Below are 112204 nucleotides of genomic sequence, written 5' to 3'. Positions count from 1 at the left end.
GTTGGCCCAGGCCGGATTAGCACTCAGCGCCATCCGGCAAAAGCGACACTCAGAAGTGAGTAACGAACGGCGTATGGTCCGGCACGGTCACCGTGGTAGAGGCTTTCAGCTGCGGCGTGCCGAGATAGAGGAAGCCGACAACCTGATCCAGTTCACCGCAATTAAACGCCTGGCGAACCTCGGGGCTGTTGGTGAGCGGGCCAGTGCGCCAGATGCCGTTAAAGCCCTGCGCCAGCGCCGCCATCTGCATCGCCATCACCGCACATCCGGCGGAGAGCATCTGCTCCCACTGCGGCACTTTGTAATGCTGCTGGCATTTTGCCACCACGGTGATGATCATCGGGGCACGAAACGGCGAAGTGCGCGCTTTCTCAATGCCCTTTTCATCCAGCCCCGCGGCACGTGCCGCCTGCTCCATCGTCTGGCTAAAGCGCTCGCGCCCTTGCCCCTCAATCACAAAAAAGTGCCACGGCTGGAGCGTGCCGTGGTCTGGCGCACGCATGCCAGCGCGCAGAATGTTATCCAGCTGTTCGCCTTCCGGAGCCGGTTCGGCCAGGCGAGAAGCACTGCGTCGGTTGACGAGAAGTTCAAGTGCGTCCATTAGTTAACCTCTTGTTGTGAAATTTGTTCATAAAATTAACATGGGCGTAGAAATTGTTACAGCGCCGGAGGCGATTCCTGCTGACAAGAGGCAGCGGGATAATTAGGATAACCACACTTTGCCGCTCGGGCAGCGGCGGCCATTAACTCGCAGGGAGAATACATGCAAATCCTTTGGCGCATTATTGCCGGTTTTTTTAAGTGGTGCTGGCGATTGCTGAACTTTACCCGCAACCTGGTGATGAACGTTATTTTCATTCTGTTGATCTTAGTGGCAGTCGGCGTATGGATGCAGGTGAGCGACAGCAAAGCGGAGCGCAGCGGGCGCGGCGCGCTGCTGCTGGATATCTCCGGCGTGGTGGTCGATAAAACCTCCGCCAGCGGTCGCCTCGGCGCACTGGGTCGCCAGCTGTTCGGCGCCAGCTCCGATCGGCTGCAGGAGAACTCACTCTTCGATATCGTCGAAACCATTCGTCAGGCGCGGCAGGATCGCAACATCACCGGCATTGTGCTCGATCTGAAGAATTTCGCCGGGGCCGATCAGCCTTCAATGCAGTACATCGGTAAAGCGCTGCGCGAGTTCCGCGACAGCGGCAAACCGGTCTACGCGGTGGGTGATAACTACAGCCAGGGTCAGTACTACCTTGCGAGCTTCGCCAATAAGATCTGGCTCTCACCGCAGGGCGTGGTCGATCTGCATGGTTTCGCAACCAACGGCCTTTACTACAAAGCGCTGCTCGACAAACTGAAAGTGACGACCCACGTCTTCCGCGTCGGCACTTACAAATCCGCCGTTGAGCCATTCATTCGCGACGATATGTCGCCTGCCGCGCGCGAAGCGGACAGCCGCTGGATCGGTGAGCTGTGGCAAAACTATCTCAATACCGTGGCAGCTAACCGCCAGATCACTGCCCAGCAGGTCTTCCCTGGCGCACAGGCGATGCTTGATGGCCTGCGTAAAGTGGACGGTGATACAGCGAAATATGCGCTGGATAATAAACTGGTTGATGAGCTGGGCTCTGCCGCCGACGCTGAAAAAGCGATGGTGAAACAGTTTGGCTGGAGCGAGGCAGATAAAAACTTCCGCGCCATCAGCTTCTATGACTATCAAACCAAAACGCCAGCCGATGTGGGCGGAACTGTGGCGGTGATCTTCGCTAACGGCGCCATCATGGATGGCGAAGAGACGCCGGGGAACGTGGGTGGCGATACCACCGCCGCGCAGATCCGCGATGCGCGTCTGGATGATAAGGTCAAAGCCATTGTGTTGCGTGTCAACAGCCCGGGCGGCAGCGTCAGCGCCTCCGAAGTGATCCGTGCAGAACTGGCTGCGGCCCGCGCGGCAGGCAAACCGGTTGTCGTCTCGATGGGCGGCATGGCAGCCTCTGGCGGGTATTGGATCTCGACGCCAGCCAACTACATTGTGGCCAACCCGAGCACCCTGACCGGCTCCATCGGCATCTTTGGCGTAATTAATACGCTGGAGAACAGCCTCGACAGCATCGGTGTGCATACGGATGGTGTTGCCACCTCGCCGCTGGCGGATGTGAGCATGACCAAAGCGCTGCCTGATGAAGTTCAGCAGATGATGCAGTTGAGCATTGAGAATGGCTATAAGCGCTTTATTACGCTGGTGGCGAAGTCGCGCAACAGCACGCCTGAGCAGGTGGATAAAATCGCACAGGGCCACGTCTGGACCGGCCAGGATGCGAAAAACAACGGTCTGGTCGATGCGCTGGGTGACTTCGATGACGCGATTGCTAAAGCCGCAGAGCTGGCGAAGCTGAAACAGTGGCATGTTGATTACTACGAAGAGGAGCCAGGCTTACTGGACCGCGTAGTCGACAGCATGACCGGTTCGGTGCGCGCCATGCTGCCGCAGGCGCTGCAGGCTTACCTGCCTGCGCCGCTGGCCAGCGCAGCGCAGGAAGTGAAAGCCGAGACGGATAAACTGGCAGTATTTAACGATCCACAGAACCGTTATGCGCTGTGCCTGAACTGCGCTACCGTTCGCTAATTTTTCCTTACGCATCCCCTCCGCCGGAGGGGATTTTTTTGATTCAGTCAGAACCTACTTACCATGCAAAAAAAATCCATTTACGTAGCCTACACGGGCGGCACCATCGGCATGCAGCGTTCAGAGCATGGCTATGTGCCGGTTTCCGGTCATCTGCAGCGCCAACTGGCGCTGATGCCAGAGTTCCATCGCCCGGAGATGCCAGATTTCACCATCCATGAATATGCCCCGCTGATGGACTCTTCTGATATGACGCCGGAAGACTGGCAGCATATTGCTGATGATGTGAAAGCGCACTATGACGAGTATGACGGTTTCGTGATCCTGCACGGCACCGACACTATGGCCTACACCGCGTCTGCGCTCTCATTTATGCTGGAAAACCTCGGCAAGCCGGTTATTGTGACAGGGTCACAAATTCCGCTGGCGGAGCTGCGCTCCGACGGGCAAATCAACCTGCTTAACGCCCTCTATGTGGCGGCGAACTTCCCGATTAACGAAGTGACCCTCTTCTTCAACAACCGTCTCTACCGCGGTAACCGCACCACTAAAGCGCATGCGGATGGTTTTGATGCTTTCGCCTCGCCCAACCTTACGCCGCTGCTGGAAGCGGGTATCCATATTCGCCGCCTCGGTACGCCGCCTGCGCCGAGCACCGTGGGCGAACTGATCGTTCATCCGATCACGCCGCAACCGATTGGCGTGGTGACGATATACCCCGGGATCTCTGCCGATGTGGTACGTAACTTCCTGCTGCAGCCGGTAAAAGCACTGATCCTGCGTTCATATGGCGTGGGTAATGCGCCGCAAAACCGCGAGTTCCTTAAAGCCCTGCAAGAAGCGAGCGAGCGCGGCATCGTGGTCGTGAACCTGACGCAGTGCATGTCCGGCAAGGTCAATATGGGCGGTTATGCCACCGGTAACGCCCTCGCCCACGCGGGCGTGATTGGCGGTGCGGATATGACGGTCGAGGCGACGCTGACTAAACTGCACTATCTGTTAAGTCAGGATCTGGACGCGAATGCGATCCGCACCGCGATGACACAAAACCTGCGCGGTGAACTGACCCCGGACGAGTAAGGAGTTAACGATGAAAGCACGCGCTCTGCTGCTGGTCGATCTGCAAAACGATTTCTGTGCCGGTGGCGCGCTGGCCGTCGCGGGCGGCGACAGCACCGTGGATGTGGCCAACACGCTGATACCGTGGTTTAAAAGCCGCGGCGAGCCGGTGCTCACCAGTATGGACTGGCATCCGGCGAATCACGGCAGCTTCGCCAGCCAGCACGGCGTAGAGCCGTTTGTCACCGGCGAACTGGAGGGGTTGGCGCAGACCTTCTGGCCCGTTCACTGTGTGCAAGGGAGCGAAGGCGCGGCGCTGCATCCGCTGCTCGATCAGCAGTCCATCGACGCGGTGTTCCACAAAGGGGAAAACCCGCTTATCGACAGTTACAGCGCCTTTTTCGATAACGGTCACCGTCAGCAGACAGCGCTGCATGGCTGGTTGCAGGCGCATGGCATCCGCGAGCTGGTGGTGATGGGTTTAGCCACCGATTATTGCGTGAAGTTTACGGTGCAGGATGCGCTGCAGCTTGGGTATGAAGTGAGTGTCATTACCGACGGTTGTCGCGGCGTTAACCTGCATGCTGACGACAGCGCACAGGCATTTATGACAATGGCAAGCGAGGGCGCCACGCTCTATACGCTGGCGGACTGGCTGGAAACGCAGGGGGCGTGATTGCCTGATGGCGCTGCGCTTATCAGGCCTACAAAAGCGTGAAATCCTGTAGGCCGGATAAGGCGTTTATGCCGCCATCCGGCAAACCGCTCCTGATCCGAAAACCTGCCTGATGGCGCTTCGCTTATCAGGCCTACAAAAGCGTGAAATCCTGTAGACCGGATAAGGCATTTATGCCGCCATCCGGCAAACCGCTCCTGATCCGAAAACCTGCCTGATGGCGCTGCGCTTATCAGGCCTACAAAAACGTGAAATCCTGTAGGCCGGATAAGGCATTTATGCCGCCATCCGGCAAACCGCACCTGATTCGAAAACCTGCCTGATGGCGCTGCGCTTATCAGGCCTACAAAAGCGTGAAATCTTGTAGGCCGGATAAGGCATTTATGCCGCCATCCGGCAAACCGCACCAGATTCGAAAACCTGCCTGATGGCGCTGCGCTTATCAGGCCTGCAAAGCTTGTCACTCCGTGGGCCGGATAAGGCGTTTACACCCTCATCCGGCAGATCGTCAGGATTTGAAGGTGGCGATCGGTTTGGGGGTGATGCCAAACTCCTCTTTCAGCTGCTGTTTGCTCTTCATCACCATCTGCCCGTTGGTATCGATGGTCATATGCTGCGCCTGTACGTTATTGCGTGCCTGCCAGAGCATCACCAGTTGCAGACTGTTCTCTTTCTGCTCCGGTGTTAGCGCCACACCATCAGGCCATTTTCCCAGCTCAACTGCCGTCGACAGGCGCTTGTAGATCTCGGGCGTCATGTTGCTCACGATCTCATCAATATTCATCTTACTCTGCTCTCTGGAATAATAGCTGAATCGATTTTTCAACCGCGAGTCTGGTCGCCATTCTCTTCATCGGTGAAGCTCAATGAGGCGGAATTGACGCAATAACGCTCGCCGGTTGGCTGCGGACCGTCCGGGAACACGTGCCCCAGATGCGCGTCGCACTTGCCGCAGCGGATTTCCACGCGCTGCATGCCGTGGGAGTAATCATTGATATAACGAATCGCCTCTTCGCTCACCGGCTCATAAAAGCTTGGCCAGCCGCAGCCAGAATCATACTTGGTCTCGGCGCTGAACAGCGCGGCATCGCACACCAGGCAGTGGTAGACGCCATCGCGCTTGTTGTGCAGCAGTCGTCCGCTAAAGGGCGGCTCGGTGCCATGATTTTGCGTTACGTAGAACTGCATTTCGGTCAGATCGTTCTTCAGATCGTCCCGGGAAGAATTGTTGGTCATTTGTTTACATCTCGCGGTCATGATTCGACAACTTATCATCCTGATTCTAACAAAACATTAACACTCAGGGCTCGACTTTTGTTCTAAACTTAGCAGTTGCGATAAAGCAGCCAGGGAATTGTGATGAGTCTCACACTTTTATCTCGAGTGGCCTTTAAAATCTTTGGCGGCACCCCATATGGGGAAGATGCTCAAAGGGAAAGTGAGATTAATCAGTCTGACCACGGACATGCGGATGATTGATTTGTCGCAATGATTGACACGATTCCGCTTGACGCTGCGTAAGGTTTTTGTAATTTTACAGCCAACCTTTTATTCACTAACAAATAGCTGGTGGAATATATGACTATCAAAGTAGGTATCAACGGTTTTGGCCGTATCGGTCGCATTGTTTTCCGTGCTGCTCAAGAGCGTTCTGACATCGAAATCGTTGGGATCAACGATCTGTTAGATGCGGATTACATGGCGTACATGCTGAAGTACGACTCCACTCACGGTCGTTTCAACGGCACCGTTGAAGTGAAAGACGGCCACCTGGTTGTCAACGGCAAAACCATCCGTGTTACTGCTGAGAAAGACCCGGCTAACCTGAAGTGGAACGAAATCGGCGTTGACGTTGTTGCTGAAGCTACCGGTATCTTCCTGACCGACGAAACTGCTCGTAAGCACATCACTGCCGGCGCGAAAAAAGTTGTACTGACTGGTCCGTCCAAAGACAACACCCCGATGTTCGTGCGTGGCGCTAACTTCGAGAAATATGCAGGCCAGGACATCGTGTCCAACGCTTCCTGCACCACTAACTGCCTGGCTCCGCTGGCGAAAGTTATCAACGACAACTTCGGCATCATCGAAGGTCTGATGACTACCGTTCACGCGACCACCGCTACTCAGAAAACCGTTGATGGCCCGTCTCACAAAGACTGGCGCGGCGGCCGCGGCGCAGCTCAGAACATCATCCCGTCCTCTACCGGCGCTGCTAAAGCAGTAGGTAAAGTTCTGCCGGAACTGAACGGCAAACTGACCGGTATGGCGTTCCGCGTTCCGACTCCGAACGTATCCGTTGTTGACCTGACCGTTCGTCTGGAAAAAGCAGCGTCCTACGAAGAGATCAAGAAAGCCATCAAAGCCGCTTCTGAAGGCGAAATGAAAGGCGTTCTGGGTTACACCGAAGACGACGTTGTTTCTACCGACTTCAACGGCGAAGTCTGCACTTCCGTGTTCGATGCTAAAGCAGGTATCGCACTGAACGACAACTTCGTGAAACTGGTCTCCTGGTACGACAACGAAACCGGCTACTCTAACAAAGTTCTGGATCTGATCGCTCACATCTCCAAATAAGTTGAGATGGTAAGCTTTCTGAAAGGGCGACTTCGGTCGCTCTTTTTTTGTTTTGAAGACAGAGGATTGCGTTAATGATTACTAAAATTTTTGCACTTCCGGTAGTCGAACAAATCACGCCGACGCTCTCGCGCCGCACGCTGGATGAACTCGACGTACTGGTTGTCGACCATCCGCAGGTGAAAGCCGCGTTTGCTTACCAGGGCGCACATCTGCTGTGCTGGAAACCGAAGGGTGAAGAAGAGGTGCTGTGGCTGAGCGGCAATACGCCGTTTAAAGAGGGTGTGGCGATCCGCGGCGGCGTGCCGATTTGCTGGCCGTGGTTTGGCCCGGCGAAGGAACAGGGGCTGCCAGCGCACGGTTTTGCCCGCAACCTGCCGTGGGCACTGCAGGCGCATAATGAAGATGAGGGCAGCGTAGTACTGACCTTCGAACTGCAGAGCAGCGACGCGTCACGCCAGCACTGGCCGCACGACTTCACTCTCTATGCCCGCTTCAAGCTGGCGGCAACCTGCGAAATGGAGCTGGAAGCGCACGGTGAGTTCGAAACCACCTCGGCACTGCACACCTACTTCAACGTTGGCGATATTGCGGATGTTAAAGTGAGCGGCCTCGGCGATCGCTATATCGATAAAGTGAACGACGCCAAAGAGGATGTACTGACCGACGGCGTGCAGACCTTCGCGGATCGCGTCGACCGTGTCTACCTCAACGCCGAGGGTTGCAGCCTGATCCACGACGCGAAGCTGAAGCGCGCGATTGAAGTGACCCATCACCACAACGCCAACGTCGTTGCCTGGAACCCGGGCCCGGCGCTCTCCGTCAGCATGGCCGACATGCCGGATGATGGCTATAAAACCTTTGTCTGCGTCGAGTCGGTCAATGCGACCGTGGCGCAGAAAGCGAGCGAAGAGAAACCTTCCCGCCTTGCGCAGAGCATCCGCGTCGTTAAACGCTGATCGCCCTGCCCCCCTCTCCCGTCGGGAGAGGGAGTCGCCTCTCTTACACCACATCAAGCGGGGTTTTCCCCTTCGGCGCCGGAAACGCCGCGTCCAGCTGGTGCATTTCCTCATCACTGAGCACAATAGTGAGCGCCGCGGCATTCTCTTCCACATGCTTAATGCTCGATGCTTTCGGAATCGCCATCACGCCCTGATGATGGATCACCCACGCCAGTAAGATTTGTGCCGCGCTAGCGCGATGCGCTTCGGCTATGTGCTGCACCACGCTGTTTTCCATCAGCCCGTCGCGCAGACGCCCGGCCTGCGCCAGCGGGCAGTAGGCCATCACCGGCATCGCCTGCTGCTGGCACCACGGCAGCAGATCGTATTCAATACCGCGCGAAGCCAGGTGATAGAGCACCTGATTGGTCGTGCAAGCATCGCCACCGCTTACCTGCATCAACTCCTGCATGTCGCTGTAATCGAGATTGGAGACGCCCCAGCGGCGAATTTTTCCCTGCCGGATAAGCTTTTCCATCACTTCAACGGTTTCCGCCAGGGAATAGTTACCGCGCCAGTGCAGCAGATAGAGATCGAGCGCGTCGGTTTTCAGCCGTCGCAGGCTCGCTTCGCAGGCGGCAATCGCTTTCTCCCCGCCCGCGTTCCACGGGTAGACTTTGGAAACCAGAAATACCTTGTCGCGAAGCCCGCCCCGCAGCGCCTCGCCGACCACCTCTTCTGCCGCGCCATCGGCGTACATCTCTGCGGTGTCGATAAGCGTCAGGCCCAGATCGATGCCCGCCCGTAGGGCAGAAACTTCCTGCTGCCGGGAACGGGCGTTTTCACCCATATACCACGTGCCCTGCCCGATAGCGGGCAGTACCTTGCCACCGAGACGTATCGTTTTCTCTGTCATCTTCTCCTCCTGCGTTGAACGCACCACCATAAAACAAAACAGGGCCATAGGCCCTGTTGGAATGCACAACATGCACTTTCTAAGTGCACAATCAGAAGCGGTAGGTCACACCCGTTGAGAGCAGACCGGACCAGGATTTATCCACCATCGGGCTATCTTTAATCTCATCAGAGAGATGCGAGTAGCGGCCGGTGCCGTAAACGCTCCAGTTGTCGGCGAAACGGTAGCTGACAGTCAGCTCAAGGTACGGGTCCCAGCTGCTGTCTGGATCGTAGCTCGACAGCCCGCTGCGGCGCGATTCTGAACGCGATACGCCGTAGTAGTATTCGTTCTGGTTATCGCTGCTCCACTCGACGCCGATACCCGGCGTCACGGTCAGACCGCCATTGGTATAGTTGTAGAGCCAGGCCAGATCCCACACCACGCCGTTGCTGTTATCCAGCACGTCACCGGCAAGGGTGGTGCGCAGGAAACCATACTGCGTGTTATGGATATAGCTTAAACCGGCCATTGCTGTCGATTTGCGGCGATCCAGCTGGCGCAGCTGAATGTTGTCGCTATCTTTCGGCTTGAACTGCCAGGGCGAATAGAATGCCATCACCGACAGTTTGTCCGCTTCATCATTCCATAAGTAGTAACCGCCGCCGATGCCGCGGAACCAGAAGTCATCGCTCTCATAGGTGACAACCGGAAGCGGCGTGACGCGCGTGTCATACTCCTTATAAGGAGACTCCATCACGCCCACGCCCGCGCCGAGAGAAAAATTGCTTTCTGCATTGGCCGCGCAGGCAGAGATCGCCGTCACTACGCCCAGTGCCAGGAGTTTGAATTTGGTCACAGTCCTTTCTTTCCTGTTCGTCAAATAATTGGCGGATGAAGTGTAGTCGCCCCGCGCACCCTGCCCAACTCTTTTTATCTGAAGATTACAAAAAATTAACTTTCTACTCTGAAGCTCAGTTATGACGAGCTCATTACAGCGTTATGAAACAATGATGAAAGCGCTAGGCCGGGCTTATGAGAAAAACAGGAATTTTAGGATGAGTTATTGATATGCCATTGAAATTGGTTTTCAGGCGCATGCAAGATTTGCAAAGCCTTCTACGCTTAAATTAAGAAGATGATTTACCTGATCCGCGCTCAGTTGTTGGCATGCAACCTGGCACAAGGGTTGCTCGGTGACTCAAAGCGTCGTTCAGCTAACGCTTCCGGGAGCCTCCATTACTCATACGAACGGCTCTTAACCTGTGCTAAAAAACGAAAGGACGGCATGCCATGAATATATTCGATCACTATCGCCAGCGCTATGAAGCTGCCAAGGACGAAGAGTTCACACTGCAGGAGTTTCTTGCCATCTGTAAGCAAGATCGCAGTGCCTATGCTAACGCGGCAGAACGGCTATTGATGGCCATTGGTGAGCCCGTGATGGTTGACACCGCTCAGGAGCCACGGCTTTCCCGTCTCTTTTCGAACCGGGTTATCGGACGCTACCCGGCGTTTGAAGAGTTCTATGGTATGGAAGAAGCTATCGAGCAGATTGTCTCCTACCTCAAGCACGCCGCGCAGGGGCTTGAAGAGAAGAAACAGATCCTCTATCTGCTCGGCCCGGTCGGCGGCGGTAAATCCTCGCTGGCTGAACGCCTGAAATCCTTAATGCAGCGCGTGCCCATCTACGTGCTGAGCGCCAACGGCGAGCGCAGCCCGGTCAATGACCATCCGCTCTGCCTGTTTAACCCGCAGGAAGATGCGCAGATCCTCGAAAAAGAGTACAACGTGCCGCGCCGCTATCTCGGCACCATTATGTCGCCGTGGGCGGCAAAACGGTTACATGAGTTTGGCGGCGATATCAGTAAATTCCGCGTCGTCAAAGTGTGGCCGTCGATCCTGGAGCAGATTGCCATCGCCAAAACCGAACCGGGTGATGAGAACAACCAGGATATCTCCGCGCTGGTGGGTAAAGTCGACATCCGTAAACTGGAAAACCACGCGCAAAACGACCCGGACGCCTACGGTTACTCCGGCGCGCTCTGCCGTGCCAACCAGGGGGTGATGGAGTTCGTCGAGATGTTTAAAGCGCCGATCAAGGTGCTGCACCCGCTGCTGACCGCCACCCAGGAGGGGAACTACAACGGCACCGAGGGGATCTCCGCCCTGCCGTTTAATGGCATTATCCTCGCCCACTCCAACGAATCGGAATGGGTGCAGTTCCGTAACAATAAAAACAACGAGGCGTTCCTTGACCGTGTTTACATCGTCAAGGTGCCGTACTGCCTGCGCATCTCGGAAGAGATGAAGATTTACGAAAAACTGCTCAATCACTCTGAGCTCTCCCACGCGCCGTGTGCGCCGGGAACACTGGAAACGCTTGCGCGCTTCTCGATTCTGTCGCGCCTGAAAGAGCCGGAAAACTCCAGCATCTACTCTAAAATGCGCGTCTACGACGGTGAAAGCCTGAAAGATACCGATCCGAAAGCGAAATCGTACCAGGAGTATCGTGATTACGCGGGGGTCGATGAAGGGATGAACGGCCTTTCGACGCGTTTCGCCTTTAAGATCCTCTCGCGGGTATTCAACTTCGACCATGTGGAAGTGGCGGCCAACCCGGTGCATCTTTTCTATGTGCTGGAGCAGCAGATTGAGCGCGAACAGTTCCCGCAGGAGCAGGCCGAGCGCTACCTTGAGTTCCTCAAAGGCTACCTGATCCCGAAATACGCCGAGTTTATCGGGAAAGAGATCCAGACCGCCTATCTCGAATCCTACTCGGAGTATGGACAGAACATTTTCGACCGTTATGTCACCTACGCCGATTTCTGGATCCAGGATCAGGAGTATCGCGATCCCGATACCGGCCAGCTCTTTGACCGTGAGTCCCTTAATGCGGAGCTGGAGAAGATTGAGAAACCGGCCGGGATCAGTAACCCGAAAGATTTCCGTAACGAGATTGTCAACTTCGTACTGCGCGCCCGCGCCAATAATAGCGGACGCAACCCGAACTGGACCAGTTACGAAAAACTGCGCACGGTTATTGAGAAAAAGATGTTCTCCAATACCGAGGAGCTGCTGCCGGTCATTTCATTTAACGCCAAGACCTCGACCGACGAGCAGAAAAAACATGATGACTTTGTCGACCGCATGATGGAGAAAGGCTATACCCGCAAGCAGGTGCGCCTGCTGTGCGAATGGTATCTGCGGGTTCGTAAATCCTCATAACAGCACCACCCCGGCCGCGCCCCGTGCGCGGTCTGTTGCAAAGTTGGCATACGCAGCGGGAGGGAACTATGACCTGGTTCATTGACCGGCGTCTGAACGGCAAAAACAAGAGCGCGGTGAACCGCCAGCGCTTCTTGCGCCGTTACAAAGCGCAAATAAAGCAGTCCATCTCCGGGGCGATCAATAAACGATCGGTCACGGATGTCGAGAGCGGCGAGTCTGTCTCCATCCCGACGGAAGATATTAGCGAACCGATGTTCCACCAGGGGCGCGGCGGCTTACGCCATCGCGTTCACCCGGGGAACGACCATTTTGTACCCAACGATCGCATCGAGCGTCCGCAGGGCGGCGGTGGTGGTGGTGGCAGCGGCCAGGGCGATGCCAGCCAGGATGGTGAAGGCCAGGATGAGTTTGTTTTTCAGATCTCGAAAGATGAGTACCTCGATCTGCTGTTTGAAGATCTCGCTCTGCCAAACCTGCAAAAAAACCAGCAGCGGCAGATGAATGAGTACAAAACGCACCGCGCCGGGTATACCGCCAACGGTGTGCCGGCCAATATCAGCGTCGTGCGATCGCTGCAAAACTCCCTCGCCCGCCGCACGGCGATGACGGCCGGCAAGCGCCGCGAACTGCGCGAGCTGGAGAGCAATCTGGAGACCGTCGCCAAAAGCGAGCCGGCGCAACTGCTCGAGGAGGAGCGTCTGCGCAAAGAGATTGCCGAGCTACGGGCGAAAATCGAGCGCGTGCCCTTTATCGACACTTTCGACTTACGCTACAAGAACTACGAAAAACGCCCGGAGCCCTCCAGCCAGGCGGTGATGTTCTGCCTGATGGACGTTTCCGGCTCGATGGACCAGGCCACCAAAGATATGGCCAAGCGGTTCTATATCCTGCTCTATCTCTTCCTGAGCCGGACCTATAAAAACGTGGAAGTGGTCTATATCCGCCACCACACGCAGGCGAAAGAGGTGGATGAGCATGAGTTCTTCTACTCACAGGAGACGGGCGGCACTATTGTCTCCAGCGCCCTGAAACTGATGGATGAGGTGGTAAAAGCGCGCTACGACCCAGGCCAGTGGAATATCTACGCCGCACAGGCTTCTGATGGCGACAACTGGGCGGATGATTCCCCACTGTGTCACGAAATCCTGGCGAAGAAGATCCTGCCGGTGGTGCGTTACTACAGCTATATTGAGATTACACGGCGGGCGCACCAGACGCTGTGGCGCGAGTATGAACATCTGCAAACGATGTTTGATAACTTCGCTATCCAGCATATCCGCGACCAGGATGATATCTACCCGGTGTTCCGCGAATTGTTCCATAAGCAAAATGCAAATTAAGAGTTAATTCACATACAAATCAGCTAGTTAACTTAAGGTTGCTGGCTGATTTTCACATTTTCAAGCCCCAGAACGCCTTCGAAAGTTTGCTATGAGAGAGTAACGGTCGTCAAAATGATTGCGACAGGAAGACTCTGCCAAAATAAATATAACATCTCGCTGGGGAGCTAAGCATTATCTGTAGCTGGCGTAAACTGGTGAAAAACAGAGTCCACTGTCCTTCATTCGAATATCGCAAGCACGAGTAACGCAATGCAGCAGAGCTGCCCTCGACAGGAGACGTCCTGTAGTAAAGCATGGTGTAACCTCGGCATTTCGGTGAGCAGGAAATGGCTGCTAATAATAGGCGATGCCGTTTTCTCGCTTAACAACGCTGTGATAGTCTCTGGACGATCAACCATCTCGCCTGAGCAGGTGATTTCACGGAATTCAAGCTAGATAAGCCTCTTCAAGCCACTCCCGATCGTTGCGCCTGCCGCAATGAAGGCTACATTCAAGCAACCTTAGCTTTTCCTGGAGCACTTTGCTCATTTTCAAGTGAGCATGCCGGATTAGATCTTTGAACATAACATCCCGCCAGCGAACTGTAGCCAAGCGGGAATCTGATAGTAGGTTTAGCTAAGCATTCTCTGTCTCTAACACTCCGCCAAACATGCGCATATTGTTAAGTTCCTCGATGCTATAAGCCTTAGAAACCCATTGTTTATCAAACACTTCCACACCAAACTTTTCATGGTTTATCCCGTTTATTGCCATGACAAAGCCATTTGGTAGTTCAACCTGATAGTTAGGCCTAACACCATTGCCTGACATCCCGATGCGGATGAAAATGTTTTTATCATTCGCTTTTACATCGGAAGGGCTTATTTTGGCCCCAGCTAGCGCCCGTGCTTTTGACTTCATTTTTTCGAAGTGATCCAACGGAATATCGCGGAAATTACCGTTCCATGCCTTCTCCATACAGCCTCCAACCAATTTACACGATGCTACCAAGCCAAAAAGAAATGTGTGATTACGCTCGAATAATTATCTCAATACTTTCTTCAGAAACCTCATACTTTTTAGATAAAAGTCTCTTTGCTTGCTGAATGGAGATTCCATCTGGATAAGATTCTTCTTTTTGTAGAATTTTTGGATATTTGACATCAACATCTGGCATTTCATTGAAACTTAGATCATTTTCATCGATACCTAAATCAGTTAATGATGAATAAGCAACGGGGTTTCTTGCTCCATCCCACATGTTAGGATATGCAACCTTTGCATACTCACTAACTTTAATCAGCCACCTTGTAGGACGTGAGCCATCCCAATCGGGGGAAACGACCACATCGGAAATTTTGCCGATGAAAAATGCGTTCTTATGAGGATCAGAAACACTCCCCCAGTCATCATTATGATTATCAGCAGGATCTCTGTTCTGTACACAAACGACATACTTGCAGCGAGAGGCGCGCTTCTCGCTTAGAACCCATGAGCCAGAGCCTCCATCGCTTAACAAACGGTCAAAACCACGTGCGGTAAAAACCACTACAGCCGAATCATTCATGTGCATCTCCTTTGAAGGTATGTGGCACATTATATAGAACATAAATACTAAGTCAACAAAAGTATTCAAATGTATAGCAAAGTATTTCTAAAAGTGGAACGGCCACTCTCTTAACGAAGCTGAATATTGTTATCATTAAACGTAAAAATTCTGCACGCCCCCGTGTGATCCTCTCAGCACGATTTTGAAATCGGCACGCCGTTTCTGGCACCAATAATTTCATTCGGTCATTACATCAAAGGCCATAACCTATTAAGCCCGCTTATTAGGCTGCGCTGTAATATTCGATAGCCTGGGGCAGCGTTCTACTGCCTTTCAGGGTAAAGAGGATTCCCCGAAGAGCCATTTAGCCCGCCCTTGCGCATAGAACAGGTACTAATCCCAGGGGGTATGTTGTTCAGTGAAAAATGAATATCTTCATCGAAATCGAAATAAGGAAATGATCATAATGATTTCAATTAGGGCAGCGGAACTCCAAGATATTCCATCGTTAAAGCGACTTTTCTTGCAGTTGGGCTACAACACAGACGGCGCAAGCTTAGAACACCGTATCCGTGAACAGCATGACACGCTGTGTACTTTAGTCGCCGAATCAGAGAAAGAGGTTTGTGGCGTTATTGTCATAAACTTCATTATGCCTGTTCATGAAAATAACTTATGGGCATTAATTTCAGCACTGGTCATAGATGAGTCGTCACGTGGGACGGGGATAGGTCAGCAGCTTCTTATCGCTGCTGAACGCATTGCGGCCATGAGGAATTGTTCTCAAATTGAGCTTTCAAGCAGTGAAAAAAGAGTTAAAGCGCACAAGTTTTATGTAAATAACGGATATAAGGAAGTAAGAAAGCGCTTCGTAAAACTCCTTACCGATCTGCCCCCACTTAAGTAAACCCCCGACAGTGTCAGCAAAGTCTGCGTAGGGCATATCGCAGAACGTTGTCATCGAAGATGATTTATTTTTGCCACTCCCTTCTGGCAGCTGCACCCATCTTGCCAAATCTCATCGAGACAGCGCGTGGCCGCGCAGCTCACGCATCGCTCTTCCAAACCACAATGAAATGCTTTTTGATAAAGCAGAGATCGCGGTCAGCCAGATCCAGTGCGGCTCTGATAACCGATTTGCTTCGAATTTTTTGATATAAACGCATGAAATCATCATTTCAATCAACCCCTTATAGGTAAACAACTGGCTCTTTCCCTGCCTCATAACGCAGTAACTTAGCTTATTTAACCACCCTCCATATTCGCAAAACCCACAATTAATTAACGCACGACACAATTGAACACATTTTGATTGATTTCAACTCTAATGGTTTCTCAGGCCCCTGCCGATAGTGTTCCACACCAAAATTGTGATGAGAAAACCGATGAAAATTTCTACACGTCTGAGCGTAGGGTTTGGCTTGATTATTGTCTTATTTATCCTGTGTGTCGCAACCGCGTTGCAGGGCCTGTGGCATGCGCGGGATAGCATGAACGACACAGTAAATTCAAAAATGAAGCGCTATGACCTGGTGCTGGATATGCGCAGCAACGTGCGCGATATGGCCATCGCCGTGCGTAACCTGGCGCTGCTGACGGACCCGGTGCAGATGCAGCCGGAGTGGAAGCGGCTGAACGATCAGCGCGACCTTTATATCCATAACCGTGAACTGCTGGCACAGAGCATGGCGTCGAACGTCTCCGATGAGGGCAAAGCAGCGCTTTCACGAATTGTTGACGCCGAGCCTGCGGCTCTTTCCACACTCATGGAGGCGGGAAAACTGGGGCTGTCGAACCGTCAGGAGGAGACCACTACCTACCTGATGAACACCGCCCGCCCGGCGCAAAAAGCGCTGCTGGATGCCCTTAATGCGCTGACGGATGTGCAGATGAAGTTAAGCCGCGATACGCTGGCAGAGAATGGTGAAAATATCTCCCGTACGGCAGTGATCCTGATGGGGCTGGCGGTGCTGTCGATCTTGCTGGCCGTGGCGACCTGTATGGTTACGGTGCGCGTGTTAATGCGCCAACTCGGTGGTGAACCCGCACAAGCGCAGACGCTTGCCGCCGCCATTGCCGGAGGCGATCTCAGCTCGCCGGTGACGCTGCGTCGCAACGATACCAGTAGCCTGCTGGCCTCTCTTGCCGGGATGCAGTCCAATCTGCGCAGCCTGGTTTCTGATATCCGCGATGCTTCCGTCTCGGTGGCGTCGGCGGCAGACGAGATCTCACAGGGTAACACCGAGCTCTCCTCTCGTACTGAGCAGCAGGCCGCTGCCCTGCAGGAGACCGCCGCCAGCATGGAGCAGTTGACAGCCACGGTAAAAAGCAATGCCGACGGCGCGCGCCACACCGCTGATACCGCCCGCACCACCGCCACGCTTGCCCTCACTGGCGGTGAAGAGCTTGAGCGTATGTCGCAGACCATGAACGCTATTTCTCAGAGCGCAGTAAAAGTGCGCGAGATCACCAGCGTGATCGAGGGCATCGCCTTCCAGACGAATATCCTGGCGCTGAACGCTGCGGTCGAAGCGGCCCGCGCCGGTGAGCAGGGACGAGGATTCGCCGTGGTGGCAGGCGAAGTGAGAACCCTGGCGCAGCGCAGTGCGAGTGCGGCGCTGGATATCAAAACGCTGATCGAACAGGCGGTCGCGCAGGTGGAAGATGGCGTAGCTGAGGCAGCAGATACCGGTGACAATATCCTGAAAGTTGTCGGCATGGTGGGCGATCTGGCCGACGCAATGGATGATATCTCCCTCTCCTCCTCTGAGCAGATGCAGGGTATCAGCCAGGTCAGCCTGGCAGTCAGTCAGATGGACGGCGTAACACAGAACAATGCGGCGCTGGTGGAAGAGTCATCCAGTGCATCGCAGTCGCTCTCTGCCCAGGCGCATGCCCTGCGAGGTATGGTCGACACCTTCCGCCTCTAATTTTCCACACTGCGCCGCCTGACAAGAGTGTCAGGCGGCGCATTTTACCGCAGATTCATAGATCTGCCTTAATTAGGTTGACGTCAACATAATTAAACTCAATACTTCGACCTATAACTAACGCGCAGGCCCTCTTTTCCTCTTCTTCTGCGCTTTTTTAATCCGAGCGTAAACGTGCCGGCCTCCCTGAATCCGTTGCCACTATTCAGAGAGAACTCTATCTTTCCAACAGGCCCGAACTGCTTATGTGTATCGACGTAAATAACGACAGTGATAAGAGCGATGATCTGCCGGCTCCGGGCGATGCACCGGTGACCGTAGATCAGTTTCTCTGCTTCGCGCTCTACTCCGCCTCACTGGCGATGACCCGGCTTTATCAGTCAAGGCTGAAACCGCTCGGGTTGACCTACCCGCAATATCTGGTGCTGCTGGCCCTGTGGGAGAGAGATAACGTGACGGTGTCGGAAGTGGGCACCCGTGTCCAGCTCGACTCCGGTACGCTGAGCCAGCTCCTGAAACGGCTTGAGGCTTCCGGTCTGGTCTGCAGAAAGCGCGATACGCAAGGCGACGAACGTCGGGTGCTCATTACCCTCACCGAAAAAGGGCAGCAGTTGAAGATCGACGCCGCTGGCGTCCCCGCCGATATGATCTCGGTAATGGATACACCGTTTGCTGAGTTATCTGACCTTGCAACCCGCGTTAGCGAGCTGCGTGAAAAACTTTTAAAAGCTCTGCCATAACACATTTTTTCATGCCTCAGGCGAGGCGACCAGTGACTGCGCGTTCGCACAGCCGCGGCGCACAGATGAGTCATTAACTGGATTAGCACCCCGAGGAACAGAGCATGAAATTTTCCCACTCAGGCGACAAAGAGGCCGTCCATGCCGTGATAGGCAATGCGGCACAAGCGTTGCTCCGCGCGGGGCGCACCTTAAGCAAGGGTAATATTCTGGCGCACCTGATCGCCTGCGAACATGAAGCGGTCGGTGCCGCGAAGGCGATTTATGCCCAAGCCATTGCGCTGCTGCAGCCGAGAAAACACTCATGACGCGTCCTGCGGAGCAATCACTGCCTGATACGACACCGTTACCAGGCCTGAAGAGGCGCGGGCTGGCCTGCGAGAAAGATTTATAATATTGGGAAAGCTTATACAGCAAGGGCCAGGCAGAATTAACATTATAAAAAGTGAGCCTATAAAGGGATTCGCTATGAACCCATTAAAATATCACTTTTTCTCCCTCTTTAACTCCAAGGCTTTTGTCATATTTAGCAGATAAATCCTCCGTGCTACGCTTCGCTTTATGCCTTCTTCTGCCCCATCATGCAGCAAACACGTCTTCTGAGAAAAATTTATTTATTCATTAATAAAACTCAATGATTCTTCACTGGAATTTGACGGATTTATGCCGATAAACCGTTGCTGGCTTAATTTAAGCCGCATTCATCTTACCAGGAGAAAAAATGTTTCAAAATTTATTTAAAAAAAAATCTGCGAAAGAGCAGATACCTTCACCTGTCATCGCGGAACCCGTAAGAGAAGTGCGGCAGGTTGATCGTAGCGATGCCATCCTGTTGAAAAGTCTCATGCAACTCAGCAAAGAGGGCGTCTGGTATGTCGAGGCACCGGATCTGCAGAGTGATTCGCCTGCCTGGTTCTCACAGGAAGCGCGTCGGCTTTTAGGCGTGTCGGCACAGTCGGCGCCAGGGCTGGCATCGCTGATCCAGATGGTTCATCCAGATTTCAGAGATGCATTCCGGAGTTTTATTCGCTATGCCTTGAGTCACGGCGGTGTTGAGAAACCCCTGCAGTGCCGAATCAAAACGGATGCCACTACTTATCAGTGGTTTCGTATACGCGCGTTATACAACACTGAGTTTACCCCGCCACGTTTAGTGGGCGTGATTGAGAATAGCGAAGAGGAAACGACTCAGGCACGCTTGTTCGATATCGTTTCTACACGCTTTGACCTGTCGCGAGAGATGCTGAACGACGGGCTCTGGGATCTGGATATCATCGGTGGAAACCCGTTAAACCCGGATAACGTCTTCTGGTGGTCACCCCAGTTTAGAAAGCTGTTGGGCTTTGAAACTATCGAAGAGTTTCCGGATGTCATGGAGAGCTGGGCGTCACGCCTGCACCCGGAAGATAAACAGGCGGCACTCGATGCCTTCGTCAGCCATCTGATGGATTTAAGCGGTAAAACGCCGTTTGATATTGAATATCGCCTTAAGCTGCGCAGTGGCGAATATCGCTGGTTCCAGGCACGTGGTCAGACAAAACGTGCGGCAGATGGCACACCGCTACGTGCTGTCGGCGCACTTATAGATATCCAGGGTCGCAAAGATCGGTTAGTGCATGAGCAGAGCGAAGTAAGGCGCAATATTCAGACGGCTGAAACCGCAAAGGAGATCGCCGAACTGGTCTCTGAAAACGGCAGTATTGCGGCGCAGATTAAGCTTATTTCCCTGAACGCCAGCATTGAAGCCGCACGAGCAGGTATCCATGGCCGGGGGTTCTCCGTTATCGCCAGTGCTATCAGGGGGCTGGCAGAAAGAACGGCGGATATTACCGGACAGATCTCACGCCTGCAGATGCGCATAAGGGATTCTGCTGCCGCAACTGAAAAACCGCGCGATCGTTAAGCCTCATCGGGGGTTAATGATTAGCCCCGCCCGCAGCACCTGGCTTGCAACGCGGCCAGGTGCAATCCGGGGCGGCAAACGTTGCCTACCGGCCAGTCTCAGGCGGTCATCTGCATACAAACTTCGGCGCAGCGGCGGCACTGCCCGGCGCAGTGCTGGCAATGATCATGTTGATGCTTCGAGCACTCTTCGGCACAGGCCCGGCAGACATCCGCGCAGATACGGCACACCTGCTGCGCATGTTCACTCTCAAGGCTTAATAACTGCGCGGTAACGCGGCAGAGCGCGGCACACTCCATATCGGTTTTGATGCACGCTCTCATCATCTCGAGGTGCGGCTCCTGCAGACAGGAGACCGCACAGCGATCGCAGGCTTCGGCGCATTGATAGCAGGCATCAATGCAGGCCTGATATTCTTTGCTCATAGTCACACTCCCCATGTGGATAAAGTGAATCTCTAAGTCTAGTTAACCCATCTGAGATCGCCATTTTTGCTCAGCATGCACCTAAGATGCCGTCACATAAGCGAAATTTGTCGTTAATAGGCAGAAATAGACGTAAAAACCGGGTTTATTTAGCCACTTGTCGCCGTATAGATATGGCACATTATCCTCAATCCAGTTTGATACGCAGCGGAGTCCTCGTTGCGAATGGCAATGTGAGCGAGTAAAGCCCACCAGGGCACTGAATCATTTCCCGTACACACAACGAATTGTTTGTAGTGCTTGTATTTTTTGGCCGCCCCCCGGGGCGGCATTTTTATTTTCAGCCCCCGCAATGTGAGGTAATGTAAACTTCTTTACATTTTCCGGGAGCGACCATGTCTGAGATTGCCAGCCGCGATATCCACGCGCATCTACTCCAACTTCTTACTGAGCAGCAGGCCCGGTTTCGCGTGGTTGAACATGATGCCGTCGGCAAGTGTGAAGCGGTGAGTGAAATTCGCGGTACTGCGCTCGGCCAGGGAGCGAAAGCGCTGGTGTGTAAAATCAAAGGCAACGGCGTGAAAAAGCATGCGCTGGCGATACTTGGTGCCGATCTGCAGGCCGATCTCAGCCGCCTAGCACAACACTTTGGCGGACTGAAAGCGTCGCTGGCCAGCCCGGCCGAGGTCGATCGCCTCACCGCCTGCGTCTTTGGCGCAATTCCCCCCTTCTCTTTTCACCCTGACCTTGAACTGGTTGCCGACCCGGTGTTATTCCAGCGCTTCGATGAGATCGCCTTCAACGCCGGGCTGCTGGAAAAATCAGTGATCATGAATACGCACGACTATTTGCGCATCGCCCGGCCAGCGCTGGTCGATTTTCGCCGCGAGAGCGCAGAGTAAGGATAGTTTGCATGTTTGATACCACGCTGTTTATTCTGCTCGCCCTCGCCGCGCTCGGCTTTGTCAGCCATAACACCACCGTTGCGGTCTCGATCCTCGTGCTGATCATTGTGCGCGTCACGCCGCTTAACACCCTCTTTCCGTGGATTGAAAAGCAGGGGCTGACGGTCGGCATTATCATTCTGACGATTGGCGTGATGGCTCCGATTGCCAGCGGATCGCTGCCGCCTTCAACGCTGCTGCACTCCTTTGCCAACTGGAAGTCGCTGGTGGCGATTGCTGTCGGGGTGTTTGTCTCCTGGCTGGGCGGGCGCGGGGTTACGCTGATGAGTTCGCAGCCCTCGCTGGTTGCGGGGCTGCTGGTGGGAACGGTGTTAGGCGTGGCCCTGTTCCGGGGCGTGCCGGTTGGGCCACTGATTGCCGCAGGCCTGGTGTCGCTACTAATTGGCCGGCAGTGAAAGACGTCGCTGCCAGCGCTTCACGCCATACTCCAGCGCGCTGCACAACAGGTAGTAGACCAGGCCGGTGAAGATAAACAGTGCCGCCGGATAGACCTGCACACGGTTATTGACCTGGCCGGCGACGGTGGTCAGCTCCGGCACATTGACAATAAAGGCCAGCGAGGTGTCTTTCAGCAGCGCGATCAGCAGGCCGATAAACGACGGCAGCGCGTTGCGTAACGCCTGCGGCAGCAGCACGTGGCGCAGGATCTGCACACTGGCAAAACCGCTGCTCAGCGCCGCTTCATACTGCCCGCGCGGAAGTGCGCCGAGCGCCGCCAGTGTCGAGTACATCACCGATGCCGAGGTAAACCATGCCAGCGCCAGCGTGACCGTTACCGCCCCGGGTAAGTCCGCCCCCGTTATCCACGGCAGTAAAAACCAGAGCCAGAAGATAACGAAGATCAACGGGATGCCACGAATCAGCTCCGCCCACAAAAACAGCACCTTGCGCGGCCAGCCGCGAAAACGCCAGGCGCAACAGGCCAGCAGAATACCGCCGGGAAACGCCAGCGCCGCTGCGCCAATGGTCATTAACAGCGACAGCAGTACGCCACCCGGCTCACCCTGCGCGACTCTGCCCCACAGCAGGTAGTCGAGGTTATCGGTAATGACGGTGATATTAGCGATCACGCGGCACCTCCGTGGCGTGGCGCAGCGACCGCCAGTGGCGCGGCAGATTAAACAGCACGCTCATCAACAGACCGAGCAGCAGATAGAGCGCGCTGCCCACGGCAAACGCCTCCAGCGCATGGGCATTAAAGCTCTCAATCTGCCGGGTCTGGTAGGTCAATTCGCCGAGACCAATACCGGTCGCCAGCGAGGAGAGTTTCATCAGGTTGAGATACTGCCCCACCACCGGCTGCCAGGCATTCTGCACCCCCTGCGGCAGCAGCACCCAGCGAAAAATTGCCAGCTGGTTGAAGCCCTGCGACTGCGCCGCCTCCACCTGACCGCGCGGTACAGCGAGCAGCCCGGCCTGGATCTCCTCCACCAGAAAGGCAGCGGTAAAGAGCCCAAGCGCCCAGGCTGAGGAGAGAAACTCCGGCGTAAACCACCAGACATCGCCCGGCAGAATGCTAAAGGCGTGCTCGTCGTTGACGTACTGGCGAGCCGCCAGCGGCAGAATGTTCCATGCGGCGAAATACCAGAACAGCAGTTGCACCAAGAGTGGCGTATTACGAAACAGTGACACCCAGGCCGCCACCGCGCCGCGGCCCGCGCGACCACCCGCCAGACGCAGCGCCAGCAGCAGCACGGTGAGCAACGTTGCGAGGATCATCCCCACCAGCGTAACCCACACCGTGGTGAGAAAACCGGAAAAGATCCACTGTGCGGGCTGGCCAGTGAGCACGCCCGCCCAGTCAAGATGCAGTGCCATTACAACTCCTTGTTATCGGCATGCAGCGGGTTGAGCACCTTTTGCAGAAAACGCTGCGCGCGCGGATGCTGCGGTGCGGTAAAGAAGTCAGCGGGCGCGGCCTGCTCAAGAATTTCGCCGCCGTCGATAAAAATCACCCGGTCGGCGATCTCGCGGGCGAACTGCATCTCGTGCGTCACCACAATCAGGGTGATACCGCTGTGCGCCAGCGATTTCATCACCTGTAGCACTTCGCCAATCATCTCTGGATCGAGGGCCGAGGTCGGCTCATCAAACAGGATAATGTGCGGGTCGGCCGCCAGCGTGCGCGCAATCGCCACCCGCTGCTGCTGCCCGCCGGAGAGCTGCGCCGGGTAGTGCTGCGCCTTCTCCTGCAAGCCAACGCGCACCAGCAGCGCAAGTGCGATCTGCTGGGCTTCGGCAGCGCTTTTGCCGTGAATATGGCGCAGCGCGAGGGTAATATTCTCGAGCGCGGTGAGATGGGCGTAAAGGTTGAACTGCTGGAAAACAAAACCGACATGGCGGCGCAGCCCGCGCAATTTACGGTCGGTGAGCTGGCTGGTCGGCTGACCATCGACAAAAATCTCGCCGCTGGTCAGGTTTTCGAGTTGATTAATCAGGCGGATCAGCGTCGATTTCCCGGAGCCGGAAGGGCCACACACCGCCACCACTTCCCCCGCCGCGACCTGCAAATCAATCGCTTTCAGCACCACGTTGTCGCCAAAGCTTTTGTTCGCCTGGCGAAACACCACCGTGCCTTTTTGCACGGGCAACGCCCCTGCGGCGTCCGCCACAGGGGAAGAGAAGAGACCTGCCAGCATCGCTATTTCGCTTCTATGGTAAAGCTGCGCGGAGCCGGGGTTTTGGTTTGCGGGCCAAACCAGGTGTCGTAAATCTTCGCCGCTTCACCGCTCTTCTCAAGGTTCACCAGCTCTTCATTAACTTTGTTCAGCAAAGCACTCTCCCCTTTGCTGACGCCGACGCCAATCTCCTCTTTCGACAGCAGATCGGGCAGGATCTTAAATTTCGCTTTATCCGGCGCACCCGCCAGCAGCCCCGCCAGAATGGTGCTGTCCTGGGTAATCGCCTGAACGTTGCCGTTACGCAGCGCGGTCAGCGCCAGTGGGATGTCGTCATAGGCCAGCACGCGGGATTGCGGGAAGCGCTGATGCAGCGCCTGCTCGCCGGTGGTGCCTTTCACCGCGCCGATGCGCGCTTTACTGTACGCATCAAGCTTGTCCGGTGAAGAGGCAGGGACGAGGAACTGCTGGCCGGTGACAAAGTAAGGTGTAGAAAAATCGATCACCTGCGCCCGTTCAGGCGTAATGGTGATATCCGCAACAATCAGATCGACCTTGCCGGATTGCAGCAGCGGGATGCGGTTTGCCGGGTTGGTGGCAACCAGTTGCAGCTTGACGCCGAGGCTTTTCGCCAGCGCTTTTGCAAAATCGACGTCGTAGCCAACAATATCGTGGGTTTTAGCATCGATGGCGCCAAAGGGCGGGTTAGCGTCAAAGGTGGCGACTTTGACGACGCCTGCCGCTTTGATATCCGCCAGCTTGTCTGCCTGCGCGGAGAAGGAGAGCGCCGAAAGTAGCGCCAGCGCGCTGAACGCAGCCATTTTTTTAGTTTGTGATGAGATTGCCATGCTAATCCTTATGCCCGGTTATGGTGTTTATTGCCGCGTTAAAGTCACATAAGGTTTTTCACCACACAAATATCAAAAAGTGCATTGAATATCTGAAAAAGTTATTAAAAACAGCCTGGCGATATTTATCACTTATCCTCTCTTCTTGAGCGTTATAAACGTTTTAATTCCACATAAGATGAGTGGACTTAGCAGGGAAAAATATTACCGCTCCCCGAGCGTTGCCAGATAGCGCCCCGGCGTCTGCCCTAACCCCTTTTTAAACATGGTGATAAACGCCGTGGTCGAGTCATACCCCAGCGTCTGGGCGATGTGCTGCACGCTATAGCCCTCAATTAACAGGCGCAGGGCGAGGATCAGCTGTAACTGATGCCGCCAGCGGCGAAAACTTAGCCCTGTCTCTTTCACCACCAGCCGCGCAAGGTTGCGCTCGCTCATCGCGAAGCGCTGTGCCCACTGCGCCAGTGTCTGCCGGTCGGCCGGTGCCTGCTCCATCGTCTCCACCATCTGGCGGATCTTCGGATGCGTAGAGACGGGCAGCTGGAGCTGCATCTGCGGCTGATGGGGTAACTCATCAAACAGCACCTGGATCAGGCGCTGGGTCTGCGGCTCACGCCGAGCGGCGGTTGAACGGGCAGCAAGTTGCAGGATCAGTTCGCGCACCAGCGGCGAGATCTTGAGGGTGCAGCAGTGCTCCGGCATCACCACCGCCCAGCGTTCAATAAACAGAAAGCAGAGCTGGGCATTGGCGGTGGCGTGATTGCTGTGCGGCACAAAACCCGGTAGCCACATGGCGTGGTGCGGGGGCACCATCCAGCGGGCATTCTCCACTTCACAGGTGATCGCCCCTTTTAAGGCGAGGATCAGCTGCCCTTTGCGGTGGTGATGCGCGGGAATACGCTGTTCGTGCGCCGCCATGCGGATGTGAAAGGCGACAGCGGCTTCCTGCTGGCTGTCGGGATCGAAGCCCGCTAAGGCCAGGTCGTGCATAAAGTTGTCCGAATTTAGCGATAAAGTGTCATTTTAGCTTGATTCAAACAGTGGTGAAAAACGCTATCGTAGTGCCCTCTTTTTATGGATGAGAACACCATGACCACTCCCTCCTCTGACAGCAAGCAGCGTGCACTGCTAATTGTTGGCATCCTGATGATTGCCACCACGTTGCGCGTCACCTTCACCGGCGCTGCGCCGTTGCTGGATGCTATTCGCGCCGACTATGGCTTAACCACGGCACAAACGGGTCTGCTCACCACGCTGCCGCTGCTGGCCTTCGCGCTCATTTCACCGCTGGCAGCCGGCGTGGCGCGACGGATCGGCATGGAGCGCAGCCTGTTTGCGGCACTGCTGCTCATCTGCGCTGGCATCGCCCTGCGCTCGCTCCCCTCCTCCCTGCTGCTGTTTATCGGTACGGCGGTGATTGGCTGCGGTATTGCGCTCGGCAACGTGCTCTTGCCCGGCATGCTGAAGCGGGATTTTGCCCAGCATGTCGCCAAACTGACCGGGGCGTACTCGCTCACCATGGGCGCGGCAGCGGCGATCGGCTCCGCGGCGATGGTGCCGATTGCGCAGAGCGGCGCGGGCTGGCACGGCGCTCTGCTCACGCTAATGATCTTCCCGTTGCTGGCGCTGCTGCTCTGGCTGCCGCGCCTGCGCCACGGCGCACCGGCGGCGCTCAGTGCCACAGGTGCGCTTCACAGCCGCGGCATCTGGCGCTCGGCGCTGGCCTGGCAGGTGACGCTCTATCTCGGGATCAACTCGCTGATTTACTACATTGTGATCGGCTGGCTGCCGTCGATTCTGATAAGCCAGGGGTTCAGTGAGGCGCAGGCAGGCTCGCTGCACGGCGTACTGCAACTGGCGACGGCGGCACCTGGTTTACTGGTTCCGCTGGTACTGCACCGCCTTCGCGATCAGCGGGCCATCGCGGCGCTGGTTGCACTGCTCTGCGCTGCGGGTGCGCTGGGGCTTTGGCTGCAGCCGGATCATGCGGCGATCTGGACGGTGGTGTACGGATTTGGTTCAGGAGCGACGATGATCCTCGGCCTCACCTTTATTGGCCTGCGCGCGAGTTCGGCGCACCAGGCCGCGGCGCTGTCGGGGATGGCGCAATCGGTGGGCTATCTGCTCGCCGCCTGCGGGCCGCCGCTGATGGGGAGAGTGCATGACGCCAGCGGCGACTGGCATCTGCCGCTGATCGCCTGCGCGCTGCTGTCTGTTGTGATGGCGCTGTGCGGCGCGTTTGCCGGACGCAACCGGGAGATCGTTCCCGGTTAGAGGCTGGATGGTGGGTAAATGCGGGATTGAGGATAAATGCCGGATGGCGCGTAAACGCTTATCCGGCCTACAACAACCCGGTACCGCTTTTGTAGGCCGGATAAGGCGCAAGCCGCCATCCGGCACAATCCACGCACTTATTCGCCTGCGGCGCGTAGCATCGCATGCACCAGCGGGACCGGGCGACCTTCCAGCGCACCGCGCTCGTGCTGGAACAGTGTGGCAACAAAGAACGGATGGGTAATCAACTCTACCGCCCGCACCTCACCCTCTTCATCCCAGCCGGTTACCCGCAGATCGCCATGCTCCAGCTCGCTGGCAAACTCCGGGGAAACGCCAAAACTACAGCGGTAGGCTTCATCAATCTCATTGCGGCCATAGGCACGGGCAATCAGCGTATTGGGCCTTAACTCAATGGCACCCGTTTGATCCACCAGCGCGCAAGTCAATGGTGAAATCACCATCCGCCCTGTGGTTTCGGTTTCCGCATGGGCGGCATCATCCCAACCCAGCACATTGCGGGCGTACTCAATCACCGCATGCTGGAAACCGCCGCAGGTGCCGAGAAACGGAATGGCGTTTTCACGCGCATATTTGATGGCAATAAACGCCCCTGCTGCATTTTCATACGGGCTGCCCGGCACGACCCAGATGGCATCATAGCCGACCAAATCTTCAGGATTATCGATCTCGCGGGTCGCCAGCCAGTCATAATCAGCGGTGATCTCAAGGACTGCCGCAGCATCGTCAATGGCTAGCGGGATCGCCTGATGCGCAACGATGTCATGGTTATAGTCGCCGATCAGCGCAATACGCAGTGTCTTTTTAGGCGGAATGTGATTCATGGAGAAGTGCCCCTATGCCGTGGTAGATAATGGCTAACATAAGGCGCATCACACTAGACGTCTTTAACGGTAATCACAACACCTTAAATCAGCGGGGTAAGATTACGACTAATTATGAAACAATAAGTTGCCAGTTTAAGAAAAGGAGAGAACGTATGATCCAGTGCAAACGTGTCTACGACGCCGCCAGTAAAGAGGATGGCTACCGGGTGCTGGTCGACAGGCTCTGGCCGCGCGGCATTAAGAAGGTCGATCTGGCCTGTGACGAGTGGTGTAAAACCCTCGCCCCGTCAGCGGAGCTGCGCAAAGCCTTTCACGGTGAGGCGATCGGTTTTGCCGCCTTTAAGAAGCGCTACCGGGAAGAGCTGGAAACGCAAAAAGAGGCGGGTGAACAGCTGGCGGCGCGGGGGAAAAAGGGCACCGTCACGCTGTTATATGCGGCAAAAGATACGGAGCAGAACCACGCCGTCGTGCTCGCAGAGTGGCTGCGCGCGCTGCGTTAGCTCATCACCTGCGTGCGTTCGTCCTGCGGCGCGCTGTCCGGCTGCAGGGGCATCAGGTGCTCGGCGCGCACAAAGGCGAAACCCTGCTGACCGTCAAATGCAGTTACATCGCCCGTCACCAGCCAGAGCGCGCGCGCTGCGGTGCGCGGCATTTCGGTGACCACGCCATTAACCGGATTGAGAAAGCGCTCTCCCGGCTGGCAGAGACCAAATAATTCCACGGATTTACCGATATTGCTCCGCCCACTGGCGGTCTGGGCGCCGATAACTAATGCCTGGCTGCCCGGTCGTAACTGAAACATACTTCTCTCGCGCGCTCTCGTGAATACTGAATATGAGATAATTCTGAAAGAGAAGTTTACCGGGCTTTTCTGCCGCTGTCACGATCCTGGTGCAGGATGATCGCGACGCCACAGCGCCCACTCGTCAATCACTTCCCCTCCCGGCAGTTTGCACTCGGTGCGCACGCCCTGCGGGCTCTGCACCGGCACGCGCTCGCCGCCGCGCTGTTGGCAGTAGACTGCCGCCGGGTTAGCCATGCCAACCTGCGGATGATCCGTTTTTACAGCAGGCGATGAGGTGCAGGCAGAGACCAGCAACGGTAAAACGAGTAAGCCATAACGCATTTTCTTCTCCTTACAGTGACCAACAACGCTGTTGAGAATAACCGTGCAAGCGGCATATCTCCATGATTTCTCCATTCTTAATGCACTTTTCACCGTTATAGTCTGCTTCGTTCTCACCCATGACCAGAGAACATCATTCCGTAATCAATGAGTTTTTGCCCCGCCTCATCAGCGGGGCTTTTTTTGTCCGTTACACGATATATCAAATCTTTTTCGTTCATGTTTTAATGGCGCGCCGTCGAAATAGTCAGCAATAACGTGCCGGGTCAACGAGGTACCCACGCACCGGAGCCCATTATTCATGTCCGATTTCATTCTCGCTCAGGTCTCGGAAAGCCTGTCGAAAGAGCACTCCCTGGAAAGTTTAGTCCGTCAGTTTCTGGAAATGCTGGAGATGGTGACCGATATGGAATCGACCTACCTGACAAAAATCAGTGACGACCCCCGCCAGCAACATATTGTCTACTCCCGCAACAGTAAGCAGCTTGAGATCCCGGAAGGCTTCTCCCTCCCCTTCGGCGATAGCCTGTGCAAACGCGCGCTGGATGATAACTGTCTGTTCGCCAATGATGTGGCAACCCGCTGGCGCGATTGTGAAGCCGCCCAGGCGCTGGGGATCACCACCTATCTCAGCCAGCCGGTGCAGCTGGCAGACGGTTCGCTTTATGGCACGCTATGTGCGGCCAGCAACCAAAAAAAGATGCTCAGCGTGCGCGGTGAGCAGGTGCTGCGCCTGTTTGCTGGCCTTATTGCGCAATACATTGAAAAAGAGCATCTCGTTGACCAGCTGCGCGAAGCCAATGCCGCGCTTATCGCCCACTCTTATACCGATGCGTTGACCGGCCTGCCGAATCGCCGCTCGCTGTTCGAATCGCTGCAGACACTCTTCTCCCTGGCTCGCCATCTGAAAATCCACGTCATTATTGCTTTTATCGATCTCGACAATTTCAAAGGAATTAACGATCAGTTTGGTCATGAGACCGGCGATCGCTTCCTGATTGAGGTGGGTAAGCGGCTGAGAAAGGGTGGCGGGAAAGATGATATCGTTGGCCGACTCGGCGGCGATGAGTTTTTACTCGCCTGCCCCGGCGGCCCGCTCCACCAGCCACAGGGCGTGCTGCTCAGCGCGCTGAAAACTCGCCTCGACGGGAAGATTGCCGGAGAGTATCAGCTTGGTGATATTCATCTCCACTACCCTGGTGCCAGCGTTGGTGTGATTGAGATTAACCCTGAGCAGTACGATGCGGACAGCGCCCTGCGCGCGGCGGATGAAGTAATGTACCGGGTGAAGAAGAGCAAAACGAAAAAAGCATTCCAGCAGCTCAATTAATGGGGTTATCTCCCGTTGCTGATATGAGGCAAATCTTAATGGCCTCGCTTTCATATACACTTAACAGAGTCGGCGCGTGCCGCTGATCGAGGAGCCTCTATGAAAAAGACCACCATCATCATGTTGATCGTCGCGATTATCGCCGTGGTTGGCACCCAGCTTGGCTGGTGGAAGTAGTTATAGGCGGCTGCATCGGGTAAGCCGCTGCCAGTCACGCTGATGGAGCTCTCAGACTAAGTTACCCTGTTTTAACTTGTTGGCCAGGAGCGCACCATGTTTACGGGTCTTAAAAAAAGTGAAAGCAAACAGCTGGCGGCACTCGAATTATTGAGTAAGGCCGATCCGGCCCGCGATGCTGCGCTGGCAGAATTTGCGCGTCTGGCCAGTGAAGTGATGGGCGTATCGGGCTGTTTTATCACCACCTTTGATGACGAGTTTCAGTACATCAAATTTGTCGAAAACGTGCCGATTGAGCACAATAAAATCGCCATTCATAAAACTATGTGCCAGTACTCACTGGCTGACCGGCAAATGATTGTGTGTAACGATGCCCGTATTGATGCGCGATTTTCTCATCAGCCGCTGGTCAATAGCGGCGATATCCTCTTTTACGCCTCGATGCCGATGATCGCCAGAGAGGGAACAATTTTCGGCACGTTGTGCGTTACTCATCCAGACATCTACAAACCTAATGCCCGGCAAATTGCTAATTTTGAACGCATCGCGGCGCTGGCCACGCTCTACCTTGAATCCTGCTACAACATTGGCCTCGTCGATGCGCTGACCGGCCTGCCGAATCGCCCCTGTTTAATCAAGGAGATGACGCGCCTGAAGCAAAACGCCAGCGGTGACTATGCCCTGATCATTTTTGACTGTATTGATATTCCTCGCGCCTATGAATTGACCCGCTATCTTGGCGTTGAAGCGCTGGAGACGCTGCTGCGCAGCTTTGGTCCGCTGCTGCAGATGCGCTTGCGGCTTAATCAGTCGACAACACTTTATGCCTTTGCCACTGGACGCTTTGCGGTGCTGACAGAGAGGGATGCGGCACTCAGGCTGACTAAGCGGGTTGAAAAATCGCACGCCTTCCAGGCAACTATTGGCAGCGATATCAATATCAATCTCTCAATTCACGCGGGTTTTGTCCCCTTTAAGCCGGAAACGGACAACGTGCAGGAGGTTGTGCGGCAGGCGATCAGCGCCCTGCATGAGGCGATCCGCGAGAATAACCCGGTGCTGCTGTTCAACCCGATTCTTGACCACCAGCGTAATAAAGATTTCCGCCTGCTGTACGATTTGAGCCAGGCGATCAAATCGGGCGATCAGCTCTATATGGCCTATCAACCCAAAGTCTCTTTGCGCTCGGGTAGGACGGAGGGCGTCGAGGCGCTGCTGCGCTGGACACACCCCGGGCTTGGGCCGATATCGCCTGCGCTTATCGTCACGCTGGCGGAAAAAACCTCTCTGATGGCGGATATCACCCGCTGGGTGATCAAAACGGTGATTATTCAGGCCAAAGCGTGGAAGGCGATCGGAATCGATCTCCCCGTCTCCATCAACGTCACGGTGAGTGATTTTTCACGCACCGGCTTTGCCGATGAACTGGCGCAGCACATTATCTTCGCCGGGCTTACCCCTGCCGATATCCACATTGAGTGTCTGGAAACAGAAAAGGTGCTCGAGAGCGATGCTGCACTTCGTGAGCTTAACCGTCTCAAGGCGCTTGGTTTCACTATCCTGCTTGATGATTTTGGCGCGGGTTACAGCAATATCAGCTACCTGCGGCGCATCCCTATTGACATGATAAAACTTGACCGCTCGCTGGTCAGCCAGATCGCCACCGATAACGACAGCCGCATCATCGCCCGCAATGTGATCATGATGTTGAAAGAGTTAAATTACGTGGTGCTGGCGGAAGGGGTGGAAGATCTGGACACGGCACGCATGCTCGAAGAGTATGGCTGCGATGAAGCACAAGGTTACCTGTTTGCCCGCCCGCTATTAGCAGCAGATATTCCTGCCTGGCTAGTGGACAGCAAACCCTGGCGCCTGCTGGCGAAAATCCATACCAACCCACAACATCATTTGGGCAGATAATGCATTGTCGCACCGTCCACAGTGAAGATAAGAGCAGACCAATTATTAAAGTGATGATTAATACACTGATCATCAAATTTATAAATCTCTCCAGCGAAAAATTTGCGTTTGTACACCTTTGGCCGCCGGGTTATAAAGTGCGCAAGTGACGGATATACGCTTCAACAATTTCTACTCTCTTCGCTGGCAGTTTTGATGTCGAAACTGCCATGCTTTATCTCTTCCTCTTGCTGAAAAGCCTCGCCTGCACTACCTAAGTTGCGCTGTTTACGCCCAGGTACGCAGAATGCACCGCTCTTACACGCTTTAGTCTTGAATACTGATTTTTTATCCAGTATAAATGCTGCACGAAAAATCAGACTGAATAGGACGACCCTGTGTTTGTTGAACTGGTTTACGACAAGCGTAACGTTGAAGGTTTACCCGGCGCGAGAGAGATTATTCTCACTGAACTGACAAAGCGCGTACACCGCATCTTTCCGGATGCCGATGTGCGGGTGAAACCGATGCAGGCCAATGGCCTGAACAGCGATGCCAGCAAAAGCGATCGTGAAAAGCTAAACCGCATGCTGGAAGAGATGTTCGAAGAGGCGGATATGTGGATGGTTCAGGAGTAAACGTCAATGACGTGATACGCACCGCGCATGGTTTGAGGGTCGCTCTTTACCTCCACCGGGCGACCAAATTTAACATGTGGTGCGCTTATTCCCTGGCTTTGGGGTAAATGTATCAAATCATTTCCCTTGTTTAGGGAATATTTAACCAGGCAATCTCATAGTATTCGGCAAGGAGAGTTAACCATGCTGATACTAGAAGAGAATATAGGTAGCGGCCGCCACCGCCGGTGTTACCAGCACCCATTTGATAGTCAAAAATGTGTCAAAACCCTCTACAACCCCGATGACGGCGGGTTGAAAGAGGTGAAGCGCGAAACGCGTTACTACCGCAAAAAAGCAGGCTCTATTCAGGCGTGCCAGGCGATCCCCAACTATTACGGTAAAATCCAGACCAATTTTGGCACCGGCCATGTTTTCGATCTGGTTACTGATTACGATGGCAAAATTTCCAAAAGCCTGGAGTTCTACCTGAAGAACAAGCGTCTTTCTTTGCCGCTGCTGGAGGAGAAGCTCGCCGAATTGCGCAGCAGTCTCGTTGAGTACGGTATCTCGACCATGACGTTGAAAGAGTACAATGTGCTGGTGCGCAAAACCGCGCCGCAAGAGTATGAGCTGGTCGTTATTGATAACATTGGCGAAGCTGAGTTTGTTCCTCTCTCATCCTATTTCCGTTTTCTTCATCGCCGGAAAATAGACAGGTCCATTCAGCGCTTTAAAAAACGCATCCATAAGATTATCAATACCGTTCAGGACGCCTAAAAATGACGCAACCGGCTATTTAGCCGGTTCGTTCTTCCTCTTTAAAGGTCAATACGCCACTAATCGCAAAGCAGCGTAAACCCTAATCCGTTATGTTAGCCCGCTAATTATTATCAACGTGGCAATATTATGAAATTCGATAAACGCCTGACGCCCATGACCGTGGTTCTGGCGGCTTTCGCCTGCATTATTCCTTTTTTCGCCGACTTTTCTCTCCCTCTTTATCACGGACTCCTGGTAGAGGTCATCGAAAATGTCCAGGCGCTGTGGCTACTTTTTGCTTTCGTTTTTACTTTACGCTTCGCGCTGGCTGCCCCGCTAACACCTGAGCGCAAAAGATTCTGGCTCTGGGCAGCAATATGGTGGCTGGTATTACTCGGGCGCAGCGTCAGCTGGGGACGTGACTATTTTCCACACGAGCCGCGTCTTCTTTTTCGGGCTATTTCGGTGTTATTGATTGGCGCACTGGTGCTGTTTCCCCTCTTCTCTTCTGTGCTCCGCCAGCAAATTAGTCACCGCCTGCGTCATCAAACCCTGCTGCTCTGGAGCTTCGCGCTGGTCGTGGTCTCCTTCCTGATCTCCGACAGCGTGGAACATCACCGCGTTATTGCCCACTTCTTCCTGCACAAACGCGCCTATCAGGATCTGATTGAAGAGCTCTATGAGTTCCCCTTTATGATTGGGCTCTTTTACGTCTGCCGGGATCTGATGCGCCGGGAACCGCTAATGCCGCATCAGCGAGGTGAAACCTCACTCGCGTAAGGGTTGCGTTGCCCCTTTTTTGGCGAAGCCGAGCCAGATGATGAGCGCCGTCAGCGCAATGCTCGCCAGCGTGATAAAAGCCGTGCGCCAGGAGTAGTGCGTCGCCACCGTTCCGGCAAGCGAGGGGCTGATGGCGGCGCCGAAGCCCTGCATCAACATTACCAGCGCCTGCCCGGCATTAACGTGCCCCGTGCCGTTTAACAGCGAGGCAATAAAGCCGGGCACCGCCACGCCGAGAATACCGGCGCTCATTCCATCGAAAATCTGCACCGGAATTGCCGCCCACGGCGAGGGCCATAGCGCGGCGGTCATCGCACGGATCGGCAAAATAAGCAGCGCAATCAAGATCAATTTTTCATAGCCATATCGCCGGGCGTAGCGCGAAACCATCAGCGCTACCGGGATCATCACGCCCTGGGCTATCACCACCGTCATTGCGGCATACGCGCCAGGGTTAAAAAGCCCGGCGTTATGACCTGAAGCGACCTGCATACTCAGCATCGGCAACTGTGCCGCATTCGACAGATGGAACAGCATCAGAGTCAGCCCGGTGATGGTGAGCGCCGGGATTTTAAGCAACGTGAAGAGCGAAGGGATCTCGCCGAGCGTCTCTTCAGGGTTTAGCCCGCGCGCGATGCGGTGATCGATATCCTTTTCACGGATCGCCAGTACCGCCATCAGCGCGCCAAAGGCCATCACCAGCATCAGCAGGAAGACCGCGCCGATGCCCCAGTACCAGCTGGCCACACCGGCCAGCAGCGCCGAAAGCATATTGCCACCGTGATTGTAGGCTTCATTGCGGCCAAGCTGATGAGCAAAGCGTTTCTGCCCCACCAGACCCAGCGTCAGACCCGCCATTGCCGGGCCGATAAACGCCGCCGAAATACCTGTTGCCACCTGGCTTGCGTAGACCATTAACGAGCCGGGGAAGAACCACAGCAGTAGCGTACCCGCCATGATCAGCAGCGCCGCCATGGCGATAATCGCACGCTTGCGCGACGAAGCATCCACCACAATACCGGAGGGCAGCGTTGCCAGTAGCCCGGCGATACCGCCCGCGGTCATGGCGTAGCCTATCGCTTCCGCACTCCAGTGGTAGTGAATCAGGAAGATCCCCAGAAAGGGGCCAAGACCATCCCGCACATCCGCCATAAAAAAGCTGAGCAAACACAACGCCTGAATCGAACGTAATGGCATCTTAAAGTTCTCTTTTTTCCATATTCAATGAGCAGGCTGAGTCTACCCTGGCGAAGCGCTACCAGGGTGCGGTGAAAGTGTTACAAAAATGTGATTAGTTGCGCGACTGTCAGAATTAACAGGGCCAGCCGAGCTGTTCGCGAATCGCTCTGCGATAGGGCGTGTCGAATATGGCGGGAACCTGGCAGAGGTAGTCCTGCGCGTGGCTGAGAGTCTCCCCCGTTAGGGAGCGCAGATATGCGAGCGCATCATCAACACAGGGTATACGCCCCTCAATACCGTTAAAACGCGGTGGTAAAGCGGTCCAGATCACTGCATCAAGCTGTTTTGCCGCAGCCCATGCGGCGAGTGTACCGTCCATCTTGCCCGCCAGCACCAGCGAGCCGACGCCATCTTCCCGGGAATCCGGGATCTGCTCGCGCTTACGCAGGGCCGCGACTGCAAGCTCCAGGTTGGCAGTATTGAGAAATGCCCAGTGGACCGGTACAACTGGCGCGTTGATACAGAGCGCCGTGGCCAGCTCGCCCCCGTCGCCAACACGGGAAAACTCAATGGGTAGATGTGGGCCATCGGCATGCCAGCTGCTGGCAATTGGTAAACCCTCTGCTTTCCAGATAAGCGATCCCCACCCAAGACAAGCAATGTTCATTCTTACTCCTTTGTTATTTTTCCATTCACGACAGCAATAGCGCAGCCCGAACTGAGGCCGCTGCGTCGCACTTTTAAGGGTAGGTTGCGCCGCTAAAAGCGCCAGCGGTGGCGCTCACCCGGTTGCGGATAATCTGAAAGTTTCGCCTGGGTTAAGTAGCGAGGCGTCAGGAAATCAGTCACTTAACAAATAGTTCAGCGATCCTAAAAACGCCTATTTAACAAATGGATACAGTTGTAAATTTTACTTAGGTAACAATAAAAATAGTGTATGTGTGGATGTCAAAGCCCTAATGGAAGAATCGATAAATGGAGAAGATAAATATGAAAATGACGATTGCTGCACTGGTTTTAATGACCGCGGCGGGTAACGCTGCTGCCGCGCCTGCCTCCGCCCTGGAGCTCAACAGTGGAGAAGCGGCTGGCGCAAGTGCCTCTGAATTCGCGGTGGGTTCGTCCGTCATTGCCGGCGTAACTGTTGCAACAGCCGTAACCGGTATCGCACTGATGGCGGCGGGCGGCAATAATGGTTCAAATACCGGCACCACGACAACCACTACTACGTCGACACAGTAAGTTGCGTTGCGCCTGACGGTCTCAGGCGGCTGGCATTGCATATTATAAAGGGAGCCTTCTGGCTCCCTTTTTTATTCATGGCACTAAGTTCGTTTATGCGATGATCACCCTATCAATATTTTTTCATCAATTAATATGCATAATTATTTAAGATACTATGGCAATACAGGATAATAGAGTTAAAAAATCACGATATAAATAAGCATATTCAATGAGCTATTACTGCTACTCATGGCTATTAAAAAAAAGGATATAAAACCTGGTGGATGGACACATTTAATCCCCCCATGTTCATTAATAAACACTGAGCGGCATAATTTATTTAGAGTAATAAAAGATGGGTTCGTTTTTTTAAACTTCAGCAACAGCAAGTTAGCTGACTTATTTTTCTACATAGGAACAATACAATACGATAATTATAATTAGCCACACTCTGCATAAGCTTGTATAATGATATTTTCTAATCAACGCAATTTAGCTCTTAGTTTCTACTAACTGCACAAATGACAATAAAGGTAATAATTATGGATAAATTCAATTTTACCAGACAAGCTCTCATTTTCCCAAGTGTTGAACCTGAACATCATTTTCATATTCAAGATGATCTTCTTTATGATTGTATTGGGCTTGGCAGAGGCAGTAGCAACACTCCCGACAGAGTGACAGGTTTTAGTTATGGTAAAGATTTTGGCTACGCCTTGTTAACCTATTTCGCCGCGCGCGCACTCAATTTCAAACGCCTTCCCTTCTGCGAAGATCGTATTTATGCAAACTTTTATGGCTGCCATGAGAGATATAAAACTATACTTGCACAACTTGATGAGCAAAGAGTTGATTCTATTTGCGCTGAGTTACGAAGCCTTTATCAGCATACACAGAGGAAATTGCAAGAAAAGAACGTTAATTCTGTAAACATAGGAAGAAAGATCAGCTCGAGAAGCAATGGTTATGTTGAGACGATAATACAAATAAAAAACTCTGCGGAATTATTAGGCTTAGACACAATAAAGGTTGAAATGGACACTTTAAACTCTTTTGGTGATGAGGGGGCCTATTTCGGCGAGGTTTTTTTGAAAATGAATGTACCAGCAAAAGATATTCTTTATTGCAGTAGTCTTATTGGAAACCGAGCAGGACAAAATGCCACAATGGAGACAGGAGAATGGGTTGTTTTAAATCGTTCACCAACGGGAGTCACTGAATTGCCTCTGGCAGCTATCCATGTTGATAACTCTTTGTGGTGTGCAGATAAAACGTTAACGAAAGAAAAAGCAGAGAAAATATTAGATAGATACAATCCTTTTGTATTCCGCAATCTCTATTCCACAGAACAAAATCATGGTACTTATGGATTAAAACGTTCCTTCAAAGGAAAGATTTTATCTTACCTTCTGGAGTATCTTAATAAAAATAGCGGTGATAAGTAAGTTAACATGAATTAGGATCTCATGAAAACAATAAACAAGAGTTATGTTCAAGATAATGTAATTTTTTATTATTTATACTGGCTAGGTTATGAGTGAGTTGCAGTTGCAAATCAGCGACTTTGTAATAAAACAAGCGGGACTACACTCTAAATCCCGCTTTATTTCACTCTCTGTATTACACCGGCATGGAGAATGTCGTGACGTTATCCGTTTGCGGATCGATGGCAATGACGCAAATGGCATAGTTACCGCCAAGGCGGTCTTTACGATCGGCTATCCGCAGGTTGTAGGTCTCCGAGAAGGAGGTATAACTGGAAGAGTTTGACTCATTCAGTTTGAAGCCAATAATCTGTTCGAAATAGCTGCGGCTCTTGCCGATGCTGGTTTTGCACTGTTCGTTTGTGATGGTGCCCACTTTTCTCGCAGAGGCGTTCTGCTGCGCGTTTGTACCTTTAGGGGTGAGCGCGGCGTTCACCGCGTTCATCTGATCTTGCATGCTTTTCTGGAAATCAGCGCATGAAACCGAGGCCAGTATCAGGCCACACAAAAGTATCTTCTTCACTATTTTGTTTATCCTGTTCAGGTTAAAAACGGCCGCAACGCGTCGCCTGATGCGAACTCTTTTTGTTTTTAAATGATGTTGTAGATGTGCGGAAAATTGTTATCTCACCTGCATGCGATATTCAATCATGCCGCTTCTCTTCGCCACCCAGTCATATAAACGCTGGCCGCGATAATTGGTCTCATGGGTGTGCCAGTAAAGATGGCTGGCGTGGCGCTTTCTACTTTCTCGCTGCACATATTCAATTAACTGTTTGCCCGCCTGTTGGCCGCGAACAGATTCACACACATAGAGATCTTCAAGGTAGCAATAATCGCTCTCCGCCCAGGTGGAGCGGTGAAAGAGATAATGGGCAAAACCGACTATTTTGCCGTTATATTTCGCCACCGCACAGAATACCGGCTCAAGCGGGCTGAAAAAGCGTTGCCACGTGCGTTGGGTTACCGCGTCAGAAATATCGACCTTATAAAATTCCTGATATTTCTCCCACAATGGCAACCACTCTTCATAATCACTCTCGTGTGCCGCTTCAATAGTGAAAATATTATTAATCATAGTAATGACCTCTCTTGTTTCATTGCTGTTACGTGTCCGTCATCCGTAAATAAACTGCAGCGAAATAGATCCTGGCGTTAATTTCCCACCCGCTGCATGGCAATGGCTAATTACGTTTGCGAGATGAGTATAAGCAGGCAATGGCACGTTTAGCCCCACCAATTTTAGCAATCAGAGCAGACCAATTAAGAGTTCGGCATTCGCGTTTGTTGCTTTAGACTGGCGGCTGAGATGCGCCATGGCGGGGAGAGCCGATGTTTAAGCATGCACAACTTGAAACAGTGAAAGCGTGGATGGTCGATCCGGCTAACGGATCGCTGCCGCTGCATGAAAGGATCCAGCGGGCAATACGCACGCTTATCCTCGACGGTACTCTGGCTGAAGGCAAAGCCCTTCCCGCCTCCCGCGCGCTGGCAGCTTCGCTCTCTGTCTCGCGCGATACTATTGAAGCCGCTTACAGCCGCCTGCATGCAGAGGGCTTTATTGAGCGGCACACCGGCAAAGGGAGCTTCGTCTCTGCGCGTACCCGGCTACTGAAATCCCATCCACGTCAGCGCCGGTCAAATGCAGGAGTACGTAAACCTGCGCTTAGCTCTCGCGGTGAGGTCATTTATGAAAGCGGAGGGGTGCGGGAGTTTTCCCGCCCTCGCCCGCTGGCACCGGGTATTCCTGAAACACGCTTATTCCCGATCCACACTTGGGAGCGCCTGCAGCGTCAGGTGCTGAAAGAGTATCGTCACCAGGCGCTTGATCAAAGCCCGCCCCAGGGTATGGAGCGTTTACGGCGCGCCATCGCGGAGTACGTCAACCTGGAGCGCGGCGCGCACGCTACGGCAGAACGCATCATCATTGTTACCAGTTCTCAGCAGGCGCTGGCTCTCTGCGCCAATGTGCTGATGGACAGTAAGGATAACGTGGTGATTGAAGATCCCGCCTATCAGGGCGCGCATAAAGCGTTTAAAGCGGCCGGGCTAAACACCTTACCCGTTGCGCTTGATGAGAACGGCCTGTCGATTGAGCAGCTTAACGCACTGAGCGAACCGGCAAAGGCGATCTATCTCACCCCTTCTCATCAATATCCTACCGGCGCCACGCTCTCTCTCGACAGGCGACTGGCGGTTATCGACTGGGCAAACCGACATCAGGCGTGGATCGTAGAGGATGATTACGACAGCGAGTTTCACTATGAAGGCAAGCCGATGGCCTGCGTCCAGGGGTTGGATGGCTCTGACCGGACGATCTATATCGGCACGTTCACCAAGTCCCTGTTTCCGGGGCTGCGCATCGCCTATATGATCGTTCCCGACGAACTGGTTGAGCCGCTGACGATAGCGCGCACATTAATGGATGGTCATACCGCCTCCATTCCCCAGCTGACGCTGGCGAAATTTATCGAAGGAGGCCATTTTGGGGCCTATGTGCGGATGATGCGCGGCGTCTATGTGGCGCGGCGTGACAAACTGGCCAGTCTGATAGAGCAGCACCTTGCTGATTTCGTCACCTGGCTGACGCCTGCGGGTGGCATGCAGATGCCCTGCCACCTTAAAGAGGGGATCGCTGAAGCCGAGATTGCCCTCGCCGCTCGCCGCGCCGATATCGATATGCTCGGATTAACCGCGCTATATGCAGGCCAACCGGCCTCAACCGGGTTCCTGATGGGCTTTGCCGCCTACAACGAACAGGAGATTGAGGCCGCAGTCATGAAACTTGCGGCAATTTTTCGCGCCCGTGGATGAGAGGCATCACAATATCTATCTCTTTACACACCAGAGCAGAAAAGCGCAGGCGCTGACGCCCGCCCCGGCGATGCAGACCGTGCTCCAGCCAAAGTGAGCGTAGAGCTGGGTGGCAACAATTGCGCCCGTTGCGCTGCCCGTTGAGTAAAAACACATATACGCGCCAACCAGGCGGCTTGCGGCCTCAGGCCTGGCGGCGATAAGAGTGCTCTGGTTGATCACGTGTACGGTCTGTACAGCGAAGTCCAGCATAATGATCCCGACAACAAGCCACAGTAGTGAAACTTCGGTCGCGGCGATGGGCAACCATGAGAGTGTGAGCATCACCAGCGAGATCCCGCAGGCACGGCGCCCCCAGCCCCGGTCGGCCCAGGCACCTGCTTTTGCCGCAGCCAGCGCACCGGCTACCCCTACCAGGCCGAACATGCCGATCCCGGTATGGGATAACGACAGCGCAGTCAGCGGCAGTACCATTGCGCTCCACAATATGCTGAATGCAGTGAAGATCAGCAGCGCGAACGCCCCGCTCCTTCTCAACTGCGGCTCGGTGACAAAAAGCCTGAAAACTGAGCGCAGCAGAGCGGGATATGACGCGGCACGTTTTTCAATAGAGGGGGCAGGGGCTGGTGCTGCTGTCGCCACCAGGCAGGCCATCAGTAGCATAAAACAAGCTGAAGTCAGGTACACCGCCCGCCAGCCTGCGATATCAGCCAGGCTACCTGAGACAACGCGGGAGAGCAGAATGCCCAACACAATACCGCTCGTTACCGTGCCAACAATTTTTCCTCGTTGTTCAGGTGCCGCCAGCATAGCGGCCCAGGCCACTACCAGCTGCACCACCACCGCCAGCAGTCCAGTAAAGAACAGCGCACACAGCAGGGTGACAAAACTGGCAGCTAATCCCGCCGCCAGCAGTGCCGCAGCCGACAGAGACAACAGTGTGATGGTGAGAGTTTTTCGGTTGATGCCATCCCCGAGTGGCACCAGAAAAATCAACCCGAGCGCATAGCCTGCCTGCGTGGCGGTCACCACACTGCCAATTACCCCCTGAGGAACATGGAGAGTGAGCGCAATGGCGTCCAGCAGAGGCTGGGAAGCATAAACATTCGCCACCGACAGCGCGCTTATCAGCGAGAACAAAAAGACAATGCCGGGTTTCAATACCAGCGCATCGCCAGATCCTGCATCCTGCGTAATACCCGCCTCTACACTCACTTTATTCCTCATCGCGCCTCCCTGATCTGGTTTCTTTTTAAAACTACAAGGCGACAGAGATAGCACTGGTGGTTTTCTTTTGCAACCAGTTTACGCAGCGCTTATACTCCTTCCCCATACAGAGAGGCTGAGAGTGCAGAAATGGCGAAACAGGAATCCCTCAGGACCAGTGAATGCCCGGTGGCCCGAACCCTGGAGTCGATAGGCGAGCGCTGGTGTTTGATGATCATCCGGGAAGCGTTTGACGATGTGCGCAGGTTCAGTGAGTTTCAAAAAAATCTCGGACTGGCGAAAAACATTCTCGCCTCTCGCCTCAAGCAACTGGTTGAACTCGGGATTTTCGCGATCTCACCCGCGTCCGATGGCAGCGCCTACAGTGAATATGTGCTGACCGACAAAGGCCGCGCGGTGTTTCCCATTGTCGTGGCGATGCGGCAATGGGGTGAGCGCTATCTCTTCGAGGAGGGCGAGGTGCACTCTGTGCTGGTGGATAATACCAGCGGCAAACCTCTGCTGCCGTTACATGTCTGTTCCGCAGAGGGGAAAAAAGTGGAACCAGCGGATTGTCACCGCCAGCGGGTGACGTCGGGCGGCAAAGCGTAATCGCCACGTCTGTTATCCCTCAGCCACGCTGCCTTGCTTTTATACTGTCGACGAAGAGCCGCAGGGCGACGGGCATATGGCGGTGTTGCGGAAAGTAGAGCGCGCTCCCTTATGGCAGCATCGCCCAGGCGTTCAGCAAATCACCATTCCCCCCGGAAAAGCGTGGCCGCATCAGATAGTCAACACCTCCTCTCTGCCGCTAATGTATACGTCCGTCAGCACCATGGCGTTGCCCGAAGTGTGCGAGCGCGGATTCGAATAAATACTTAGTGAAATCTACCAATCAGAAAGATGATGGCTTCAGAGTGGTCGATTTCAGAGGCAAAGGCGTCGATTACTGGGAAGGCGAGCCGTGAGGGAGAATATTTAGCGTGATGCGTTTCGGGAAAAGCCCGCTTAGCGGACGTGTACTTATCGCGTGAATTACTCCTCGGCTGCTTTTCCTGCGGCTACTTTAATTTCGCCACACAGTTTTTCCTCTTTAGCCGGGCAGGAGTGGGCGGCCTGATTCCCGATTTTATCGAGATCTTTGGTATCAATGGTGGAGTCGATGTGTCGCAGAACATATTTCTTCAGTGGAGGATTTTTACGGATCTCAATGGCTAAATCAGGCAACGTATCCCAGCGATCGGCCAAAAGCCGCGCAACCGCCTCTGAAACGCCTTCTGAAATATCACCCGCATCGCAATGACCAAACTTAAAGCGATTCTGGTTAATGGCACTCCATGAATTTAAAGAGTCGATAGCCATATCGGCGGATTCAGCATCCGCAGGGGTACATGTTTTGGCCAGTGCGACATTGGCTGTCAGCAGGCCACCAAGCATTAGTAATATTGTTTTGAGCACGATATTAGGCATTCGTCATATCACTCCGTTATGGGTTTTAAATCCGCCCATTTTTAGCGCAAAGCAGACATTTCACAACGAATACAGGAAAAATCTGCCGCAGAGGTGACTTTTTAGGAGTAAGCATTTGTATTATGTTAAAAGAAATAACGCAGTAACAAACTCATTATCTATCATTCCCGTTCCATCAGCGAAAGTTGCAGATAATGTTCAATAAAGTCTGTTTTGCATGCGCTATAACGCTGTGCATCGTTCTTATATGACAATACTGCTCTACGCTTTATTTCGGCGTAATCCCTTGCAACCGCTCTGTTTTTTCTCAGGTAATCACGGAAAGCAAGATGTCTTAATATCTGAATATCCCCTACTGAAAACGCATGCACCTGATGGCTACGCTGATCGCCGCCCTTAATGAAATACCGTCGTCCTGTAATACCGTTTTCACCGCGAGCAGTGTATCCGGCGTTGACCATTGCAGGGGTACACTGATCCAGTTCATTGATGTCTGAAACTTCCAGAAGGATATCAATCACAGGCTTTGCTGAGAGGCCAGGAACTGACGTACTGCCAATATGATGAATACTCTTAGCGACGTCGCCCAGCAGGGCTTTTATCAGAAAACTTTCAACGTTGAACATCTCGGGCCATTTTTCATCGTATGGAACCACAACTATTTCCCGCATAAATACCTCCTTCTTCTCCCAGAGGGTCTTAACATAAATGTTCCTAAAGCACACCCGTTGGGGTTGCATGCTGTCGCAACATCCGCTCCTGCATAAAGCGGACTTGTCCTGCCGCCGCATCAACTCTTCTAATGCGTTTTTGCCCGCAAAGTTAAATAACGCCTTCGGCCAAGCACTGAACTCAGCTTTTAAGCGCAGAAACGATCGCAGCTTCCATCTTCTCCGGCGTGGTAAACGGCGCAAAACGCTTGATCGGTTTGCCGTCGCGGCCAATCAGGAACTTGGTAAAGTTCCACTTGATTCGCTCCCCCAGTATGCCGGGCAGCGCCTTTTTCAGGTAATGAAACAGCGGGTGGGCGGCCGTACCGTTGACCTCGACTTTTTCAAACATCGGAAAGCTCACACCGTAGTTAATATGGCAGGTCTGCGCGATGTCATTCGCGCTGCCAGGCTCCTGGTTACCAAACTGGTTGCAGGGAAACCCCAGCACCACCAGCCCCTGGGCGGCATATTTCTGATAGAGCGTTTCGAGACCGGCATATTGTGGCGTGAAGCCGCAATGGCTGGCGGTATTAACGACCAGCACCACCTTCCCCGCATAGTCGGCCATCGGAACAGGCTCACCGCTAAGGCTGGTGGCGGTAAGTTGATGAAACGTGGTCATATGAGGTCCTCTTAGCAGAACAGTCGACATTGCCGCTCGGGGCGTTGCAACAGCAGATGTGTGGAGGCACATGGTTGCAAAGTTGGGGCTAAAGAACAACACATCGCAGCGCTTCGCGGGTAGGCCCCTGGAAGTAAATATGACTGATATGGCAACTTCGCGGCTGCGTCAGCACAAAACGCATCGTCTCCCAGACCGAACGCCCATTCAGCAGACGCTCGCCCATTTTCGCCTGGCTCGCGGCAAGCGGGTCTAATCCTGTCACTTCGAAATCGGGTGGATAGAGGCCGGTAACCCGAATATTTTCTTCGCTGAGCTGCTGAGAGAGTTTCGTGATAAACCCGCTAAGCCCATGCTTGCTGGCGAAAAACGCGGGGTGGGCAATGGAGTCCGTAAAGTTCGGGATGCCGCATGAAGAGATAATCGCGACGATATCCGCACTCTCTGATCGCCGGAGCCCTGGCAGCAATGCTTGCGTCAGCAGAATCGACCCTGTCACGCCAGAGTTGATGGTCGTGATAATGTCTGCCGCAGGCTGCTCGTCTAAGGTGCCTGACAACCACTGCGCAGCATTGAGGATCAACATGTCGATGGGCTTGTCTGACCCTAACAGCCGATCGGCAAAGTGAGAGAGGGATTCAGGCTGGGCTAAATCGCAGAGATACCCTCTTGCGACGCCGCCCTCCGCGGTAATGATGCCGCAGGTTTTCTCAATATCCTCAGCCCGCCGCGCGGAAAAATCGACTTCAACGCCCTCTCGCGCCAGCCATACGCAGAGCGCCTGGCCAAATCCCCTGCCCCCGCCGGTAATAACTGCTCTTTTACCTTTCAGCATCTTCATCTCCTCTTTTTTCTCGGTGAAGGGAGATATACATGAGGAGGCGGGATGGCATCTTTCCGTTCGTGCCATTTTTAAATGAGCGTTGTTCAGATTAGAGATTGAAAACGTTATTTGCCTGGTGTTATAAGCGAAGAGGCACTTCTGTCATCTTTCTCTTTGCTGTTTTAATCGTTAACGCATCACTAAAGGCCAGAAATGATTATGTCAGTTCACTCAATCACGACCACCACCACCACCGGGCCTTGCGGCGGTGTGGAGTTATCTGTGACTGAATTCTGACAAACAGATCCTCGCCCCCGCCAAACCGGACGGGGAAAACGATCTCTCCGTTCATAACATGCTGAATGGAGACACATCATGATTTCATCTGACAATGCACTTTTGGTTATCGATATGCAGCAGGGGCTTTTCCGTGGCCCTGTTGCCCCACACTCCGCAGACAGCGTGCTGGAGAATATTTGCCTGCTGATTGCTAAAGCGAGACAGGATCGGGTGCCGATCTTTTTTGCCCGCCACACCGGACCAGATGACTCGCCCTTCTCAGAGCAGAGCCCGCTAACACAACTGATAGCGGAAATGGATGTTGATGCCGGGCGGGATATCATCTTTGTTAAAAAGTACCCCAGCTGTTTTCGGGATACGACCCTGCTGCATCACCTCGAGCAGGCAGGCGTAAAACAGCTGGTTATTGCCGGCATGAAAACAGAGTTTTGTGTTGATACGACCTGCAGGGCAGCGCCGGAGCGGGGCTTCAAAACCGTGCTGATTTCAGATGCGCACACCACTATGGATAGCGAATGCTTGTCAGCAAGTGACATCATCAGCCATCACAATGCCACGCTCGGTGGGCCGTTCGTAACGCTTTCGACCACCGCTGAATGGCATTTTGGCTCTGACAAAAGTGCCTGAAGGATGATGCCCCCTGATTCTGGGGGGCGCTACAGTTATCTTCGGGCAGAGATACGACTCGACATCATGGTTAATAACAGAGCAGCAATCGCTAATGCGCTGGCAAGCCACAAAGGCGCGGTAAGCGTTAACGCATCAACAAGCTCCCCGCCAACCCATGCCCCTGTCGCAATGCCAATATTAAATATGCCGACATAAAGGGCTGCGGCTATCTCAACGGCGTCGGGAGCGGCTTTCATCATCCAGGTCATCAGCCCGACGGAGAGCCCACCGTATGCCAGCCCCCAGAAAATCAAAATCGCCCCGCCACCCGCGACCGTCTGCCCTGCGCTCAGGAAGATCACCGGCGTTAAGGCCAATGCAGTTGCCACCACCATTAGCGTGCGCGTGGTGTTGCGGGCGGCCCCGATACCCACAAGGAAATTACCTATAATGCCGGCGATACCGTACGCGAAGAGGATCGCCCAAATCCACTGGGTATGAAATCCTGATACTGAGATCAACAGCGGGCGTATGAAGGTAAAGGCCGCAAAATGGCTGGTAACCAGTAACAGCGTCAGGAGCAAACCTGCCACTAATGTGCGGTTAGTCAGTTGCGCAATGAACTGGCCGACCTTCACTGAGGCGGCCACAGGCAACGGCGGGATAACAGCAAGATGCAGCACCAGTACCAGCGTGCTAAAAAGCGCCATGCCGCCAAAAGCCCAACGCCACCCGATTGCATCGCCAATGAATGCCCCCAGTGGTACGCCGAGTACCGATGCGGCCGCCACACCGCCGAAGATAATCGATGTCGCCAGGCCAACCGATTTTTCCGGCACCAGGCGCGCCGCCAGACCACCCGCGATAGCCCAGATTCCGCCCATGCATAAGCCAACAAGGGCTCGTGCCATCAGCATCATGGTCAGGCTGGATGCTAGCGCCGAGGCCAGGTTCGCCACTATCAGCAGCGCCAGCAGACCACACAGTATCAAACGCCGATCGATGCCCCCCGACGCAATCACCACGAAGGGCGCGAATAACGCAGCAAGCAGCGCGGGCAGAGAGATCACCAGCCCCGCACTGCCTGTGGTGACAAAGAGGGTCGCGGCGATGGAGGTCAGCAACCCTACCGGCAGCATTTCCGTCGTCACTACAGAGAAGGTTGCCAGACCCACCGCAAGAACCGGCGTCCATAAACTGCGAACCTGCGTCGCGCCTGAGAAAGTACTCATTATGCAGTTCCTTATGTGAGCGCCCTGTCAGGCGCAATGATCCTGATTACGCAAGGTGAAATGGGTCAGAGATGCTATCAGCAACACAGCAATGCCCGCACAGAGGGCAACGGAGAATCCCTGTCGCGCTCCGCCGCTGTCCACCACCTGACCGGCTATAGCTGCGCCCAATGCAACGCCGATATTCAGCCCGGCGAGCAGCCAGGTCATGCCTTCTGTAAGCTGATGTTCTGATACCTGCCGCTCAACAAGCGACATGGCGACAATCATTGTGGGAGCAAAGAAGAGACCCGCCACCAACACGGCGACGGTCAGGGCGGTGAGGTTTGCCACGAAAAGCAAAGGAACGGTGGTTGCTGCGGTTGCCAGCCCGCCCAGCCATAACAGGCGGCTGAGAGGGGTTTTTAAGCGTAACGAACCGAACAACAACCCGGCCAGGCAAGAGCCAACGGCATATGCGGCTAAAATCAGGCTGGCCGCCGCCGGATGCCCCCACTCTCCGGCGTAAGCAATGCTGACAATGTCGACGGTGCCGACAATCATCCCCATTCCCATCATCAGCAGAGCCAGCAGCCTTACGCTTTTCATGCCAATGACTGAACCCTCTGCCGCCGTGGCGCGCGACATTGTCACCGTTGGCGGTTCCGTGCCACGCAGGATCACCAGGGCGAAAACGCCCGAAAAGAGCAAAAGTACAGCCAGCAGTAGGCCTGCCTGCGGAAACAACATAATGGAGAGGGCGATAGAGAGAGGCGCGCCCATGATAAAGGTCAACTCATCAAGCACTGTTTCAAGGGAATAGGCTGTCTGCAGTCGCGGATCGCTCCGATAGAGCGCCGTCCAGCGCGCTCTTATCATGGCTGATATGCTGGGCATAAATCCGGCAAGAAAGGCCCCCGGAAACAGCACCCAACTGGTCACGTTCCAGTGAGAGCCGACAATCAGAATGAAAAAGCCGGCAATGCTGATCGCGGTCGCCACAGGTAAAACGCGGGATTGCCCATAGCGGTCAACATAACGAGAGATCTGCGGTGAGAGCAGCGCGTAGGCCAGCACAAACGTGGCGGCAATTGCGCCCGCCACGCCAAAGGTGCCCTGCTTTTGCGAAAACAGCGTGATGATGCCGATGCCCGCCATCGGCAATGGCAGTCTCGCAAGCAGGCCAGCCGCCGTAAAACGGCCGGTTCCAGGGACAGAAAAAAGGTCTCGATAGAGCGTTGCCATCTCATTCTCCGGTAGCATTTGCTTGCCACAACGCCGTGGCAAAGGGACAATTCATACAAGGCGTATGAAAAACAATTCTATATTCATACGCTGCGTATGTAAACAATCATTCATTGCGTATGTAAAGGAAAAATCATGGTCCGCCGTACCCGTGCCGAGATGGAAGAGACAAGAGCGACATTGCTGACAACTGCCCGCCAATTTTTTAAAGAGCATGGCTTCGCTGAAACCTCAATGGATGATCTGACTGCTCAAGCTGGGCTGACGCGCGGTGCGCTCTATTATCACTTCGGGGATAAAAAGGGCTTACTGGCCGCGGTAGTAGAGCAAATTGATGACGAAATGGATCAACGCCTACAAGAGATTTCGGAAAGTGCGGCCGATCCATGGGAGGGTTTTTGCAGCCGTTGCCGGGCCTGCCTTGAGATGGCGCTGGAGCCTGAGTTTCAGCGCATTATGTTGCGTGATGCAAAAGCCGTGCTGGGCGGTTTCTCCCCTGAGTCACAACGCCATTGCGTGCAATCCATGCAGGCCCTGATCCGCGATCTCATTCAGCAGGGCGTGATTGAAGAGGCCGATCCGGAGGGGCTGGCTTCGCTGATTTACGGAAGCCTGGCTGAAGCCGCGTTCTGGATTGCCGATAGCGATGAAAGCGATACGCGCCTCGCGCAAGGCATTGCCGCGCTGAATCTGCTGCTTCGCGGATTACGGCCAGTTAAATAGCGTGCGTATCGAGTCATAAAAGAGCTGCTGCGAAGAGTATGTCTGGGTGCTGACGTTTCAAACTGCATAAAAAAGCCAGCCAGATCCAGTGGGGGTTAATGGCGTGCAGATAGTGATAATGTTCAGTTCCCCAACATCATATTGGCAGGTGTGAGCGTGAACACTTCAGCGATACATGAATGGCGCATGAACGATTTTCTGATTAGTACAGACAAAGAAAAACTGGATATACCGGCAGTGCACCACTATTTGACGAGATCCAAATGGGCAAAAGGTATCGATATTGAAACCGTCACGGTTTCAGTTGCAAACAGTCTTAACTTTGGGCTTTATCGCCACGAAACCCAGATAGGGTTTGCTCGCATGGTAACGGATCACGCGACTTTCGCTTACCTGTGTGATGTCTATGTCCTGGAGGAGCACCAGGGCGAAGGGTTAGGAAGATGGCTTATGGAATCTATTCATCGTCATCCGGTGTTTGAAAAGCTTCGTACAATCGTGTTATTCACCACAACCGCGCCATGGCTTTATGAAAAGTTTGGCTATCAGCCGGTAAATCAGCAAAATTACACATGGTCCATTAGCCGGCCTGATATCTACAGCCAAAAAGTTGAATAACATTAACGTAAAACAAAGCAGCCGGGCACCCAGTGAGGGATGCCCGAAGAGTTACAGGCCCAGCGCGGATAATCCCGGATGATCGTCCGGACGACGCCCCAGCGGCCAGTGGAACTTCCGCTCGCTCTCTTTGATCGGCATGTCATTAATACAGGCATAGCGGTGGTGCATCAGCCCATCTTCCCCAAACTCCCAGTTTTCATTGCCGTAGGAGCGAAACCAGTTCCCGGAGTCATCGCGCCACTCATAGGCATAGCGAACAGCGATGCGATCGCCATCAAAGGCCCACAGCTCCTTGATCAGACGGTACTCAAGCTCCTTTTTCCACTTACGCTCAAGAAACGCCCTCGCCTCTTCACGATTATTGGCAAACTCTGTCCGGTTGCGCCATTGGGTATCCAGAGAGTAAGCAAGCGACACTTTTTCGGCGTCGCGGCTGTTCCAGCCATCTTCAGCAAGCCTGACTTTCTCAAGGGCTGACTCGCGGGTAAACGGCGGCAGTGGCGGACGAGTGTGTGAATCAGACATGGTAGTGCCTCCAGAATAAGTGGATAGATCGGTGAGTGTTGCATCTTTGGAACAGAGATCCCGGCTACGGGATCTGTTTCAGTAATAGCTGAGCGACCTCTCTTGCCTCATCGGCGGCGCGGTAGTCGCCCATTACGCGCGACATAGTGATAGCGCCTTCAATCAGGATCAGTAACTGTCTGGCCAAGGGTAATGGCTGCGGCGTATTTAACTGCCCGGTAAGCTCAAGCAGATAGTCGAGCAGTTTCTGTTTGTGCAGCCTGGCAATTTGACGAACCGGATCGTCCGGATTCCCCACTTCGCCCGCGGTGTTGATAAACGCGCAGCCGCGATAGCCTTCCGATTCGAACCAGCGTTTAAGCACGGTAAAGATATTCAGGATGCGCTCGCGCGGCGTCTGTGCTTTGTCGCACTCACGCCTGAACCACGCCATCCAGCGTACGTCACGCGCATTAAGCGCCGCGGCAGCCACTTCATCCTTATTGGTGAAATGGTGATAGATACTTTTTCGCGCTACGCCGGACGTCTTCACCAGCAGATCCATCCCGGTGGCATGAATACCGTTCTGATAGATAAGCTCTTCAGCGGTGGCGAGAATTTTCTCGCGTGTATTGGTTATGTTTTTGTTCATGGGCTGATGGTAGAACGATCGTTCTACTTTGGTCAAGCTATTACTTTTATCCTTTTTGTTTATTACGCGGGGAGACAGATAAAGGGCTTTTGAATCAAAGATAAAGAAGCGGAAAGAAGTGGAAAGCACAAGCGACAGGCGCAAGAGAGTAAAAAGCCGACCCCACAGAGTCGGCTTTTTTATGTCAGAGCTTAAAGCTGCCCACCACGTTTTCGAGCTGGACGGTTTGCTCTTCCATCGATTGCGCGGCGGCCGCCACCTCCTCCACCAGCGCGGCATTCTGCTGCGTGGCGCTATCGAGCTGATTGATGGCGATATTGATCTGCGCAATCCCGCGACTCTGCTCATCACTGGAAGAGCTTATCTCTGAGATCAGCACGCCCACGCTTTCAACTTTTTCCATCAGGCCATCCATCGTGGTGCCCGCCTGACGAACCTGTCCGCTGCCTTGCTCAATGCTGCTCACCGACTCTTCAATCAGTTTTTTGATCTCCTGAGCCGAGCGGGCGCTGCGCTGCGCCAGGGAGCGAACTTCACTGGCCACTACCGCGAACCCACGCCCATGCTCACCTGCTCTAGCCGCCTCAACAGCGGCGTTGAGCGCCAGAATATTCGTCTGGAAGGCAATGCCATCAATCACACTGATGATATCCACCACTTTAGCGGAGGAGCTATTGATGTTATTCATCGTGGAGACAACGTTGTTGACCACGCTGGCGCCTTGTTTCGCCGCCTCTGAAGCCTCTTTCGCCAGCCTGTTCGCCTGCAAGGCGTTCTCTGCATTGAGGCGCACGGTGCTGGTCAGCTCTTCCATCGACGCTGCCGTTTCCACGATCGAGGCAGATTGATCTTCGGTGCGCGAAGAGAGGTTAAGGTTACCGCTGGCAATCTGGCGCGACGCCGATGAGATCGCCAGCGTGCTACTTCCTACCTGCTGCATCAGCTCATTAAGGAAGGCAATAAACTTATTGAAGTTGTTGATAACGGCATTAAATTCCGGGCTCTTGCTCTGCGCAAGACGCTGCGTTAAATCCGCACCGCCGCTGGAGAGCGCTTCAATATTGCGATTGAGCAGCGTCACGTTATGGAAAATATTGCGCACGATAATCATCATGATCACCACGATAAGAATTCCGATAATCGCCTGGACGATGGTGAGCTTGGTCATAATCGCGTCAGAGATACTCACCAACTGACTGCCCGGAATATCCACCGCCATAAACCATGGGCTGCCGCTGATGGGCAGAACGAATAGCGAATGCGCACCATCTTCACCGTCATAGCTACCGCGCACTTCCGTTGTTTTATTCTGGCCTAACAGGCTCATTAATGGCGCTGCCGCCGGAATACTGAGATCGCGGACGTTCGAGAGCGCAGGTTTATTTTGTACGGATGAGCCGTTACCGACGATTTTGCCGTCCGCTTCAACAATCAGCACACTGCCATTCACCGCTTTGCCCATGTCGACAGCCAGCTGATTAAAGAAGCCCAGCGTCACGTCGATGGTCGCTACGCCCCAGACTTTGCCGTCCTTCCAGATCGCCATTGCACAGTTAGTGCGCGGCTGCGGGCTAGCCGCATCCTGGTAGGCTTTCGCCCACGCACACTCACCTTTTGGCGCACTCATGCCCTCTTTGTACCAGGGTTGCTCCCAATATTTTGCTGATTCCGGCTGGTTCCACACGGTGTTGACTTGCAGAGTGCCGCCGCCGTCACGAGCATAGAAAGTGCTGTATTTATCCCTGGCCGGATCGCGCTGACCGGGTAGCGGCCAAATTCCACCGCCAAATACGTTCAAATCACCATACTGGTTAACCAGGCGCGGTAATAATTGGTCGATTTGCTCACTTTGCAGACCGACAACAAGCTCAGTGATTGAACGTTGCTGAGCCTTAACACGGTTCATCTGCTCTTTAATCGCATTACTCTGTAATTGGACCGTTGCCTGAATATTTTTGGTTTCGGTTTCAATAATCTGCGGGGAGACGAATTGCTTGATAATGATATAGGTAACAATCAGTAAAATAACGAAAAAGCTTATCAGTAGCAGGCCTATTCGGCCCTGGGTAGTTTTCCATGTCATATTAGCGGCGCTCGTTTGGGTGGATATTCGATTTAATATCGTCATTTCGTTGAAATGCTTTAATTCACCCTGCGCACTATTTCATTTCGAAGCACATTTATTCTGACAAAATATTTTTCCAGGAAAAAATGTTATTTCGATCACATTTTGTAAATGTATTTTAAGAATTTAGCCGCGAATAAGCAGCCGAACCTGCTTACCCCGATAACTCACATAATGTTGAAAGTCGAAGCCAAAACGCTCGGCTAAATAGTTGGAGCGTTTATTCTCTTCAGCAATAATGCAGCACACTGGAGAAGCGAATGTTTCGTCGGCCCATGATAAAACTGCCGCCAGCGCTTCAGAGGCATAGCCTTTGCCACGTACTTCCGGCATCAGTGTCCAGCCCGCTTCGGGGTATTCCAGCTTCGGCGTGGTATCGCGATGCGCATCCTGAAAGCCAAACGCACCAGCATAAAGGTTTGTCGCTTTTTCAAAGACCGCCCAGTAGCCATACCCTAGCGCCTGCCAGTGCCCGATATAACGTAATAAGCGCGCCCAGACCATCTCTGCCGTAGGGATCTCGCCACCGCTTATTTTTGCCATTTCCGGAGTCGACCAGCAGGCCTTGAGTGCCGGAAAATCATCGAGGGTAAACTGCTTTAAAATCAGGCGCTCTGTTTCAATGCGCGGTGCTTGCTGGTGAGCCACGGTTGCCCCTTATATTGGATTTATACTGTGGCTACGTTATCACCAAAGGCGAAACACCCACAACGAATTAACATTCCTGCAACAGCACGCTACCCTGATGTCCAGCCGACTGCATCAATACGCAGGATGCCCGGATCTTTCTGCCCTCTCCGGCAGCGTGCTCTTCCCCTGCCCGAGTGTGCGTTGCATCATTACTGTATCGAGCCAGCGCCCGTGCTTAAATCCCACCGATCGCAGTGTGCCGGTCAGCGTGAAGCCCGCCGAGCGATGAAGAGCCAGTGAGGCCGCGTTTTCGCTGTTACCTACTACGGCAACGAGCTGGCGAAAGCCGCTGGCTTCGGCCCATGTCACCGCACGCGAGAGCAGTTTTTTGCCGATGCCTTGCCCCAGGCAGGCAGCATCGATATAGACAGAATCCTCAAGGGTAAACCGGTAGGCATGCCTTTCGCGGTAGCGCGCCAGATAGCAGTAACCGCGCACGATGCCATCGACTTCAGCGACAAACCAGGGCAGCCCTGAAGCCTGCAACCTCTTCAGGCGGAAGGCCATCTCTGCGTCATCGGGCGGTTGCGTTTCAAACGTGGCGCAGCCATGCAATACGTGGTATGCATAAATTTGTTGTATAGCCGGGATATGTCGTTCTTCTGCCTGAATTATTTCCATCAGTAAGGCTCCTTATTGCGTCTGTACAGAGACTATCCCCTGGCGATCATTTCAGACAGGCCGCCGGGCTTATTCGCAGCATAAGGAAAACTTTGGCATGACAAACCTCAACCTCGACCATCTGGCCACCTTCAGGCTGGTTATCAGCCGCGGCAGTTTCTCAAAAGCGGCGGAAGAGCTTGGCCTGTCGCAGCCGGCCGTCAGCCTGCAGATAAGGCAGTTGGAGCAGACGCTTCAGGTACGGCTTATTGAACGAACCGGTCGCGGGATCAAGCCTACCGCTGCCGGCGTGACGCTGTCTGAGCACTGCCTGAAAATAGAGGCGGTGGTAACAACCGCGGTGGAATCGGTCTCACTGCATTCCGATGAGATAACCGGCACCGTAACCATCGGGACTGGCGCAACGGCCTGTATTCATCTTTTGCCCCACTTACTTCAGCAGCTGCGACAGACCCACCCCCTGCTGAAAATAAATGTGCACACCGGCAACACTTCAGACATTGTGCGCAGTGTGGAGGAGAACCGGATCGATATCGGCCTGGTCACACTACCAGCAGGAGGCAAAAGCGTGAGCGTTAATCCGCTCTACAGGGATGAGTTTGTGGTCATCATGGAGGAGGATTTATCCGCGCGATCGATGAAAGCACTTTCTCCTGACCCTCTCTTGTCGCTGCCACTGATTATTTTTGAATCAGGAAGCGGAACGCGCGCGCTGATTGACGAATGGTTCCGGCACGCAGGCAAGCCAGCCAACCCGGTGATGGAACTTGGCAGTATCGAAGCGATCAAACGAATGTTGCGTTCGGGGTTGGGTTACAGCATCGTACCCCGCATCGCCGTAGCAGCCCCCGAAGAGTATGAAGGACTCAGCGTATACCCGCTGCTGCCCCCGCTTCAGCGAATCCTCGGCACCGTAATGCGCGAGGATCGGATCGTCAGCAGGGGCATGAACGAAGTGCTTAAAAGGCTCGATGAAACCCTTGTCAAAAAGGAGAGCTGATAAGCATCGCGCGGGCTGGCACGGCTATTTCTGGCGGGAGGTGAAAACCGTCATCACTGCCGCAGCAAGCAGATTTAGTGGCGCACCCCTGCATCGCTTATCAGTTCGGCGATGGCAGCCTGTATGGCTGGGAACTCCAGCGCGAGGGTAAAAAAGTGACCCACCAGCCACAGGGCCAGTGGGCGTTTGCTGACAGCTATATGGAAGCGAAGGCCGCGAGGCTCGGCCTGGGGTTGGCCTATGTTCCACAAGAGCTGGTCGCGGATGAGTTGGCGCAAGGCAAGCTTATCCGGGTACTGCAGCCTTACAGCCAACGTCTGGACGGTTCGTTTCTCTACTATCCGCACCGCAATGTCTCGCCCGCTCTGCGCGCGGTGATTGAAACATTGCGGATCTGACGATGCCAGCCGTGAAATCTGAACCGCGCTGGCATGATGAGTGGCTTTTAAAACGGTGGATATACCTCATTGAAGACAAACCAGCCCTTATAATCAGGGATACCAACCAGCTATGAGCGCGGGAAAGACTCAATGGCTAACGTTGGTACTGTGCTTACCAATAATAAATTACAGTTGAATGTTCCCGACTGAATCAGAAAAGAGGTTGTATGAAAGGGTCATGCCTGTGTGGAGCCGTTGCATTTGAATTGTCCGTTACGCCTTTACTGTTTTATCGCTGTCACTGTTCACTTTGCAGAAAGCAGAGCGGAACAGGGTATAACCTTGCAACGTTGGTTAAAGCCGGTGATTTTTTCTGGCTAACAGGAGAAAAGAGAATAACATCCTGGACAAAGCCAACCGGTTATCGCACAGATTTTTGCTCTTCATGTGGCTCTACCGTGCCTAACCCACTGCGCGACATGCCATATGTATGGATCCCGGTTGGCTTACTGGATGAGCGGCTGGATATGCAGTGTATCGGAGACTACTGCACCGATGATGCAATGCCCTGGGACCAAACGCGAGCCAATAACAACCATGCAGGCCCTGTAACCTCATTGGCCGACCTTTTAAAGAACCTTAAGCTTAGAGATTAGGTTTTAGAAATGGCTGGTGGTTTCTTATATAAAGCAACGTCTACTTCTGCAATATGGGTCTGCGCATTGTAAGAGAGCGGCGAGACTGCGGGCAGGCTGACTCCCGCAGTGAATAAGAGTAAGTATGATGAGTCGTGCTTCAGGTTTGAGTATTTAAACAGTATGTCAGCCATGTGCGATTAGCGGAAACGCCGATGCCTGATTAAACGTTGCCACCTTCAACCAAAACAAACGTGCCGGTTGCCGCACCTGCGCGGAGCGCTTTTGCCGCCTGATACGCAGGGCTTTCATAAAAGCGTTTAGCCTCGTCAAAGGAAGCGAACTCAAAAACGACATGCCGCTGATGAGACTCGCCCTCAAGGTTTTCATACTGCCCGGACCAGGCAATGATTTTTGGCGCGAAAGGCTGCATGGCCTCCGCCGCTGCCTGAGCATATTCGGCATAGGCGTCGGGGTCTTTGACGGTCACGTGGCCGATTAAATAACCTTTATTCATCTCTGTTTACTCCTCATTTGGCTTCAGAAAACGTGATGCGAAATACACGGTGTGAAAGCAGTTTATTGAGTATTAATATCTGCATAAACAGCGTAAAAAAATACGCACTGTTACTCTGAGGGTGAACAATGAGGAATCTCGAACCGCTGATGATTTTTGCCCGCGTGGCAGAGATGAAAAGCTTTACCCAGGCCGCTGAAAGCCTGGGGATCCAGAAAGGGCGTGCGTCGATGGTGGTGCGTGAACTGGAACATGAGCTGGGGGTGACGCTTCTTCACCGCACAACACGGACCGTACAGCTGACGGAAGATGGCCGGGCTTTTTATGCCCGCGCACGGGATTTACTCGCTGATGCCGACGCACTCGGCTCGATGTTTACGGATGCCGGTATGCCGTTAAAGGGGCGATTACGCGTGGATATGCCAGCCATCCTGGCCCAAAGCGTAGTGATCCCTGCCCTGCCTCAGTTACTGGATGCGTACCCTGAGCTGGAGATAGAGCTTTCCAGCACTGACCGCCGCGTCGACCTGGTGCAGGAGGGGTTCGACTGCGTGGTGCGTTTAGGGCCCATTGTCGATGAGACGCTTATTGCCAGGCCGCTGGGTCGTTTGCGCATGATAAATGCCGCCAGCCCGCGCTATCTTAATCGTTTTGGTGTACCAGAGACGTTAGAGGATCTTCTCAACCAGCAACACAGGATGGTGCATTACATACGGAACTTTGGCTCGAAACCAGACGGATGGGAGTATCCGTCGGGCGACGGCTATAAGTCGCTGATGCTGCCTGGTGCTGTCACAGTTAACAGCGTTCCGGCCTATCATGATGCTGGCCTGGCCGGTCTGGGTTTAATTCAGGCGGGCTCCCCTTCACTTTTAGCGCATATCAAGCGCGGCGCGCTGGTTGAGATCCTGCCTCACCTGCGCCCTGAGCCACTTACGGCTTCTTTTGTCGTCGCGCACCGGCGCAATCTGTCGCCGCGTGTAAGAGCGTTTATAAGCTGGACTGAAGAGATTTTAAGGCCTTATTTTGACTGATGCCTGGAAGTGTCTTTAACACCGGCATAGAAAAAAATCTTCGGCTATGAATCTTTCATTCCAGAAATTATCAACCATCCAAAGCACTCCCTGGATTGTTATAACCAAAGAGTTTTTTAAAATTAATTAAAATCATCCCATGGCTTACGACCCCAGATAAAAACACAGTAGCCCAATTATTTGTCAGCCTTTATATGAACTGCCTTATTTCTTTTTTCTTTGGCGTACTTTTCAAAAAGCAATGAATATTCTTTAATATCACTTTTACTAAGACGCTGTTTCCATATCAGTGCTATAACAGTAAACCAATTATAAAGCATAAATCCCGCCAATGCATAAAGCGCTAATGAAATTGCCTGGTCAAAAAAACCCGGCTTTTGTTCAAAAAAGATTGCTGTCCAAACGCCGAGTAGGAAACAAAGCAACTGAGAGAAGTGAGACATACTCCCTTCACGCCTTATAAATGAAGAAAAAACCGATTGAAAAAAACTCAGCTTTTTAATACTTAAATAATAGGATCCATTAAAATCCAGCCGACCATCCAACTTGCAAAAATAACCTACCGGCTTATTTTCCCTGGCCATTATATCTAACAGTGCCTCGTGAAATTGATTATCCTTTACCCCAGTAACATAAGAATTGATATCATTTTTGGCGATTTTAAAAAGCGCGGAAGAATTTATATCTTCCTTCGGAATTTTTACAAAATCGATAACCTCTTTTATACGGGATTCTTTGTCCTTAAAGACTACTGATGCAAGCGCTGCTGAAGCACCAACCAGAGCAATGGAAGATAATGGCATGTTTTTATCCTTTCCTTATATTAACTAAGAAAAAACTATTATGATTCACTCAAAAAATCAAGTTGTTATTATAAATTCGTCGCTAAACCGCCCAACCTAATAATGATTAGCAGATGTTTCTGCTTATTATAACGTGACGAAAATATTCTACATTGCTTGCAAAAAACAGCCTTGCGCATTCATTATTGAAGTTATAACTGCTCACTATATATCGTGATAAGTAAAATGATGATTCATCCCTACAACTCAGAATGACCAGATAATATGTATTGATCCTTTGTTGAATCTGACTGAGGGTGCAACTCACATTTAGCCCAAAAGATGGCCCTCACTAACCAGCCGAATATAACCATTTGTTTTTATTAATAATAAACAACTGAGCTTCGCTTGAAGCGCCGTAGCATTATCGTAATTGATATACTCTGGCAACGCCGCTTCGCTTGTTATTATGTATCCCAATAAAATCAAGCCAGTAGGAAAAAATAAAATTGATATATTCTTAGCACCCTATTCTTTTTTGCGTTTAAGTTAAAGACCTGTTGACTCATGCCGATAACTTATCTGTTTTAGCGCTCTTCGAGCTGCTCTGCCATTCTCTGTAGAACGAGGTTCAAATGTTCAGGAATTTACCCATCAAGAAAAAGTTCTCTTTTGCCTTTGGCGCCGTTTTGGTTTTATTACTGTTACTGTGCGCTACTTTCTACAATAACTTTTCCAGGATTGTCAGTACTAACGAATGGAATATACATAGCTGGCGCGTTATTGATAAAAGTCGTGCGCTAACCCAAAGCCTGGTGAATATGGAAACCGGCCTGCGCGGCTATGCTATTAATGGCAAAGAGGAAATGCTGGCTCCATGGAACTCCGGTAAAGAGGATTTTGTTAAGGTTTTGCAGGAAACAAAAAGCTTAACTTCTGATAACCCTGCCCAGCAGGATCGCCTGAATAATTTGCTCAAGCAGGAGCAAGAGTGGGGAAATAAGTTTGTTACTGAATTGCTCGATCATCGTCGTGCGCTCAATGCCGGATCAATGACGCAGGCCGAATTTAACTCCGCCTTCGAAGCCAACACGGGTAAGCCGCAGATGGATCAAATGCGCAAAACCATTGATGAAATCGTCAAGGATGAAAAAAAATTGCTGGGCGAGCGCCAGAGTTCTGTCGATTCCGTTGAAACGCAGACCCGGCTGACGTTGTTTATCGGCGCGCTATTAGGTGTATTTATCGCTTCAGCTTTAGGCTATCTCCTTGCCCGATCCATTACCCTTCCGCTTGGCGAAGCGGTAAACGCTGCTAAGGCGATTGCCGCAGGCGATCTCTCTACCCGCCTGGTCGCTCGTTCAAAAGATGAAGCAGGTATTCTGATAGTCACCCTCACCGCCATGCAGGAGCAGTTGAAAAAGGTGGTCTCTGATATCCAGATGGCCGCGACCTCTATCGACAGCGCCTCTAAAGAAGTGGCGTTGGGTAATACCGATCTCTCCGTACGAACGGAACAGCAGGCAGCCTCGCTGGAGGAAACCTCCGCCAGCATGGAGCAACTGACGGCGACAGTGAGGCAAAATGCCTCTAACGCACAAAGTGCCAGCAGCCTTGCGTCTGACGCGTCCGACGTCGCGCAGCAGGGAGGTAAAGTTGTGGACAAAGTGGTCACCACCATGGCGGCTATTTTCGATAGCTCGAAAAGCGTGGGCGACATCATCACCACCATTGAAAGCATCGCTTTCCAGACCAACATCCTGGCGCTTAATGCGGCGGTGGAAGCAGCACGCGCAGGTGAGCAAGGCCGCGGATTCGCCGTCGTGGCAAGCGAGGTGCGCGCACTTGCGCAGCGTAGTGCGACGGCGGCAAAAGAGATTAAAGCGCTGATAGAAGCCTCGAATAGCCGCATATCGGAAGGCACCAACCTGGTAGCACAGGCGGGTAAAACCATGACCGGGGTAGTCACCGCGATCAACAACGTCTCTGCAATTATGGCCGAAATATACACCGCCTCCGGCGAGCAGGTGAACGGTATCGAGCATGTCAGCATCGCTATCACCCAAATGGATGAGGTGACCCAACAAAACGCCGCACTGGTTCAACAGGCCGCTGCTGCTGCCGCATCGCTGGAAGATCAAGCTGTTCAGCTAAACCGCTCTGCTGCGGTTTTCAAACTTGCCTGACTAAAGGTTCCTGATGGCCGCATTCGGCCCGCTGCTGCTGGGTAGCGCCAGCAGCCAGCGGTTACCGTTGAGACGAGCGGTAGTAAGAGCAGTCGCGGGCAGACGCACCGGCCTGGCTTTCGGACGAAAAATTCACGTTGAGCGTGTTTCATCGTCGGGCTAATGGGGTTATTGCCCAGCGCAATAACCATGAAAGCCATAGGGTTAAATTTTATCGCGGCTATGTCCTGTTTATTTTATTTAAAAATTCACTTAAGTATCAGTCACTTTTGCAATGATGATTAATTAAGTTATTTAACCTGAAAGAGGATAATGAAATTATTTTCGGTAAAAAAAACTGGCTAGCATAAATTCACGAACTATCCATTTTTTCAAAAAAAAATATATTTATTAAATATCGTTAAAGCCTCCCAAAGCGGCGTCGATAACCTCTTTTTGCTCCATTTACTTAAAACACCAGGGTTCATATGACTATCACACAGCGTTTGTCGCTGGCATTTTCTTTGCTCGCTTTATCACTTTTCGTGACTGTTGCCGTCTCACTTTCTGTGATTTCGGGTTTCCAGTCCCGCTTTGAGTATGTCCAGGTTAATGCCATACCCAGCATCAAGGATTTGAATAAATCAATCAGTACAACCAGCCAGTTGGGCATCGCGTTTTATCGTCATCAAACAGCTTTAGACAGTGCTGGCCAGGCTGCGGCTGAAGAGAGAATAAACAACTTGCTGAACAAGCTGAAATCGCTGACTGATTACTATATGGCAAATGATATTTCCAGCGATGAAGATAAAGCGATGACTGAGCAGGCATACCGTAATATCGAAGCCGTTCGTGCGGCGTTACCCGCTTTTTTAGCTGCCTCAAGAAATCACGACAATGCATTAGCTTTATCTCTTCTGAAAAGTGAAGATGGTGTGGGTGCTGCATCGCGTAAAATGGAAGCCGATTTTAGTAATCAGATTGAATTAAATATAAAGATCGGCGAGACCCTGAGAGAACAAAATAAGATAATTTATTCAAAAACATGGTGGATGATGACCAGTGCCGCCGCGGTGGTGATTCTTCTGCTTGGTCTGTTTTCCATCAATATTATTCAGGGCATTAAACGCAGCCTTAACAGCATCAAAAGCACAATGACAGAGGTCAGTAACAACCTCGACCTGACCCAGGTTGCCACTGTTTACAGAAATGATGAAATAGGCCAGACCGCATCGGCCTTTAACGGCCTGCTGGAGAAAGTTTCAACAACGCTGTTATCGGTTAACCATGCTGCGCAATCTGTCAGTACAGGTTCCGCCCAAATTGCAGCAGGGAATGAAGACCTGTCGGCACGAACGGAAGAGCAAGCCGCCTCTCTTGAGCAGACCTCTGCTAGCATGGCTACTCTGAGTGAGACCGTTCGCCAGAATGCTGATGGCGCAGTTCAGGCAAGCGAGCTGGCAAATAATGCTAACGATCTATCGAGCCTGAACGCAGGTGCAGTCAGCCAGATGCTGGAAACGATGGCAGAGATTCGCGGAAGCTCAGAAAAAATCTCCGATATCACCGGCCTGATCGAAGGCATCGCCTTCCAGACTAACATCCTGGCGCTGAACGCTGCGGTAGAGGCTGCGCGGGCAGGCGAGCATGGCAGAGGATTCGCGGTTGTTGCTTCTGAAGTGCGAAGCCTGGCGCAGCGCTCTTCATCTGCTGCCCGCGAAATTAAAGACCTCATTTCACTCTCTGTTTCTCAGGTCGAGCAGGGTCTTAACCAGGCGGCGAATGTGGGCAGCAACACCGAAAATGTGAGCAATGCTGTACGGCAGGTTGCGGATTTGGTTAATGAAATCGCGGCTGCAACCAATGAGCAGAGTAAAGGTATTGAGCAGGTTCACATGGCGATCGGGCAAATGGATGAAGTTACGCAGCAAAACGCCTCGCTGGTTGAAGAAGCCTCTTCGGCATCTAAATCCCTGCAGGAGCAGGCTGAAACCTTGTCAAGCCTGGTCTCTACTTTCACTCTTAATGAAAATACCGGCTATGTCTCAAGAGCAGCAAGTAAGCCGATCAGCAGTACACCGCAGCTGCAAAAAAAACCAGTGTCAGATGGTAGTACAACCACTAATGCAGACTGGGAAAGCTTCTGATTTTTGACTTTCATATAAGACAGATTAGCCACAAAAAAGCGCTGCTTTGCCAGCGCTTGAATATTCATAACCCTTTCTGAGTCTATTCTTCATATGAGTGGCTTCAACATACTCCTGCCGGGTGCCCCTGCCCTGCCTGAGCTGCGCCACTCTTTTATCTTTCTCTGCAGGTTTTAAATTTGCAGATTAGAGAAAGGAATAATTTCAGCAGAACTGATCTAAAGAGAGTACTTCCTGTCTGATGATTTATGAATGTAGACCGTACGCCTTGTAATTTGACCGGCTGGTTATCTCCTGTTTCAGAACGCACTATTCCCCCTACCGCGATTTTTTTCTGATAAAGCCCGGTGATCCAGCCAGCAAAGGGAATAGCGTGGAGTCGTTAACTCTCTTGTTCATATTACGCATTCCACTTCTGCCTGGAGCAGTTCGAGAAGCGCAATGCATGGTAGAAACCGGGCATTATGTTCAATCAGTGGCCTGCCGTATAACGGTCCGATTTCCCTTATGCGAGTTGTCGGTTGCGGCTTCATCTACGGTTTGCGCTTCTTTTGGGGGATAATATCCCGTTTCCGTGGGTGGGTTTAATAATGCACCAGCGCCATTGCAACCAGATAAGACAACTGCACAACTTATTAAAAAATAGTATTTTTTTCTCATTCTTTATCCAGCTTTATTAATCGTACATCGTAGAGATCATTCGATAGCCCCGACGCTGCACTTCCGGGAAGTGCAGTAGCAGGATGACCCGCCGTTTTAGGATAGCGCCTTCCATGCACTTATCGTTCGGATCTGCGGCTTTGAACCACTTTATCCGATGCAGTAGCACAGGGGAAAGTGCCTCCTGGTTGTATACGGGAATTTAAATCAGTTGTGTCGTTATGCAAAAAATGGCTGGTGTAGATTTTCATAGCATTTAATGAGTTATACCTGTTTTTCTTCTGAGTGTTACGCTTACTTTCGCAGCCATATTATGTAAATTCGAAGGTAAACAGATGACCTTGAACGTCCGCTATGAGCAAGGAGCGGAAGTTATGCCTGAGTGCTAACGCTAAAACTCCACATATAGTCAGCCAGATCCAGTGGGGTTAATTTCGTGCAGGTAATAGTAAGGTTTAATTTCCTGATATCTTTTTGACAAATGCGTTCGTGGCATTTCAGCAGTGCAGGAATGGTGTATCAATGATTTTTGATTAACACAGGCAAAGAAAACTGGATATACCAGCTGTGAACCACTATTTAACGAGAACAGCATGGGCGAAAAGTTTCGAGCTGAAAACCGTCACCGTTTCAGTAGCAAACAGTCGTAAGTTTGGCGTTGACCACAATGAAACCCAGGCAGGATTTTCACGCGACTTTCGCTTAACTGTGTAATGCGTTTATCCTTGAGGAGTACCAGGATAGATGTAGATGGGAAGTTCACCACAAAACCCCTTTGAGAATAGTAGTGAAGAGATTATGGTCAATTTGATCCCTAAAAAACTGCTAGCTCATCACTCAACATTGACAAAAACGCAGGGAATAATTCATAAAGATTTGCCATACGCATATCTTATGGCCATCGCCGTAAGGCGTAGTTTACCCACTGGGTAGGTAAGAGGCGCACATGAAAAAGAGTATCCACCTGCTTAATACTATTAATGATCTGATGATTGAAGACGGGTATCCAGTCGCAAAACCTGTTACACCAGATGTAATGAATGATTTAATGAGCAAAGAGCCGCCTGCAGAGTGGGATACCCATAAAAAAGCTGTTTACACAGATATTCAGACGTTACTTAGCGAGAGACGTGACTATGCTGAAATGTTCAGTGTTATGGATGGTTTCGAGTACAACGGCTTAAATTTGTACAGCTTATTGCTGGGCGATGACGAGGGAGTGCTATGGTCAAACATATACATACAAAATATAGACACACGCAATAATGATATCTATATCGATCCACACCTCAATGATAACGTTGTAATCGGGGGGGATGGAATATCAGTGTTTGTTTATAATTTTAAAGAAGAGTGTTTTGAAATAAGAGATAAAGTAGTGACACAGAACCTCATTGAAGCATATAAAAATTTCAGCGACTTTTTAGCAGAAATAATTTCCACGGTAAGGTGATTTATTCGGATATGAAGGGCCACCAGGGTTGCCGATGGCCTTCATTACGATGCCATCATCATGCATTGATGTTGCGGAGCACGGCCAGTGGCTCACAAGCAGCTTCGCTCGATGGTAAGAAGATGCGAGCCGGCTCCAGAAGGGTAAGAGCAGTTTCAGGCAGCGGAGCTTTTCACACCAACAACCTGCCAACCTTTGCTCGTCCTGACTCAGGCATGGGCAAAACAAGACGTTATAAGAAACAGATATGCCGGGGAGAGTATTGAAAAATAGTCCTGACTTTCAACATATCAATGCATCAAGACAAATCTGACTTGATTGAGAAAGATTAATGCGTGAGCATGGTGTAAAAATAGCCATAACAAAACCAGAGAAACGCAGCGTAACAGGCTTAAAAGGTATCCATAACATGATCCTTGATAAATATACTTCTCAATATATCAACATTCTGAAAGAATTTTCAGTAAGAGAAAAGATTATTGTCGCGCTCTGTAACCTCCAGAGGCAGATGATTTGCGTAGAAAAATTCGATGAATTTTACAATGAAAATCTTTTAAGTGATTTCAGAGCCAGTCTGAACAGCTTAGTCAATTATCTTTCAGATGCGAGCATTGATCTGGAAGAGGTGAAAAAAACAGCAATGCGTGGACCAGACACTGATGATTACCCAGAGACTGAGGGTACTGTTGCGCAAAATGCATGCGGCTCGTTGTATTACTTATATTCATTCCTTAGTAGCAAGGATGACATAGATTTACTCCAGTCAATTGATAAGTGCTTTGAGAGTGCCGACGCCATTAATTACGATGAGGGGACACAAGAAGAGGAGGATCGCTATTTCGCTGAAGAAGCCAGAAACCTTAAGCTACTCATCGAAAGGGTAAAGCAAAGCCCTACGGAATCTATTGAGAATATTAGGGACCTTCTGATATTTGCACAGGAGAAAAGCATAAAGTTCTAAGTTTCACTACTTCAATTTTAAGCTCTTCGGGATGACGCCTACCGCTCGTGGCGCCCCGCTTTGAGTCTTCTTAAATGGCTTTGCGGTGTCTGGTAAAACCGCAGCAATTCAGTTAATCCTGGATTCGTTACCCGTAAAGCACTTGCTGGCTGGTATGATGTTCCCGCCCTTCTGCCGCAGTTCCAGTTTTATGAGAAGAGCCGTGCCGTCATTGAGACGAACTCACCTGAAAAATTCCTGCCGCTGGTTGCAGAATTCGATATTCAGCAAGATCCGGTTATTGATGTTAGTGCGGCAGCTCCCGCAGAAATTTCGGCACAGTCAGCAAAACCAGGCGGTTAATAGCTTTGGCCTGCACAGTTTTACGGTCAGCATGGCTATATCAAAATAATTAGCTTCACATGCCTTATCTGAGTGCAGTCCATTCGCTATCGCAGCTACAAGCCAGAATAAGCACGCGAGTTCAGGCTGCCGCCAGGCCTGTTTTACGTAACCGGCTCACACTTAACACCACCGATGCAGCAGATGCGACGACAGCAATCCACAGAGCATAATGGACAGCCTGTAGTTCATTTATTGCCAGCAGTATCCCCATGACAGCAGCGCCAAGACACTGACCGAACGTCCGGACGATAGACAATACGCCTGATGCGTAGCTGGCATAATCGCGGGATACGTTAGAGAGCATCTCCCGGTTGTTAGGGCTCTGGAAACACCCAAATCCGATACCGCATACCAGGCTACGTAAACAGATATCCCATGCCGTAGGTCTGGCGGGTAGCGTGGCCAGTAAAATCAAACCCACAACAAAAAGAGTTAACCCAACGGTAGAAATCAGAGGCGCTGAAAGTTTGTCTGCCCAACGGCCCGCATGGGGCGCTATCAACACAATGCCTATCGGCCATGGCGTAAAGAGTAACGCCGACATGACGGCGCTGTAGCCATACATGCCCTGAAAAAGAAATGGCAGCGCAATAAAGGTAATCCCCTGGCTCACAAAACAGGCCAGCGAAGTTAAAGCCGCGAGGGTAAAGCGTCCATTTTTGAACATCACAGGCGGTAATAAAGGATGCTTTGCCCGGCGGATCTGCCAGATAAATGTGATGGCACTGAGCATCGCGAGCAGACCCCAGCTAATAGCCCCGACGCTGATGTGATCATCTGAGGAGAAGCTGTTTGCCGCCATCACCATTGAGCCTAAAAGTAGTGCAGACAGCACAGCGCCTGGCGTATCGAACGGCGTTTTATCGGACGTCGGTTTGCGTGGCAGCGATCTGAATACCAGCAACAGGGATACGGTGCCAGGCAGCACGTTTATAGCGAATAACCATTTCCAGCTCATTATGTCCAGCACTGTGCCGCCAAGTACAGGTGCTATGGCCGAGCTTGAAGCAATAAGCAGGGCGTGTAGCCCAAGAATACGGCCAAGCAAACGACCGGGGAAAACAGAACGCAGTATCGCCGGGGCAATGCTCATGGTCGCTGCGCCACCGATCCCCTGCATAATGCGCATTCCGATGAGCATCTCCGGAGTACTGGAGAGCGCACAACCCAGTGAAGTGAGCGTAAAGAGGGTAAGGCCTGAAAGAAAGACGGGGCGGTAACCGACGCGTGCTGCCAGCGCAGCGAAGATAGCCAACGTCATGGCGGCGGAGAGCAAGTAGCCGTTAGCGAACCAGACCGAGACATTCGCCGGTACCTGCATCACTTTCGCCATGGATGGCAGCGCGATGTTAATCATCGTGCCGTCAAACACGCCCATCAGCGTCGTGGTCATTACGGCGGCCATGACGCGTGCCCGCTCCTGTCCCGGCAGGCCTTCATCGCCCGGCTGATTTGAAAATAACGTTGTCATCTTTAATGCCTGTTGAAGGAAGAGTACGAAAACTATAATCATCAGCGAATCATGGCGGAAGATGCAGCATTTGCACTGTATAATTGCATTCGACGCCATATCTGAATTCTTATCAGGAACCACTATGTCCGACCCTGATTTTAACTTGCTTGTCGCGCTCGACTTTTTACTGGCAGAAGCCAGCGTTGCAGGGGCGGCTCGACGCTTAAACCTGAGTACCTCAGCAATGAGCCGCACTCTCAGCAGGTTACGTGAGGTGACGGGGGATCCCATTCTGGTGCGAGCAGGACGTAACATGGTGCTCACCCCCTGGGCTGAAGCAACCCGGGAACGTGCGAGAAGCGCGCTCTATGAGGCGAGAGCGGTACTTCAGCCCTCATCCGGGACGCTCAGGGTGGAAAACCTCGAACGGCTCTTCACCCTCAGGGCTAATGATGGTTTTGTTGTGGCATTTGGCCCTCTGCTCATTGCCGCCGTGGCTGAAGCGGCCCCAGGTATTTGCATACGCTTTGCGCCGAAACCTGAAAAAACGTCTCGTTATCTTCGGGAGGGGTTGGTTGACCTGGAAATTGGCGTTCAGAGCAATATGGGGCCAGAAATTCGGGTGCAAAGGCTCTTTCAGGATCGCTTTATTGGAGCCGTGCGCAAGGAGCATCCGCTGGCGTCACAGCCGGAAATAAGCATTGAAGATTATATTGCCTGGGGGCATGTGGTGGCGTCCCCCGACGGAGTGCAACATGGTTTTGTCGATGATGCCCTGGCGGCGTTAGGCGTCACGCGCAAAGTGGTGAGCGTGGTTCCAGGCTTTCCGACTGCATTATCCGTCGCGCTGGCCTCCGACCTTATCGCCATGGTTCCCGCGCTATATTTGCGCAACCAACGAATGACAGACAATTTACATCTCTTTGAATTGCCGATCAAAACCCGGAATATTGTGGTGTCGCAGATGTGGCACCCGAGAATGGAGAAGGATCCCGGGCACCGCTGGCTTCGGGAGAAAATTTTAGAGGTGTGTCGAGTACGATGACGTATTACGTCCCACATCAACTACGTCAACTGCACTGTTATCACGGGCGTTGTAGACCAAACTTGAGGCCAGCGGCGGTAGCTGCTCCAGCTATAATAGACACGGATGAATGACATGTTCTCCCTCTATTAACACAAAGTCACGCCAGCAATGTCCGCTTCTGGCACAAAGTGGACAAGCTAAGTGATCTGTAGGCCTGATGCGTGAAAAGCAGACAGACATAATCGGTGGCAGTAGACGAGATCGTGCCCGACTGGCCTACTTCAGCAGCAGTTGTATTCCAGGCAAGGCTTAGATGACCTCCGTCCTCCGCTTTTCTCCACTCTTTGCCGGGTTGTTGTGTCCGCACAGCGCAACGGGTGCCGCATCAGAGGAGATAAAACATGCAGCAACTAACCCGCGTTACGCTCGATACTGGTGAAATGGACATTTATCCCGATGAGTGAAAGTCAGGAACCTCCTGCTTAAAAGCTATATGTCTGCATCAGTAATATGCTATGAATCTCATAAAAACCAGAATGGTATGCATCTGATCTCATGATAGAAAACCGGCTTCTTATCCAGTTCATTGCCGTTGCAGAAGAATTACATTTCAACCGGGCTGCGCAGCGACTTCATATGGCGCAGCCTCCCCTCAGCCAGGCTATCCGCCGACTTGAACAGGAGCTAGGTGTCTCGCTGTTCGAACGCACGAACCGCAGTGTGTCACTGACGCCTGCCGGAATTAATTTTCTCGAATCAGCGCGTGAAGTGTTACGTGTCCTTGATGAAGGTGTTGAAAAAACCCGCCGCGTGTCACAAGGAATTGAAGGTCATCTCACCCTGACCTTTATCAGCATTGCCGGTTATACCCCCCTTCTGCGTGCGCTGAGAGAATTTCGTACCGCTTATCCGGCAATCACCTTTACGATGCTGGAGGCCACGACTCAGGAGCAGACGGAAGCGCTTGAGCAGGGACGCGCGGATCTTGGATTTATGCGCACGCCCGGCAGGAGCGCACCAGGGCTGCGTTTCGACACTATCTTGCGTGAGCCGGTTATGCTCGCTCTGCCTGCCACACACCGTCTTGCGCAGTGTGAAACCCTTCACCTCTCAGCCTTCCGGAGTGACCTCTTCGTTTCAGCACCACGCCACCTGGGGCAGGGTTTTCACGATCAGCTGATCCAGCTGTGCGGAGCGGCAGGATTCAGGCCCCATATTTCACAACAGGCCCGGCAACTGCAGACACTCGTTGCACTTGTTGCCAGCGGTTTCGGCATTGCATTGCTGCCCGCCTCAATGGCCAATGAGACACGGGAAGACGTGATATTCAGGCCATTCAGGGTCGATGCTCCGGCCGGGCTGCAGCACGTGGAACTGCTGATGGGGTGGAATGCACACTCGACGTCTCTAATCCGGGATAAATTGATCGAAAAGATACACAAAGTTATGGCACTCAGTGCAGATTAAGACGTTACAGATATCACCAGCCTACAAATAATATATTTTACCGGTTTCCTGTGACACGCGATTATCGTGACTTCCATGATCACGAGGATTCAGCATGAGCAACACAAAACCGCTTACAGATATGCTTCTGAAAGATAAGGTCGCCATCATCACCGGCGCAGGACAAGGCCTGGGACGCGCATACGCGCAGTCGTTGCTGGATAATGGTGCGCGGGTTGTCATCAGCGACGCCGGCACCAACCGGTCTGGTGAAGGTGCCGCTGAGGATGTGATAGCAGACGCTGCCCGCACCCTGTGCGCCGACAAGGGGCAACTGCTTTCACACAGTGGACGCCTGGACAGTGAGGAGGCGTGCAGGGAGCTTATAGAACTGGCTATTACCCGGTTAGGTAAACTGGACATACTGATTCATAACGCAGGCTGGGTGGACTATCAGCTTATCGAAGACCAGGATAAGGAGTTCCTTGAGCGTGCCATCAGTATCAGTCTTCGTGCGCCGATCTGGCTGAGTAAATATGCATGGCCATACCTTAAACGCTCTTCCTCGCCCAGAATAGTGCTTAATACGTCCGATCGTGCCATGTTTCAACATTATGCCCAGCCCGGCCTCGTGGCTTACGCTGCGGGCAAAATGGCCCAGATAGGGGTCATGAATGCCCTGAGCCTGGAAGGCGAACAACATGGCATTCTTGTGAACGCTGTCTCGCCGGTTGCCAGAACACGAATGTGGGGTACTACACAGCCTCCGGCTGACCTCAAACCGGAGTGGGTAGCGCCTGGCGTCCTTTATCTGTCAAGTCCGCTGTGTCAGGACACTGGCTACATTCTTCGTGCCAGCAATGGCCAGTTCACCGCCACGCGTTTTTGTGAGAATCCAGGCGTTGTTTACCCTACAGACCTGAAGCGTGTCGAGTGTGAAAGCGTGACAGATGTCGCCCGCCTTTGGCAGCAGATAAAAGAGGTCTGAAATGCCTGAAGGTTACGATATGCGTCGCATCGCAGAGGTGCGCGCCGGACTGGGCGAAAGCCCTGTTTGGGATGACCAGAAAGGTGTGTTGTATTTCGTGGACATCACTGGCGGAAGGATCCATGTGCTACTGCAGAATGGCAGGACAGAAACCGTTTATAAGTCAGCGGCACATATTGGCGCCCTGGCGCTGACCGACAAAGGCAATCTCATTTTCACAGAAAATTCAGCGGTTGCCATGCTCGAACTGCAAGACGGGGACGTGAGCCTCATCAGTCCGGCTGTTCACGACGGTACAGGATGCCGCTTCAACGATGGTGCCTGCGATCCGCAGGGCCGTTTTATTTCAGGACTTATGCATGAGGGACCGGATCGTAACCCTGGCGCGCTTTACCGTTTTGGCAGCTCAGGTGACGTCTGTTTAATTCAGCAAGGGATCGCTCTGCCTAACGGGATTGCATGGTCGGAAGACGGAAACACCTTCTATTTTGTCGATTCGATCGCCTGCTCGATTTTTAAGGCGACTTACAGGGCGCATGGCAAACCTGCCCATGTCAGACTGTTTGCAAGGACACCCGCCGGACGGGGACGTCCGGATGGCATCGCTCTGGATAAGGAGGGGGGCTTATGGGTCTGTCAGTTCAACGGTGGATGTCTGTTACGCTATGACCGGAAAGGGTATCTTAGCAATCACGTGACAATGCCTGTACCGCGTCCTACCAGCTGCTGCTTCGGTGGGGACGAACTCGGAACGTTATTCATTACCACTGCTCGTTTTGCTATGACTGATTCGGAGTTGTTCCAGTACCCGGACGCCGGAGACCTGTATGCCATTACTCCCGAAATATCGGGCAATTCCAGGTACCGCTTCAAAGAGTGACGGCGAGGCGAAACTCGCCCGTTTCGTGCTAACGCTGAGAAAGAGTGAACTATTCTTTCGGTAATACAGGGTCTGGAAATAATGAACAAACAGTTGCCTGAAGCGAATGGGCTTTCCGCTATGAACGAGGAGCGGACATTGCTAAGAGCACTATATTTGAATCAACGAGGAGCAAGTCATCAGCGGTGTTACGTGTTCAGAATGTTATTGATGGCTTACGTGATGAAATGGCCCGTAAGGTTGCCGAATCTTAAAATGAATACGGCTGACCCGCATATCAGGTATAGGGGTAAAGCATGGTAGATATCGAATCAGTCCTGATTGAGGTGACCCGTCAGCAGAGCCATGAACTGAATGCCGCTGAAAATCGGGATATACGTTGCCGCGTGACCGGAACGCTCGCCGTAAAGGAGCGTCACCGTCAGCGCATGACCGCTCCGGAATATCAATGGAGCAAGCCTGCGCCCCGGAGATAATCCTGCTTCATGGAGGGGCCGGTGGTCCTGTAATTTACGCATTTCTCGTTTCTGTGGGAAAAAATTGCCAGAAACACCGGCAGGGCGATATCTGGAAATAAGATGGATTTATTCGCAGGAGGCGTAAAGCTCTTCTTTGCTGTCTCCATACCACGCAGAGCATTTCTGTGCTGTTGTCGGTACCTTTACAGTGGCAGTTTTATGTGTTCCCTTATACTGGCAAACAAGAAATACGGATGTGTTATGCTTCTTCGCATAATCCTGTGAGTCCTTAAGTGTCCATACCATTTTTTCATCCGTATCCGGCAATAATGAAGCCCTTTCTTCTGGCGGCCCGACGAAAACATCAACTAAATTCATTCGGTGTGTTTTGTTGCCTTCTTTTAAAACAGGTGGGCAGCTTACTTTTCCGGCAAAAACAGAACTGGAAAAAAGCCAGGCCAAGCTACCTAAAATTAATGTTTTACTCCACCACATAGTAATTCCCTCCAACGTTTTCGGGACGTGGTTGCTGAGCGAAGCGGATTGTTCGCTGACTGACAGGGTGAGGTGTTTTTTATTTTTTCGCCTCGTCTATCGGTACTGTGTCCCATCCACTGATCCAGAACCTTAATCCCATTTTCATCCTGTCCAAGATAAATTGCTGCGTGGGATCTGCCATCGGTATGATTTCCGTATCGGCCATCGACATCAAACGTTGCTATTGCTGTGCCCGGAGTAATCGATGTATTTCCTTTAACCAGTGCGCCGCGTCGCCATGCTGCCGTTCGCGGCATATTGGCTGCCTTTTGAGTAAACGCCACGCACTGGCCACTGCCAACAGATTGCCCGATATAAGCCCGTGGCGTTGCCGCTATGTAAGCCATTTCCTTTGTTCCTGTGTGGATTAGCGCTTCCATATTCTTTTACATGCCAGATTACAGGCAAGCTGGAAATGAGTGAGCATGTCGATTGAGATTATTCCTGGTTGGCGTCGACACTTGTCCACTTACCTAATCAGAAATGATGGCAGCGCCAGAGGGCTAATGCGCATAGTTGACCGTGTTGCTAATTTTTAACTTACTACGCCTTTGGCACACATGCTCGTACAAGCTAACGTTGTCGCCTGGAGGGGTTCGCATCACTGTGTATTGCAGTTGATTTTCACCAACTCCATCCATAAGAAAATTTATATTTAAATCAATAAGCTATTTTCAGTCCATTGTATGCTAATCCAGCATCCGACAGAGCCGGCTAACAGGCCAGCAACAGGTGTTGTGACGGATAAAGGCGTACCTTAGTCGGACAGCTTTGCGAAGCACGCCGCGGCTTTTTTAATATCTCCCGTTCGTTGATAATCCGCTTGAGCTCTTTCTGAAGAGGGTGGCTCCAGGCCTGAGCATCTGACGGTTCTTTATTCGTGGAAGGATCCGGACCGCACTTGTTTATCCAGCGTAAAGGCTTTGGGTAGTGATATCGAGACGTGTTGCAATGCTGGAAACAGAATAACCACGATCAACAACTAGTTTGACAGCTTCAATTTTAAACTCTTCGGGATAACGCTTACCGCTCATCTGCACCTCTCTTTTAAATCATCTTAAACGACTCTGAGGTGTCTGTTAAACTCGTGGCGATTCAAAGCTCGTCGAAAATCGGATGCTAATAAAAATGACTATTGTGTTTATTCCCTCTTTGGTAGTGGTTCTTTTGAGTAAAGAAAAAGAGAACGGAAGAGAGTTAACTCAACAAGAGGTTGAGTCAATCCGTGATGGCGCTACAGCTATACAAGTGCCAGTAGATGTTGCAAATGAAATGATTAAAGAACGGGGATATTTTGACATCGATCCTGAGAATGCTTGGGAAGAATGGATTTTATACAAAAAATACGTCAAATGAGACGTCGTTTAAACGGTTGAGAAAATGTAAGCCGAAACCGCCAGTAGTAAACACTTCAAAAAACAAGGCAGCTTCCATGAGTTGCATTAGTTTGCCTCCCTTTTCAATTCTAATTACCTTTTCAAATTTTGCAGATATTCTTTTAAAAATAGATAAAAAAGACTGACAATCTACATTCGTTTTATTATGGAATTGAATTAGGATGGATTGATAAAAAAACGATTGTTGAGTATTACCAAGCCTCGTCCTTAAAGCAAGTAGAATTAGGAGATGCTTTAGTAGTTTACAATAGTTATCTTTTGGATAATAGGGGGGTAGGTATATAAATACAATTGATGAACGCGCTGTTATTATTCAAGCTAAAGTGACGAAAAACAAGAAAAAACTTCCGAGCGTTATAGTAATGCATGATAATTATTCAAAAAAAGAGTATATTGTCTATAGTAATTGGTCATCTTTCAGACTAGAAATGAAGAATGAGGTGGTTGTGTATGAATGAACAATTGTTAACTCGAGTCAGAGAGAACTTAATATCTGATCAGGATATGGTTTTGTACGGGATTCCTGCTACAGATGAAGAGATAGCAAACGCAGAAGAAAAGTTGAACATTAAATTTAATGAGCAATATATTGAATTCATAAAATTGTTTGGCGGGGCTTTTGGAGGTATAGCTATACATGCTTTCATTAATGGTTCTTTAGTTGGAAAAGCGACAGTGGTTGATCTGACGCAAAAATTCAGAGAAACATACAAAGATCTTGATGAGTCCGTTTTGAACGCATTCTACGTTATTTCAGATGATGGTAGTGGAAACCCTATCCTTATGAATAGTGATGGCGAGATATATATTTTTACACATGATACTTATGGAATGGAGTGTTTGTATTCTTCGTTAGAAGAGTTACTCATAAAATCATTTCCATTAACACACTGACTTCAAAAGTCAGGCAAACCTCTCCATTGCCGCCTTGTTCCTGTGCCATGAGGATGCTGGCAGTAACACAGGTAAACTATAAGAAGCGAGCCAGGTACGGTGTTAACGGGGAGCAGGTCAATTCCTTTTGCTGTGCTGGGTGAATATAACTGGCCTAGTTACAGGAAAGAGCTTTAAGGCTCACTTTAGCTTTAACCAGTTCGGCAATACCCTGCTGCAGCGCGGCGATCATCGCATCATCATTAATTTTCTTACCAGGCCAAAAAGGTGTTGGCAACGAAATAATATGCATTTTGGGAAAATCCAGATCATTTTTTGCGGCATAGCCGATCTGGCAATCTGTCACGAGCATATCAACGAAGGGTGCGGTCGAGCGTGGCCTCATACCTGCAAATACTCCTATAGAAACAGTCATCGCCAGAGTCTTTTTTTCCTGATTGTCTTTTTCAGATGAAAAATTATCACTTAATTGCCAGCATAATTAAAGAGTTGCATTTTTCTACCCCCATTGACCAGGAGTAATGTACAACAGGGCGCGTACGATGCCCTCGGTTGATTAAGCTATCATCATGTATTCCCTGTCTTTTTCTGGCACATAGCGGACATCTGCATTATGGCAATGTCTTCCACAAGTGAAATCAGACGATTTAGTGAGTGATTTATCAGATTAAAAGATTAATCCTAGACATCGCCAGGGAAGAATCCATAGCCCTAAAATCCACCCTCGCAGCTATGCCTGGCACCACTTGATGATTATAATCCTGAGACGAATAAAGGAACTATGCAACTCGTTAAACAAGATGCACATTCTGGGATCTCACATGTAGGGGGGGTAAGTCAGTACAAAGCTGCAACCGGCAGGAGATATGCTTTCCCTGCCCGGATCCGTAAACCTGCCGGAGGAACTTGCTAATGTATCTTTCAGATTCTGAAAAAAATCTTACTTTAGATGATATGAAGAAATTTAACGAGTTTTATAATAACAAACTCCCTGAATCTTTTCAGGATTTTTATCTTAAAAATAACGGTGGCTTTCCTCTGAATTACAAAGATGGAAACATTTTTATGTTGGGAGGATTTACACCAGTCAAGTATGGAAAGCGGCCCATCGAAAAGGTGTATCAAGATCTCGTTGAGGCCTTTGATCAGCTTAGGGATATGCTACCCTTTGCTTATGATTATGGTGGAAATGCTTTTCTACTTTCCCTGAAAGCGAATAATTCTTTCGGAAAGATTTTTGTTTTTTTAATGGATGAAAAGGAAATAGAATTTATTTCTGACTCATTTACAGAATTTTTGGAAGAGTTATTTTCTTGAACTTATGTGTAAAGATAAAAAACATAAAATAATACTTAGTCAATAACAAGCGGTGTCGGAATTGTGAAATCATACCGTTCCGGCATTACTTCTCTCTATTTTCGCCCGCTCCTTGCATATTTTTATGCATCCATCGTAAGCGCGATATAACCCCCTAAATCAACTGTCACGCTCTATTCAATAATTTTACCTTACCTAACGACCAACAGATCTGAAAAGAGAGTCGTGTGACATGGCGAAACCATATCACGCTTCATTTGCCATGCGGGCTGTATCCCCTCCCCGGCAAAGTACAGCATGCCTCGCCCGTCTTTTGCATACAGGTAATCCCGGACGTTCATCAGCTTTTCGCTTTTCGCTCGCGGCGCGTTGTCATTAAAGAGATTTAATTGCGCCACTCCCTGACTGTAAAAGTCTCCCAGCATCATGGTTTCGCTTCGATGCTACACGCAATCACACAGCCGTCATTGTTGGAGAGAACAACCACTGGTCGTCCTTTCAAATCAGGCCTGAAGAGTGTTTCGCACGACGCGTAAAAGCTGTTCACATCGCACAGGGCAAACATATTCAGCCTGCCGACTTGACGATATAAGTGACAACCCCAACAACATCCCGTCTGTCCTCACTCCCCACGATGATTGGCGAATAAGCGCTGTTCATCAGGTTTAACTGCACTCGCGGGCGTAACTGAAGACGTTTAACAGTAAATTCCCCGTCAACCGCAGCGATAACAATATCGCCATGCTCCGGTGTCCGCGAGCTGTCCACCACAAGCAAATCCCCTCACTGATGCCAGCCTCAATCATTTAATCACCGGCGGCTTTCACAAAATACGTCGCGTCGGGATGCAGGATCAGAAGATCATTTAAATCTATGCGCTGTTCCACGTAGTCAGCAGCAGGGCTCGGAAAGCCACGCTGCACAAGGGCGCTGTAAAGCGAAAGCGCGACAACTGCGCGCGGAAAACCTGTTGGTTTTATAAATTGCATATGACACACCAATGCATACTGTTTTTAAATACATTGAATTTATTATGGTGAGCAATCTCCCCCCCGCTTCGCTCATAAGTTTATCTTGCTGATATCATTCCTTTTCATAACAATATTTCAATTAATGAAAATCTCCCTTCACTCTTACCCCATTCTAGCGAAGAGCGGACCTTCCATTCATGAGCATCAGAGTTTTTAAGGCGCTGAACATTACATCCCTGCTAAGCGCCCTGGCCAGAATCTGAAAGCGGTTATCCAAAAAATGACAGAAAAACTCACTCCACCTTAGCGGGTATAGAAAGTTTCTCATCGACGGCGTTTAACGCAGATAAGGCATAGCCGCGTAGCCATGCAGTCAGGGGTTGCAGCAATGCAGCCAGTTCATGGCCTTCAGGTGAAAGGCTGTAGAGAATTTTTTTACAGTCCACTTCAGAAACTTTTCTGCAGATAAATCCGTCAGCCTCAAGTTCGTGAAGTGTTTTTATGAGCATCCTGTCTGTGACCGTATGCAGATTTTTTTTCAGCTGAGAAAACCGGAGGTTCTCCTCTTTTAGCGCGATAAGCACCTGCACGGCCCACTTACTGGTTATTCTGCTAAACATATTCTGAGCAGAAGCTTCAGCCTGCTCCAGCCTTGCACTGCAATTCTGATACGGCTCCATAAATGTCCTTTCTCCTGCTTTCATGACCTTTAAACCCGTCTGCCCCGGTAGTGAGTTTTAAGAAACGCTACCCGGATTCAGCCACAGACTGTTACTGCAGCGTCCTGCTGTACGGAGTGACTTTAACTCAGGACGTCACAAAGGCGAGGTGATAAGTTTCCGTCAGCGTGACCAGCCTGCCCAGGTCCTGAGAAACCTCCTGAGAAGTCCCCGCCATGTTCAGGCTTTGCTGGTAAGACTTTAGCTGTGTCAGAAACGCACCGAGTTTTTCCTGTCTTTTCTGGCTACTCTCTGCATGCTTAACATCCTCAGCAGAACGGCGAAGCTCACGGTATGATGCTTCAAGTGCCGGATGGCGCGGGAGCTCAGAGCTCACCAGTCTGCTGTGGCCGGCGATCAGCGCAAGCGACATTCTCAGCTTGTCCATATCGCCCGGATGAAGTGCCTGAAGCAGGCTGAGATGCTGATACAGTGCAGGAAGATGGCTTTTTGGGGCCCTGCGGTTTGCAGGATTAACCGCCGTAATGATTGAATAAATAAACGTATTCATAATTTTGTGCGTTGTCCGTGCCCGCGAACGATCGGGGATGAGGAGAATAACTGCGAACGCCATCAGGCTGCCCACTATCTGACCCAAAACGTTGTCGGTAAAGGTGTGAATGTTGAACACCATCGGATTTTCAATAGTCACCGCATTCAGGATGCCGGCAAAGGCGCCCATGGTCCCCAGCTGTCTGCGCTGCAGAAATATTCCGCTGATCAAGGCGACCAGGCCCAGCATGATGCAGAGCAGGACCATGCTCTGCTGTGTCGAAGGGATAACAATGGTGTAAAGCAGAAAAGAAATCGGCGCAGCAACTGTCATGCCGTAAACAAAATCTTTGGCCACGGCAATGGGATTAGGCGAGCGCATGGCCAGTGCCGTCACCACCCCGAGCAAAATCATGCAGCTGGTCCCGGACGTCCAGCCACTGTAAAGCCAGAACAGCGCTGCCGTTCCTGTCGCGATGAACGTCCTCAGGCCGTTTACCCGTGCTGAATGCGACTCCAGTGATCGTTCCTGTACCGGGTTAACGCCGGAAAGCATTTTTTCTTCACCGTCTGCAAGGCGTGGGTTTGCTTTAAATCGCCTGAGTAATAAAAAATATTCTCCGGCGGAACGACTCCACTCAGCCTGTGACAATAAGCGGGTGTCAGCCGGCACCGTGGCAAGCGCAAAGCGGAAATCTCTCAGGTATCTCAGTGATGAGTCAGCATCACCAGGGTCTGCCGGAAAAGCCCCCCTCCGGCGTACAGCCGAGTCACCTGCGTTCATTTTACGCGTCAGGAACACATCCAGCGACAGCGTAAGCAGGGTCAGGGATCGGCTGTGGAGAGCAGCCAGACGCCGGGAGGCAAGCTCATGATGTCCGGCTTCGTTTTTCAGGTTAACAAGTATCGACTTCAGCGCTGCGGACCTACGAATCACCTCATTCATTTTTTTATCAAATATCTTCTGCTCGGCAGGTTCTGCGGCAAGCGCCATCATCTGGCACTGAAGCGTGATAAGGGCCTCAGCCTCCCGTTCAGCAACCTGTTTGATGGATTTTGGGGAAAATATGACGTCTGCAAACAGCGCGCAGAAGATACCCAGCACAATTTCGCTGCAGCGTTCGATGGCATATACGGGGGCCAGCGTCAGGTTGTGACTGGCATAAACAGTAACGAGTACCGTCAGGGCGGTATAGCTCGCAGTCGCCATTCCACTGGTATTTTCAACGCGCACAAGTGTAGACAGCCAGACACAGAATCCCGCCCAGATGCATGCCGTCAGAAGCAGCAGAGAGGGCGTCCGTGCAAAAATAATAATCAGCAGCAGCGCTGCGCCGCTTCCAAGAAAGGTACCGGCAATTCGCAGGATTCCCCGAAGGCGCAGTGCTCCCGCGTACGGGTCACCGCCAGCGGAAAACGCCGAACCGCCCGCTACGATACCTGCGGTCATCACCGCCCATCGCGGCATTTCAAGATTAAAATAAAAGCCAATCATCAGCGCTGAGACCAGAGCAAAAGCCAGCTTCACGGGAAAACGGAGATATTCAAACATTCTTATTCCTGAAAGGAAGGTGCATTCAGACCGTCAGGACTGCAGCCAGCGTCACGATGACTGCCTGGTTTTTGCCGGTTTTTTCCTGCAGGACAGTCAGGAGCCGGGCGGGCAGAACTGACGTTAAGGGAGCACTCTGAGATGCATGGCGACTGCACTTCCGTTAAGGTGTGCAGGAAGTCATACAGATTTATCAATAACGGTGTTAATAATAACCTGCGTCAGAAATGGCTCACATCGGGCTCCGGCTAATTAAGTTTTTAAAAAGAGTAAACAATGCAGACACTCCGAAGCATGATGATATTTGTCCAGGTTGCCGAGTCCGGTTCCTTTACCCGTGCAGCCCGGCAGCTCGATCTCAGCGTACCCTCTGTAAGCCTGGTCATTTCTAAGCTGGAAGAGGAACTGCACGTTAAGCTTCTCAACAGGTCAACCCGTAGCCTGGCGCTCACCGAAGCCGGGAAAATGTTTTACCGGGGATGCTGCAGAACGCTTGATGAAGCAAGGCAGACGCAAGAAAACATGTTTGCCTTTAATGGGCGTCCTTCCGGCGTCCTGCGGATCGGATGCTCGCCTACTATGGCGCACTATGTGATGACGCATGTCAGTGCTCAGCTACTTGAAAGATATCCCGGACTCAGCGTGAATCTGGTTACGGCAAGCCCGGCGCCCGACCTGATATCTCACGGGCTGGATGTGGTACTGCGCTTCGGAGACATTGAGGATTCGGGGCTTTACAGCCGAAGGATTGGAAGTATGCCTATGGCTGTCTGTGCAGCCAGAAACTATCTGAATAAAGCAGGCAGGCCCGCTCATCCTGATGAACTCGAAAAATTTGAGTGGCTGGAGTATGACATTCAGCCGGATAACATCTGTAACCTGACATCGCCGGATGGCACTCAGATAAGCCTGCGTCCGAGGGGGCGCTATGCGACAAATGACCCGCTCGTGCTCATTGACTGGCTGCAGGCCGGACGGGGAATTGCCTTTGTACCGATGATCTGGGTCATAAACGATATTGCTCAGGGTAACGTAGAAGTTCTGTTCAGCGACATGAGGGCAGAAAGTCGCCCCGTCTACGCACTCCACACGTCGCGTGAAAATATGCCGCTGAAGGTGAAAGCCTGCATTGAGGTATTGACAGAGTTTTTCTCAAAAAGCGAAGGCGACTGCGCATATTATCTTAAGCAGAGAGTTTTCTCAGATAACTGACTGGAGGAATGCTCTGCTTTTGGCTCACTGCTCTTGTTTTACTACTAATAAGCAAGGCCTGGACCTTAAAGTATTAATCAGGCTGGCAGGACTTTAATTACATGGTATTTATTAAAAAATAAATCTGTTTTTAACTTTATCAAAGAGTGATAATCCTGAAATGTTTTCGGAATAAATGACTGAAATTAATAGGTTTTTATCTTAATCCCGCCCTATGGAACAGACCTGAGCATCGGAGTTGAAAGAAAGAGTGGCTTTACTGGCACAAGCTGTTAAAACAGACCTGGTAATAAAGTTAACCTGTCTTTTTTCAATCAGGGTTAATTAAACAAATGAGTAAGATTTTAATCATTGACGGCGGCAAAGAGTTTTCTCACTCGGGGGGGGGAACTCAATCATTTTATGACATCTGTAGCAAGGGAACATCTCACAGCGATGGGACACAGTGTGTCTGTCACGCTGGCTGACAGCGATTATTACGTTGAAGATGAAATTAAGAAATTTTCCAGCAGTGACTGCATTATCTGGCAGATGCCAGGATGGTGGATGGGCGCACCGTGGACGGTAAAGCGCTATATGGACGAAGTTTTTACGGGCGGCCATGGGGTATTTTATGAAAGTGATGGAAGAACGCGTCAGGACCCCTCTAAAAAATATGGTTCAGGCGGATTGCTGGCTGACAAACATTACATGCTTTCACTGACCTGGAATGCTCCTCTTGAGGCTTTTGATGACCCGGCGCAGTTCTTTGGCGGGGTTGGCGTAGACGGCGTTTATCTGCATTTCCATAAGGCTAATGAATTCATTGGTCTGAAATCGCTGCCAACATTTATTGCTAATGATGTTGTGAAAAGCCCTGACATCGACAGTGATATCCTCCGGTACCGTAAGCATCTGGAAATTAACTTTAAAGAATTTCAGAAATAGCTCTATGAAATTAAAGGCAGAAAATCGGTTAACTAAAGTGGACAGCTTTTCGGAATTATTCACACCAGTAGTTATGACGATTCTTTGTCACCTTTAACATCTCAACGTCCGCTTCTGGCACTGAGCGGCTCTTAAGATAGGATCCTCTGTCATGGGGGTGTCAGGGGTCGGAGGTTCAAATCCTCTCGTGCCGACCAAAATTTCCCAATTAAACCAGCATTTTACGGCTGATTTTTTTATGCCTGAAATTTGCCAAAGGTAAAACTAAGGTAAAATGAAGGTAAAACCCCTGACAAATTTCATCACCGGACAGTCGTCGAACTCCCCTGTTGTGGCGTCATTGATGATGTAGGTGATCACCCCCTTGAAAATCAGTCGACCGTCATAATCCTCATTCGTCATTGAGTAGGTTATTTCGGGCCGATCCAGTTCCTCCAGCCTCGGGCTCGGATAAAGACGCAACCGCAGCATACGAAGTTTCTCATCCAGGTGGCACATAATCACAGAGCCATCTACTGGTGTTGCTGAAGTGTCGAGAATCAGCAAAGCCCCCATTTTTATAGCTTCACGTCGGGACTCGGTGACCCAGCCAACATTCTCGCCCTGCTGGCAGAGCGTGACGCCGACAAGAAGCGGATCGCATCAAATTAAAAGCGGAGGGGTAATGCCGAGCAAACTTAAGCTGCGACGCCAACGCCGCCTGCGTGAAGATGTGATCTGGTGGCGCGCTGAAGCAATGGACTGCAAAGCGCGCGTGCTGGAGCTGGCGAACCTGCTGGAAGAAGCACACCGGCAGCACGTACCGATGCCGGCGCTGGTACCGGCCAGGATAAGCAAGTGTCCCCGGCCGCCTGCGAACGGAGATTTTTATCAGCTGTAACGACGGCACCCGCCAAGGGTGCTCGTCATGTGCCTACAGACTTAAATAACCGGTTGCAGCCGGTAGCGGAGAACCGACCATGATTCAGATGTTGACGCTTGAGGAATGGGCAGCAGATAAATATCGCAGCAATCCACCCAGTGTTTCCACTCTTCGTCGTTATGCAAAACAAAACCTTTTTTCGCCACCCGCGATGAAGCAAGGGAGGTTGTGGCGTGTACGTGAAAATGCCGAATTGGTTGGGGAATTAGCTTCGCCCATTATCGAGCATTCTGATTCACCAAAGTTATTAAGGATCCTTAACAATGGCTGCCAGACCCCGTAAAAATAATGTAAGCGTACCGAATCTATATCCGCTATATAGCCGTATAGCTATTCCTCTGTCGCTTCGTCTGAACGCTATTAACTGGAGCTTACGTGAAGTTATAACTCGTTGCCGAGATTACGCAGTTAGTCCCTATCTCGTGCATTTTTCCGTGCCACTTCGCCGGCAGAACGGGGGGCTCAGGTAAAAGCCAACACGCTAACGATGAATTTCAGCAAATCCAGAGATAAAGCGATGATAGATTGGAGTAATGGGACTCCAGCAACATTTCATGAGCAAAGATCTTTATCTGAGCGATTATATAAGAAACAAGGAGTTGACACTAAATCACTTTTAGGACATAAAAACTCTTATCAGACGAAAATGTACAATGATGACAGGGGAAAAACCTGGAAAACCGTTATTTTATAAATATATTATACATTAAGAGGAATATATGTTTATTGCTATAGATGACACATACAGCGACCCGACTTCCCCTTCATCAAAATACGTTACATCCAATAGGCGAACTCACGTTGCGGTTATATTTAGTAATGAGGAAACTCAAGATGTGAGGGAGCAACTTCCCAATTGTCTAGATGAAATCAACAAAGAATTTAAATTAAACGTATCTGAATTTCATTTCAAAGATATTATTAATAAAAAAGGTGAGTGGAAAAAACTTCCTAAACAGATGAAACTGGCCATAATTGGTTTTTTTGCAACTATTTATCGTCACCACAGATGGGAAGTAATAATTCAAACTGTCGATGAAAGAACATTACCTGACTTAGGACCATTGGTAGATATTTTAAGTCATGGCGTTCCGGAAAATAAAAAAAATAGCGAATTATCAATCGCATTATTATTAAAAATACGACGAAGGGTTAAAGAAATCCCAGAGCATCTCACTATTATTATGGATGAAGGGATCAAGCAACCAGAAGAGCCATTTGGCTATGAGTACTTCCAGGACCGATCTGGCAATTATTATGGTTACTATGGTTCATCAAAGACTGAGCCATTATTACAAATCGCTGATTTTATGGCCTACTGTATAAACAGAACAACATATTTAGCAATGAAACCTAATCGTTCAGACGACGATAATATTTTTTTGGAAATCATAAGCAGCATGAATATTAATTCTACAGATATCAAAAAATCCGGACTTGACACAAACTTCACGATTGATGATTTCGATGCATTTCACGAGAATGATAGAAAATCGAAAGGATTAAAATAGTCCGTTTTGATAACCGTTCATTTGCTAATAATAAAAACGGGAACCAACCGGTTCCCGTTCTCGTACAACCCGCAGCGCGGATTACATGTTCGCGATAATCGCGTCGCCAAACTCTGAACATTTCAGCAGCTTAGCGCCATCCATCAGACGTTCGAAATCGTAGGTCACGGTTTTGGCAGCGATTGCGCCTTCCATGCCTTTAACGATCAGGTCTGCGGCTTCGAACCACTCCATATGACGCAGCATCATCTCTGCGGACAGAATGATGGAGCCCGGGTTCACTTTATCCTGACCTGCATATTTCGGTGCGGTACCGTGGGTGGCTTCGAACAGTGCGCACTCGTCGCCGATGTTCGCGCCAGGCGCGATACCGATACCGCCAACCTGTGCCGCCAGGGCGTCGGAGATGTAGTCACCGTTCAGGTTCATACAGGCGATAACGTCATACTCAGCCGGACGCAGCAGGATCTGCTGCAGGAATGCATCGGCGATCACATCTTTAATGATGATCTCTTTGCCGGTTTTCGGGTTCTTGATCTTCTGCCACGGGCCGCCGTCGATCAGCTCACCGCCGAACTCTTGCTGAGCCAGCTGGTAACCCCAATCTTTGAACGCGCCTTCGGTGAACTTCATGATGTTGCCTTTATGCACCAGCGTCACGGAGTCACGGTCGTTGGTGATGGCGTATTCGATCGCTGCGCGAACCAGGCGTTTGGTGCCCTCTTCGGAGCACGGCTTAATGCCGATACCGCAATGTTCCGGGAAGCGAATTTTCTTCACGCCCATCTCTTCGCGCAGGAATTTGATCACTTTTTCCGCGTCGGCAGAGTCAGCTTTCCACTCAATGCCGGCGTAGATATCTTCGGAGTTCTCACGGAAGATGACCATATCGGTCAGTTCAGGCTGTTTCACCGGGCTCGGGGTGCCCTGGTAGTAGCGCACCGGGCGCAGGCAGACGTAGAGATCCAGCTCCTGGCGTAGGGCAACGTTCAGAGAACGGATACCGCCGCCAACCGGGGTGGTCAGAGGGCCTTTAATCGCTACGCGGTAATCACGAATCAGATCCAGTGTTTCAGGCGGCAGCCAGACATCCTGGCCATAAACCTGGGTCGATTTCTCGCCCGTATAAATCTCCATCCAGGAAATTTTACGCTCACCTTTGTAGGCTTTTTCCACAGCGGCATCGACCACTTTCAGCATTGCCGGGGTCACGTCAACGCCGATACCATCGCCTTCAATGAACGGGATAATCGGGTTAACAGGAACGTTGAGCTTGCCATTTTGCAGGGTGATCTTACTACCTTCCGCCGGAACAACTACTTTGCTTTCCATTCACCTCTCCTTCGAGCGCTTCTGGTTGTTTTGCTCGCTGACTTCATGCCGGGGCGCTCAGACTGCGTCCGCTCACCTGTTACGTGAATCACACAGAGCAAACCGTTTTTTGTTAATGAATTGTAATGAGCCCGTCAATACTAACCGATAGTTCGACGCCATGAAAGGCAATCATGATTCCGCTATAATGCGGCAATTGATAACCTGTGAAAATACCATGAAGAAAACTTCTTATAGAAATCACAAGCTTGAGCGATTCAGCTCACGGCAACCCGCCCGAACGGCTGAAAAAAGCGCGCCAACGCGCGTCATTTTGTTTAATAAACCCTACGATGTTTTACCCCAGTTCACCGATGAAGCCGGGCGCAGCACCCTGAAAGAGTATATTGCCGTTCCCGGCGTTTATGCTGCAGGCCGCCTCGATCGCGACAGCGAGGGTTTACTTGTGCTGACCAACGACGGCGCGCTGCAAGCACGGTTGACCCAGCCGGGTAAACGCACCGGGAAGATCTACTTCGTTCAGGTTGAAGGCGAACCCACGGAGGAGGCCCTTGCGCAGCTGCGCGCTGGCGTGACGCTCAACGACGGTCCTACCCTGCCCGCCGAGGTTGAGCGCGTCGAGGAGCCCGCCTGGCTGTGGCCGCGCAATCCGCCGATCCGCGAGCGTAAATCGATCCCGGCCTGTTGGCTGAAAATCACCCTTTATGAGGGTCGCAACCGCCAGGTGCGGAGAATGACTGCCAACGTTGGCTTTCCCACTTTGCGCCTCATCCGCTACGCTATGGGAAACTACACGCTGGAAAACCTCGCCAATGGCGAATGGCGTGACGCTTAACTGCCAGGGAGAAATCGATGTTTAAACCCCATGTCACCGTAGCCTGTGTGGTTCATGCGCAGGGAAAGTTCCTCGTTGTCGAAGAGACAATTCGCGACAAAGTGTTGTGGAACCAGCCTGCCGGTCATCTTGAAGCGGACGAAACATTAGTGCAGGCCGCGAAGCGCGAGCTGTGGGAAGAGACCGGCATCGACGCCGCGCCGCAGCACTTTATCCGCATGCATCAGTGGATTGCGCCCGACAACACGCCCTTTTTGCGCTTCCTGTTTGCCATCGAGCTTAACGAAACGTGCGCCACTGAGCCGCACGACAGCGACATTGACCGCTGTCTTTGGGTCACGGCTGAGGAGATCCTTACCGCCTCAAACCTGCGCTCGCCGCTGGTTGCCGAGAGTATTCGCAGTTACCAGAGCGGCCAGCGTCTGCCGCTGGCAACAATCGCGGAATTTAACTGGCCGTTTACAGGGGATGCCTGAGCGAGCAGTGCGTGCTAGAATACGCCGCCCTGAAGTTCTTCGTTGTGAGTATTCTATGTCTGATAGCCCAAAAAAAGTGATCGTCGGCATGTCCGGCGGTGTCGACTCTTCCGTTTCCGCCTACCTGTTACAGCAACAAGGTTACAAGGTGGAAGGCCTGTTCATGAAGAACTGGGAAGAGGATGACGGCGAGGAATACTGCACCGCGGCGGCGGATCTGGCCGACGCGCAGGCCGTCTGCGACAAGCTCGGCATTGAGCTTCACACCGTCAATTTTGCCGCCGAGTACTGGGACAACGTCTTTGAGCACTTCCTGGCGGAGTACAAAGCCGGGCGTACGCCAAACCCCGATATTCTCTGCAATAAAGAGATCAAATTTAAAGCCTTCCTTGAGTTCGCCGCCGAAGATCTTGGCGCGGACTATATTGCTACCGGCCACTATGTGCGCCGCGCCGATGTCGACGGCAAAAGCCGCCTGCTGCGCGGTCTCGACGGCAACAAGGATCAGAGCTACTTCCTTTATACGCTGGGCCATGAACAGATCGCCCAGAGCCTCTTCCCGATCGGCGAGCTGGAAAAGCCTCAGGTGCGTAAAATCGCCGAAGAGCTGGGCCTTGCCACCGCGAAGAAGAAAGACTCGACCGGTATCTGCTTTATCGGCGAGCGCAAATTCCGCGAGTTCCTCGGCCGCTATCTGCCTGCACAGCCTGGCAAAATCGTCACCGTTGATGGCGAAGCGATCGGCGAACACCAGGGCCTGATGTATCACACACTGGGCCAGCGCAAAGGCTTAGGCATCGGCGGCACCAAAGAGGGCAGCGAAGATCCGTGGTATGTGGTCGACAAAGATGTCGAAAACAATATCCTTATCGTCGCCCAGGGTCACGATCACCCGCGCCTGATGTCGGTCGGGCTGATTGCCCAGCAGCTGCACTGGGTCGATCGCGAGCCGGTCAACGGCACGCTGCGCTGTACGGTGAAAACCCGCTACCGCCAGCAGGATATCCCCTGCACCGTCACGGCGCTGGACGACGATCGCATCGAAGTGCGTTTCGACGAGCCGGTGGCTGCCGTCACGCCGGGTCAATCCGCCGTCTTCTATCTGGATGACGTCTGCCTTGGCGGCGGCATTATCGAGCAGCGCCTGCCGCTGCCGGTTTAACTCTGTTTTAGCGATATCGGACTGGCTAACGCCCGCGCAGATGCACTCAGACGCGGGCACAAAAAGGAGTAAGTGTGGCGAAGAATTATTACGACATTACCCTGGCGCTGGCAGGCATCTGTCAGTCAGCACGTCTGGTGCAGGAGCTTGCGCACCAGGGCCACTGTGACGCCGACGCGCTGCACGTTTCCCTTAATAGCGTTATCGATATGAACCCGGACTCCACCCTCGGCGTGTTTGGCGGCAGCGAAGCCAACCTGCGCATTGGCCTCGAGTCGCTGCTGGGCGTGCTCAACGGCAGCAACCGCCAGGGGCTGAACGGGGAAGTGACCCGCTACACCCTGAGCATGATGGTGCTCGAGCGCAAGCTGGCGGCAAAAAAAGCGGCGATGGAGACGCTCGGCACCCGCATTGGCGGCCTGCAGCGCCAGCTTGAACACTTCGATCTGCAATCCGACACCCTGCTGAGTGCGATGGCCGCCATCTATGTCGATGTCATCAGCCCGCTCGGGCCGCGCATCCAGGTCACCGGCTCCCCTGCCATTTTGCAAAGCGCTCAGGTGCAGGCCAAAGTGCGCGCCACGCTGCTGGCTGGCATCCGCGCCGCCGTGCTCTGGCACCAGGTGGGCGGCGGTCGGCTACAGTTAATGTTTTCCCGTAATCGCCTGTCGACACAGGCCAAACACATTCTCGCTCATTGTTAACCTCCCGGAGTTGTGACTTATGGAATTATCCTCACTGACCGCCGTTTCCCCTGTCGATGGACGCTACGGCGATAAAGTCAGCGCGCTGCGCGGGATCTTCAGCGAATTCGGTTTGCTGAAGTTTCGCGTTCAGGTTGAAGTACGCTGGCTGCAAAAACTGGCGGCACACGCGGCGATCAAGGAAGTTCCTGCTTTTGCCGATCACGCAAACGGTTTCCTCGACAAAATCGTTACGGACTTCTCAGTTGAAGATGCGCAGCGCATCAAAACTATTGAGCGCACCACTAACCACGACGTGAAAGCGGTGGAGTACTTTCTGAAAGAGAAAGTGGCCGAGGTTCCGGAGCTGCACGCGGTCTCTGAGTTTATCCACTTCGCCTGCACCTCCGAAGATATCAACAACCTCTCCCACGCCCTGATGCTGAAAAGCGCCCGCGATGAGGTGATCCTGCCCTACTGGCGTCAGCTGATTGACGCGGTGAAAGCGCTGGCCGTTGAGTACCGTGATATTCCGCTGCTGTCGCGCACCCACGGTCAACCGGCCACCCCGTCGACCATCGGTAAAGAGATGGCGAACGTCGCCTACCGTATGGAGCGCCAGTACCGCCAGCTGAACCAGGTGGAGATTCTCGGCAAAATCAACGGCGCGGTTGGCAACTATAACGCCCATATCGCCGCTTATCCGGAAGTGGACTGGCACCAGTTCAGCGAAGAGTTTGTCACCTCATTAGGCATTGAGTGGAACCCCTACACCACGCAGATTGAGCCCCATGACTACATCGCCGAGCTGTTTGACTGCATGGCGCGTTTCAACACCATCCTCATCGACTTCGATCGCGATGTCTGGGGTTATATCGCCCTGAACCACTTTAAGCAGAAGACCATCGCCGGGGAGATTGGCTCCTCGACCATGCCGCATAAAGTGAACCCGATTGATTTCGAAAACTCCGAAGGTAACCTCGGCCTGTCGAACGCCGTGCTGCAACACCTGGCGAGCAAACTGCCGGTCTCGCGCTGGCAGCGCGATCTGACCGACTCCACGGTGCTGCGTAATCTCGGCGTCGGCGTCGGTTATGCGCTGATCGCCTACCAGTCGACTCTGAAAGGCGTCAGCAAACTGGAAGTGAACCGCGACCGCCTGCTGGATGAGCTGGATCACAACTGGGAAGTGCTGGCCGAGCCGATCCAGACGGTGATGCGCCGTTACGGCATTGAGAAGCCGTACGAAAAACTGAAAGAGCTGACCCGCGGTAAGCGCGTTGACGCCGAAGGGATGAAGCAGTTTATCGACAGCCTGGCACTGCCGGAGGACGAAAAAGTGCGCCTTAAAGCGATGACGCCGGCCAACTATATTGGTCGCGCTATCACCATGGTTGATGAGTTGAAGTAATCCCCGCCCGCTCTGCCCGCCCTCTTTCGCCGGAAAGAGGGCATCTTCCTGTTACGGTTGAGTAAATGTTTATCCCTCTTGTAACAAAATCAGCGTTAAACTATTCACTCCAAAAATAGAGGGAGAGGTCTGACGATGCGCGTACTGGTTGTGGAAGATAATGCTCTGCTGCGCCACCACTTAAAAGTGCAGTTGCAGGAGCTGGGACATCAGGTCGACGCCGCCGAAGATGCAAAGGAAGCGGATTACTTTCTGAACGAACACCTGCCGGATATCGCGATTGTCGATCTTGGCCTGCCGGATGAAGATGGCCTGTCGCTGATCCGCCGCTGGCGCAGCCATGAAGTCTCACTGCCGGTGCTGGTGCTTACCGCGCGCGAAGGGTGGCAGGATAAGGTCGAAGTGCTGAGCGCGGGCGCCGATGATTACGTCACCAAACCGTTTCATATAGAAGAAGTGGTGGCGCGCATTCAGGCGCTGATGCGCCGTAACAGCGGCCTCGCCTCACAGCTGATCTCCATGCCGCCGTTCCAGGTCGACCTCTCACGCCGTGAACTCTCGGTCAACGAAGAGGTGGTCAAACTCACCGCCTTTGAGTACACCATTATGGAGACGCTGATCCGTAACAGCGGCAAAGTGGTGAGCAAAGATTCGCTGATGCTGCAACTCTATCCCGATGCGGAACTGCGCGAGAGCCACACCATTGATGTGCTGATGGGTCGCCTGCGCAAAAAGATCCAGGCCCAGTATCCCGATGAGGTGATCACCACCGTACGCGGTCAGGGCTATCTTTTCGAACTGCCAAAATGAAACGCCTGCTGCGGCACCTCTTTCCGCTCTCACTGCGGGTGCGCTTTTTACTCGCCACCGCCGCGGTAGTGATGGTGCTGTCGCTGGCCTATGGCGTGGTCGCGCTGGTCGGTTACAGCGTCAGCTTCGATAAAACCACCTTCCGGCTGCTGCGCGGCGAGAGCAACCTCTTCTATACGCTGGCGCAGTGGAAAGAGAACACGCTTGAGATCGACCTGCCGGAAAACCTCGATCTGCAAAGCCCGACCATGACCTTTATCTACGACAAAAACGGCAAGCTGATCTGGTCTCAGCGCAATGTGCCGTGGCTACAAAAGCGTATTGAGCCGGAGTGGCTGAAAAGCGATGGTTTTCACGAAATCGAAGCGGATATTGACGCCACCAGCACGCTGATCAACGACGATCACGCCGCCTCGGAGCAACTCAGAGCAATCCGCGAAGATGACAGCGACTCTGAAATGACCCACTCGGTGGCGGTAAACCTCTACCCTGCCACCGCGCGTATGCCGCAGTTGACCATCGTAGTCGTCGATACCATCCCGATCGAGCTTAAACGCTCCTATATGGTGTGGAACTGGTTTATCTATGTGCTCTCAGCCAACCTGCTGCTGGTGATCCCGCTGCTGTGGCTGGCGGCCTGGTGGAGCCTGCGGCCGATTGAGGATCTGGCGCGCGAAGTGCGCGAGCTGGAGGAGCACCACCGCGAGCAACTTAACCCGGAAACGACCCGCGAGCTGACCAGCCTGGTGCAGAACCTCAACCGCTTGCTGAAAAGCGAGCGCGAACGCTATGACAAATATCGCACCACCTTGACGGATCTTACTCACAGCCTGAAAACGCCGCTGGCAGTGCTGCAAAGCACGTTGCGCTCCCTGCGCAGCGACAAGATGAGCGTCAGCGAGGCCGAACCGGTGATGCTTGAGCAGATCAGTCGCATCTCACAGCAGATTGGTTACTACCTGCACCGAGCCACCATGCGTGGCAGCAGCATGCTCAGCCGCGAACTGCACCCGGTCGCCTCACTTCTCGATAACCTCACTTCCGCACTGAATAAGGTCTATCAGCGCAAAGGGGTCAATATCACCCTCGATATCTCGCCGGAGGTGGGTTTTGTCGGCGAACAGAACGACTTTATGGAAGTGATGGGCAATGTGCTGGATAACGCCTGCAAATATTGCCTCGAGTTTGTTGAGGTCTCCGTTCAGCAGAGTGACGACACCCTGCACATTGTTGTCGAGGACGATGGCCCCGGTATTCCGCTGGCGAAACGCGAGCTGGTCTTCGATCGCGGTCAGCGCGCCGACACGCTGCGTCCGGGCCAGGGCGTCGGGCTGTCGGTGGCACGCGAAATTGTCGAGCAGTATGGCGGCCAGATCCTGACCGGTGACAGCCTGCTAGGCGGCGCGCGCATGGAAGTGATCTTTGGTCGTCAGCAAACGGGAATAACGGGCGACTGAACCCCCTTAACACAGCTATAATCGATTATTCAGTCCATGATTAATTGCCGGAAATGTATATGGAATATCACGTAGAGATAAACTGGCCAGATTTTATTCAACGCTACTGGCAGAAACGCCCGGTGGTGCTGAAACGCGGAATCAAGGATTTCGTCGACCCGATTAGCCCGGACGAACTGGCAGGGCTGGCGATGGAGAACGAAGTCGATAGCCGTCTGGTCAGCCATCTTGATGGCAAATGGCAGGTAAGCCATGGCCCATTTGAGAGTTACGATCACATGGGCGAAAACAACTGGTCGCTGCTGGTGCAGGCAGTGAACCACTGGCATCAGCCTGCCGCGGCGCTGATGCGCCCCTTCCGCGTGCTGCCGGACTGGCGCACCGATGACCTGATGATCTCCTTCTCAGTGCCGGGCGGCGGCGTCGGGCCGCATCTCGATCAGTATGATGTGTTTATTATTCAGGGCAGCGGCCGTCGCCGCTGGCGCGTCGGGGATAAAGTGCCGCTGAAACAGCACTGCCCTCACCCGGATCTGCTGCAGGTTGATCCTTTCGATGCGCTTATCGATGAAGAGATGGAACCGGGCGATATCCTCTATATTCCGCCTGGCTTCCCGCACGAAGGCTACTCGCTGGAAAACTCGCTCAACTATTCAGTCGGTTTCCGTGCGCCGAGCGGGCGTGAACTGATCAGCGGCTTTGCCGATTACGTGCTGCAACGTGAACTGGGCAGCCAGCGCTACAGCGATCCGGACGTGCCGGAGCGTGAGCACCCGGCAGATATCCTGCCGCAGGAGCTGGATAAGCTGCGCGAAATGATGCTCGGGCTGATTAATCAACCGGCACAGTTTAACGAGTGGCTCGGCGAGTTTATCTCCCAGTCGCGTCATGAGCTGGATATCGCCCCGCCAGAGCCGCCCTATCAGCCGGATGAGATCTACGATGCGCTGAAACAGGGTGACAAGCTGGCGCGTCTCGGCGGTCTGCGCGTGTTGCGTATTGGCGACGATGTCTACGCCAACGGCGAGAAGATCAACTCCCCGCACCGCCCGGCGCTCGAAGCGCTGGCTCGCCATAGCGTTCTCTCCGGCGAGATGTTTGGCGATGCGCTGGACGATCCCTCCTTCCTCGCGATGCTTGCCGCACTGGTAAACAGCGGGTACTGGTTCTTCGAGGATTAATCTCCTTTGGCGCCATCCGGCATCATGCCTGATGGCGCTGCGCTTATCAGGCCTACAACACCCAAAAAACATGCGAACCCGTAGGCCGGATAAGGCGTTTACGCCGCCATCCGGCAATGTGCACCGTGTCCGGCATACTGCCTGATGGCGCTACGCTTATCAGGCCTACAAAACCCAAAAAATATGCGAACCCGTAGGCCGGATAAGGCGTTTACGCCGCCATCCGGCAATGCATTAACGCCGTTCCCCGGCCTCCATATCAACGATCTCACCTGACCAATCTTTCGGATAGACTCCGGCGCGGACATCGCGATGAAAGGTGGAAAAGGGCCATTGCTCAGTACATTTCACCCATCCATGTTTTACCGGGTTGATATACACATAATCCATATGATTCCGGTAATCCCGTTCATTGCGGATAGTGTGCTCCCAAAAGCGCGGCTGCCAGACCTCTCTCTGCCCGAGCGACTTGCTAAAGGCTTTCTTAAGCTCACGCCAGCGCCCGGAAAAATCATCATCGTTTTCGGGTAATGTCCAGATACAGTGCATATGCTCCGGCAGGATAACCCAGGCGTTGATATGAAATGGCTGGCGGCGTTTCACCGTGAGCGTCGCGCGACGCAGCGTATCAATATGGCGGGTAAGAAGGTCGCTGCGCCGATCGCGCAGGTTGACGGTGAAAAACCAGGTGCCGCCGGGCACATAATGACGACGATAGTCAGACATCTGGAAACTCCTTTTCCATTCGCCATTCCTGTTGCCTGATGGCGCTACGCTTATCAGGCCTACAAAACCCAAAAAATATGCGAACCCGTAGGCCGGATAAGGCGTTTACGCCGCCATCCGGCAATGTGCACCGTGCCCGGCATACTGCCTGATGGCGCTGCGCTTATCAGGCCTACAAAACCCAAAAAACATGCGAACCCGTAGGCCGGATAAGGCGTTTACGCCGCCATCCGGCAATGTGCACCGTGTCCGACATACTGCCTGATGGCGCTACGCTTATCAGGCCTACAAAACCCAAAAACATGCGAACCCGTAGGCCGGATAAGGCGTTTACGCCGCCATCCGGCAATGTGCACCGCGCCCGGCATACTGCCTGATGGCGCTACGCTTATCAGGCCTACAAAACCCAAAAACATGCGAACCTGTAGGCCGGATAAGGCGTTTACGCCGCCATCCGGCAATGTGCACCGCGCCCGACATACTGCCTGATGGCGCTACGCTTATCAGGCCTACAAAACCCAAAAAACATGCGAACCCGTAAGCCGGATAAGGCGTTTACGCCGCCATCCGGCAATGTGCACCGCGCCCGGCATACTGCCTGATGGCGCTACGCTTATCAGGCCTACAAAACCCAAAAACATGCGAATCCGTAGGCCGGATAAGGCGTTTACGCCGCTATCCGGCAATATGCACCGTGCCCGGCATACTGCCTGATGGCGCTACGCTTAACAGGCCTACAAAACCCAAAAAACATGCGAACCCGTAGGCCGGATAAGGCGGTACGCCGCCATCCGGCAAGGCCTACCGTGCCGGGAATCCCCCCTGCGTTGTCTCACGTTCGGCGGTTAACTCTGCGATTCGCACAATCACCTGCACCGCTTTCTCCATGCCGTTCAGGGTGGCGAACTCGTGTTTGCCGTGATAGTTGTAGCCGCCGGTAAAGATATTCGGGCAGGGCAGCCCCATAAAGGAGAGCTGGGCGCCGTCGGTGCCGCCGCGGATCGGTTTCATCTCCGGTTCGATATCGCAATCGCGCATCGCCTGCTGGGCAATGTCGATAATGTGCGGAAACTCCGCCACCTTCTCGCGCATATTGTAATAACTGTCTTCAATCACCAGTTCGATATAGCAATCCGGGTGCAACCCTTTGCCCACCTCTTTGGCGATCTCCATCATCTTGCGTTTGCGCGCTTCAAACGATGCGCGCTCAAAATCACGGATTATGTAGTGCATTTCGGCGCGATCCACCGTGCCTTTAATGCTAGTGAGATGGTAAAAGCCCTCGTACCCTTCGGTCTGCTCCGGGCTCTCCTCTTCTGGTATACGCGCATGAATTTTGCTGGCGAGCGTCATGGCATTGACCATCACCCCTTTTGCCGTGCCGGGGTGAACGTTATTACCCACGATTTTCACCGTCACCGAGGCGGCGTTGAAGTTCTCAAACTCCAGCTCGCCAATGCCGCTGCCATCCATGGTGTAGGCCCACTTCGCGCCAAAGGCTTCAACATCGAAATATTTCGCCCCTTTGCCCACCTCTTCATCGGGCGTGAAGGCCACGCAGATATCACCGTGAGGAGTGTTTTTTGCCTTCAGCACCGACAGCGCGGTCATGATCTCCGCCACGCCCGCTTTATCATCTGCGCCAAGCAGGGTTTTGCCGTCGGTAGTAATCAGCGTATGGCCGAGCAGCTGATGCAGCACCGGGAACATCACCGGCGAAAGGATTTCGTCGCCGACACCCAGCGCAATATCACCGCCACGGTAGTTTTCGAGGATCTGTGGGTTAACGTTTTTGCCGCTAAAGTCGGGCGAGGTGTCGACGTGGGAGATAAAACCAATGGCCGGAACCGGCTTGTCGACGTTAGATGGCAGTTTCGCCATCAGCGTGCCCTTATCGCTTAAGGTCACGTCCACCAGCCCCATCTCAGTAAGCTGGTCTTGCAGTAAATGCAGGAGCTTCCATTGGCTATCCGTACTTGGCACCTGCCGCACGCCGGGCTTCGATTGCGTATCCAGCGTTACGTACTGCAAAAAGCGCTCTAATAATTTATCCATAAAGCCCCCAAACAAAATGTCACAACATTATCAGTAAGCGTGAAAAGACAAATATTGCGTCAGGTCACTTTTACCCGGTAAACGAGAATATTTTAAAGTTCGTCGTATTAAACGTAGTTGAGAAAGTGACTGATTGAGCGGGGAAAAGCCATCAACGATTGGCGATTTAACCGCTTTGCCGTAGAATGCCAGCCCTTAAATCGTGCACAACCCTGAAGGTGGTTCATCACAAACCCCGCATCTGATACGCCCTCCGATGCGCAAACACGGGACAGAGTCAAAAATTGAATACACAATCGCGTTCGCGTTCACCGCTGGTTGAGCTGGCCGGTCTTCGCAAAAGCTTTGATGGCAAAACGGTAATCTCCGATTTCAATCTCACCATTAATAACGGCGAATTTCTTACGCTGCTCGGCCCTTCCGGCTGCGGTAAAACTACGGTTTTGCGCCTGATAGCCGGTCTTGAGAGCGTCGATGTCGGTCATATCCAGCTGGATAACCAGGATATTACCCACGTTCCAGCGGAACATCGCCATGTGAATACCGTTTTTCAAAGTTACGCCCTCTTCCCGCACATGACCGTGTTTGAAAACGTGGCGTTTGGCCTGCGGATGCAAAAGACGCCTGCGGCCGAAATCGGCCCGCGCGTTACCGAGGCGCTGCGCATGGTGCAGCTGGATGAGTTCGCCCAGCGTAAACCGCACCAGCTCTCCGGCGGCCAGCAGCAACGCGTCGCCATCGCCCGCGCGGTGGTCAATAAACCACGTTTACTGCTGCTGGATGAGTCCCTCTCCGCCCTCGATTACAAGCTGCGCAAGCAGATGCAGAACGAACTGAAAGCGTTGCAGCGCAAGCTTGGCATCACCTTCGTCTTTGTAACCCACGATCAGGAAGAGGCCCTGACAATGTCCGATCGCATCGTGGTGATGCGCAACGGGCGCATTGAGCAGGATGGCACGCCGCGTGAGATTTACGAAGAGCCGAAAAACCTCTTTGTCGCCAGCTTTATCGGCGAAATCAATATCTTCAGCGCCACGGTGATGGAGCGTCTCGACGAGAGCCGCGTGCGCGCCAATGTCGAAGGGCGCGAGTGCAATATTTACGTCAACTTCCCGGTGGAGAGTGGTCAGCAGCTCAATGTGCTGCTGCGCCCGGAAGATCTGCGCGTTGAAGAGATCAACGATATTGCCGAGGTCGAAGGGCTGATTGGCTACGTGCGCGAGCGCAACTATAAAGGCATGACCCTGGAGTCGATGGTTGAGCTGGAAAACGGCAAGATGGTGATGGTCAGCGAGTTCTTTAACGAAGACGATCCCGACTTTGACCACTCGCTGGATCAGAAGATGGCCATCAACTGGGTCGAGAGCTGGGAGGTCGTGCTGGCTGATGAAGAGCACAAGTAAATTCCAGAAAGCGGTGATCGCGACCATCGTCGGCTGGCTGGTGCTGTTTGTCTTCCTGCCGAACCTGATGATCATCGCCACCAGCTTTTTGACCCGCGACGACGCCAGCTTCGTCAAACTGGTCTTCACGCTGGATAACTACGCGCGGCTGCTCGATCCGCTCTATTTCGATGTGCTGCTCCACTCGCTAAATATGGCGCTAATTGCCACCCTCGCCTGCCTGCTGCTCGGCTACCCCTTTGCGTGGTTTCTGGCAAAGCTTCCGGCGAACGTGCGCCCGCTGCTGCTCTTTTTGCTGATTGTCCCCTTCTGGACCAACTCGCTGATCCGCATCTACGGGCTGAAGATCTTCCTTAGCACCAAAGGCTATCTCAACGAATTCCTGCTCTGGCTGGGGGTGATCGACACGCCCGTGCGCATCATGTTTACGCCAGGCGCGGTGATTATTGGCCTGGTCTATATTCTGCTGCCGTTTATGGTGATGCCGCTCTACTCCAGCATTGAGAAGCTCGACAAACCGCTGCTGGAAGCGGCGAAAGATCTCGGTGCTAGTAAGCTGCAAACCTTTCTGCGCATTATCATTCCACTCACCATGCCGGGAATCATCGCTGGCTGCCTGCTGGTGATGCTGCCGGCAATGGGGCTGTTCTACGTCTCGGACTTAATGGGCGGAGCGAAAAACCTGCTGATCGGCAACGTGATTAAGAGCCAGTTCCTCAATATTCGCGACTGGCCGTTCGGCTCGGCGACCAGTATCACCCTGACGCTGGTGATGGGGCTGATGCTGCTGGTTTACTGGCGCGCCGCGCGTCTGCTTAATAAAAAGGTGGAGCTGGAATGATCGGTCGTCTCTTCAGAGGCGGTTTTATGGCCGCCATTTACGCTTACCTCTATATTCCGATCATCATCCTGATCGTGAACTCCTTTAACAGTTCGCGCTTCGGCATCAACTGGCAGGGTTTTTCGACCAAGTGGTACGGCCTGCTGATGAATAATGACAGCCTGTTGCAGGCGGCGCAGCACTCGCTGACCATGGCGGTGCTATCTGCCACCTTTGCGACGCTTATCGGCGCACTGACGGCAGTGGCGCTTTACCGCTACCGCTTTCGCGGCAAGCCATTTGTCAGCGGCATGCTGTTTGTGGTGATGATGTCGCCGGATATCGTGATGGCGATCTCCCTGCTGGTGCTGTTTATGCTGCTCGGCGTGCAGCTCGGCTTTATGTCGCTGCTCTTCTCGCACATCACCTTCTGCCTCCCCTTTGTGGTGGTGACGGTCTTCTCGCGCCTGAAAGGGTTTGATGTGCGCATGCTGGAGGCGGCGAAAGATCTCGGTGCCAGCGAGTTCACCATTTTGCGCAAGATTATCCTGCCGCTGGCGCTGCCTGCCGTGGCGGCGGGCTGGCTGCTCAGCTTTACCCTGTCGATGGACGATGTGGTGGTCTCTTCGTTTGTCACCGGACCAGGGTATGAGATCCTGCCGCTGAAAATTTATTCGATGGTCAAAGTGGGTGTTTCGCCGGAGGTGAACGCGCTGGCCACGATTCTGTTAGTGCTGTCGCTGGTGCTGGTGATCGCCAGCCAGCTGATTGCTCGCGATACGACGAAAGCTAAGAGGACAACTTAATGAAAAAATGGTCACGCCACCTGCTCGCCGCAGGCGCGCTCGCCTTCGGTATCAGCGCCGCGCACGCGGATGATAACAAAACGCTCTACTTCTATAACTGGACCGAGTATGTGCCGCCAGGCCTGCTGGAGCAGTTCACCAAAGAGACCGGCATCAAAGTGATCTACTCGACCTACGAGTCGAATGAGACGATGTATGCCAAGCTGAAGACCTATAAAGAGGGTGCCTACGATCTGGTGGTCCCCTCCACCTACTTTGTCGACAAAATGCGCAAAGAGGGGATGATTCAGAAGATCGATAAGTCGAAGCTGACCAACTTCCACAACCTCGATCCGCAGATGCTCAACAAGCCCTTCGACCCGAGCAACGACTACTCGATCCCCTATATCTGGGGCGCAACGGCGATTGGCATCAATAGCGACGAGATCGATCCGAAAAGCGTCATCAGTTGGGCCGATCTGTGGAAACCGGAGTATAAAAGCAGCCTGCTGCTGACGGATGACGCCCGTGAAGTGTTCCAGATGGCGCTACGCAAGCTCGGTTACTCTGGTAACACCACCGATCCGAAAGAGATTGAAGCGGCTTACAAAGAGCTGCAAAAACTGATGCCGAACGTCGCCGCCTTCAACTCCGATAACCCAGCTAACCCCTATATGGAGGGGGAAGTGAATCTTGGGATGGTGTGGAATGGTTCGGCGTTCGTTGCGCGCGAAGCGGGCACGCCGCTGGAGGTGGTGTGGCCTAAAGAGGGCGGTATCTTCTGGATGGACAGCCTGGCGATCCCGGCGAACGCGAAAAACGTCGACGGCGCGCTGAAGCTGATTAACTTCCTGCTGCGCCCGGAGATCGCCAAACAGGTGGCGGAAACCATCGGCTACCCGACACCAAACCTCGCCGCACGTAAGTTGCTCAAGCCAGAAGTGGCTAACGACAAATCCCTCTACCCGGATGCGGAAACCATCAGCAAGGGCGAGTGGCAAAATGATGTTGGCAGCGCCAGCGCGCTGTATGAAGAGTATTATCAGAAGCTAAAAGCCGGTCGCTAAGATCGCAGATCGCCAGCCGGTGCGGCACTTTTCGCGCCGGCGGCGATAAAAAACCCGCCGCTGTCGTTGTGTATCCGCGCGACTGCACTAGAGTCAATGGATGTCCGGTTAATAAGGGATACCGATGCTCGTCTTATGGAACACGCTGATCACGCTTGCTACCGTCGCCGCGATGGAGATTATCGCCACGCTTGCGCATAAATATGTCATGCATGGCTGGGGCTGGGGCTGGCACCGCTCGCACCACGAACCGCGCACCGGCGCCTTTGAAGTCAACGATCTCTACGCCGTGGTCTTCGCCCTGCTGGCGATTGTGCTGATCGCCCTCGGCACCGCCGGTTTCTGGCCGCTGCAGTGGATTGGCGCAGGCATGACGCTCTATGGCGCGCTCTACTTTATGGTACATGACGGGCTGGTGCATCAGCGCTGGCCGTTTCGCTACGTGCCGCGCCGCGGCTACCTGAAACGCCTCTATATGGCGCACCGCCTGCACCACGCGGTGCGCGGCAAAGCCGACTGTGTCTCATTTGGTTTTCTCTATGCCCCGCCGGTTGAGGATCTGCAACAGACCCTGCGCCAGCGCAAACGGGCGGAGCATGAGGAGAAGGTCAGCGCGCGCGAGAACGCTGCCAAAGGTGAGCAGGACGCGGCGCAGGCTGCGACAGACGGGAAGTAAGCGCCATTCCTGCGCCTTTCGCCAGTAAGCCGAGCTTCTCGGCCTTGCTGGTGCCCTGGCGCTGTTCCCATGCTGCCGGTCCGGCGGCCATCACTTTAATGCCTATCTGCCGGTAGACGCCGTGCGCGGCGGCAATCGCCCACGCCGAGCGCAGCGGCAGGCCGCGTAGCCCCGCTTTCGCCGACGCGTAATAGGGTTCAGCGGCCATCACCAGCCTGCGTGCCAGCCGCGCGATATGCTGCCGTTTCGCCGGGTCGGCGATCTCACTGGCCCTCATCCCCTCCTCCGCCAGCCACTGCGCAGGCAGATAACAGCGCCCATTTTCGGCATCTTCAACAATGTCGCGGGCAATATTGGTTAACTGGAATGCCAGCCCTAAATCGCAGGCGCGATCGAGCACCGCTTCATCGCGCACGCCCATGATCCACGCCATCATCAGGCCAACTACGCCCGCAACGTGATAACAGTAGCGCAGCGTATCATCAAAGGTGTGATAGTGGGTTTCGCGCACATCCATGGCGAACCCCTCGAGGTGCGCAAAGGCCAGCTGAGCGGGCATCTCATGCTGCGTGACCACCTCCTGGAAGGCGGCAAACGCCGGTTGGTTCATCGCTTCGCCGTCAAAGGCGCGCTGGGTCTCTAGGCGCAGCATCTCAAGGCGCGCCAGCGCGCTCTCCTGCTGCGGCAGCGCAGTGCGAAAGCCGAGCTCCTGCTCATCAATCACATCATCGCAGTAGCGGCACCAGGCATAGAGCATCAGCGCGCTGCGGCGCGTGGCGGGATCGAACAGCTTCGAGGCGGTGGCAAAACTTTTCGAGCCGACGGTTATCGTCTCCGTCGCATGGCTCATTAACGCATCATTCATCCGCTGAGCGCCTCAACCATCAACCCTGCCGTCGCTTTCGCCGAACCGATCACGCCGGGAATGCCCGCTCCCGGGTGAGTCCCTGCACCAACGAGATAGAGATTATCGATCTCGCTATCACGGTTATGGGGGCGGAACCAGGCGCTCTGGCGCAGGATCGGCTCCACGGAGAAGGCGGAGCCGAGGTGCGCACTAAGCTGGTCGCGGAAGTCGACCGGGGTGAACATGCGCTCGGTGACCAGCTGCTCGCGTAGGCCGGGCATATAGTGTTGCTCAAGATAGGCAAAGATGCGATCGCGCAGGCGCGGCCCCTCGACGGCCCAGTCGATCTTCGCGGTGCCAAGGTGCGGCACCGGCGCAAGCACGTAATAGCTGCCGCAGCCGGGCGGTGCCAGCGAGGGATCGGTGACACAAGGCGCATGCAGATAGAGGGAAAAGTCCTCCGCCAGCGCTTCGCCGTGGAAGATCTCCTCAATCAGTTCCTTATAGCGCGGCCCAAAGCAGACGGTGTGGTGCGCCAGCTGATCGTGATGATGATTGAGACCAAAATAGAGCACAAACAACGAGTTGCTCATGCGCTTACGCTTCAGCGAGGCGGCGCGTTTCGCCCCGGTTGGATGGTGGCCAAGCAGCTTCTCGTAGGTGTGCACCACATCGGCATTCGACGCCACGGCGGCGGCCGGAATGCGGCGGCCATCTTTTAACTCGACGCCGGTAATACGTTTCCCGTCCGCCTCCAGCTTGCTCACTTCGGCGTTCAGCTCCAGCGTGCCGCCGAGATCTTCAAACAGCTTCACCATTCCCTGCACCAGCGCCCCGGTGCCGCCGCGGGCAAACCAGACGCCCCACTCCCGCTCAAGGGCGTGGATCAGCGTATAGATCGACGAGGTGGCAAAAGGGTTACCGCCCACCAACAGCGAGTGGAAGGAGAAGGCCTGGCGCAGATGCTCATCCTCAATAAATTTGGAGACCATGCTGTAGACGCTGCGCCACGCCTGCAAGCGCATCAGCTGCGGGCCGGCGCGCAGCATATCGCGGAAGGAGAGGAACGGGACGGTGCCAAGCTTCAGGTAGCCCTCTTTAAACACCGCTTTTGAGTAGTCGAGAAAACGGCGATAGCCCTCGACGTCGCGCTCGTTAAAGCGGCGGATCTGCGCTTCCAGACGAGCCTGATCGTTGTCGTAATCAAACACCTTCCCCTGCTCCCAGCAGAGGCGATAGAACGGCGTCACCGGCAGCAGATCGACGTAATCCGCCATCTTTTTACCGGACAGCGTAAAAAGCTCTTCAATGGCGCTGGGATCGGTAATCACCGTTGGCCCGGCGTCAAAGGTAAAGCCCTGATCCTGATAGACATAGGCGCGGCCGCCGGGCTTGTCGCGCTGCTCCAGCAGCACGGTTGGCACGCCCGCCGCCTGCAGCCGAATGGCTAACGCCAGCCCGCCGAATCCGGCCCCGATGACGATGGTTTTATTCATGATTGAAGGCTCGCAGTCCAGGTGTGTGTTTAAGTACGGCGCGCATGGCTTCGCCCACCGGTACCGGCGGTTTTCCTGTCAGGATCCGCGCTTTATCAAAAAAGGTAAGTCTGTCGGCGTAAAAGCGGGCGATCAGCGCCGGGTTGAGGCCATAAAAACGCTGCATCACCTGCCATCGCGCGCTGGCGTCGCCCGCCAGAAACAGCATGCGGTTGAGCATGCGGTAGAAGCGCTGCTGACGCCAGACGCGCTCAGCGTAGTGCTTGATCAGGGTAAAGAGTTTATCGCCCTCAGGTGCCGGCTGCGCAGCGATAAGATCCGCCAGCGCCACCGCGTGCGGCAGAGAGTAGCCGGTTGTGGCGTGGAACAGCCCGGCGCGCAGGCCGCTACAGGGTTGCGACGCGCGCGACTGCCAGAAGGCGCGAATATCGCCATCCAGCGTGATCGGCAAGTTACCCTGCTCTTCACGCACCAGCGTGGTCAGCCTCCAGCCCTGCTGGCGTGCGTAATCCGAGATGTGCTGGCGCGCCTCATCGCCGCTGAGGGTGGGTCGGTCAATATAGTGGGTGTCTTCGATCAGCACCTCGCGCGCCGAGAGCGGCAAGGTGTAGACAAAACGGTATCCCTGGGCCTGGTCGACGGTGGCATCCATCAAAATCGGCTGCTGAAGCAGGTGCGGCTCGGCAAGCTGCCAGTGCTGGCCGAGAAAAGATTGAAAACCTGGGGTCAGATGGGCATCCGGTAGGTAGCCGCGCCCGTCAATCACCGCCCCGGCGTGCAGCGTTTCCCCGCTCGCAAGCGTCACGCTCTGCGGCGTCAGGCCCGTGACCGGCGTATCCGTTAATAGCGCAGCGCCGAGAGTGTCGGTAAGTTTCTGCGCGAAGTGCTCTGAACTGATGCTGAGATAGCCGCCCTCCAGCGTACGCTGGCGCGCCGGAAAACGCACTTCGTAGCCCGGCCAGCGGTGGCTGACCAACGGGGCGATCCAGCGGTGCTGTGCCTCCGTCAGATCCGCCTGATGGAATGACCAGGTGTGATTGCCGCCCGGCTGTGCGCCCGCTTCAACCATAAGCAGGCGCAGATCGGGCCGGGCATGATGCAGACGCCAGGCAATAAGGCCGTTCGCCAGCCCGCCGCCCACGAGGATCAGATCCCAGCGCTGGCTCATAACGCACCCGCCATCACCGGCTGCCTGCTGGTCAGTGCAAGTTCAACGATCTGCGCCGCGCGCGGTGCGCCGCCCGCCTCCTGCAACGGTTGCTGCATTGCGGCAAGCCTTGCGGCGTAGCGGTTATCCGCCAGCAGCGCGCGCAGGTTTTTCTCCACCCGCGCGCTGCTGGCAAAGCGTGATACCCGGCGACCAATCTGCTGGTACTCCACCCGCGCCGCGACGCCGGGCTGATCGAAGGCCAGCGGGATCACCAGAATCGGCGTGGTGCTGTTGATGGCGTCCATCACGGTATTCATGCCGCCGTGGGTAACCACCACATCGGCATCGCGCATGACTGCTGTCTGATCGGCAAAGTCAGTGACTTCCGCCCCGCGCGCGATCAGCTTCTCAACCTGACGCGCGTTCAGCCCGCCGCAGTGGGCGATCAATAAACGAACATTCATGCGCCGACAGGCGCGGGCGATGGTGCGAAACAGCCGGTAGCGGTGGCCCTGTAAGGTGCCGAGTGAGGCAAAAATCAGCGGGCGCTCTGCGCTCGTTGGCCTATCAGGCGTAACCGCCTGCGGCTGGCGCAGCGGCCCGACGGCATGAAACCAGCCGGGTAGCTGGCGCGGAAAATCGAAGCAGGTCAGCGTCTGGCTGATGTGTGCCAGCGGCGAGAGGCACTCATGCATCGCGTTACGCGCAGGCAGCCCTAAGCGGCGCGCATGATGAGCGATCACCGCATTCTGGCGCGCCATCACCTTGTCATAAACCTGGGTGCTGGCGCGGTAGAGTTTTTTGCGCCGCTCGCCGCGCGCATAGCGAAATGGCATCACCGGCAGCGGAATGGTTTCATCCCGGTTAACCGGCAGCGCGCAGGCGACGGAGACAAACGGCAAGCCCAGCGCCTCTGCCGCCAGCCCACCGGCAGGCTCCATCTGATCGACAATCACCCCATCAACGTCAAGCTGCGTCAGCGCGGCAGGCAGTGCGTGGCAGAGCATATCGGTGGTGCTCGCCAGATCCTTAATCAGGCGAATAATGCCCGGCCCTGCGGGGTGCGCCATCAGGCGTAAGGTGCGTTGCAGGCGGGCGGGCGGATGGCTCTTTTCGCCAACCGCGCAAAAGCCGATGCGCGGATCGTGCAGTAACTGCTGCGCGCCAGCCTGATTAACAAAGGTGATACGGTGGCCGCGCGCGATAAGCGCCTGCGCCAGCGCTTCCAGCGCGCGCATATGGCTGTAGAGCGGCGGTGAGATCACAGCATAGTGGCTCATGCTTCACGCACCAGCGTCGCCTGGCGTAGCGCCTCCAGGTTAGCGCTGCCGGTGCAGAAACAGGCGACACGAAGCTGATCAATTACCACCTGGAAGTGGGCGGCAACGGTTTCACACGAGACGGTGGCGCTGCCGAGCACGGCCGCAGCCTGCCCCACCAGCGAGGCACCGAGACGCAGCGCTTTCGCCGCGTCAATGCCGTTCGCAATGCCGCCGGAGGCGATAAGCGGCATTTCTGGCATCGCCTGTTGCAGGTCGGTCAGCGCCTGCGCGGTCGGAATGCCCCAGTTGGCAAAGGCCATCGCCACGGCGCGATGATGTGCCTGGGCGGCGCGCTCGCCCTCAACCGCCGCCCAGCTGGTGCCGCCCGCGCCAGCGACATCAAGCATCGCCACACCGGCGTCGCGCAGTTGCCGCGCGACGTTGACGGATAATCCGGCGCCCACCTCTTTAACCACGACCGGAACAGGAAGTGCCACCACGGTTTTCTCAATCGCTGCCAGCACGCCGCGCCAGTCGCGATCGCCACCGCTTTGCAGCGCTTCCTGCAGCGGATTGAGATGAATAATCAGCGCGTCAGCTTCAATCATTTCAACTGCGCGACGGGCATAATCAACCCCCTCAGGGCCGGCAATCTGCGCCGCGCCGAGGTTTGAGAGCAGTGCGATATCCGGTGCCAGCTGGCGCAGTTCACGGGTTAAGCCAGAGTTCTCCTGGCTCTCCAGCGCCACACGCTGCGAGCCGACGCCCATCGCCAGGCCAAGCCCCTGCGCTGCCTGTGCCAGATGGCGGTTGATCATTGCCGCCCGGCTGGCACCGCCGGTCATCGAGCTTATTAACAGCGGCGCGCGCAGGGTTTTCCCGAACAGCCTGCAGCCAAGATCGATCTCATCCAGATGCAGCTCCGGCATTGCGCAGTGTTCAAAACGCCACTGCTCAAAACCAGTGGTGCGTTTCATGGCGCTGTGTGGGCTGTTAAGGACGATATCGAGGTGATCGTTTTTACGTTTCGCCAGATCCTTCATTCACTAGCACCCCGGCAGCGTCGTCGCCCGGCTCTCGCCAAACAGCGTCATCTGTTTATCGAACCAGGCGCGCATAAAGCGGCGCGTCGAAACCCCGCGCGGGCAGGCGGTGGCAAGGTGTTCATCGGCGCTACGCAGATGCTCGCTCAGGCGCTGATGCACAACTTCTGCGCCCAGCATCGCCACCAACGTCGATTTGCCATCATCTTTATTGAGATCTTTACCGGTGCCGTTCAGCCCGTCGGTGAGATCGTCCATCAGTTGAAAAGCTTGTCCGAGATCGAGGGCAAAAGAGCGCAGCCGCTCACGCACTTGCGGCGGAGCCTCAGCGGCAATCGCTGCCATCTGCAGCGTGGCATCAAATAAGCGGCTGGTTTTTAACTCATTGGTCAGTTGGATAGCTTCCGGGCTGCGCGCCTTGTCGCCCTCATGCAGATCGAGGAACTGCCCCTGCACCAACCCGTGGAGCCCAACGGCGGTGGAGAGTTCCGCCACCGCCGCCGATTTACAGGCGGGCGATAAACCCTGCGCCTCTGCCACCACGCCAAAGGCGCGGCTCAGCAGCGCAACGGCGGCGAGAATGGCGACATTTTCACCATACTGGCGGTGGATAGTTGGTCGCCCACGGCGCAGCGCGGCGTTATCCATACAGGGGATATCGTCCAGCATCAGCGAGGCGGCGTGCACCATTTCGACGGCACAGGCGAGATCGAGCAGCCCGCGCTGGTCAACCTCGCAGCCGAGATCGTCTGCGGCAAGCAGCAGCAGCAGCGGGCGGACGCGCTTGCCCGCCACCAGGGTGCCTTCGCGCATTGCGCAATAGATCTGATCCTGCTGCGCACCGGCGGGTAACAGCTGATCGAGACGTTGTTGCAGCGCGTCGCGTAAAGTCTGCAATTGGGCGTCGTGGTTGAGATTCATCGTGGCTGTCCCTCGTTATCCTTGAAGCGATGGCCGGGTAAATAAGTCAGAGCGTGAGGGCAGCGGTTAGCCTGCTGCGCTCGCCGGAGTGCGTAAAAAACTCCGCGCAGCCTGGGCGCTAATCTCTGCGGTGTCGTATTGGCAAAGCGTAGCGTAGATTGGGACATTTGCTCCGTAACGAGCGAATTCATAAGAATTTTTACATTATTACAACATAGCCGCCCGGTCAACCTTGCGCGACCGGGCGCGGCGCTTAGAGCCCTTTCAGCAGCTTGTCGACGTATGCCGGAACAACGTCACTGGCGAGGCCATACTGCTTCTCTTCAAACTCGCTGCCGACCTGGCTCGGTTCGAGGTTGAGTTCAACAGTATGTGCGCCGTGCAGCTTCGCCTCATGGACAAACCCGGCGGCGGGATAGACATGCCCGGAGGTGCCGATGGCGATAAAGAGATCCGCCATCGCCAGCGCGCTGTAGATCTCATCCATGCCGAGCGGCATTTCACCAAACCACACCACGTGGGGGCGCAGCGGCGCGGGGAACTGGCAGCAGTGGCACTTATCCTCTTCGGTGACGTCGCCGGTCCACTCCAGCACTTGCCCGCTCTGCGAACAGCGCACCTTCAACAGCTCGCCATGCATATGGATAATGTGCTGATTGCCCGCGCGCGCGTGCAGGTTGTCGATATTCTGCGTGATCAGCAAAAAGCGATCGCCCAGCGCCTCTTCCAGCTTCGCCAGCGCCAGATGGGCGGCGTTCGGCGCGATCTCCGGCTGCTGTAGCTGGCGGCGGCGATCATTATAGAAGCGCTGCACCAGCTGCGGATTACGGGCGAAGCCTTCCGGCGTCGCCACATCTTCCACATGATGCTCTTCCCAAAGGCCATCCGCGGCGCGGAAGGTTCGAATACCGGATTCAGCGGAGATCCCCGCCCCGGTTAAGACAACTACTCTTGGTTTTTCCATTACGTCATGCACCATTATGTCGCGGAAAAAGATTCGCTGGCGTAAGCGCTCGCGCAGGCGGCGCTTGTTGCGGCGAAAACGGCTGAGACGATGTGAACGTCGCGATTGCATGGGCATCCTCTCAGGAGTGGTCTGCAAGGTGAAGGAAGGCCGCGCCGCGCATACCGCCCGCGTCGCCGTGGCGCGCGCGTTCGATTCGGGGAACGTCGCCGGCCGGTAAAAGGTGCGGCGTGATGCGATCCGGCAACAGCCGGGTCAGCGCGCTGAAGTGGGATAATCCGCCGCCAATCACGATCAGATCCGGGTCGATAATCGTCAAAATATTCCCCAGGCAGAGTGCCAGCAACTCGACGTAGCGCTCAACGTGCGCCCGCGCGTTTGCCTCGCCCTGCTCCCAGCGCGCGATAATTTCCGGCGCTGTCAGAGTCTGATGATAGAAGTGTTGGTAGAGCCACGCAAAACCGCGGCCGGAGAGATAGTTCTCAATACAGCCGATATTGCCGCAGCCGCAGCGCAGAAGCGGGAAATCAAAACCCATCAGGGTGAGTGCATCGACGGGCAGACGGATATGGCCAAACTCGCCGGTGATAAAGCGCCGCCCGGGGATGGATTTGCCGTTAAACACCAGCCCGCCGCCGACGCCGGTGCCGAGAATTAACCCCATCACCAGCGGATAGCGGCAGAACTCCTCATCCCAGGCCTCTGAAAGGGTAAAACAGTTGGCATCGTTATCGATACGCACGTCGCGATCGAGCAGATGAGTGAGATCGCGGCGCAGCGCCTGCCCGCTGGCGGCGGGCAAATTGGCGGCATAGAGCGTGCCGTCGGCGGTTTCCGGCACGCCCGGAATGCCAATGCCGACGCTGCCCTTCACGCCGC

The 112204-nt window shown here is 53.3% G+C and carries 112 protein-coding genes and 6 pseudogenes (1 of these 118 cut by a window edge); 63 read left to right on the top strand and 55 right to left on the bottom strand.

Going from position 1 to position 112204, the window contains the following annotated elements; translation table 11 throughout:
* Positions 1 to 49 precede the first annotated feature (49 nt).
* Complete coding sequence (locus tag HF650_RS10090) at positions 50 to 601, bottom strand: NAD(P)H nitroreductase (protein WP_187802240.1); 552 nt, start codon at positions 599 to 601, stop codon at positions 50 to 52.
* A 162-nt stretch (positions 602 to 763) separates the two neighbouring features.
* Here HF650_RS10090 and sppA point away from each other — a divergent pair, with 162 nt between their 5' ends.
* The 3 genes from sppA (at position 764) to pncA (ending at position 4352) form a co-directional block, all read left to right on the top strand.
* The gene (gene sppA, locus HF650_RS10085) at positions 764 to 2617 is read left to right on the top strand and encodes a signal peptide peptidase SppA (RefSeq protein ID WP_187802239.1); all 1854 of its coding nucleotides are present in this window, start codon (positions 764 to 766) and stop codon (positions 2615 to 2617) included.
* Between the two features lie 63 nt (positions 2618 to 2680).
* Positions 2681 to 3697 (top strand): asparaginase, encoded by a 1017-nt coding sequence (gene ansA, locus HF650_RS10080; RefSeq protein ID WP_187802238.1) that lies wholly within the window; start codon positions 2681 to 2683, stop codon positions 3695 to 3697.
* 10 nt (positions 3698 to 3707) lie between these two features.
* Positions 3708 to 4352, top strand: a complete 645-nt coding sequence (pncA, locus tag HF650_RS10075) for a bifunctional nicotinamidase/pyrazinamidase (protein WP_187802237.1) — start codon at positions 3708 to 3710, stop codon at positions 4350 to 4352.
* A gap of 508 nt (positions 4353 to 4860) precedes the next feature.
* Here the strand turns inward: pncA and HF650_RS10070 are convergent.
* Together HF650_RS10070 and msrB are read right to left on the bottom strand one after the other, a co-directional pair.
* Entirely contained in the window at positions 4861 to 5136 is a 276-nt protein-coding gene (locus HF650_RS10070; protein WP_187802236.1) for a YeaC family protein, read from the bottom strand.
* Positions 5137 to 5174: 38 nt separating this feature from the next.
* Positions 5175 to 5588, bottom strand: a complete 414-nt coding sequence (msrB, locus tag HF650_RS10065; protein WP_187802235.1) for a peptide-methionine (R)-S-oxide reductase MsrB — start codon at positions 5586 to 5588, stop codon at positions 5175 to 5177.
* Between the two features lie 342 nt (positions 5589 to 5930).
* Between msrB and gapA the strand changes: the two genes are divergently transcribed.
* Positions 5931 to 6926, top strand: a complete 996-nt coding sequence (gene gapA / locus HF650_RS10060; protein WP_023481291.1) for a glyceraldehyde-3-phosphate dehydrogenase — start codon at positions 5931 to 5933, stop codon at positions 6924 to 6926.
* Between the two features lie 74 nt (positions 6927 to 7000).
* A complete protein-coding gene (locus HF650_RS10055) occupies positions 7001 to 7885 on the top strand; it encodes a D-hexose-6-phosphate mutarotase (protein WP_187802234.1) in 885 nt (294 codons plus the stop codon).
* Positions 7886 to 7928: 43 nt separating this feature from the next.
* Here the strand turns inward: HF650_RS10055 and HF650_RS10050 are convergent, their stop codons facing one another.
* Together HF650_RS10050 and HF650_RS10045 are read right to left on the bottom strand one after the other, a co-directional pair.
* Entirely contained in the window at positions 7929 to 8783 is an 855-nt protein-coding gene (locus HF650_RS10050; RefSeq protein ID WP_187802233.1) for an aldo/keto reductase, read from the bottom strand.
* Between the two features lie 91 nt (positions 8784 to 8874).
* Positions 8875 to 9621 carry a MipA/OmpV family protein gene (locus HF650_RS10045; RefSeq protein WP_023481831.1) on the bottom strand — a complete coding sequence of 249 codons (747 nt, stop codon included), beginning with the start codon at positions 9619 to 9621 and terminating at the stop codon, positions 8875 to 8877.
* Positions 9622 to 10055: 434 nt separating this feature from the next.
* On the opposite strand from HF650_RS10045, the gene yeaG reads away from it, so the two are divergent.
* Positions 10056 to 11990, top strand: coding sequence for a protein kinase YeaG (yeaG, locus tag HF650_RS10040; protein ID WP_187802232.1), 1935 nt, complete (start codon positions 10056 to 10058; stop codon positions 11988 to 11990).
* Between the two features lie 68 nt (positions 11991 to 12058).
* Positions 12059 to 13333 carry a YeaH/YhbH family protein gene (locus HF650_RS10035; RefSeq protein ID WP_139567294.1) on the top strand — a complete coding sequence of 425 codons (1275 nt, stop codon included), beginning with the start codon at positions 12059 to 12061 and terminating at the stop codon, positions 13331 to 13333.
* Between the two features lie 618 nt (positions 13334 to 13951).
* Here the strand turns inward: HF650_RS10035 and HF650_RS10030 are convergent.
* Positions 13952 to 14293, bottom strand: a complete 342-nt coding sequence (locus tag HF650_RS10030) for a hypothetical protein (protein ID WP_187802231.1) — start codon at positions 14291 to 14293, stop codon at positions 13952 to 13954.
* 52 nt (positions 14294 to 14345) lie between these two features.
* Positions 14346 to 14882 (bottom strand): hypothetical protein, encoded by a 537-nt coding sequence (locus tag HF650_RS10025; protein WP_223284296.1) that lies wholly within the window; start codon positions 14880 to 14882, stop codon positions 14346 to 14348.
* Between the two features lie 448 nt (positions 14883 to 15330).
* Between HF650_RS10025 and HF650_RS10020 the strand changes: the two genes are divergently transcribed.
* The 5 genes from HF650_RS10020 to HF650_RS10000 all read left to right on the top strand — a co-directional run bounded on the left by HF650_RS10020 (position 15331) and on the right by HF650_RS10000 (position 20437).
* Positions 15331 to 15771: a GNAT family N-acetyltransferase gene (locus HF650_RS10020; protein WP_187802229.1), complete on the top strand. Its 441-nt coding sequence runs from the start codon at positions 15331 to 15333 to the stop codon at positions 15769 to 15771.
* A 478-nt stretch (positions 15772 to 16249) separates the two neighbouring features.
* Positions 16250 to 17794 (top strand): methyl-accepting chemotaxis protein, encoded by a 1545-nt coding sequence (locus tag HF650_RS10015; RefSeq protein WP_187802228.1) that lies wholly within the window; start codon positions 16250 to 16252, stop codon positions 17792 to 17794.
* 245 nt (positions 17795 to 18039) lie between these two features.
* Complete coding sequence (locus tag HF650_RS10010; RefSeq protein WP_187802227.1) at positions 18040 to 18534, top strand: MarR family transcriptional regulator; 495 nt, start codon at positions 18040 to 18042, stop codon at positions 18532 to 18534.
* Positions 18535 to 18638: 104 nt separating this feature from the next.
* A complete protein-coding gene (locus HF650_RS10005) occupies positions 18639 to 18842 on the top strand; it encodes a hypothetical protein (protein WP_187802226.1) in 204 nt (67 codons plus the stop codon).
* A 413-nt stretch (positions 18843 to 19255) separates the two neighbouring features.
* A complete protein-coding gene (locus tag HF650_RS10000; RefSeq protein ID WP_187802225.1) occupies positions 19256 to 20437 on the top strand; it encodes a PAS domain-containing methyl-accepting chemotaxis protein in 1182 nt (393 codons plus the stop codon).
* A gap of 98 nt (positions 20438 to 20535) precedes the next feature.
* Here HF650_RS10000 and HF650_RS09995 read toward each other — a convergent pair whose 3' ends face one another.
* Positions 20536 to 20862 carry a four-helix bundle copper-binding protein gene (locus tag HF650_RS09995; protein WP_187802224.1) on the bottom strand — a complete coding sequence of 109 codons (327 nt, stop codon included), beginning with the start codon at positions 20860 to 20862 and terminating at the stop codon, positions 20536 to 20538.
* 395 nt (positions 20863 to 21257) lie between these two features.
* Between HF650_RS09995 and HF650_RS09990 the strand changes: the two genes are divergently transcribed.
* Together HF650_RS09990 and HF650_RS09985 are read left to right on the top strand one after the other, a co-directional pair.
* Complete coding sequence (locus HF650_RS09990) at positions 21258 to 21764, top strand: YbaK/prolyl-tRNA synthetase associated domain-containing protein (RefSeq protein ID WP_187802223.1); 507 nt, start codon at positions 21258 to 21260, stop codon at positions 21762 to 21764.
* 11 nt (positions 21765 to 21775) lie between these two features.
* Positions 21776 to 22222 carry a DUF441 domain-containing protein gene (locus HF650_RS09985; RefSeq protein WP_187802222.1) on the top strand — a complete coding sequence of 149 codons (447 nt, stop codon included), beginning with the start codon at positions 21776 to 21778 and terminating at the stop codon, positions 22220 to 22222.
* Here HF650_RS09985 and HF650_RS09980 read toward each other — a convergent pair.
* From HF650_RS09980 to HF650_RS09960, 5 genes are all read right to left on the bottom strand, one after another.
* Positions 22205 to 22897 (bottom strand): amino acid ABC transporter permease, encoded by a 693-nt coding sequence (locus HF650_RS09980; protein ID WP_187802221.1) that lies wholly within the window; start codon positions 22895 to 22897, stop codon positions 22205 to 22207. The two genes, HF650_RS09985 and HF650_RS09980, sit on opposite strands and share 18 nt — an antisense overlap.
* Entirely contained in the window at positions 22887 to 23645 is a 759-nt protein-coding gene (locus HF650_RS09975) for an ABC transporter permease subunit (protein ID WP_187802220.1), read from the bottom strand. Before HF650_RS09975 ends, HF650_RS09980 begins: the two co-directional genes overlap by 11 nt.
* On the bottom strand, positions 23645 to 24466 hold the full coding sequence (locus tag HF650_RS09970) for an amino acid ABC transporter ATP-binding protein (RefSeq protein WP_187802219.1): 822 nt from the start codon (positions 24464 to 24466) through the stop codon (positions 23645 to 23647). The genes HF650_RS09975 and HF650_RS09970 overlap by 1 nt, the downstream gene beginning before the upstream one ends.
* A 2-nt stretch (positions 24467 to 24468) precedes the next feature.
* Positions 24469 to 25287, bottom strand: coding sequence for an ABC transporter substrate-binding protein (locus HF650_RS09965; protein WP_187802650.1), 819 nt, complete (start codon positions 25285 to 25287; stop codon positions 24469 to 24471).
* A gap of 210 nt (positions 25288 to 25497) precedes the next feature.
* Entirely contained in the window at positions 25498 to 26283 is a 786-nt protein-coding gene (locus HF650_RS09960) for a helix-turn-helix transcriptional regulator (RefSeq protein WP_187802218.1), read from the bottom strand.
* 99 nt (positions 26284 to 26382) lie between these two features.
* Between HF650_RS09960 and HF650_RS09955 the strand changes: the two genes are divergently transcribed.
* Positions 26383 to 27567: a CynX/NimT family MFS transporter gene (locus HF650_RS09955; protein WP_187802217.1), complete on the top strand. Its 1185-nt coding sequence runs from the start codon at positions 26383 to 26385 to the stop codon at positions 27565 to 27567.
* Positions 27568 to 27704: 137 nt separating this feature from the next.
* Here the strand turns inward: HF650_RS09955 and HF650_RS09950 are convergent, their stop codons facing one another.
* Positions 27705 to 28412 (bottom strand): CTP synthase, encoded by a 708-nt coding sequence (locus tag HF650_RS09950; RefSeq protein WP_187802216.1) that lies wholly within the window; start codon positions 28410 to 28412, stop codon positions 27705 to 27707.
* A 155-nt stretch (positions 28413 to 28567) separates the two neighbouring features.
* Here HF650_RS09950 and HF650_RS09945 point away from each other — a divergent pair, with 155 nt between their 5' ends.
* Entirely contained in the window at positions 28568 to 28915 is a 348-nt protein-coding gene (locus HF650_RS09945; protein WP_187802215.1) for a DUF488 domain-containing protein, read from the top strand.
* Here the strand turns inward: HF650_RS09945 and HF650_RS09940 are convergent.
* Positions 28912 to 29217 (bottom strand): hypothetical protein, encoded by a 306-nt coding sequence (locus tag HF650_RS09940; RefSeq protein WP_187802214.1) that lies wholly within the window; start codon positions 29215 to 29217, stop codon positions 28912 to 28914. The two genes, HF650_RS09945 and HF650_RS09940, sit on opposite strands and share 4 nt — an antisense overlap.
* Positions 29218 to 29295: 78 nt before the next feature.
* Positions 29296 to 29541 (bottom strand): DUF333 domain-containing protein, encoded by a 246-nt coding sequence (locus HF650_RS09935; RefSeq protein WP_187802213.1) that lies wholly within the window; start codon positions 29539 to 29541, stop codon positions 29296 to 29298.
* 301 nt (positions 29542 to 29842) lie between these two features.
* Here HF650_RS09935 and HF650_RS09930 point away from each other — a divergent pair, with 301 nt between their 5' ends.
* The 5 genes from HF650_RS09930 (at position 29843) to HF650_RS09905 (ending at position 35106) form a co-directional block, all read left to right on the top strand.
* Complete coding sequence (locus HF650_RS09930) at positions 29843 to 30871, top strand: sensor domain-containing diguanylate cyclase (protein WP_187802212.1); 1029 nt, start codon at positions 29843 to 29845, stop codon at positions 30869 to 30871.
* Positions 30872 to 31144: 273 nt separating this feature from the next.
* Positions 31145 to 32968 (top strand): sensor domain-containing phosphodiesterase, encoded by a 1824-nt coding sequence (locus HF650_RS09920; RefSeq protein ID WP_187802211.1) that lies wholly within the window; start codon positions 31145 to 31147, stop codon positions 32966 to 32968.
* 377 nt (positions 32969 to 33345) lie between these two features.
* Positions 33346 to 33585, top strand: a complete 240-nt coding sequence (locus HF650_RS09915) for a DinI family protein (RefSeq protein ID WP_023481865.1) — start codon at positions 33346 to 33348, stop codon at positions 33583 to 33585.
* A gap of 183 nt (positions 33586 to 33768) precedes the next feature.
* Positions 33769 to 34344, top strand: a complete 576-nt coding sequence (locus tag HF650_RS09910) for a YrbL family protein (RefSeq protein ID WP_187802210.1) — start codon at positions 33769 to 33771, stop codon at positions 34342 to 34344.
* Positions 34345 to 34473: 129 nt separating this feature from the next.
* Positions 34474 to 35106: a hypothetical protein gene (locus HF650_RS09905; RefSeq protein WP_187802209.1), complete on the top strand. Its 633-nt coding sequence runs from the start codon at positions 34474 to 34476 to the stop codon at positions 35104 to 35106.
* Here the strand turns inward: HF650_RS09905 and HF650_RS09900 are convergent.
* Positions 35095 to 36303, bottom strand: a complete 1209-nt coding sequence (locus HF650_RS09900; protein WP_187802208.1) for an MFS transporter — start codon at positions 36301 to 36303, stop codon at positions 35095 to 35097. The two genes, HF650_RS09905 and HF650_RS09900, sit on opposite strands and share 12 nt — an antisense overlap.
* 115 nt (positions 36304 to 36418) lie before the next feature.
* A complete protein-coding gene (locus HF650_RS09895; RefSeq protein ID WP_187802207.1) occupies positions 36419 to 36952 on the bottom strand; it encodes a hypothetical protein in 534 nt (177 codons plus the stop codon).
* Positions 36953 to 37260: 308 nt separating this feature from the next.
* Between HF650_RS09895 and yjbE the strand changes: the two genes are divergently transcribed.
* The gene (gene yjbE, locus HF650_RS09890; protein WP_223284295.1) at positions 37261 to 37527 is read left to right on the top strand and encodes an exopolysaccharide production protein YjbE; all 267 of its coding nucleotides are present in this window, start codon (positions 37261 to 37263) and stop codon (positions 37525 to 37527) included.
* A 524-nt stretch (positions 37528 to 38051) separates the two neighbouring features.
* A complete protein-coding gene (locus HF650_RS09885; protein ID WP_187802206.1) occupies positions 38052 to 38954 on the top strand; it encodes a hypothetical protein in 903 nt (300 codons plus the stop codon).
* A 175-nt stretch (positions 38955 to 39129) separates the two neighbouring features.
* Here the strand turns inward: HF650_RS09885 and HF650_RS09880 are convergent, their stop codons facing one another.
* Both HF650_RS09880 and HF650_RS09875 read right to left on the bottom strand, forming a co-directional pair.
* On the bottom strand, positions 39130 to 39450 hold the full coding sequence (locus HF650_RS09880; protein ID WP_223284294.1) for a hypothetical protein: 321 nt from the start codon (positions 39448 to 39450) through the stop codon (positions 39130 to 39132).
* 165 nt (positions 39451 to 39615) lie between these two features.
* Positions 39616 to 40071 (bottom strand): GNAT family N-acetyltransferase, encoded by a 456-nt coding sequence (locus tag HF650_RS09875; RefSeq protein ID WP_187802204.1) that lies wholly within the window; start codon positions 40069 to 40071, stop codon positions 39616 to 39618.
* Between the two features lie 254 nt (positions 40072 to 40325).
* Here HF650_RS09875 and HF650_RS09870 point away from each other — a divergent pair, with 254 nt between their 5' ends.
* Positions 40326 to 41807 carry a PLP-dependent aminotransferase family protein gene (locus HF650_RS09870; RefSeq protein WP_187802203.1) on the top strand — a complete coding sequence of 494 codons (1482 nt, stop codon included), beginning with the start codon at positions 40326 to 40328 and terminating at the stop codon, positions 41805 to 41807.
* Positions 41808 to 41822: 15 nt separating this feature from the next.
* On the opposite strand, the gene HF650_RS09865 is transcribed toward HF650_RS09870, so the two are convergent.
* A complete protein-coding gene (locus tag HF650_RS09865; RefSeq protein WP_187802202.1) occupies positions 41823 to 43034 on the bottom strand; it encodes an MFS transporter in 1212 nt (403 codons plus the stop codon).
* Positions 43035 to 43163: 129 nt separating this feature from the next.
* On the opposite strand from HF650_RS09865, the gene HF650_RS09860 reads away from it, so the two are divergent.
* Positions 43164 to 43625, top strand: a complete 462-nt coding sequence (locus HF650_RS09860; protein ID WP_187802201.1) for a helix-turn-helix domain-containing protein — start codon at positions 43164 to 43166, stop codon at positions 43623 to 43625.
* Positions 43626 to 44048: 423 nt separating this feature from the next.
* Here the strand turns inward: HF650_RS09860 and HF650_RS09855 are convergent, their stop codons facing one another.
* From HF650_RS09855 to HF650_RS09840, 4 genes are all read right to left on the bottom strand, one after another.
* Entirely contained in the window at positions 44049 to 44483 is a 435-nt protein-coding gene (locus tag HF650_RS09855; RefSeq protein WP_187802200.1) for a hypothetical protein, read from the bottom strand.
* Positions 44484 to 44644: 161 nt separating this feature from the next.
* Positions 44645 to 45154, bottom strand: coding sequence for a GrpB family protein (locus HF650_RS09850; protein WP_187802199.1), 510 nt, complete (start codon positions 45152 to 45154; stop codon positions 44645 to 44647).
* A 181-nt stretch (positions 45155 to 45335) separates the two neighbouring features.
* The gene (locus HF650_RS09845; RefSeq protein ID WP_187802198.1) at positions 45336 to 45818 is read right to left on the bottom strand and encodes a glutathione peroxidase; all 483 of its coding nucleotides are present in this window, start codon (positions 45816 to 45818) and stop codon (positions 45336 to 45338) included.
* Positions 45819 to 45906: 88 nt separating this feature from the next.
* The gene (locus HF650_RS09840; RefSeq protein WP_187802197.1) at positions 45907 to 46653 is read right to left on the bottom strand and encodes an SDR family oxidoreductase; all 747 of its coding nucleotides are present in this window, start codon (positions 46651 to 46653) and stop codon (positions 45907 to 45909) included.
* A gap of 363 nt (positions 46654 to 47016) precedes the next feature.
* Here HF650_RS09840 and HF650_RS09835 point away from each other — a divergent pair, with 363 nt between their 5' ends.
* On the top strand, positions 47017 to 47568 hold the full coding sequence (locus HF650_RS09835; RefSeq protein ID WP_187802196.1) for a cysteine hydrolase family protein: 552 nt from the start codon (positions 47017 to 47019) through the stop codon (positions 47566 to 47568).
* 35 nt (positions 47569 to 47603) lie between these two features.
* Here the strand turns inward: HF650_RS09835 and HF650_RS09830 are convergent, their stop codons facing one another.
* Both HF650_RS09830 and HF650_RS09825 read right to left on the bottom strand, forming a co-directional pair.
* Positions 47604 to 48782 carry an MFS transporter gene (locus HF650_RS09830; RefSeq protein ID WP_187802195.1) on the bottom strand — a complete coding sequence of 393 codons (1179 nt, stop codon included), beginning with the start codon at positions 48780 to 48782 and terminating at the stop codon, positions 47604 to 47606.
* A gap of 27 nt (positions 48783 to 48809) precedes the next feature.
* Positions 48810 to 50006 carry an MFS transporter gene (locus HF650_RS09825; protein ID WP_187802194.1) on the bottom strand — a complete coding sequence of 399 codons (1197 nt, stop codon included), beginning with the start codon at positions 50004 to 50006 and terminating at the stop codon, positions 48810 to 48812.
* Positions 50007 to 50141: 135 nt separating this feature from the next.
* Between HF650_RS09825 and HF650_RS09820 the strand changes: the two genes are divergently transcribed.
* Both HF650_RS09820 and HF650_RS09815 read left to right on the top strand, forming a co-directional pair.
* Positions 50142 to 50729, top strand: coding sequence for a TetR/AcrR family transcriptional regulator (locus HF650_RS09820; RefSeq protein WP_187802193.1), 588 nt, complete (start codon positions 50142 to 50144; stop codon positions 50727 to 50729).
* 156 nt (positions 50730 to 50885) lie between these two features.
* The gene (locus tag HF650_RS09815; protein WP_187802192.1) at positions 50886 to 51347 is read left to right on the top strand and encodes a GNAT family N-acetyltransferase; all 462 of its coding nucleotides are present in this window, start codon (positions 50886 to 50888) and stop codon (positions 51345 to 51347) included.
* A 51-nt stretch (positions 51348 to 51398) separates the two neighbouring features.
* Here HF650_RS09815 and HF650_RS09810 read toward each other — a convergent pair whose 3' ends face one another.
* The 5 genes from HF650_RS09810 to HF650_RS09790 form a co-directional block, all read right to left on the bottom strand.
* The gene (locus tag HF650_RS09810; RefSeq protein WP_187802191.1) at positions 51399 to 51875 is read right to left on the bottom strand and encodes a nuclear transport factor 2 family protein; all 477 of its coding nucleotides are present in this window, start codon (positions 51873 to 51875) and stop codon (positions 51399 to 51401) included.
* A 64-nt stretch (positions 51876 to 51939) separates the two neighbouring features.
* Positions 51940 to 52506 carry a TetR/AcrR family transcriptional regulator gene (locus HF650_RS09805; RefSeq protein WP_187802190.1) on the bottom strand — a complete coding sequence of 189 codons (567 nt, stop codon included), beginning with the start codon at positions 52504 to 52506 and terminating at the stop codon, positions 51940 to 51942.
* Positions 52507 to 52690: 184 nt separating this feature from the next.
* Entirely contained in the window at positions 52691 to 54589 is a 1899-nt protein-coding gene (locus HF650_RS09800; RefSeq protein WP_187802189.1) for a methyl-accepting chemotaxis protein, read from the bottom strand.
* A 168-nt stretch (positions 54590 to 54757) separates the two neighbouring features.
* Positions 54758 to 55279, bottom strand: a complete 522-nt coding sequence (locus tag HF650_RS09795) for a GNAT family N-acetyltransferase (RefSeq protein WP_187802188.1) — start codon at positions 55277 to 55279, stop codon at positions 54758 to 54760.
* 114 nt (positions 55280 to 55393) lie between these two features.
* Positions 55394 to 55942: a GNAT family N-acetyltransferase gene (locus tag HF650_RS09790; RefSeq protein WP_187802187.1), complete on the bottom strand. Its 549-nt coding sequence runs from the start codon at positions 55940 to 55942 to the stop codon at positions 55394 to 55396.
* Positions 55943 to 56039: 97 nt separating this feature from the next.
* Here HF650_RS09790 and HF650_RS09785 point away from each other — a divergent pair, with 97 nt between their 5' ends.
* The 3 genes and pseudogenes from HF650_RS09785 (at position 56040) to HF650_RS09775 (ending at position 57978) form a co-directional block, all read left to right on the top strand.
* Entirely contained in the window at positions 56040 to 56942 is a 903-nt protein-coding gene (locus HF650_RS09785; protein WP_187802186.1) for a LysR family transcriptional regulator, read from the top strand.
* 68 nt (positions 56943 to 57010) lie between these two features.
* Positions 57011 to 57340: pseudogene (locus HF650_RS09780) on the top strand (LysR substrate-binding domain-containing protein); the annotation flags it as partial.
* A gap of 209 nt (positions 57341 to 57549) precedes the next feature.
* On the top strand, positions 57550 to 57978 hold the full coding sequence (locus HF650_RS09775) for a GFA family protein (protein ID WP_187802185.1): 429 nt from the start codon (positions 57550 to 57552) through the stop codon (positions 57976 to 57978).
* A gap of 202 nt (positions 57979 to 58180) precedes the next feature.
* Here the strand turns inward: HF650_RS09775 and HF650_RS09770 are convergent, their stop codons facing one another.
* Entirely contained in the window at positions 58181 to 58474 is a 294-nt protein-coding gene (locus HF650_RS09770; protein WP_187802184.1) for a DUF1330 domain-containing protein, read from the bottom strand.
* A gap of 128 nt (positions 58475 to 58602) precedes the next feature.
* On the opposite strand from HF650_RS09770, the gene HF650_RS09765 reads away from it, so the two are divergent.
* Positions 58603 to 59508, top strand: a complete 906-nt coding sequence (locus HF650_RS09765; RefSeq protein WP_187802183.1) for a LysR family transcriptional regulator — start codon at positions 58603 to 58605, stop codon at positions 59506 to 59508.
* A gap of 176 nt (positions 59509 to 59684) precedes the next feature.
* Here the strand turns inward: HF650_RS09765 and HF650_RS09760 are convergent, their stop codons facing one another.
* Complete coding sequence (locus tag HF650_RS09760) at positions 59685 to 60311, bottom strand: hypothetical protein (RefSeq protein ID WP_187802182.1); 627 nt, start codon at positions 60309 to 60311, stop codon at positions 59685 to 59687.
* Positions 60312 to 60925: 614 nt separating this feature from the next.
* Here HF650_RS09760 and HF650_RS09755 point away from each other — a divergent pair.
* From HF650_RS09755 to HF650_RS09740, 4 genes are all read left to right on the top strand, one after another.
* Complete coding sequence (locus HF650_RS09755; RefSeq protein ID WP_187802181.1) at positions 60926 to 62476, top strand: methyl-accepting chemotaxis protein; 1551 nt, start codon at positions 60926 to 60928, stop codon at positions 62474 to 62476.
* Positions 62477 to 62943: 467 nt separating this feature from the next.
* On the top strand, positions 62944 to 64602 hold the full coding sequence (locus HF650_RS09750) for a methyl-accepting chemotaxis protein (protein WP_187802180.1): 1659 nt from the start codon (positions 62944 to 62946) through the stop codon (positions 64600 to 64602).
* A 1606-nt stretch (positions 64603 to 66208) separates the two neighbouring features.
* Positions 66209 to 66715 carry a YrhA family protein gene (locus tag HF650_RS09745; RefSeq protein WP_187802179.1) on the top strand — a complete coding sequence of 169 codons (507 nt, stop codon included), beginning with the start codon at positions 66209 to 66211 and terminating at the stop codon, positions 66713 to 66715.
* Positions 66716 to 67046: 331 nt separating this feature from the next.
* Entirely contained in the window at positions 67047 to 67676 is a 630-nt protein-coding gene (locus HF650_RS09740) for a hypothetical protein (RefSeq protein ID WP_187802178.1), read from the top strand.
* Positions 67677 to 68139: 463 nt separating this feature from the next.
* Here HF650_RS09740 and HF650_RS09735 read toward each other — a convergent pair whose 3' ends face one another.
* Positions 68140 to 69531, bottom strand: coding sequence for an MFS transporter (locus tag HF650_RS09735; RefSeq protein WP_187802177.1), 1392 nt, complete (start codon positions 69529 to 69531; stop codon positions 68140 to 68142).
* Between the two features lie 124 nt (positions 69532 to 69655).
* Between HF650_RS09735 and HF650_RS09730 the strand changes: the two genes are divergently transcribed.
* The 5 genes from HF650_RS09730 to HF650_RS25250 all read left to right on the top strand — a co-directional run bounded on the left by HF650_RS09730 (position 69656) and on the right by HF650_RS25250 (position 74330).
* Positions 69656 to 70558, top strand: coding sequence for a LysR family transcriptional regulator (locus tag HF650_RS09730; protein ID WP_187802176.1), 903 nt, complete (start codon positions 69656 to 69658; stop codon positions 70556 to 70558).
* Between the two features lie 537 nt (positions 70559 to 71095).
* Positions 71096 to 72007 (top strand): LysR substrate-binding domain-containing protein, encoded by a 912-nt coding sequence (locus HF650_RS09725; protein ID WP_187802175.1) that lies wholly within the window; start codon positions 71096 to 71098, stop codon positions 72005 to 72007.
* A 94-nt stretch (positions 72008 to 72101) separates the two neighbouring features.
* Entirely contained in the window at positions 72102 to 72974 is an 873-nt protein-coding gene (locus HF650_RS09720) for an SDR family NAD(P)-dependent oxidoreductase (RefSeq protein ID WP_187802174.1), read from the top strand.
* A 1-nt stretch (position 72975) separates the two neighbouring features.
* Positions 72976 to 73854: an SMP-30/gluconolactonase/LRE family protein gene (locus HF650_RS09715; protein WP_187802173.1), complete on the top strand. Its 879-nt coding sequence runs from the start codon at positions 72976 to 72978 to the stop codon at positions 73852 to 73854.
* Positions 73855 to 74150: 296 nt separating this feature from the next.
* A complete protein-coding gene (locus HF650_RS25250; protein ID WP_223284293.1) occupies positions 74151 to 74330 on the top strand; it encodes a hypothetical protein in 180 nt (59 codons plus the stop codon).
* Between the two features lie 108 nt (positions 74331 to 74438).
* Here the strand turns inward: HF650_RS25250 and HF650_RS09705 are convergent, their stop codons facing one another.
* The 3 genes and pseudogenes from HF650_RS09705 to HF650_RS09695 form a co-directional block, all read right to left on the bottom strand.
* A complete protein-coding gene (locus HF650_RS09705) occupies positions 74439 to 74807 on the bottom strand; it encodes an STY0301 family protein (protein WP_187802171.1) in 369 nt (122 codons plus the stop codon).
* Positions 74786 to 75196 carry a BPSL0067 family protein gene (locus HF650_RS09700; protein WP_223284292.1) on the bottom strand — a complete coding sequence of 137 codons (411 nt, stop codon included), beginning with the start codon at positions 75194 to 75196 and terminating at the stop codon, positions 74786 to 74788. Before HF650_RS09700 ends, HF650_RS09705 begins: the two co-directional genes overlap by 22 nt.
* Positions 75197 to 75541: 345 nt before the next feature.
* Positions 75542 to 75889, bottom strand: a pseudogene (locus HF650_RS09695) (transposase); the annotation flags it as partial.
* An 88-nt stretch (positions 75890 to 75977) separates the two neighbouring features.
* On the opposite strand from HF650_RS09695, the gene HF650_RS09690 reads away from it, so the two are divergent.
* Together HF650_RS09690 and HF650_RS09685 are read left to right on the top strand one after the other, a co-directional pair.
* Positions 75978 to 76205: a hypothetical protein gene (locus HF650_RS09690; RefSeq protein WP_187802170.1), complete on the top strand. Its 228-nt coding sequence runs from the start codon at positions 75978 to 75980 to the stop codon at positions 76203 to 76205.
* A gap of 491 nt (positions 76206 to 76696) precedes the next feature.
* A complete protein-coding gene (locus HF650_RS09685) occupies positions 76697 to 77140 on the top strand; it encodes an SMI1/KNR4 family protein (protein WP_187802169.1) in 444 nt (147 codons plus the stop codon).
* 154 nt (positions 77141 to 77294) lie between these two features.
* On the opposite strand, the gene HF650_RS09680 is transcribed toward HF650_RS09685, so the two are convergent.
* Positions 77295 to 77555, bottom strand: coding sequence for a hypothetical protein (locus HF650_RS09680; protein WP_223284291.1), 261 nt, complete (start codon positions 77553 to 77555; stop codon positions 77295 to 77297).
* A 497-nt stretch (positions 77556 to 78052) separates the two neighbouring features.
* Between HF650_RS09680 and HF650_RS09670 the strand changes: the two genes are divergently transcribed.
* Positions 78053 to 78457, top strand: coding sequence for an SMI1/KNR4 family protein (locus HF650_RS09670; protein WP_187802167.1), 405 nt, complete (start codon positions 78053 to 78055; stop codon positions 78455 to 78457).
* Positions 78458 to 78648: 191 nt separating this feature from the next.
* On the opposite strand, the pseudogene HF650_RS09665 reads toward HF650_RS09670, so the two are convergent.
* From HF650_RS09665 to HF650_RS09645, 4 genes and pseudogenes are all read right to left on the bottom strand, one after another.
* Positions 78649 to 78885, bottom strand: a pseudogene (locus tag HF650_RS09665) (DUF4113 domain-containing protein); the annotation flags it as partial.
* Positions 78886 to 79024: 139 nt separating this feature from the next.
* Positions 79025 to 79446, bottom strand: a pseudogene (gene umuD / locus HF650_RS09655) (translesion error-prone DNA polymerase V autoproteolytic subunit).
* A gap of 275 nt (positions 79447 to 79721) precedes the next feature.
* Positions 79722 to 80132, bottom strand: a complete 411-nt coding sequence (locus tag HF650_RS09650; RefSeq protein ID WP_187802166.1) for a winged helix-turn-helix transcriptional regulator — start codon at positions 80130 to 80132, stop codon at positions 79722 to 79724.
* Positions 80133 to 80235: 103 nt separating this feature from the next.
* Positions 80236 to 82191, bottom strand: a complete 1956-nt coding sequence (locus HF650_RS09645) for an FUSC family protein (RefSeq protein ID WP_187802165.1) — start codon at positions 82189 to 82191, stop codon at positions 80236 to 80238.
* A gap of 276 nt (positions 82192 to 82467) precedes the next feature.
* Here HF650_RS09645 and HF650_RS09640 point away from each other — a divergent pair, with 276 nt between their 5' ends.
* Together HF650_RS09640 and HF650_RS09635 are read left to right on the top strand one after the other, a co-directional pair.
* A complete protein-coding gene (locus tag HF650_RS09640) occupies positions 82468 to 83403 on the top strand; it encodes a LysR substrate-binding domain-containing protein (protein ID WP_187802164.1) in 936 nt (311 codons plus the stop codon).
* 332 nt (positions 83404 to 83735) lie between these two features.
* Positions 83736 to 84330, top strand: a pseudogene (locus HF650_RS09635) (NAD(P)H-dependent oxidoreductase).
* A 264-nt stretch (positions 84331 to 84594) separates the two neighbouring features.
* Here HF650_RS09635 and HF650_RS09630 read toward each other — a convergent pair.
* The gene (locus HF650_RS09630) at positions 84595 to 84885 is read right to left on the bottom strand and encodes a humD (protein ID WP_187802163.1); all 291 of its coding nucleotides are present in this window, start codon (positions 84883 to 84885) and stop codon (positions 84595 to 84597) included.
* A gap of 109 nt (positions 84886 to 84994) precedes the next feature.
* Here HF650_RS09630 and HF650_RS09625 point away from each other — a divergent pair, with 109 nt between their 5' ends.
* The 4 genes and pseudogenes from HF650_RS09625 to HF650_RS09610 all read left to right on the top strand — a co-directional run bounded on the left by HF650_RS09625 (position 84995) and on the right by HF650_RS09610 (position 86763).
* Positions 84995 to 85210 carry a hypothetical protein gene (locus HF650_RS09625; RefSeq protein WP_187802162.1) on the top strand — a complete coding sequence of 72 codons (216 nt, stop codon included), beginning with the start codon at positions 84995 to 84997 and terminating at the stop codon, positions 85208 to 85210.
* Positions 85211 to 85289: 79 nt separating this feature from the next.
* Positions 85290 to 85535: an excisionase gene (locus tag HF650_RS09620; RefSeq protein WP_187802161.1), complete on the top strand. Its 246-nt coding sequence runs from the start codon at positions 85290 to 85292 to the stop codon at positions 85533 to 85535.
* Between the two features lie 37 nt (positions 85536 to 85572).
* Positions 85573 to 85946 (top strand): annotated as a pseudogene (locus HF650_RS09615) (tyrosine-type recombinase/integrase); the annotation flags it as partial.
* Positions 85947 to 85971: 25 nt separating this feature from the next.
* Complete coding sequence (locus tag HF650_RS09610; protein ID WP_187802160.1) at positions 85972 to 86763, top strand: DUF3800 domain-containing protein; 792 nt, start codon at positions 85972 to 85974, stop codon at positions 86761 to 86763.
* 81 nt (positions 86764 to 86844) lie between these two features.
* On the opposite strand, the gene icd is transcribed toward HF650_RS09610, so the two are convergent.
* Positions 86845 to 88095, bottom strand: coding sequence for an NADP-dependent isocitrate dehydrogenase (gene icd, locus HF650_RS09605; protein ID WP_023481567.1), 1251 nt, complete (start codon positions 88093 to 88095; stop codon positions 86845 to 86847).
* A 187-nt stretch (positions 88096 to 88282) separates the two neighbouring features.
* Between icd and rluE the strand changes: the two genes are divergently transcribed.
* The 8 genes from rluE (at position 88283) to HF650_RS09565 (ending at position 96110) form a co-directional block, all read left to right on the top strand.
* Entirely contained in the window at positions 88283 to 88930 is a 648-nt protein-coding gene (gene rluE / locus HF650_RS09600) for a 23S rRNA pseudouridine(2457) synthase RluE (RefSeq protein ID WP_187802159.1), read from the top strand.
* Positions 88931 to 88947: 17 nt separating this feature from the next.
* The gene (locus tag HF650_RS09595; RefSeq protein ID WP_187802158.1) at positions 88948 to 89406 is read left to right on the top strand and encodes an NUDIX hydrolase; all 459 of its coding nucleotides are present in this window, start codon (positions 88948 to 88950) and stop codon (positions 89404 to 89406) included.
* A 55-nt stretch (positions 89407 to 89461) separates the two neighbouring features.
* Positions 89462 to 90568 (top strand): tRNA 2-thiouridine(34) synthase MnmA, encoded by a 1107-nt coding sequence (gene mnmA, locus HF650_RS09590; protein ID WP_187802157.1) that lies wholly within the window; start codon positions 89462 to 89464, stop codon positions 90566 to 90568.
* 74 nt (positions 90569 to 90642) lie between these two features.
* Entirely contained in the window at positions 90643 to 91272 is a 630-nt protein-coding gene (gene hflD, locus HF650_RS09585) for a high frequency lysogenization protein HflD (protein WP_042717549.1), read from the top strand.
* A 19-nt stretch (positions 91273 to 91291) separates the two neighbouring features.
* Positions 91292 to 92662, top strand: a complete 1371-nt coding sequence (purB, locus tag HF650_RS09580) for an adenylosuccinate lyase (RefSeq protein WP_187802156.1) — start codon at positions 91292 to 91294, stop codon at positions 92660 to 92662.
* Positions 92663 to 92797: 135 nt separating this feature from the next.
* A complete protein-coding gene (gene phoP, locus HF650_RS09575) occupies positions 92798 to 93472 on the top strand; it encodes a two-component system response regulator PhoP (protein WP_023481368.1) in 675 nt (224 codons plus the stop codon).
* Positions 93469 to 94929 (top strand): two-component system sensor histidine kinase PhoQ, encoded by a 1461-nt coding sequence (gene phoQ / locus HF650_RS09570; protein ID WP_187802155.1) that lies wholly within the window; start codon positions 93469 to 93471, stop codon positions 94927 to 94929. The genes phoP and phoQ overlap by 4 nt, the downstream gene beginning before the upstream one ends.
* A 59-nt stretch (positions 94930 to 94988) precedes the next feature.
* The gene (locus HF650_RS09565; RefSeq protein ID WP_187802154.1) at positions 94989 to 96110 is read left to right on the top strand and encodes a cupin domain-containing protein; all 1122 of its coding nucleotides are present in this window, start codon (positions 94989 to 94991) and stop codon (positions 96108 to 96110) included.
* 234 nt (positions 96111 to 96344) lie between these two features.
* Here HF650_RS09565 and HF650_RS09560 read toward each other — a convergent pair whose 3' ends face one another.
* Together HF650_RS09560 and pepT are read right to left on the bottom strand one after the other, a co-directional pair.
* The gene (locus HF650_RS09560; protein ID WP_187802153.1) at positions 96345 to 96836 is read right to left on the bottom strand and encodes a transposase; all 492 of its coding nucleotides are present in this window, start codon (positions 96834 to 96836) and stop codon (positions 96345 to 96347) included.
* A gap of 801 nt (positions 96837 to 97637) precedes the next feature.
* Positions 97638 to 98891, bottom strand: coding sequence for a peptidase T (gene pepT, locus HF650_RS09555; protein ID WP_187802152.1), 1254 nt, complete (start codon positions 98889 to 98891; stop codon positions 97638 to 97640).
* A gap of 284 nt (positions 98892 to 99175) precedes the next feature.
* Here pepT and potA point away from each other — a divergent pair, with 284 nt between their 5' ends.
* The 5 genes from potA (at position 99176) to HF650_RS09530 (ending at position 103642) form a co-directional block, all read left to right on the top strand.
* Positions 99176 to 100294: a spermidine/putrescine ABC transporter ATP-binding protein PotA gene (potA, locus tag HF650_RS09550; protein WP_187802151.1), complete on the top strand. Its 1119-nt coding sequence runs from the start codon at positions 99176 to 99178 to the stop codon at positions 100292 to 100294.
* Complete coding sequence (gene potB, locus HF650_RS09545) at positions 100278 to 101135, top strand: spermidine/putrescine ABC transporter permease PotB (RefSeq protein WP_187802150.1); 858 nt, start codon at positions 100278 to 100280, stop codon at positions 101133 to 101135. Before potA ends, potB begins: the two co-directional genes overlap by 17 nt.
* Positions 101132 to 101920 (top strand): spermidine/putrescine ABC transporter permease PotC, encoded by a 789-nt coding sequence (gene potC, locus HF650_RS09540; protein ID WP_187802149.1) that lies wholly within the window; start codon positions 101132 to 101134, stop codon positions 101918 to 101920. Before potB ends, potC begins: the two co-directional genes overlap by 4 nt.
* Positions 101920 to 102966: a spermidine/putrescine ABC transporter substrate-binding protein PotD gene (potD, locus tag HF650_RS09535; protein ID WP_187802148.1), complete on the top strand. Its 1047-nt coding sequence runs from the start codon at positions 101920 to 101922 to the stop codon at positions 102964 to 102966. Before potC ends, potD begins: the two co-directional genes overlap by 1 nt.
* A gap of 124 nt (positions 102967 to 103090) precedes the next feature.
* Positions 103091 to 103642 (top strand): sterol desaturase family protein, encoded by a 552-nt coding sequence (locus HF650_RS09530; protein ID WP_187802145.1) that lies wholly within the window; start codon positions 103091 to 103093, stop codon positions 103640 to 103642.
* On the opposite strand, the gene crtB is transcribed toward HF650_RS09530, so the two are convergent.
* The 8 genes from crtB to nagK form a co-directional block, all read right to left on the bottom strand.
* Positions 103575 to 104507, bottom strand: coding sequence for a 15-cis-phytoene synthase CrtB (gene crtB, locus HF650_RS09525; protein WP_187802142.1), 933 nt, complete (start codon positions 104505 to 104507; stop codon positions 103575 to 103577). The two genes, HF650_RS09530 and crtB, sit on opposite strands and share 68 nt — an antisense overlap.
* Positions 104504 to 105985, bottom strand: coding sequence for a phytoene desaturase (locus tag HF650_RS09520; RefSeq protein ID WP_187802141.1), 1482 nt, complete (start codon positions 105983 to 105985; stop codon positions 104504 to 104506). The genes crtB and HF650_RS09520 overlap by 4 nt, the downstream gene beginning before the upstream one ends.
* Entirely contained in the window at positions 105978 to 107153 is a 1176-nt protein-coding gene (gene crtY / locus HF650_RS09515; RefSeq protein ID WP_187802140.1) for a lycopene beta-cyclase CrtY, read from the bottom strand. The genes HF650_RS09520 and crtY overlap by 8 nt, the downstream gene beginning before the upstream one ends.
* Entirely contained in the window at positions 107150 to 108415 is a 1266-nt protein-coding gene (locus tag HF650_RS09510) for a glycosyltransferase (protein WP_187802139.1), read from the bottom strand. The genes crtY and HF650_RS09510 overlap by 4 nt, the downstream gene beginning before the upstream one ends.
* A complete protein-coding gene (fni, locus tag HF650_RS09505; RefSeq protein ID WP_187802138.1) occupies positions 108412 to 109440 on the bottom strand; it encodes a type 2 isopentenyl-diphosphate Delta-isomerase in 1029 nt (342 codons plus the stop codon). Before fni ends, HF650_RS09510 begins: the two co-directional genes overlap by 4 nt.
* A 3-nt stretch (positions 109441 to 109443) precedes the next feature.
* Entirely contained in the window at positions 109444 to 110361 is a 918-nt protein-coding gene (locus tag HF650_RS09500) for a polyprenyl synthetase family protein (protein ID WP_187802136.1), read from the bottom strand.
* Positions 110362 to 110614: 253 nt separating this feature from the next.
* The gene (gene cobB, locus HF650_RS09495) at positions 110615 to 111436 is read right to left on the bottom strand and encodes a Sir2 family NAD+-dependent deacetylase (protein ID WP_187802135.1); all 822 of its coding nucleotides are present in this window, start codon (positions 111434 to 111436) and stop codon (positions 110615 to 110617) included.
* A 10-nt stretch (positions 111437 to 111446) separates the two neighbouring features.
* Positions 111447 to 112204, bottom strand: the 3' portion of a protein-coding gene (gene nagK, locus HF650_RS09490; RefSeq protein ID WP_187802134.1) for an N-acetylglucosamine kinase. 160 nt of this gene lie beyond the right edge of the window; the window shows 758 of its 918 coding nt (coding positions 161–918); its start codon lies off the right edge, out of view; the stop codon is at positions 111447 to 111449.

The sequence above is a fragment of the Kosakonia sp. SMBL-WEM22 genome (assembly GCF_014490785.1).
GTDB lineage: Bacteria > Pseudomonadota > Gammaproteobacteria > Enterobacterales > Enterobacteriaceae > Kosakonia.
The sequence above is the reverse complement of the archived record's forward strand: the minus strand, read 5'-3'. Positions and strand labels throughout refer to the sequence as shown.

Excerpts from the sequence above, each read along its gene's own strand:
- HF650_RS10090 (WP_187802240.1), bottom strand. The coding sequence starts at position 601 with ATGGACGCACTTGAACTTCTCGTCAACCGACGCAGTGCTTCTCGCCTG.
- sppA (WP_187802239.1), top strand. The coding sequence starts at position 764 with ATGCAAATCCTTTGGCGCATTATTGCCGGTTTTTTTAAGTGGTGCTGG.
- ansA (WP_187802238.1), top strand. The coding sequence starts at position 2,681 with ATGCAAAAAAAATCCATTTACGTAGCCTACACGGGCGGCACCATCGGC.
- pncA (WP_187802237.1), top strand. The coding sequence starts at position 3,708 with ATGAAAGCACGCGCTCTGCTGCTGGTCGATCTGCAAAACGATTTCTGT.
- HF650_RS10070 (WP_187802236.1), bottom strand. The coding sequence starts at position 5,136 with ATGAATATTGATGAGATCGTGAGCAACATGACGCCCGAGATCTACAAG.
- msrB (WP_187802235.1), bottom strand. The coding sequence starts at position 5,588 with ATGACCAACAATTCTTCCCGGGACGATCTGAAGAACGATCTGACCGAA.
- gapA (WP_023481291.1), top strand. The coding sequence starts at position 5,931 with ATGACTATCAAAGTAGGTATCAACGGTTTTGGCCGTATCGGTCGCATT.
- HF650_RS10055 (WP_187802234.1), top strand. The coding sequence starts at position 7,001 with ATGATTACTAAAATTTTTGCACTTCCGGTAGTCGAACAAATCACGCCG.
- HF650_RS10050 (WP_187802233.1), bottom strand. The coding sequence starts at position 8,783 with ATGACAGAGAAAACGATACGTCTCGGTGGCAAGGTACTGCCCGCTATC.
- yeaG (WP_187802232.1), top strand. The coding sequence starts at position 10,056 with ATGAATATATTCGATCACTATCGCCAGCGCTATGAAGCTGCCAAGGAC.
- HF650_RS10035 (WP_139567294.1), top strand. The coding sequence starts at position 12,059 with ATGACCTGGTTCATTGACCGGCGTCTGAACGGCAAAAACAAGAGCGCG.
- HF650_RS10030 (WP_187802231.1), bottom strand. The coding sequence starts at position 14,293 with ATGGAGAAGGCATGGAACGGTAATTTCCGCGATATTCCGTTGGATCAC.
- HF650_RS10025 (WP_223284296.1), bottom strand. The coding sequence starts at position 14,882 with ATGAATGATTCGGCTGTAGTGGTTTTTACCGCACGTGGTTTTGACCGT.
- HF650_RS10020 (WP_187802229.1), top strand. The coding sequence starts at position 15,331 with ATGATTTCAATTAGGGCAGCGGAACTCCAAGATATTCCATCGTTAAAG.
- HF650_RS10015 (WP_187802228.1), top strand. The coding sequence starts at position 16,250 with ATGAAAATTTCTACACGTCTGAGCGTAGGGTTTGGCTTGATTATTGTC.
- HF650_RS10010 (WP_187802227.1), top strand. The coding sequence starts at position 18,040 with ATGTGTATCGACGTAAATAACGACAGTGATAAGAGCGATGATCTGCCG.
- HF650_RS10005 (WP_187802226.1), top strand. The coding sequence starts at position 18,639 with ATGAAATTTTCCCACTCAGGCGACAAAGAGGCCGTCCATGCCGTGATA.
- HF650_RS10000 (WP_187802225.1), top strand. The coding sequence starts at position 19,256 with ATGTTTCAAAATTTATTTAAAAAAAAATCTGCGAAAGAGCAGATACCT.
- HF650_RS09995 (WP_187802224.1), bottom strand. The coding sequence starts at position 20,862 with ATGAGCAAAGAATATCAGGCCTGCATTGATGCCTGCTATCAATGCGCC.
- HF650_RS09990 (WP_187802223.1), top strand. The coding sequence starts at position 21,258 with ATGTCTGAGATTGCCAGCCGCGATATCCACGCGCATCTACTCCAACTT.
- HF650_RS09985 (WP_187802222.1), top strand. The coding sequence starts at position 21,776 with ATGTTTGATACCACGCTGTTTATTCTGCTCGCCCTCGCCGCGCTCGGC.
- HF650_RS09975 (WP_187802220.1), bottom strand. The coding sequence starts at position 23,645 with ATGGCACTGCATCTTGACTGGGCGGGCGTGCTCACTGGCCAGCCCGCA.
- HF650_RS09970 (WP_187802219.1), bottom strand. The coding sequence starts at position 24,466 with ATGCTGGCAGGTCTCTTCTCTTCCCCTGTGGCGGACGCCGCAGGGGCG.
- HF650_RS09960 (WP_187802218.1), bottom strand. The coding sequence starts at position 26,283 with ATGCACGACCTGGCCTTAGCGGGCTTCGATCCCGACAGCCAGCAGGAA.
- HF650_RS09955 (WP_187802217.1), top strand. The coding sequence starts at position 26,383 with ATGACCACTCCCTCCTCTGACAGCAAGCAGCGTGCACTGCTAATTGTT.
- HF650_RS09950 (WP_187802216.1), bottom strand. The coding sequence starts at position 28,412 with ATGAATCACATTCCGCCTAAAAAGACACTGCGTATTGCGCTGATCGGC.
- HF650_RS09945 (WP_187802215.1), top strand. The coding sequence starts at position 28,568 with ATGATCCAGTGCAAACGTGTCTACGACGCCGCCAGTAAAGAGGATGGC.
- HF650_RS09940 (WP_187802214.1), bottom strand. The coding sequence starts at position 29,217 with ATGTTTCAGTTACGACCGGGCAGCCAGGCATTAGTTATCGGCGCCCAG.
- HF650_RS09935 (WP_187802213.1), bottom strand. The coding sequence starts at position 29,541 with ATGCGTTATGGCTTACTCGTTTTACCGTTGCTGGTCTCTGCCTGCACC.
- HF650_RS09930 (WP_187802212.1), top strand. The coding sequence starts at position 29,843 with ATGTCCGATTTCATTCTCGCTCAGGTCTCGGAAAGCCTGTCGAAAGAG.
- HF650_RS09920 (WP_187802211.1), top strand. The coding sequence starts at position 31,145 with ATGTTTACGGGTCTTAAAAAAAGTGAAAGCAAACAGCTGGCGGCACTC.
- HF650_RS09910 (WP_187802210.1), top strand. The coding sequence starts at position 33,769 with ATGCTGATACTAGAAGAGAATATAGGTAGCGGCCGCCACCGCCGGTGT.
- HF650_RS09905 (WP_187802209.1), top strand. The coding sequence starts at position 34,474 with ATGAAATTCGATAAACGCCTGACGCCCATGACCGTGGTTCTGGCGGCT.
- HF650_RS09900 (WP_187802208.1), bottom strand. The coding sequence starts at position 36,303 with ATGCCATTACGTTCGATTCAGGCGTTGTGTTTGCTCAGCTTTTTTATG.
- HF650_RS09895 (WP_187802207.1), bottom strand. The coding sequence starts at position 36,952 with ATGAACATTGCTTGTCTTGGGTGGGGATCGCTTATCTGGAAAGCAGAG.
- yjbE (WP_223284295.1), top strand. The coding sequence starts at position 37,261 with ATGGAGAAGATAAATATGAAAATGACGATTGCTGCACTGGTTTTAATG.
- HF650_RS09885 (WP_187802206.1), top strand. The coding sequence starts at position 38,052 with ATGGATAAATTCAATTTTACCAGACAAGCTCTCATTTTCCCAAGTGTT.
- HF650_RS09880 (WP_223284294.1), bottom strand. The coding sequence starts at position 39,450 with ATGCAAGATCAGATGAACGCGGTGAACGCCGCGCTCACCCCTAAAGGT.
- HF650_RS09875 (WP_187802204.1), bottom strand. The coding sequence starts at position 40,071 with ATGATTAATAATATTTTCACTATTGAAGCGGCACACGAGAGTGATTAT.
- HF650_RS09870 (WP_187802203.1), top strand. The coding sequence starts at position 40,326 with ATGTTTAAGCATGCACAACTTGAAACAGTGAAAGCGTGGATGGTCGAT.
- HF650_RS09865 (WP_187802202.1), bottom strand. The coding sequence starts at position 43,034 with ATGAGGAATAAAGTGAGTGTAGAGGCGGGTATTACGCAGGATGCAGGA.
- HF650_RS09860 (WP_187802201.1), top strand. The coding sequence starts at position 43,164 with ATGGCGAAACAGGAATCCCTCAGGACCAGTGAATGCCCGGTGGCCCGA.
- HF650_RS09855 (WP_187802200.1), bottom strand. The coding sequence starts at position 44,483 with ATGCCTAATATCGTGCTCAAAACAATATTACTAATGCTTGGTGGCCTG.
- HF650_RS09850 (WP_187802199.1), bottom strand. The coding sequence starts at position 45,154 with ATGCGGGAAATAGTTGTGGTTCCATACGATGAAAAATGGCCCGAGATG.
- HF650_RS09845 (WP_187802198.1), bottom strand. The coding sequence starts at position 45,818 with ATGACCACGTTTCATCAACTTACCGCCACCAGCCTTAGCGGTGAGCCT.
- HF650_RS09840 (WP_187802197.1), bottom strand. The coding sequence starts at position 46,653 with ATGCTGAAAGGTAAAAGAGCAGTTATTACCGGCGGGGGCAGGGGATTT.
- HF650_RS09835 (WP_187802196.1), top strand. The coding sequence starts at position 47,017 with ATGATTTCATCTGACAATGCACTTTTGGTTATCGATATGCAGCAGGGG.
- HF650_RS09830 (WP_187802195.1), bottom strand. The coding sequence starts at position 48,782 with ATGAGTACTTTCTCAGGCGCGACGCAGGTTCGCAGTTTATGGACGCCG.
- HF650_RS09825 (WP_187802194.1), bottom strand. The coding sequence starts at position 50,006 with ATGGCAACGCTCTATCGAGACCTTTTTTCTGTCCCTGGAACCGGCCGT.
- HF650_RS09820 (WP_187802193.1), top strand. The coding sequence starts at position 50,142 with ATGGTCCGCCGTACCCGTGCCGAGATGGAAGAGACAAGAGCGACATTG.
- HF650_RS09810 (WP_187802191.1), bottom strand. The coding sequence starts at position 51,875 with ATGTCTGATTCACACACTCGTCCGCCACTGCCGCCGTTTACCCGCGAG.
- HF650_RS09805 (WP_187802190.1), bottom strand. The coding sequence starts at position 52,506 with ATGAACAAAAACATAACCAATACACGCGAGAAAATTCTCGCCACCGCT.
- HF650_RS09800 (WP_187802189.1), bottom strand. The coding sequence starts at position 54,589 with ATGACATGGAAAACTACCCAGGGCCGAATAGGCCTGCTACTGATAAGC.
- HF650_RS09790 (WP_187802187.1), bottom strand. The coding sequence starts at position 55,942 with ATGGAAATAATTCAGGCAGAAGAACGACATATCCCGGCTATACAACAA.
- HF650_RS09785 (WP_187802186.1), top strand. The coding sequence starts at position 56,040 with ATGACAAACCTCAACCTCGACCATCTGGCCACCTTCAGGCTGGTTATC.
- HF650_RS09775 (WP_187802185.1), top strand. The coding sequence starts at position 57,550 with ATGAAAGGGTCATGCCTGTGTGGAGCCGTTGCATTTGAATTGTCCGTT.
- HF650_RS09770 (WP_187802184.1), bottom strand. The coding sequence starts at position 58,474 with ATGAATAAAGGTTATTTAATCGGCCACGTGACCGTCAAAGACCCCGAC.
- HF650_RS09765 (WP_187802183.1), top strand. The coding sequence starts at position 58,603 with ATGAGGAATCTCGAACCGCTGATGATTTTTGCCCGCGTGGCAGAGATG.
- HF650_RS09760 (WP_187802182.1), bottom strand. The coding sequence starts at position 60,311 with ATGCCATTATCTTCCATTGCTCTGGTTGGTGCTTCAGCAGCGCTTGCA.
- HF650_RS09755 (WP_187802181.1), top strand. The coding sequence starts at position 60,926 with ATGTTCAGGAATTTACCCATCAAGAAAAAGTTCTCTTTTGCCTTTGGC.
- HF650_RS09750 (WP_187802180.1), top strand. The coding sequence starts at position 62,944 with ATGACTATCACACAGCGTTTGTCGCTGGCATTTTCTTTGCTCGCTTTA.
- HF650_RS09745 (WP_187802179.1), top strand. The coding sequence starts at position 66,209 with ATGAAAAAGAGTATCCACCTGCTTAATACTATTAATGATCTGATGATT.
- HF650_RS09740 (WP_187802178.1), top strand. The coding sequence starts at position 67,047 with ATGCGTGAGCATGGTGTAAAAATAGCCATAACAAAACCAGAGAAACGC.
- HF650_RS09735 (WP_187802177.1), bottom strand. The coding sequence starts at position 69,531 with ATGACAACGTTATTTTCAAATCAGCCGGGCGATGAAGGCCTGCCGGGA.
- HF650_RS09730 (WP_187802176.1), top strand. The coding sequence starts at position 69,656 with ATGTCCGACCCTGATTTTAACTTGCTTGTCGCGCTCGACTTTTTACTG.
- HF650_RS09725 (WP_187802175.1), top strand. The coding sequence starts at position 71,096 with ATGATAGAAAACCGGCTTCTTATCCAGTTCATTGCCGTTGCAGAAGAA.
- HF650_RS09720 (WP_187802174.1), top strand. The coding sequence starts at position 72,102 with ATGAGCAACACAAAACCGCTTACAGATATGCTTCTGAAAGATAAGGTC.
- HF650_RS09715 (WP_187802173.1), top strand. The coding sequence starts at position 72,976 with ATGCCTGAAGGTTACGATATGCGTCGCATCGCAGAGGTGCGCGCCGGA.
- HF650_RS25250 (WP_223284293.1), top strand. The coding sequence starts at position 74,151 with ATGGTAGATATCGAATCAGTCCTGATTGAGGTGACCCGTCAGCAGAGC.
- HF650_RS09705 (WP_187802171.1), bottom strand. The coding sequence starts at position 74,807 with ATGTGGTGGAGTAAAACATTAATTTTAGGTAGCTTGGCCTGGCTTTTT.
- HF650_RS09700 (WP_223284292.1), bottom strand. The coding sequence starts at position 75,196 with ATGGCTTACATAGCGGCAACGCCACGGGCTTATATCGGGCAATCTGTT.
- HF650_RS09690 (WP_187802170.1), top strand. The coding sequence starts at position 75,978 with ATGACTATTGTGTTTATTCCCTCTTTGGTAGTGGTTCTTTTGAGTAAA.
- HF650_RS09685 (WP_187802169.1), top strand. The coding sequence starts at position 76,697 with ATGAATGAACAATTGTTAACTCGAGTCAGAGAGAACTTAATATCTGAT.
- HF650_RS09680 (WP_223284291.1), bottom strand. The coding sequence starts at position 77,555 with ATGACTGTTTCTATAGGAGTATTTGCAGGTATGAGGCCACGCTCGACC.
- HF650_RS09670 (WP_187802167.1), top strand. The coding sequence starts at position 78,053 with ATGTATCTTTCAGATTCTGAAAAAAATCTTACTTTAGATGATATGAAG.
- HF650_RS09650 (WP_187802166.1), bottom strand. The coding sequence starts at position 80,132 with ATGAAAGCAGGAGAAAGGACATTTATGGAGCCGTATCAGAATTGCAGT.
- HF650_RS09645 (WP_187802165.1), bottom strand. The coding sequence starts at position 82,191 with ATGTTTGAATATCTCCGTTTTCCCGTGAAGCTGGCTTTTGCTCTGGTC.
- HF650_RS09640 (WP_187802164.1), top strand. The coding sequence starts at position 82,468 with ATGCAGACACTCCGAAGCATGATGATATTTGTCCAGGTTGCCGAGTCC.
- HF650_RS09630 (WP_187802163.1), bottom strand. The coding sequence starts at position 84,885 with ATGGGGGCTTTGCTGATTCTCGACACTTCAGCAACACCAGTAGATGGC.
- HF650_RS09625 (WP_187802162.1), top strand. The coding sequence starts at position 84,995 with ATGCCGAGCAAACTTAAGCTGCGACGCCAACGCCGCCTGCGTGAAGAT.
- HF650_RS09620 (WP_187802161.1), top strand. The coding sequence starts at position 85,290 with ATGATTCAGATGTTGACGCTTGAGGAATGGGCAGCAGATAAATATCGC.
- HF650_RS09610 (WP_187802160.1), top strand. The coding sequence starts at position 85,972 with ATGTTTATTGCTATAGATGACACATACAGCGACCCGACTTCCCCTTCA.
- icd (WP_023481567.1), bottom strand. The coding sequence starts at position 88,095 with ATGGAAAGCAAAGTAGTTGTTCCGGCGGAAGGTAGTAAGATCACCCTG.
- rluE (WP_187802159.1), top strand. The coding sequence starts at position 88,283 with ATGCGGCAATTGATAACCTGTGAAAATACCATGAAGAAAACTTCTTAT.
- HF650_RS09595 (WP_187802158.1), top strand. The coding sequence starts at position 88,948 with ATGTTTAAACCCCATGTCACCGTAGCCTGTGTGGTTCATGCGCAGGGA.
- mnmA (WP_187802157.1), top strand. The coding sequence starts at position 89,462 with ATGTCTGATAGCCCAAAAAAAGTGATCGTCGGCATGTCCGGCGGTGTC.
- purB (WP_187802156.1), top strand. The coding sequence starts at position 91,292 with ATGGAATTATCCTCACTGACCGCCGTTTCCCCTGTCGATGGACGCTAC.
- phoP (WP_023481368.1), top strand. The coding sequence starts at position 92,798 with ATGCGCGTACTGGTTGTGGAAGATAATGCTCTGCTGCGCCACCACTTA.
- phoQ (WP_187802155.1), top strand. The coding sequence starts at position 93,469 with ATGAAACGCCTGCTGCGGCACCTCTTTCCGCTCTCACTGCGGGTGCGC.
- HF650_RS09565 (WP_187802154.1), top strand. The coding sequence starts at position 94,989 with ATGGAATATCACGTAGAGATAAACTGGCCAGATTTTATTCAACGCTAC.
- HF650_RS09560 (WP_187802153.1), bottom strand. The coding sequence starts at position 96,836 with ATGTCTGACTATCGTCGTCATTATGTGCCCGGCGGCACCTGGTTTTTC.
- pepT (WP_187802152.1), bottom strand. The coding sequence starts at position 98,891 with ATGGATAAATTATTAGAGCGCTTTTTGCAGTACGTAACGCTGGATACG.
- potB (WP_187802150.1), top strand. The coding sequence starts at position 100,278 with ATGAAGAGCACAAGTAAATTCCAGAAAGCGGTGATCGCGACCATCGTC.
- potC (WP_187802149.1), top strand. The coding sequence starts at position 101,132 with ATGATCGGTCGTCTCTTCAGAGGCGGTTTTATGGCCGCCATTTACGCT.
- potD (WP_187802148.1), top strand. The coding sequence starts at position 101,920 with ATGAAAAAATGGTCACGCCACCTGCTCGCCGCAGGCGCGCTCGCCTTC.
- HF650_RS09530 (WP_187802145.1), top strand. The coding sequence starts at position 103,091 with ATGCTCGTCTTATGGAACACGCTGATCACGCTTGCTACCGTCGCCGCG.
- crtB (WP_187802142.1), bottom strand. The coding sequence starts at position 104,507 with ATGAATGATGCGTTAATGAGCCATGCGACGGAGACGATAACCGTCGGC.
- HF650_RS09520 (WP_187802141.1), bottom strand. The coding sequence starts at position 105,985 with ATGAATAAAACCATCGTCATCGGGGCCGGATTCGGCGGGCTGGCGTTA.
- crtY (WP_187802140.1), bottom strand. The coding sequence starts at position 107,153 with ATGAGCCAGCGCTGGGATCTGATCCTCGTGGGCGGCGGGCTGGCGAAC.
- HF650_RS09510 (WP_187802139.1), bottom strand. The coding sequence starts at position 108,415 with ATGAGCCACTATGCTGTGATCTCACCGCCGCTCTACAGCCATATGCGC.
- fni (WP_187802138.1), bottom strand. The coding sequence starts at position 109,440 with ATGAAGGATCTGGCGAAACGTAAAAACGATCACCTCGATATCGTCCTT.
- HF650_RS09500 (WP_187802136.1), bottom strand. The coding sequence starts at position 110,361 with ATGAATCTCAACCACGACGCCCAATTGCAGACTTTACGCGACGCGCTG.
- cobB (WP_187802135.1), bottom strand. The coding sequence starts at position 111,436 with ATGCAATCGCGACGTTCACATCGTCTCAGCCGTTTTCGCCGCAACAAG.